At 72.8% G+C, this 115,343-nt stretch carries 92 protein-coding genes and 2 pseudogenes (2 of these 94 cut by a window edge); 57 read left to right on the forward strand and 37 right to left on the reverse strand.

Annotation, left to right across the window (positions count from 1 at the left end):
- Nucleotides 1-164, forward strand: partial view of a hypothetical protein gene (locus ACXNSR_RS01685; RefSeq protein WP_458640335.1) — the 3' portion only. 163 nt of this gene lie to the left of the window's left edge; the window shows 164 of its 327 coding nt (coding positions 164-327); the start codon falls outside the window, past its left edge; the stop codon is at nt 162-164.
- A gap of 24 nt (nt 165-188) precedes the next feature.
- Here ACXNSR_RS01685 and ACXNSR_RS01690 read toward each other — a convergent pair.
- The 4 genes and pseudogenes from ACXNSR_RS01690 to ACXNSR_RS01705 form a co-directional block, all read right to left on the reverse strand.
- Nucleotides 189-362 (reverse strand): annotated as a pseudogene (locus tag ACXNSR_RS01690) (IS5/IS1182 family transposase); the annotation flags it as partial.
- A 52-nt stretch (nt 363-414) separates the two neighbouring features.
- Nucleotides 415-978: a dihydrofolate reductase family protein gene (locus tag ACXNSR_RS01695; protein ID WP_458640336.1), complete on the reverse strand. Its 564-nt coding sequence runs from the start codon at nt 976-978 to the stop codon at nt 415-417.
- A 316-nt stretch (nt 979-1,294) separates the two neighbouring features.
- The gene (locus ACXNSR_RS01700) at nt 1,295-2,344 is read right to left on the reverse strand and encodes an MBL fold metallo-hydrolase (protein ID WP_458640337.1); all 1,050 of its coding nucleotides are present in this window, start codon (nt 2,342-2,344) and stop codon (nt 1,295-1,297) included.
- Nucleotides 2,345-2,609: 265 nt separating this feature from the next.
- Nucleotides 2,610-2,849 (reverse strand): GNAT family N-acetyltransferase, encoded by a 240-nt coding sequence (locus ACXNSR_RS01705; protein WP_458640338.1) that lies wholly within the window; start codon nt 2,847-2,849, stop codon nt 2,610-2,612.
- 157 nt (nt 2,850-3,006) lie between these two features.
- Here ACXNSR_RS01705 and ACXNSR_RS01710 point away from each other — a divergent pair, with 157 nt between their 5' ends.
- From ACXNSR_RS01710 to ACXNSR_RS01720, 3 genes are all read left to right on the forward strand, one after another.
- Complete coding sequence (locus tag ACXNSR_RS01710; protein ID WP_458640339.1) at nt 3,007-3,213, forward strand: hypothetical protein; 207 nt, start codon at nt 3,007-3,009, stop codon at nt 3,211-3,213.
- Nucleotides 3,214-3,447: 234 nt separating this feature from the next.
- The gene (locus ACXNSR_RS01715) at nt 3,448-3,840 is read left to right on the forward strand and encodes a hypothetical protein (RefSeq protein ID WP_458640340.1); all 393 of its coding nucleotides are present in this window, start codon (nt 3,448-3,450) and stop codon (nt 3,838-3,840) included.
- A 48-nt stretch (nt 3,841-3,888) separates the two neighbouring features.
- Nucleotides 3,889-4,727, forward strand: a protein-coding gene (locus tag ACXNSR_RS01720) for an IS5 family transposase (RefSeq protein ID WP_458640341.1) whose coding sequence is annotated in 2 segments (ribosomal slippage) — nt 3,889-4,233 and nt 4,236-4,727 — 837 coding nt in all. Because the reading frame shifts where the segments join, the coding sequence is not laid out codon by codon here.
- Here ACXNSR_RS01720 and ACXNSR_RS01725 read toward each other — a convergent pair.
- The 6 genes from ACXNSR_RS01725 to ACXNSR_RS01750 all read right to left on the reverse strand — a co-directional run bounded on the left by ACXNSR_RS01725 (nt 4,724) and on the right by ACXNSR_RS01750 (nt 9,122).
- On the reverse strand, nt 4,724-5,059 hold the full coding sequence (locus ACXNSR_RS01725; protein WP_362832581.1) for a hypothetical protein: 336 nt from the start codon (nt 5,057-5,059) through the stop codon (nt 4,724-4,726). The genes ACXNSR_RS01720 and ACXNSR_RS01725 overlap by 4 nt on opposite strands.
- Nucleotides 5,060-5,243: 184 nt before the next feature.
- The gene (locus ACXNSR_RS01730; protein ID WP_458640342.1) at nt 5,244-5,498 is read right to left on the reverse strand and encodes a hypothetical protein; all 255 of its coding nucleotides are present in this window, start codon (nt 5,496-5,498) and stop codon (nt 5,244-5,246) included.
- Nucleotides 5,499-6,225: 727 nt separating this feature from the next.
- Nucleotides 6,226-7,374: a DUF475 domain-containing protein gene (locus ACXNSR_RS01735; RefSeq protein WP_458640343.1), complete on the reverse strand. Its 1,149-nt coding sequence runs from the start codon at nt 7,372-7,374 to the stop codon at nt 6,226-6,228.
- 205 nt (nt 7,375-7,579) lie between these two features.
- Complete coding sequence (locus ACXNSR_RS01740; RefSeq protein ID WP_458640344.1) at nt 7,580-7,882, reverse strand: winged helix-turn-helix domain-containing protein; 303 nt, start codon at nt 7,880-7,882, stop codon at nt 7,580-7,582.
- Entirely contained in the window at nt 7,882-8,334 is a 453-nt protein-coding gene (locus tag ACXNSR_RS01745; RefSeq protein WP_458640345.1) for a hypothetical protein, read from the reverse strand. Before ACXNSR_RS01745 ends, ACXNSR_RS01740 begins: the two co-directional genes overlap by 1 nt.
- Nucleotides 8,335-8,477: 143 nt before the next feature.
- A complete protein-coding gene (locus ACXNSR_RS01750; protein ID WP_458640346.1) occupies nt 8,478-9,122 on the reverse strand; it encodes a TetR/AcrR family transcriptional regulator in 645 nt (214 codons plus the stop codon).
- Between the two features lie 118 nt (nt 9,123-9,240).
- Between ACXNSR_RS01750 and ACXNSR_RS01755 the strand changes: the two genes are divergently transcribed.
- Together ACXNSR_RS01755 and ACXNSR_RS01760 are read left to right on the forward strand one after the other, a co-directional pair.
- Nucleotides 9,241-10,920 carry an ABC-F family ATP-binding cassette domain-containing protein gene (locus ACXNSR_RS01755; protein ID WP_458640347.1) on the forward strand — a complete coding sequence of 560 codons (1,680 nt, stop codon included), beginning with the start codon at nt 9,241-9,243 and terminating at the stop codon, nt 10,918-10,920.
- Nucleotides 10,921-11,000: 80 nt separating this feature from the next.
- Entirely contained in the window at nt 11,001-11,921 is a 921-nt protein-coding gene (locus ACXNSR_RS01760; protein ID WP_458640348.1) for a Vgb family protein, read from the forward strand.
- A 40-nt stretch (nt 11,922-11,961) separates the two neighbouring features.
- Here the strand turns inward: ACXNSR_RS01760 and ACXNSR_RS01765 are convergent, their stop codons facing one another.
- From ACXNSR_RS01765 to ACXNSR_RS01785, 5 genes are all read right to left on the reverse strand, one after another.
- Nucleotides 11,962-13,221, reverse strand: a complete 1,260-nt coding sequence (locus ACXNSR_RS01765) for an MFS transporter (RefSeq protein ID WP_458640349.1) — start codon at nt 13,219-13,221, stop codon at nt 11,962-11,964.
- A 251-nt stretch (nt 13,222-13,472) separates the two neighbouring features.
- A complete protein-coding gene (locus ACXNSR_RS01770; protein WP_458640350.1) occupies nt 13,473-14,231 on the reverse strand; it encodes a GntR family transcriptional regulator in 759 nt (252 codons plus the stop codon).
- A gap of 302 nt (nt 14,232-14,533) precedes the next feature.
- Nucleotides 14,534-15,433, reverse strand: coding sequence for a hypothetical protein (locus tag ACXNSR_RS01775; protein ID WP_458640351.1), 900 nt, complete (start codon nt 15,431-15,433; stop codon nt 14,534-14,536).
- Nucleotides 15,430-16,443, reverse strand: coding sequence for an SPFH domain-containing protein (locus tag ACXNSR_RS01780; protein ID WP_458640352.1), 1,014 nt, complete (start codon nt 16,441-16,443; stop codon nt 15,430-15,432). The genes ACXNSR_RS01775 and ACXNSR_RS01780 overlap by 4 nt, the downstream gene beginning before the upstream one ends.
- Nucleotides 16,444-16,676: 233 nt before the next feature.
- Nucleotides 16,677-17,258: a hypothetical protein gene (locus ACXNSR_RS01785; protein ID WP_458640353.1), complete on the reverse strand. Its 582-nt coding sequence runs from the start codon at nt 17,256-17,258 to the stop codon at nt 16,677-16,679.
- Between the two features lie 59 nt (nt 17,259-17,317).
- Here ACXNSR_RS01785 and ACXNSR_RS01790 point away from each other — a divergent pair, with 59 nt between their 5' ends.
- The 10 genes from ACXNSR_RS01790 (at nt 17,318) to ACXNSR_RS01835 (ending at nt 28,161) form a co-directional block, all read left to right on the forward strand.
- Entirely contained in the window at nt 17,318-17,566 is a 249-nt protein-coding gene (locus ACXNSR_RS01790) for a hypothetical protein (RefSeq protein ID WP_458640354.1), read from the forward strand.
- Nucleotides 17,567-17,746: 180 nt separating this feature from the next.
- The gene (locus ACXNSR_RS01795; protein WP_458640355.1) at nt 17,747-18,430 is read left to right on the forward strand and encodes a helix-turn-helix transcriptional regulator; all 684 of its coding nucleotides are present in this window, start codon (nt 17,747-17,749) and stop codon (nt 18,428-18,430) included.
- Between the two features lie 97 nt (nt 18,431-18,527).
- On the forward strand, nt 18,528-19,121 hold the full coding sequence (locus tag ACXNSR_RS01800; protein WP_458640356.1) for a toxin-antitoxin system, toxin component: 594 nt from the start codon (nt 18,528-18,530) through the stop codon (nt 19,119-19,121).
- A 2-nt stretch (nt 19,122-19,123) separates the two neighbouring features.
- The gene (locus tag ACXNSR_RS01805; protein WP_458643532.1) at nt 19,124-20,293 is read left to right on the forward strand and encodes an MAB_1171c family putative transporter; all 1,170 of its coding nucleotides are present in this window, start codon (nt 19,124-19,126) and stop codon (nt 20,291-20,293) included.
- 135 nt (nt 20,294-20,428) lie between these two features.
- Nucleotides 20,429-21,469, forward strand: a complete 1,041-nt coding sequence (locus tag ACXNSR_RS01810; protein ID WP_458640357.1) for a DUF6545 domain-containing protein — start codon at nt 20,429-20,431, stop codon at nt 21,467-21,469.
- Between the two features lie 120 nt (nt 21,470-21,589).
- Complete coding sequence (locus ACXNSR_RS01815) at nt 21,590-23,026, forward strand: FAD-dependent oxidoreductase (RefSeq protein WP_458640358.1); 1,437 nt, start codon at nt 21,590-21,592, stop codon at nt 23,024-23,026.
- 157 nt (nt 23,027-23,183) lie between these two features.
- Nucleotides 23,184-25,748 (forward strand): valine--tRNA ligase, encoded by a 2,565-nt coding sequence (gene valS / locus ACXNSR_RS01820; protein WP_458640359.1) that lies wholly within the window; start codon nt 23,184-23,186, stop codon nt 25,746-25,748.
- A gap of 170 nt (nt 25,749-25,918) precedes the next feature.
- Complete coding sequence (locus ACXNSR_RS01825; RefSeq protein ID WP_458640360.1) at nt 25,919-26,287, forward strand: hypothetical protein; 369 nt, start codon at nt 25,919-25,921, stop codon at nt 26,285-26,287.
- A gap of 101 nt (nt 26,288-26,388) precedes the next feature.
- The gene (locus ACXNSR_RS01830) at nt 26,389-27,162 is read left to right on the forward strand and encodes a nucleotidyltransferase domain-containing protein (protein WP_458640361.1); all 774 of its coding nucleotides are present in this window, start codon (nt 26,389-26,391) and stop codon (nt 27,160-27,162) included.
- 99 nt (nt 27,163-27,261) lie between these two features.
- The gene (locus ACXNSR_RS01835) at nt 27,262-28,161 is read left to right on the forward strand and encodes an NAD-dependent protein deacetylase (RefSeq protein WP_458640362.1); all 900 of its coding nucleotides are present in this window, start codon (nt 27,262-27,264) and stop codon (nt 28,159-28,161) included.
- Nucleotides 28,162-28,227: 66 nt separating this feature from the next.
- Here the strand turns inward: ACXNSR_RS01835 and ACXNSR_RS01840 are convergent, their stop codons facing one another.
- On the reverse strand, nt 28,228-28,596 hold the full coding sequence (locus tag ACXNSR_RS01840; protein WP_458640363.1) for a PRC-barrel domain containing protein: 369 nt from the start codon (nt 28,594-28,596) through the stop codon (nt 28,228-28,230).
- 162 nt (nt 28,597-28,758) lie between these two features.
- Between ACXNSR_RS01840 and ACXNSR_RS01845 the strand changes: the two genes are divergently transcribed.
- From ACXNSR_RS01845 to ACXNSR_RS01855, 3 genes are all read left to right on the forward strand, one after another.
- A complete protein-coding gene (locus ACXNSR_RS01845; protein ID WP_458643533.1) occupies nt 28,759-28,959 on the forward strand; it encodes a hypothetical protein in 201 nt (66 codons plus the stop codon).
- A gap of 4 nt (nt 28,960-28,963) precedes the next feature.
- A complete protein-coding gene (locus tag ACXNSR_RS01850; protein ID WP_458640364.1) occupies nt 28,964-29,719 on the forward strand; it encodes a restriction endonuclease in 756 nt (251 codons plus the stop codon).
- Nucleotides 29,720-29,831: 112 nt separating this feature from the next.
- Nucleotides 29,832-30,512, forward strand: coding sequence for a 2-phosphosulfolactate phosphatase (locus tag ACXNSR_RS01855; RefSeq protein ID WP_458640365.1), 681 nt, complete (start codon nt 29,832-29,834; stop codon nt 30,510-30,512).
- 37 nt (nt 30,513-30,549) lie between these two features.
- On the opposite strand, the gene ACXNSR_RS01860 is transcribed toward ACXNSR_RS01855, so the two are convergent.
- A complete protein-coding gene (locus ACXNSR_RS01860) occupies nt 30,550-31,293 on the reverse strand; it encodes a TetR/AcrR family transcriptional regulator (protein ID WP_458640366.1) in 744 nt (247 codons plus the stop codon).
- Nucleotides 31,294-31,391: 98 nt separating this feature from the next.
- Here ACXNSR_RS01860 and ACXNSR_RS01865 point away from each other — a divergent pair, with 98 nt between their 5' ends.
- The 3 genes from ACXNSR_RS01865 (at nt 31,392) to ACXNSR_RS01875 (ending at nt 33,636) form a co-directional block, all read left to right on the forward strand.
- Complete coding sequence (locus tag ACXNSR_RS01865; RefSeq protein ID WP_458640367.1) at nt 31,392-32,444, forward strand: FAD-dependent monooxygenase; 1,053 nt, start codon at nt 31,392-31,394, stop codon at nt 32,442-32,444.
- Between the two features lie 92 nt (nt 32,445-32,536).
- The gene (locus tag ACXNSR_RS01870; RefSeq protein ID WP_458640368.1) at nt 32,537-32,812 is read left to right on the forward strand and encodes a hypothetical protein; all 276 of its coding nucleotides are present in this window, start codon (nt 32,537-32,539) and stop codon (nt 32,810-32,812) included.
- A 179-nt stretch (nt 32,813-32,991) separates the two neighbouring features.
- Nucleotides 32,992-33,636, forward strand: coding sequence for a ScbR family autoregulator-binding transcription factor (locus ACXNSR_RS01875; protein WP_458640369.1), 645 nt, complete (start codon nt 32,992-32,994; stop codon nt 33,634-33,636).
- 97 nt (nt 33,637-33,733) lie between these two features.
- On the opposite strand, the gene ACXNSR_RS01880 is transcribed toward ACXNSR_RS01875, so the two are convergent.
- Both ACXNSR_RS01880 and ACXNSR_RS01885 read right to left on the reverse strand, forming a co-directional pair.
- Nucleotides 33,734-34,870, reverse strand: a complete 1,137-nt coding sequence (locus tag ACXNSR_RS01880; RefSeq protein ID WP_458640370.1) for a hypothetical protein — start codon at nt 34,868-34,870, stop codon at nt 33,734-33,736.
- Nucleotides 34,871-35,082: 212 nt separating this feature from the next.
- Complete coding sequence (locus ACXNSR_RS01885) at nt 35,083-36,021, reverse strand: alpha/beta fold hydrolase (RefSeq protein ID WP_458640371.1); 939 nt, start codon at nt 36,019-36,021, stop codon at nt 35,083-35,085.
- Between the two features lie 138 nt (nt 36,022-36,159).
- Here ACXNSR_RS01885 and ACXNSR_RS01890 point away from each other — a divergent pair, with 138 nt between their 5' ends.
- From ACXNSR_RS01890 to ACXNSR_RS01900, 3 genes are all read left to right on the forward strand, one after another.
- Complete coding sequence (locus tag ACXNSR_RS01890) at nt 36,160-36,765, forward strand: TetR/AcrR family transcriptional regulator (protein ID WP_458640372.1); 606 nt, start codon at nt 36,160-36,162, stop codon at nt 36,763-36,765.
- A 239-nt stretch (nt 36,766-37,004) separates the two neighbouring features.
- Nucleotides 37,005-38,687, forward strand: a complete 1,683-nt coding sequence (locus tag ACXNSR_RS01895) for a glycosyltransferase family 2 protein (protein WP_458640373.1) — start codon at nt 37,005-37,007, stop codon at nt 38,685-38,687.
- A 14-nt stretch (nt 38,688-38,701) separates the two neighbouring features.
- The gene (locus ACXNSR_RS01900; protein ID WP_458643534.1) at nt 38,702-41,593 is read left to right on the forward strand and encodes an acyltransferase family protein; all 2,892 of its coding nucleotides are present in this window, start codon (nt 38,702-38,704) and stop codon (nt 41,591-41,593) included.
- A 98-nt stretch (nt 41,594-41,691) separates the two neighbouring features.
- Here ACXNSR_RS01900 and ACXNSR_RS01905 read toward each other — a convergent pair whose 3' ends face one another.
- A complete protein-coding gene (locus tag ACXNSR_RS01905) occupies nt 41,692-42,054 on the reverse strand; it encodes a subtilase-type protease inhibitor (protein WP_458643535.1) in 363 nt (120 codons plus the stop codon).
- A gap of 461 nt (nt 42,055-42,515) precedes the next feature.
- On the opposite strand from ACXNSR_RS01905, the gene ACXNSR_RS01910 reads away from it, so the two are divergent.
- Nucleotides 42,516-43,691, forward strand: a complete 1,176-nt coding sequence (locus tag ACXNSR_RS01910) for an alpha/beta hydrolase family protein (RefSeq protein ID WP_458640374.1) — start codon at nt 42,516-42,518, stop codon at nt 43,689-43,691.
- A gap of 113 nt (nt 43,692-43,804) precedes the next feature.
- Nucleotides 43,805-44,644, forward strand: coding sequence for a class I SAM-dependent methyltransferase (locus tag ACXNSR_RS01915; RefSeq protein ID WP_458640375.1), 840 nt, complete (start codon nt 43,805-43,807; stop codon nt 44,642-44,644).
- 242 nt (nt 44,645-44,886) lie between these two features.
- Here the strand turns inward: ACXNSR_RS01915 and ACXNSR_RS01920 are convergent, their stop codons facing one another.
- The gene (locus ACXNSR_RS01920) at nt 44,887-45,657 is read right to left on the reverse strand and encodes a hypothetical protein (protein WP_458640376.1); all 771 of its coding nucleotides are present in this window, start codon (nt 45,655-45,657) and stop codon (nt 44,887-44,889) included.
- A gap of 48 nt (nt 45,658-45,705) precedes the next feature.
- Nucleotides 45,706-46,245 carry a GNAT family N-acetyltransferase gene (locus ACXNSR_RS01925; RefSeq protein ID WP_458640377.1) on the reverse strand — a complete coding sequence of 180 codons (540 nt, stop codon included), beginning with the start codon at nt 46,243-46,245 and terminating at the stop codon, nt 45,706-45,708.
- Between the two features lie 190 nt (nt 46,246-46,435).
- Between ACXNSR_RS01925 and ACXNSR_RS01930 the strand changes: the two genes are divergently transcribed.
- The 6 genes from ACXNSR_RS01930 (at nt 46,436) to ACXNSR_RS01955 (ending at nt 52,067) form a co-directional block, all read left to right on the forward strand.
- A complete protein-coding gene (locus ACXNSR_RS01930; protein WP_458640378.1) occupies nt 46,436-47,083 on the forward strand; it encodes a serine/threonine-protein kinase in 648 nt (215 codons plus the stop codon).
- Nucleotides 47,084-47,262: 179 nt separating this feature from the next.
- Entirely contained in the window at nt 47,263-47,898 is a 636-nt protein-coding gene (locus tag ACXNSR_RS01935; protein ID WP_458640379.1) for an isochorismatase family protein, read from the forward strand.
- Between the two features lie 23 nt (nt 47,899-47,921).
- Nucleotides 47,922-48,839, forward strand: a complete 918-nt coding sequence (argB, locus tag ACXNSR_RS01940; protein ID WP_458640380.1) for an acetylglutamate kinase — start codon at nt 47,922-47,924, stop codon at nt 48,837-48,839.
- 214 nt (nt 48,840-49,053) lie between these two features.
- A complete protein-coding gene (locus ACXNSR_RS01945; RefSeq protein WP_458640381.1) occupies nt 49,054-50,451 on the forward strand; it encodes a lysine N(6)-hydroxylase/L-ornithine N(5)-oxygenase family protein in 1,398 nt (465 codons plus the stop codon).
- A 6-nt stretch (nt 50,452-50,457) separates the two neighbouring features.
- Nucleotides 50,458-51,780, forward strand: coding sequence for a condensation domain-containing protein (locus ACXNSR_RS01950; RefSeq protein ID WP_458640382.1), 1,323 nt, complete (start codon nt 50,458-50,460; stop codon nt 51,778-51,780).
- Nucleotides 51,781-51,860: 80 nt separating this feature from the next.
- Nucleotides 51,861-52,067, forward strand: coding sequence for an MbtH family protein (locus ACXNSR_RS01955; protein WP_030386649.1), 207 nt, complete (start codon nt 51,861-51,863; stop codon nt 52,065-52,067).
- Nucleotides 52,068-52,165: 98 nt separating this feature from the next.
- Here the strand turns inward: ACXNSR_RS01955 and ACXNSR_RS01960 are convergent, their stop codons facing one another.
- Nucleotides 52,166-52,666 (reverse strand): GNAT family N-acetyltransferase, encoded by a 501-nt coding sequence (locus tag ACXNSR_RS01960; protein ID WP_458640383.1) that lies wholly within the window; start codon nt 52,664-52,666, stop codon nt 52,166-52,168.
- A 233-nt stretch (nt 52,667-52,899) separates the two neighbouring features.
- Between ACXNSR_RS01960 and ACXNSR_RS01965 the strand changes: the two genes are divergently transcribed.
- The 9 genes from ACXNSR_RS01965 (at nt 52,900) to ACXNSR_RS02005 (ending at nt 81,580) form a co-directional block, all read left to right on the forward strand.
- Nucleotides 52,900-53,139 carry a phosphopantetheine-binding protein gene (locus ACXNSR_RS01965; RefSeq protein ID WP_458640384.1) on the forward strand — a complete coding sequence of 80 codons (240 nt, stop codon included), beginning with the start codon at nt 52,900-52,902 and terminating at the stop codon, nt 53,137-53,139.
- Between the two features lie 40 nt (nt 53,140-53,179).
- Nucleotides 53,180-54,526: an enterobactin transporter EntS gene (entS, locus tag ACXNSR_RS01970; protein ID WP_458640385.1), complete on the forward strand. Its 1,347-nt coding sequence runs from the start codon at nt 53,180-53,182 to the stop codon at nt 54,524-54,526.
- 127 nt (nt 54,527-54,653) lie between these two features.
- Nucleotides 54,654-68,939, forward strand: coding sequence for an amino acid adenylation domain-containing protein (locus ACXNSR_RS01975; RefSeq protein ID WP_458640386.1), 14,286 nt, complete (start codon nt 54,654-54,656; stop codon nt 68,937-68,939).
- A 20-nt stretch (nt 68,940-68,959) separates the two neighbouring features.
- Nucleotides 68,960-76,114, forward strand: coding sequence for an amino acid adenylation domain-containing protein (locus tag ACXNSR_RS01980; protein WP_458643536.1), 7,155 nt, complete (start codon nt 68,960-68,962; stop codon nt 76,112-76,114).
- A 207-nt stretch (nt 76,115-76,321) separates the two neighbouring features.
- Entirely contained in the window at nt 76,322-77,161 is an 840-nt protein-coding gene (locus ACXNSR_RS01985) for a 2,3-dihydro-2,3-dihydroxybenzoate dehydrogenase (protein WP_458640387.1), read from the forward strand.
- A gap of 168 nt (nt 77,162-77,329) precedes the next feature.
- Nucleotides 77,330-78,535, forward strand: a complete 1,206-nt coding sequence (gene dhbC, locus ACXNSR_RS01990) for an isochorismate synthase DhbC (protein ID WP_458640388.1) — start codon at nt 77,330-77,332, stop codon at nt 78,533-78,535.
- On the forward strand, nt 78,532-80,247 hold the full coding sequence (locus tag ACXNSR_RS01995) for a (2,3-dihydroxybenzoyl)adenylate synthase (RefSeq protein ID WP_458640389.1): 1,716 nt from the start codon (nt 78,532-78,534) through the stop codon (nt 80,245-80,247). The genes dhbC and ACXNSR_RS01995 overlap by 4 nt, the downstream gene beginning before the upstream one ends.
- Before the next feature lie 12 nt (nt 80,248-80,259).
- Nucleotides 80,260-80,892 (forward strand): isochorismatase family protein, encoded by a 633-nt coding sequence (locus tag ACXNSR_RS02000; RefSeq protein ID WP_458640390.1) that lies wholly within the window; start codon nt 80,260-80,262, stop codon nt 80,890-80,892.
- A 238-nt stretch (nt 80,893-81,130) separates the two neighbouring features.
- Nucleotides 81,131-81,580 (forward strand): DoxX family protein, encoded by a 450-nt coding sequence (locus ACXNSR_RS02005; RefSeq protein ID WP_458640391.1) that lies wholly within the window; start codon nt 81,131-81,133, stop codon nt 81,578-81,580.
- Nucleotides 81,581-81,632: 52 nt separating this feature from the next.
- On the opposite strand, the gene ACXNSR_RS02010 is transcribed toward ACXNSR_RS02005, so the two are convergent.
- Nucleotides 81,633-81,977, reverse strand: coding sequence for a MerR family transcriptional regulator (locus ACXNSR_RS02010; RefSeq protein WP_458640392.1), 345 nt, complete (start codon nt 81,975-81,977; stop codon nt 81,633-81,635).
- A 110-nt stretch (nt 81,978-82,087) separates the two neighbouring features.
- Here ACXNSR_RS02010 and ACXNSR_RS02015 point away from each other — a divergent pair, with 110 nt between their 5' ends.
- Nucleotides 82,088-82,675, forward strand: a complete 588-nt coding sequence (locus tag ACXNSR_RS02015) for a flavodoxin family protein (protein ID WP_458640393.1) — start codon at nt 82,088-82,090, stop codon at nt 82,673-82,675.
- An 8-nt stretch (nt 82,676-82,683) separates the two neighbouring features.
- Here ACXNSR_RS02015 and ACXNSR_RS02020 read toward each other — a convergent pair whose 3' ends face one another.
- Together ACXNSR_RS02020 and ACXNSR_RS02025 are read right to left on the reverse strand one after the other, a co-directional pair.
- Entirely contained in the window at nt 82,684-84,249 is a 1,566-nt protein-coding gene (locus ACXNSR_RS02020; protein WP_458640394.1) for a protein kinase domain-containing protein, read from the reverse strand.
- Between the two features lie 255 nt (nt 84,250-84,504).
- Complete coding sequence (locus ACXNSR_RS02025; protein WP_458640395.1) at nt 84,505-85,278, reverse strand: helix-turn-helix transcriptional regulator; 774 nt, start codon at nt 85,276-85,278, stop codon at nt 84,505-84,507.
- 137 nt (nt 85,279-85,415) lie between these two features.
- Between ACXNSR_RS02025 and ACXNSR_RS02030 the strand changes: the two genes are divergently transcribed.
- The 4 genes from ACXNSR_RS02030 to ACXNSR_RS02045 are packed head-to-tail and all read left to right on the forward strand — an operon-like array spanning nt 85,416 to nt 89,474.
- Nucleotides 85,416-86,465 carry a FecCD family ABC transporter permease gene (locus ACXNSR_RS02030; RefSeq protein ID WP_458640396.1) on the forward strand — a complete coding sequence of 350 codons (1,050 nt, stop codon included), beginning with the start codon at nt 85,416-85,418 and terminating at the stop codon, nt 86,463-86,465.
- 5 nt (nt 86,466-86,470) lie between these two features.
- Nucleotides 86,471-87,583 carry a FecCD family ABC transporter permease gene (locus ACXNSR_RS02035; protein WP_458640397.1) on the forward strand — a complete coding sequence of 371 codons (1,113 nt, stop codon included), beginning with the start codon at nt 86,471-86,473 and terminating at the stop codon, nt 87,581-87,583.
- Nucleotides 87,580-88,407, forward strand: a complete 828-nt coding sequence (locus ACXNSR_RS02040) for an ABC transporter ATP-binding protein (protein ID WP_458640398.1) — start codon at nt 87,580-87,582, stop codon at nt 88,405-88,407. The genes ACXNSR_RS02035 and ACXNSR_RS02040 overlap by 4 nt, the downstream gene beginning before the upstream one ends.
- A 14-nt stretch (nt 88,408-88,421) precedes the next feature.
- Nucleotides 88,422-89,474, forward strand: coding sequence for an ABC transporter substrate-binding protein (locus tag ACXNSR_RS02045; protein ID WP_458640399.1), 1,053 nt, complete (start codon nt 88,422-88,424; stop codon nt 89,472-89,474).
- Between the two features lie 36 nt (nt 89,475-89,510).
- Here the strand turns inward: ACXNSR_RS02045 and ACXNSR_RS02050 are convergent, their stop codons facing one another.
- Nucleotides 89,511-89,969, reverse strand: coding sequence for a MarR family transcriptional regulator (locus tag ACXNSR_RS02050; protein WP_458640400.1), 459 nt, complete (start codon nt 89,967-89,969; stop codon nt 89,511-89,513).
- A gap of 210 nt (nt 89,970-90,179) precedes the next feature.
- Here ACXNSR_RS02050 and ACXNSR_RS02055 point away from each other — a divergent pair, with 210 nt between their 5' ends.
- Complete coding sequence (locus ACXNSR_RS02055) at nt 90,180-92,024, forward strand: siderophore-interacting protein (RefSeq protein WP_458640401.1); 1,845 nt, start codon at nt 90,180-90,182, stop codon at nt 92,022-92,024.
- A 68-nt stretch (nt 92,025-92,092) separates the two neighbouring features.
- The gene (locus ACXNSR_RS02060; protein WP_458640402.1) at nt 92,093-92,977 is read left to right on the forward strand and encodes a hypothetical protein; all 885 of its coding nucleotides are present in this window, start codon (nt 92,093-92,095) and stop codon (nt 92,975-92,977) included.
- A 19-nt stretch (nt 92,978-92,996) separates the two neighbouring features.
- Here ACXNSR_RS02060 and ACXNSR_RS02065 read toward each other — a convergent pair whose 3' ends face one another.
- The 3 genes from ACXNSR_RS02065 to ACXNSR_RS02075 form a co-directional block, all read right to left on the reverse strand.
- Nucleotides 92,997-94,763, reverse strand: a complete 1,767-nt coding sequence (locus tag ACXNSR_RS02065; protein ID WP_458640403.1) for a methyltransferase — start codon at nt 94,761-94,763, stop codon at nt 92,997-92,999.
- 88 nt (nt 94,764-94,851) lie between these two features.
- Entirely contained in the window at nt 94,852-96,024 is a 1,173-nt protein-coding gene (locus tag ACXNSR_RS02070; RefSeq protein ID WP_458640404.1) for a 4-hydroxybenzoate 3-monooxygenase, read from the reverse strand.
- A gap of 287 nt (nt 96,025-96,311) precedes the next feature.
- Nucleotides 96,312-99,113, reverse strand: a complete 2,802-nt coding sequence (locus tag ACXNSR_RS02075) for an AfsR/SARP family transcriptional regulator (protein WP_458640405.1) — start codon at nt 99,111-99,113, stop codon at nt 96,312-96,314.
- Nucleotides 99,114-99,328: 215 nt separating this feature from the next.
- Here ACXNSR_RS02075 and ACXNSR_RS02080 point away from each other — a divergent pair, with 215 nt between their 5' ends.
- Nucleotides 99,329-99,754 carry a hypothetical protein gene (locus tag ACXNSR_RS02080; protein ID WP_458640406.1) on the forward strand — a complete coding sequence of 142 codons (426 nt, stop codon included), beginning with the start codon at nt 99,329-99,331 and terminating at the stop codon, nt 99,752-99,754.
- Between the two features lie 83 nt (nt 99,755-99,837).
- On the opposite strand, the gene ACXNSR_RS02085 is transcribed toward ACXNSR_RS02080, so the two are convergent.
- Nucleotides 99,838-100,263, reverse strand: a complete 426-nt coding sequence (locus ACXNSR_RS02085) for an SSI family serine proteinase inhibitor (protein WP_458640407.1) — start codon at nt 100,261-100,263, stop codon at nt 99,838-99,840.
- A gap of 303 nt (nt 100,264-100,566) precedes the next feature.
- Nucleotides 100,567-102,096, reverse strand: a complete 1,530-nt coding sequence (locus ACXNSR_RS02090; protein WP_458640408.1) for a hypothetical protein — start codon at nt 102,094-102,096, stop codon at nt 100,567-100,569.
- Nucleotides 102,097-102,264: 168 nt separating this feature from the next.
- Between ACXNSR_RS02090 and ACXNSR_RS02095 the strand changes: the two genes are divergently transcribed.
- Nucleotides 102,265-102,801, forward strand: a complete 537-nt coding sequence (locus ACXNSR_RS02095) for a hypothetical protein (RefSeq protein ID WP_458640409.1) — start codon at nt 102,265-102,267, stop codon at nt 102,799-102,801.
- 72 nt (nt 102,802-102,873) lie between these two features.
- Here the strand turns inward: ACXNSR_RS02095 and ACXNSR_RS02100 are convergent, their stop codons facing one another.
- Complete coding sequence (locus ACXNSR_RS02100) at nt 102,874-104,799, reverse strand: FHA domain-containing protein (RefSeq protein WP_458640410.1); 1,926 nt, start codon at nt 104,797-104,799, stop codon at nt 102,874-102,876.
- A gap of 166 nt (nt 104,800-104,965) precedes the next feature.
- Between ACXNSR_RS02100 and ACXNSR_RS02105 the strand changes: the two genes are divergently transcribed.
- Nucleotides 104,966-106,450: a serine/threonine-protein kinase gene (locus ACXNSR_RS02105; protein ID WP_458640411.1), complete on the forward strand. Its 1,485-nt coding sequence runs from the start codon at nt 104,966-104,968 to the stop codon at nt 106,448-106,450.
- Here ACXNSR_RS02105 and ACXNSR_RS02110 read toward each other — a convergent pair.
- Nucleotides 106,434-106,730 (reverse strand): annotated as a pseudogene (locus ACXNSR_RS02110) (MarR family transcriptional regulator); the annotation flags it as partial. The gene ACXNSR_RS02105 and the pseudogene ACXNSR_RS02110 overlap by 17 nt on opposite strands.
- A 13-nt stretch (nt 106,731-106,743) precedes the next feature.
- On the opposite strand from ACXNSR_RS02110, the gene ACXNSR_RS02115 reads away from it, so the two are divergent.
- Both ACXNSR_RS02115 and ACXNSR_RS02120 read left to right on the forward strand, forming a co-directional pair.
- Complete coding sequence (locus ACXNSR_RS02115) at nt 106,744-107,532, forward strand: hypothetical protein (protein WP_458640412.1); 789 nt, start codon at nt 106,744-106,746, stop codon at nt 107,530-107,532.
- A 165-nt stretch (nt 107,533-107,697) separates the two neighbouring features.
- Nucleotides 107,698-108,966 carry a YhgE/Pip domain-containing protein gene (locus tag ACXNSR_RS02120; RefSeq protein WP_458640413.1) on the forward strand — a complete coding sequence of 423 codons (1,269 nt, stop codon included), beginning with the start codon at nt 107,698-107,700 and terminating at the stop codon, nt 108,964-108,966.
- Here the strand turns inward: ACXNSR_RS02120 and ACXNSR_RS02125 are convergent.
- Both ACXNSR_RS02125 and ACXNSR_RS02130 read right to left on the reverse strand, forming a co-directional pair.
- Entirely contained in the window at nt 108,947-110,530 is a 1,584-nt protein-coding gene (locus ACXNSR_RS02125) for an amidohydrolase (protein WP_458640414.1), read from the reverse strand. The two genes, ACXNSR_RS02120 and ACXNSR_RS02125, sit on opposite strands and share 20 nt — an antisense overlap.
- Before the next feature lie 12 nt (nt 110,531-110,542).
- On the reverse strand, nt 110,543-111,889 hold the full coding sequence (locus tag ACXNSR_RS02130; RefSeq protein WP_458640415.1) for a lysine N(6)-hydroxylase/L-ornithine N(5)-oxygenase family protein: 1,347 nt from the start codon (nt 111,887-111,889) through the stop codon (nt 110,543-110,545).
- Nucleotides 111,890-112,145: 256 nt separating this feature from the next.
- Here ACXNSR_RS02130 and ACXNSR_RS02135 point away from each other — a divergent pair, with 256 nt between their 5' ends.
- Nucleotides 112,146-113,090, forward strand: coding sequence for a methionyl-tRNA formyltransferase (locus ACXNSR_RS02135; RefSeq protein ID WP_458640416.1), 945 nt, complete (start codon nt 112,146-112,148; stop codon nt 113,088-113,090).
- Between the two features lie 166 nt (nt 113,091-113,256).
- Nucleotides 113,257-113,769: a hypothetical protein gene (locus tag ACXNSR_RS02140; protein WP_458640417.1), complete on the forward strand. Its 513-nt coding sequence runs from the start codon at nt 113,257-113,259 to the stop codon at nt 113,767-113,769.
- Nucleotides 113,770-113,792: 23 nt separating this feature from the next.
- Here the strand turns inward: ACXNSR_RS02140 and ACXNSR_RS02145 are convergent, their stop codons facing one another.
- A complete protein-coding gene (locus ACXNSR_RS02145; RefSeq protein WP_458640418.1) occupies nt 113,793-114,728 on the reverse strand; it encodes a LysR family transcriptional regulator in 936 nt (311 codons plus the stop codon).
- Between the two features lie 130 nt (nt 114,729-114,858).
- Between ACXNSR_RS02145 and ACXNSR_RS02150 the strand changes: the two genes are divergently transcribed.
- Nucleotides 114,859-115,343: the 5' end (the start) of an MFS transporter gene (locus tag ACXNSR_RS02150; protein ID WP_458640419.1), read on the forward strand. It continues 742 nt past the right edge of the window; the window shows 485 of its 1,227 coding nt (coding positions 1-485); its start codon is at nt 114,859-114,861; the stop codon falls past the right edge of the window.

Here is a 115,343-nt window from a genome sequence, read left to right on the forward strand (position 1 = left end):
GGGATTTCCTCATGGAGATGGATCCCCACTTCTCCCTTGCGTTTCCCGGTGAGGACCGCGGCGGGATCACGGTGCGAGTCATCGAGGCCGAGGATGGAACCCTCACGCTTGTGGAGGCACCGGACTGGGACGGCTCGGTGAGCGTCACCTTCGACCTCACCTGAGTTCAGCCCGGAAGGGCAGGAACCCGACTTCGCCACCGGGCGCACCCTGCCCGGTCCGGAGCCGTGCCCGACGCCGCGGCGGGCGATCATCGGCTTGATGCTGCGCTCCCACAGCTGACGGAGGTACTTGTCGAAGTCGTGGCCCCGCTCGGTGCACAGGCGTCGGGGCTTGTGGCGAGGGCGTCCTCGTAGGCCCCGAATCGCTGGGACTGGCTCCAATAGCGGCATGCGCGTACGGCGGACCGGTCGGCTAACGTGCCACGCGGTAGCGGAGGTGGACGACCTTTGAGCTGAAGGTGCGGGTCTCGACCAGTTCGAGATCCACCCGGCGCTCGTGCTGCGGGAAGAACGGAACGCCGCCGCCGACGAGCACCGGGTAGACCCTGGCCCGGTACTCGTCGATCAGCCCCGATGCGGCCGCCTCGGCTGCGAGAGTCGCACCGCCGATCGCGATGTTGCCGTCCCCCGGCTCGGCTCGCAATCGCTCGATCTCCTCCGCCAGGCCGCCGGAGGCCAAACGGGCATTTCCCTGCACCGCAGACAGCGTGGTGGAGAACACCACCTTGGGGAGCGCCCTCCAGACCGCGGCGAACTCGAGCGTCGAGAAGTCGAGCGATGGAACCTGGTCGACGGTCTCCCAGTACAGCATCGTCTCGTACAGCCGTCGGCCCAACAGGTGGACGCCGGCCTCTCGCACCTCGTCGGTGGCGAAGCGAAAGACCTCCTCGTCGGGCGGCGTCCAGTCGAAGGCGCCGTCCGGCCCGACGATGTAGCCGTCCAGTGAGACGCCCATCGAATACGTCACGCTGTGCATCAGAAGTCCTCCTCGGTAATGGTTCGACAGTACGACCGTCGGACGTCGCAGGGCTCAACACGACGCGAGATCCACCGGGTCGAGTCACACCACGAGATGCTTTCGCGGAGAGGACCCCCGACGGCGTGCGGAGCGGGCGGCGGGCAGGCGTGCGGTCCGGTGAGGTCGGTCGCATGCCCCGCCGAGGGGCCCCTCGATGGGGCCCGGCGCCGCACGTGCCCGGGTCCAGGCAGTACTGCGGCGGGCCGTGTCAGGCGTCGGGAGCGGCTTTCGCTTGCGCCCCGTGGTGGGCCCGTAGCCCGGTGCGCTGCTGCCGTTACCGTGGCGGCGCGGGGTTGCGGAGTGCGGGCCGGGACCAGGGTGCGTCGGCGTCGCCGCCCGGCTCCGGGCGGAAGCCGAGCTCGCGGAGCTGGTTGAGGGCCATCATGGCGGTGAACATCTCGTTCGGGTTGGCCCCGCCCGCCCCGAGCCCGGCGATGGCCCGTGCGTAGCTGCTGGTGAACGCGCTCGGCCGGATCCGCCCGCTCCCTCCGGTCAGGCCGAGTGCCGCCTCCTGCAGGGCGGCGGCCTGTGCCAGCAGGCCGTCCAGATGGGACGCCGCCTCGGCGCCGCGGCGTACGGCGAAGGTGTGCCCGTCGGTGAGGACAGCGGCCTCTTCCTGCTCGAAGAGGCCGGCGACGGCGCCGATCACGGTCTGGATCTTGAGCTGGTCGGCGTCCACCATCGCGCCGCAGGGGCCGTTGCCCTCGTCGGAGAGGTGGAGGACGCCGCAGTCCCCCAGGTGCACGATCACGTGCCCCGCGCAGTGGCCCTGGCTGCGCAGCACCCGGACCGCGCCGTCGGCGAAGGTCCAGCCGGTGAACCGCAGCGAGCCGATCCTGATCCGCTCCGGCGGGCGCTCCTCGTAGGTACGGGTGGTCACGGCGAAGGGCCGCATCGGCGTGAAGAGCGACACCACCTTTTCCGCCAGTGCGGGGGCCGGCAGCGGGGCCGCCCAGGCGATGCGTTCGAAGGACCGCACCCAGTAGGACTCCGGGTCGCGCATCTGGTCGAGGTCGGGGGCGGGGACACAGTGCTCGCCGGGCACGCCCAGCTCGTCGGCCAGGTCGTTGTTGGCGACGTGGTCGGGGTGACCGTGCGTGGTCAGCAGCAGCGCCCGGGACCAGGGCCCGACGCGGTCGGCCGCCGCCCGCAGCGCCGCGCGGAAGGCCGGGGTGACACCGGTGTCGACGAGTACCAGGGTGTCGCCTGCCCGGTGCACCAGGGCGTTGGCGACGTCCGGCTGATCGTGTGCGAGATCCAGCTCTTGGCCGAGGACCAGCACGGTCCTGTCGTCGATCTCGACCAGGTCGCCTAGCGCGCTCATGGATCCTCCCGCCATCCGGTCGGGGCCGACCGGCCGGAGCCGCTGCTCCAAAGCTGCCGACAGCACCAGTCTCCCGCCGCCGGGCGCACGCCGCGACGGGAATGCAGGCGGCCGCTCGCCGGACCGCGCCGGGGAGACGACGTACGCCGACGAGCACCAGGAGTGAACGGCAGCTGCGCGATCCGGCTTCGTCGTCCGGACACGCGCGACTGTCAGTCGGCCGATGAGTGCCGTTGGGTGAACTCGTCGGCGAGCATGCCCATCATCACGACATCGTGGTGCCGACGAAGCCGAGCTGACGGTGGAGAGCCAGTGACGCTTCGTTGTGCGCGAAGATCCGCACTTGGCCCTTGTGGTACCGGTTCTCCTCGAACATGAACCGCAGCGGCATGACCGCGGCTTCTGCCGCGTAGCCCTTACGACGGTGCTCAGCACCGATCGTGATGCCGCACTCGAACCAGCCCGCGGCGGACGGGCGCGGTGCGCCGTGCCATGGTGCGGCCACCCCTGCTGGGCAGCCTCCGCCCGTCGGCGGGCCCGCGGCGCCGAGCTGCGGGCCCCGTGTGGAACGCCCATGCTGAGTAGTGGGGCGCCCCCGGTCCCGTCCTGAGACTTGTCCCTCCCTAAGGCTGATCGGAGGCGTCCGAGAGGAGGAGGAAGTCATGCGAATGCGAAGAATCCTGGGCCTCGCCCTCGCCGGGGCGACCCTTGCCGGATTGAGCGCCGTCGGCGCTGTCAGCGCTGAAGCTGCCTCGTCTCCCAACATCACCAGAGACGAGTGCACGGCTGCGGGCGGACAGGTCACATCACAGCCCTACGCGGGCTACACCTGCACGCTGCCCGACGGGACCAAGCAGCCGATCACGTGATCGGTCTCCCCCCGCCACCACCAGCGACGACACGCCCCGGCTGGGACTCGGCGGACTACACGGTGGACGCCCACCGGCGTAGCCTGGTGCGGTATGAGCGAGGTTGTGGAAGCCAAGGGTCCGAAGGTTCCGCCGAGTTACCCACCGAAGTCGCCGCCGCCTCAGAAGAAGCCCGTGGAGCCGCCGCGGCCGCAGCCCGCGACGACGTCGAAACCGCTCGGAATGCCGGCGCGGATGGTCGTTACGAGTCGGCGGGCGAGGGTGCTGGCCTTCCGCGCGGACCAGTGGGCGGCGAAGAAGGCCGCCGGACAAGCCGCGCTCGCCGTCGCCGAGTGGGACTACCCGCTGCTGGACGAGCACGACTTCCTCAAGACCGTCCACGGCCTGGTTGGCGCTGCCGTGGCGGGCGGCGGAAAACGTGTGAGTGTGCACCTCGCCGACCAGGACGACAAGATCCTGGTCATGGTCCTCAACCACCGGATCGACGAGGACGATGCGGTGCAAGTGCCGACGGAGGTGGCGGTACTACGCACCGTCGACGCCTGCGGCGTCCACACCGACCAGGACGGCCACGCATGGTGGGCGCTCCTCGACGCCCGCCCCCGACCGAAGAAGCACCTGGCTTAGAACTCCTAACGAAATGATCTTCAAGGTGGTTGGATCACTCCGCAACTGATGATCCGGGGGTGCGGGGTGGTACGGCCGAAGCCGTGGGAAGTCGACGACGAACTGTGGGCGGTGGTCGAGCCGCTGTTGCCGAAGGTCGAGCGTCGGGCCCGGCATCCTGGACGCAAGCGTCACCCTGACCGGCTGGTGTTCCAGGGGATCCTGTTCGTTCTGCACACCGGGATCGCCTGGGAACACCTGCCGCAGGAACTCGGCTTCGGTTCGGGCATGACCTGCTGGCGCCGCCTGGCCGAGTGGACCGAAGCCGGTGTGTGGCCCCGGCTGCACAAGGTGCTCCTTGCCAAGTTGCGCGGTGTGAACGCTCTGGACTTCTCTCTGGCGGCGGTCGACGGCTCTCACATACGGGCGTTAAAGGGGGCTCCAAGACAGGACGAAGCCCTGTTGACCGGGGCAGGACGGGCAGCAAACATCACCTGATCACCGACGCCACCGGCATTCCGCTCGCCGCCACTTTGACCGGCGGTAACCGCAACGACGTCACCCAGCTGATTCCGCTCCTTGAGGCCGTGCCGCCGGTGCGGGGCAAGCGCGGCCGGCCCCGGCGCCGCCCGGACGTGGTGCTGGCCGACCGTGGCTACGATCACGACAAGTACCGCCGCCTGGTCTGGGACCTTGGAGTGAAACCGCTGATTGCCCGCCGCGGTACCCAGCACGGCTCCGGCCTCGGCACCCAGCGGTGGGTCGTGGAACGCGCGTTCGCCCACCTGCACTGGTTCCGCCGGCTGCGGATCCGCTGGGAGATCCGCGACGACATCCATGAAGCCTTCCTCAGCCTCGCCTGCAGTCTCATCTGCTGGCGACGATTGAGGAGGCTGCCGACGTCCTAGCTCTCGCTGCCTGAGGAACCCCGAAAGCCACGATCTTCAACAACCGGGAAGGCCCGCTCGGCGCCCGCAGCCCAGGCATCGATCTGCGCATGGGACGACCTGATGGCGTTGATCAGTTCCTCCACCACGTCAAGCTTCGGCGGGTGGACGTTCAGCCTCAGATCCTCCATCGACACCTCTTGGTACGGCATGCTCAGCTGCCACCAGAACCGCATGAGGTAGCGACACTCCTGCGGGTCACGGTCGTCTGCCAGGCGATCATGAACGACCGCCCGGACACGCCGTCTCTGTTCGTCGTCACGGAAACCGTTGCTGAGGTCAGTCAGGGTCACGCTCGGACAGTAGCAACCACATGCATCACCCATCAGTGGGCCCGTGAAGACGCCAAGCGGGTCATTCCGTTAGGAGTTCTTAGGGCGTTCCCTCGTACCGCAGAGAGGTCTTCACCGCCTTTCTGGCCCAGGCCGACGCCGAGGGCGACCTCGTCCGGTCAGCGGGGTGGTCCGAAAGAGGGGCCTAGATGATGTTGTGCGAGAAGAAGTCGTGGGGGCAGTTGGCGCACTTGCCGTCATCGCCGGTCTTCCACCCCTCGCATGCCACGCAGACCAGGCAGTTGATGGTGTCCAGGCCGGTCACCAGCCCCGCGCTCTCCAGGCGGGACCGGGCCCTGCTGTGCACCTCACCCAGTTGATGCTGAAACTGCTCCAGGTCGTCCGCGTTCTCCTTGAGCGCCTGCTTCTGGCCCTCGGTCAGGTCGGTGTTGAGACCCACTGTCCTGCCTCCCTTCGCAAGACGACTTCTCTGTCCAATTCCATTGTCGTCCGGGCGGGGTGGGCGGGCATCCGGGACGATATTCGATCGCGGTCAACCATTTCCCCGATAAACGAAGAAGAATCAACGACGTCCGTACAGCGGTTCGCGACGGTCGGCTGCCGACGGGCCTACTGCCCGCCGCACAGACCCCCGTACGGCGCGGGGCTGTCACAGCCGACGGGGTCTCCCCAGTCTCCGCAGCAGGGAGCGCTACCGGCGTCTTCGCCACGGGCGGCCTCCGGGAGCCGGCGTTCGCGCCGTATATCCGTCCGCCGGTGCGGCTCCTCCACCGCAAGGGGTTCGAGGTCGAGGGCATCTTCACCTGCCGCGCATTCGACACGTGGGCGCCGTTCGGGCTGATCGGCGGCATCAACGAGCAGCGCCCGTACGAAGGACGGCTTGACCGCCGCCCGCCAGTTCGCGGAACGACTTGTGACCGGCTCCGCACGCACGGCCTGACCGCCGGGGCCGGCGCCCGCCCGGGCCGTCTCCGGAGACCGGGGTGTGGCCGCCTCCCGCCGAGCGGGCGGGCGGCTGGGCCTCCTGTCGGCCATCGGCCACGATCCGGCGCACGGCGGACAAGGCGCGGATGGGCCGGTGTCGTCGAGCCGGTGAAGGTGGTGCCCATGGACCGTGGCGATGAGCGCATGCACGTCGGCGGCGGTGAGGTGACCGGGCGCCAGGCTCAGACGCCGGATGTGACCTCGGCCTTGTCGTCGGACCCGGTGCCCTTGCTCTCGGCCGCCGCAAGCCTGCGGTTGCGGCGGACCGACGAGACGAAGGACCAGGCGATCAGGACGACGCCGACGAGGCCCGTGATGACCTCGTGGATCTCGTACTGGATGGTCACGAGCAGGATCGCCGCGAGGGCGCCGATGGCGTAGTGCGCGCCGTGCTCCAGGTAGACGTAGTCGTCGAGGGTGCCCTGGCGGACCAGGTAGACCGTGAGCGAGCGGACGTACATCGCGCCGATGCCGAGGCCGAGCGACATCAGGACGATGTCGTTGGTGATCGCGAAGGCGGCGATGACGCCGTCGAAGGAGAAGGAGGCGTCGAGGACTTCGAGGTAGAGGAACAGGAAGAACGCAGCCTTGCCGGCCATCACGACCGCCGGCACCTTCGTGCCGCTCTTCCTGGCCGCTTCCTCGGCCTCGTGCTCGCGCTCCTCCTCTTCCTCCAGCTTGTTCTCGAAGTAACCGGAGAGACCGCCGACGACCAGGTAGGTGATCAGGCCGGCGATACCGGCGATCAGGACGGTCTCCGTCTTGTCCGCGTGAATGCCGCCGTACTGGTGGGCGTTGGTGGCGAAGGTCGTCGCGGCGACGAGCAGCACGATGAGCGCGATACAGGCGGAGAGCATGTCGATCTTGCCGAGCTTGGCGAGCGGGCGCTCGAGCCACGCGAGCCACTTGATGTCACGGTCCTCGAAGATGAAGTCGAGGAAGATCATCAGCAGGAACATGCCACCGAAGGCAGCGATCGACGGGTGAGCGTCCGTCACCAGCTGCTGGTACCTGCCCTTGTCGTCCAGCGCGAGCTGGACCGCTTCGACCGGACCGATCCTGGCGCTGACTGCGACGATGACGACGGGGAAGACCAGGCGCATGCCGAAGACCGCGACGAGGACACCGATGGTGAGGAAGATCCTCTGCCAGAAGGCGTTCATCTTCTTCAGGATCCCGGCGTTGACCACCGCGTTGTCGAAGGACACCGAGATTTCGAGGACGGACAGGATCGCCACGACTCCGAATCCCGCCCACCCCCCGTATAACACCGCAGCGATCAGGCCGATCACGGTGACCGCGAACGACCAGCCGAACGTCTTCAGAAGCACTGGCTGCCCAATCGTCGTGTACGGGGCGCCCCCGCGCCGTGCCGTACGTGGCTTTGCGAAACGTTGACCCTGAAGTCTAGAACGATGCCGCGCAGCCCTGGCCCACTTCCCCCGGGCCGACGGTTCACAACTCCCTTTCGGGGCCCTGCCGGTGGACCTTGCCGAAGGGCCCCGCCGACCACCCTCCGGCCGGGCCGGTCTTCGACTACTCCGGAGGTTTGCGTGCTGCCGCCACGATCCGTTCCAGTGCCGAGGCGTGCCGCTGGAATGCCTCGCGCCCGTACGGGGTGAGGCGGAGGTGGGTATGCCGTCCCGTGCGGATGCGTGTCTTGCGGACCTCGACGTACCCGGCGTCCGCCAACGCGGCGACCTGCTTGGACAGGGCCGAGTCGCTCGTGCCCACCGCATCCCGGACGAATCCGAACTCCACCCAGTCGGCCGGGGCCAGGAGCGCGACCACCGAGAGTCGCGCCGGAACGTGCAGGAACTCGTCGAAGTCGGGGTCCATCAGACGTGACCGTTCCTGCGGACGACGGACTCGACGAACGGGCGCAGCGCGTACGAAGCGCCCACCGCCGCCAGGGCGGTGACGGCCGCGGCGAGCGTGTGCCGTGCCGGCAGGCCGAGGAAGTAGGCGGCGACGGCCGCCGTCCAGAAGACCACGAGAAGGAGGATGCTTATGGCCGCATAGAACAGCAGCTCCGAGCCGACGGTCTTCCGGCGGACGGGGGCCCTGCGCTCGTACACGAAGAATCCGCCCAGGACGAGGCCGTTCCCTGCCAGGACCGCGACGGTGTTCCAGGGGCTCGGCAGGTCGAAGGACGAGCACACGGCGAACAGGCCCAGCACCGAAATGATGAGGTTGGGGCGGGAGTTGGCGTGGCGCACGTACTCGTCGAGCGTCTGCTCCTGGCGGTGGTGTATGGCATCGAGGGCGGTCTGGGCGTCAAAGGCGGTCATGGCTGGCAGTCCCCGGTCATCGGTCTTGCGAGTGCTTTCCTGTAAAGAAAGTACCACCTTCTTTCCGAACAGGAAAGAAGGTGGCGGGAGCGGGCCGCCGCCACCGATCCCGGACCCAGCCCGCCCCCCTTCCACCTCCGGGGTCACGACAGGGCGCCGAAGGCGCCGGCCCGGGCCGCCGCGGCGGCGGCCCGGGCGGCGCGGAGCGGGAGCGCCGGGTCGGGGGCGGCCCGGATCAGCAGCAGTTCGTGGTAGACCGGGGCGGTCGCCGCGACGAGCAGCGCTCGGCTGTCGGCGGGGCCGGGCAGTTCGCCCCGGCCGGCCGCACGGGTGACGACCACGGCGCACCGCGCGTAACGGTCCTCCCAGAAGCGCGACAGCGCCGCCGCCGCCTCCGGTGAGCGGAATCCGGCGGCGATCAGAGCCGTGGTCAGGTTCGGCCCGCCGCCCGCCAGCGCCTCGTACACCTCCTGGTTGAGAGCGGCCAGGTCGTCCTGCAACGAGCCGGTGTCCGGTGGGCTCCACGTGTCGTCGGACGCGGTGTCGAGCACGTCGGCCAGCAGGCGCCCGACGTCCTGCCAGCGCCGGTAGACGGTCGTGCGGTGGACGCCGGCGCGTTCGGCGACCGCGTCGACCGTCAGCCCGTCGTAACCGCTCTCCAGGAGCAGCGCACCCACCGCCTCCAGCACCTGCGCGCGGACGCGGGCGCTGCGGCCGCCCGTCCGGCGCCGCCTCGTGGCCGGTTTCTGTCGGCCGGAATCATCACTTGCCTGCACTGGGGAGTCCATGTCAGCATTTTAACGCAACATCCGTCGCCTTAAAGGAGAAGTCCCGTGGTCATCAACCGCGTTGCCGCCCACCGCACCACCACCGCGCCCCCCGCCCCCGAACCCCTGGAGCCGCCCTGTGACCGCACAGCTCACCGCCTCTGACCTCACCAAGTCCTACGAAGGCCGCCCGGTCCTCGATTCCGTCGACTGCTCCGTCCCCGCCGGGGAACGTCTCGGCATCGTCGGCGAGAACGGTTCGGGCAAGTCCACCCTGCTCCGGCTGCTGGCCGGGGCCGAGCGTCCCGACCGCGGCGAGGTCGTCCTGCACGCCGACGGCGGCGTCGGCCACCTCGCGCAAGAGGAGAACCTCCCCCCGCACCTGACCGTCCAGCAAGTGATCGACCGCGCCCTCGCCGGGCTGCGTGCCCTGGAGCGGGACCTGCGCCGGCTCGAGGCCCGCATGGCCGGCGGCGACACCGCCGACGAGACCCTGACCGCGTACGCCGACGCCCTCACCGCCTTCGAACTGCGCGGCGGATACGACGCGGACGCCCGCGTGGAGCGTGCCCTGCACGGCCTCGGCCTGCCGGTCCTGCCGCGTGAGCGCGCCGTCGGTAGCCTGTCCGGCGGCGAGGCCGTACGCCTGCGCCTGGCCGCGCTGCTCGCCTCCGCCCCGGAGGTGCTGCTCCTCGACGAGCCCACCAACCACCTCGACGGCGCCGCCCTGACCTGGCTGGAGGACCACCTGCGGGGCCGACGCGGCATCACGGTCGCCGTCTCCCACGACCGGGCCTTCCTGGAACGCGTCGCCACCTCCCTCCTGGAGGTCGACGGTGACCTGCACCGGACCGTGCGGTACGGCAACGGCTACGCCGGCTACCTGGCGGAGCGCGCCGCCGAGCGGCGGCGGCGCACCGAGGCCCACGCCGCCTGGCGGGCCGAGGCGGCCCGGCTGCGCGAGGCCGCCGCCGTCACCGCACGCCGGGTGGCGCCCGGCCGGGCCATGAAGGACGGCAACAAGATGGCGTACGACCGCGCTGCCGGCCGGGTCCAGCAGTCCCTCGCGAGCCGGGTCCGCAACTCCGAGGAACGGCTCGCCCGGCTGCTGGCCCGGCCGGTGCCCGCGCCCGCGGACCCGCTGCGGTTCACCGCCGTACCGCGCACAGCCGCCATCGGCACCGCGGCCGGGCCCGGGGTGCCCGCCGGGTCGGCCGGTTCCGGCGGCGCGCCGGGGGCGCTGCTGGCCGCGACGGGCGTCGCGGTCGAGGGGCGGCTCGCGCCGGTGGACGTGACCGTGCCGGTCGGCGGCCGACTGCTGGTCACGGGCCCGAACGGGGCGGGCAAGAGCACGCTGCTGCACGTTCTGGCCGGCTCCCTGGACCCCGACCGCGGGCAGGTCGTCCGGCACGGCCGGACCGGGCTGCTGGCCCAGCACGCCGGCACAGGCCGGGGGACACTGCTCGCGGCCTTCGCCGAGGGCCGCCCCGGGACCCCCGAGGAGCACGCCGAACAGCTCCTGTCACTGGGTCTGTTCGCCCGCGACCGGCTCTCCACCCCGGTCGGCACCCTGTCCGCCGGGCAGCGGCAGCGGCTGGCCCTGGCCCGCCTGGTCACCGAACCGGCCGACGTCCTGCTGCTGGACGAGCCCACGAACCACCTCTCCCCCGCGCTGGCGGAGGAACTGGAGGAGGCGCTGGCCCGGTTCGCCGGAGCGGTGGTCGTCGTCAGCCACGACCGGCGGCTGTGCGCCCGCTGGCCGGGCGACCGGCTCACCCTGCGCGCGCCGGCGCCCGCCGCGGCCACCGCCTGCCCGTGACCACCAAACCACCGGACCTGCGAACCGTTCGCGCCCCCTCCCTCCCGCCTCCCCGCCTCCCCGTTGTAAGGACGCCCCTCTTGAGCACCTCCGCAAGCCCGCTCGGCACCCTCACCCTGCCCACCGCCGGCTCCGGCCCGTACGCGCTCGCCGTCGGCCCCGACGGCCACCTGTGGTGCACGCTCGTCCATGCCGGGCGCATCGCCCGCATCACCCCGTCGACCGGCCGCGTCGTGGAGTTCGCACTGGACTCCCCCGACTGCGGACCCACCCTGATCACCGCCGGGCCGGACGGCGCGCTGTGGTTCACCCGGTACCGCGACCACCGGATCGGCCGGATCACCGTGGACGGCGAGATCCGCTCGTACGCGCTTCCCGGCGGCGCGGGCGGGCCCTACGGGATCGCGGCCGGGCCCGACGGCGCCGTCTGGTTCACCCTGACGAACTCCGACCGCATCGGCCGGATCGGCGCGGACGGCGAGGTCCGCGAGTTCCCTCTGCCCCGCGAGGGAGGATTCCCCTCCTTCCTCACTGCGGGGCCCGACGGAGCCCTGTGGTTCACCCTCAACCAGGCGAACGCGATCGGCCGGATCACCGTCTCCGGCGAGGTCCGGCTCCACTCCCTGCCGACACCCGGCGCCGCCCCGGTCGGGATCGCGGCCGGCCCGGACGGGAGCCTGTGGTTCGCCGAGATCGGTGCCGGGCGTATCGGACGGCTCACGACCAGCGGCGCGGCAGGAGTGGAGATCACCGGGTTCGCGCTGCCCGAAGCCGACTGCCGCCCCCACGCCGTCACCGTGGCCCCGGACGGGACCTGCTGGTTCACCGAGTGGGCCGGCGGCCGGATCGGCTCCGTCACTCCGGACGGGACGATCACCGAGCACCTGCTCGCACAGCCGGACCGCGAACCCCACGGACTCGCCTTCGGCCCGGACGGCACGCTGTACGTCGCCGAGGAGCGCGGCGGCATCTCCGCGTGGGAGGTGCGCCACGCCGTCTGAGATCCGTCCGGCCGTCGGCGGGCCGGTGGGGTCCTGTGCCTCAGCGCACGAACTCGGGGGACTCCTCCGTGGGCAACGTCCGCAGTGTCCGTAGCGGTGACAGGACGTTCGGAAGGACGCTCAGCGTCATACCGGCAGCGCCGATCCACAACGTACCCGCCGCTCCGAGCACGGAACCCGAGGCTCCGCCCAGGAGCCCACCGAGAGGAATGCCACCGCAGGAGACGAACCGAGCCGTCGCGCTCGTCCGGCCCAGTAGCCGATCCGGAGTCAGGGCCTGCTGGAGGCTTGCTTGAGCCACCACGCGGACGACTCCGCCCAGGGACAGGGCCGCGAGTCCGATCGCGGCCACGTACACGCTCCAACCCGTACGCGCCAGCGGCGTCAGGACGGTCAAAGGGCAGGTGACGAGCGGCGCGAGCCAGATGACCGGCCCCGGCCCGACCCACTTCGAGACCCTGGTCGCCGACAGTGCGCCCAGCAAGGCCCCGCAGCCCATTCCCGACAGGATGAGGCCGATGCCGAAGGAGTGGAGACCTGTCTCCCGCTCCAGGAAGACCAGCAGCATGGTTTGGTACATGACCAGGAAGAGGTTGAACATCGCATCCCCCAACACGATGGCGCGCAAGGCGGGGTGCTCGAGGAGGAACCTCAGTCCCTCCCTGATCTCCCGGCCCATTCGAGGGTGGTCACTCGGCTCCGGCTTCTGTTCCCGTTTCCGGATGGTGATCGCGAGCAGTCCCGACATGGCCATCCCGGCCGCACTCACCAACAGCGTCGCAGGGGATCCGACCAGACCGACCAGCGGACCCGCCAGCGCCGGCCCGCCGATACTGGCCGCGGAGCGTATCGCCGACAGTTTGGAGTTCCCTTCCACGAGATTGCGGCGCCCCACCAGGTACGGGAGGCAGCTGGCGTACGCGACGTCGAAGAAGACGGTCAGCGCTCCATGGACCAGGGCGACTGCGTAGAGCCACCAGATGGTGAGCAGGCCTGCCCACCAGGCCACCGGGATCGTCAGGAGAACCAGCGCGCGGGCGAGATCAGCCCCGACCATCACCGATCGCTTCCGCATGCGGTCCACCCACGCGCCCGCCGGCAGCCCGACCAGGAGCGATCCTGCGGTGGTCACCGCGGTCAGCAAGCCGATCCGGAACTCGTCCGCCTGCAGTGCCGCGATGGCCGCCAGGGGCAGGGCCAGAAAGATGATGCGGTCGCCCAGCTGACCGAGCGCGGTGGCGGCACACAAGCGTCTGAAGTCCCGATCGCCCAAGAGGCCGAGGCGGGAGGATTTCGGCATTCCGGCACCCTGCTCTCGAATTGCGCGAGGCCTCGCTGATGACGTCGATGGCTGGGCCGTCTCTTTCGGATCTTGTCGGCCGAGCCCGCGGCCGTCCGGTGCCATGGGGTCTCCCCAGGCCCGCCAGGGCCGAGGGGAAGGCCGGCAAGGCGGAGGTGCGCACCGTGTACTGGACGTACCCGGGCGCCCCGACAACGCGGCCGGGTGCGGTGCCGGGCGTCGCGGGCCCGGCAAGATCCGAATGAGCCGGCCTAGGGGCGGTCGACCCCGAATTCGTAGACCACTTCCCGGCACACGTCCGGAATGACCATGTCGGCCGTTTCCACCGGACGTCCGTCCGTGTCGAAGATGGTCCGCTCGATCTGCAGCACCAGGTCCCCCACACCGATCCCCAGGAGGTTCGCGTGCACCGGGGTGGCCCGGGCCGGGCGCGGCACCTCGACCACGGTCGAGACGACCACGCCGATGGAGCGCATGCGCTCCACCACCCCCTTCCCCGCCAGGGGACCCATCTCGGGCAGCACGATCGGTGTTCCGTCCGTGATGGCCATCGGTTCCCAGGATTCGGATAGCTGGACGGGCCGGCCGTCGGCGAGGAACTCGTAGTGCGTCGTGACGCAGAGGCTCCCGGGGCTGATGGCGAGCCGTTCGGCGATGGCCTCGGGGGCGGGGACGCGCGCCTGACTGTGCGAGTCCCAGGCGTCGGCCCGGCCCCGCTCCGGCGTGTCCGGCCGGGGGCGAGAGCCCTCGCGGCGTTCGCGGTGTCGCGAGCGGACCAGCCGCAGGCGCTCGCGCGGCATGCGGACGTAGGTCCCCGAGCCGGCACGTCCTTCGAGGAGACCGTCGATGATCAAGCGGTCCATGGCCCGCTGCATGACGTTGCGCCCGACGCCGTACTCCACGGCCAGCCGTGCCCGGGAGGGGAGGCGCTCGCCGATCTCCCACTCTCCCGCGAGAATCCGTGCGCGCAGCACGTCGGCCACTGCGAGGTACGGGGCCTCTCGGCGCATGGGCGACCCTCCGGTTGTCCTGCACTGCGGCAGCTGGTCGTTGCCACGGGAATTGGCAAGCTACTGCACCGGCCGAAAGCTGCTGGAGTAGAAATACGCTCGGCGCCCGCACGCCTACGGGGTCCGGCATCGTGGCGGTGGCGGCCCGTTGGTCGGCCGTCCCGGCCGGGGGTGCGGACGACGGTGGTCGCCGGTCGTGCCCTCACCCGTGCCCCGAAGGCGCCTTCGAGGACGGCGGCACCGCCGTGTCCTGGCCGTGCCCGACCTCGACCTCGACCTGCCTGAACCGGACCGGTCGGGGCTCACGTCACCAGGTGCAGAGAGGTTCCCGCGATGCCCAGCCGTACGCTCTGGCCCCAGGTCAGCTCCAGGGCGTCGCTCTCCATTCCGTCGCCGAAGACCACCATCCGGTCCGACTCCACGGTCAGTTGGAGACCCTGCCCCCGCCCCAGCTCACCGGCGACCCTCGTCGTTCCGGTCGAGGGGGAGGGCCAGGCCTCGCGCACGAACCACAGCAGCCGCCGGTCGCAGGGTGCGGGCAGCCCGGTGGGGCTGCCCCGCTCCAGCCACAGGGAACGCAGCCAGCCGGTCGCGCCCGTGCCGGTGCCCACCAGCACCCCGGAGGATGCCTGGGCCTCGCCTGACTCCTTGTCGCCGTCGGCGCCCAGGCGGTAGCGGGCCGTCTGGTGGCCGGGCGACCCCACGTAGATCTCGTTCAGCGCGAGCAGGCGCTGGGTGTCGTCGGCGACGGCCTCGACCATGGTCAGCTCCTCCGCCCGGCCTCCGGCGGCGGTCGCCGCCCGCAGCAGGGCGGCTGTGTCGGCGCAGCGGTGACGGACCAGGACCCCCGGATTGCGTCCCGGGTCGGTGTCGATGCCCACCACCGGCTGCCCGCGCAGGTACTTCGCGGTGTTGGCGACCAGGCCGTCCTGGCCCACCACGACCACCACGTCCTCCGGGGCGAACAGGAAGCGGTCCAGGTCGGCCCGCTCCACCCGGGAGCTGCGCCAGGTGAGCGGCACTGCCGCCGCCACCTCCCGCAGTGCCTGCTGGGTGCGCTCGTGGCGGCGGACGACCTCGTCGATCGACCGGCCCCGGCTGGAAAGGAAGAACGCGGCCTGCCCGTGCGTACCGTGCCGGGCGAGCAGTTCCTCGTACTCGGTCCTGCGGTGCACGATCACCGCCCGGGGGGCGAGGCTCACGCGCCCGATCCGCCTTCCGGGCGTCCGAGCCTGCCGAGGAGCCCGGTGAGGACGTCGGGAGAGAGTGTGATGCTCTCGATCCGCGGCAGGTTCTCCGCCAGCCGGGTCGCCGCCAGAGCGTGCAACGTGCCGGGGTCGACCTCGCCGTGCACCCGCAGCCAGGCAGCCTGGGCCTCGGCGCGGGCGGCGCCCGTCTCGCGCTCCGCCTCGGCGTCCGCGCGGGCCAGGCGGACCTTGCGGGCCGCCTCGGTCTCGGTACGGATGCCGTCGGCAGTCGCCTTCTCCTCGGCCTCGCGGCGGGCGTTGGTGCCGCGCTGGTCGATCAGCTGCTCCTCGCGCCTGGCCAGTTCGATCTGGCTGGCCAGCTCGTTCTCGGCGATGGCGCGTTCACGCTCGACGGCGACGGCCCTGCGTTCATAGGTGGCCCGGTCCGCCTCCTGCTGGATCTGCTCGCGGGCCGGGGTGCGCAGGGCGCGCTCCACCTCGGCCTCGGGACGGATCGCCACGACCCGCACGGCCACCACGTCGATGCCGGTGGCCGGGAGCCTGGGCTCGGCGGCGAGGCCGGCTGCGACGCTCCCCCGTACGGAGGCGACGCCGTCCACCAGGGCGACGGCCAGCGTAGTCCGGGCCAGTACGTCCAGCGTGTGCTGCTGCGCGGTCTCGGTGAGGAGGGTGGCGATCTGTTCCAGGGGAGCGCCCCGCCAGACTCCGGTGTCCGGGTCGACGGAGAAGTCGAGCCGGTCCGCGGCTTCGGCCGGGTCGCTGATCCGGTAGGTGACGGTGGCCTGCACGGCGACGTCCTGGAAGTCGGACGTACGGGCGTGGAACGCCATGGCCAGCTCCCGGTCGTCGACCGGCACTTCGGAAAGCGCCGCCGACAGCGACCGGTACCAGAAACTGAGTCCCCGCCCGTCGTGGACGAGACGGCCGCGCTTGTGGTGGCGGATGTGGGTGGTGGGCGCGGAGCGCAGATGACGCCAGCCGAAGCGCCGGGTGATGTCGGCCATGACGGACCCCCTTCATTTCGTCAGTACGACGATAACGAGACCCCTTCATATCGTCAAGTGGACGAAAAGCGGGTCCCCTCGGGTCCTGGACAGCGCGTACGCGACGGTGCGCTCGGCTGCGGTGGCCATGTCCGCGGTGCTGCGGCCCTCCGGGAGCGCCCCTGTTGGCCGCTCTCCGGCATCCGGCGCGTCGGCCGGCCCCGGAGTCTCGCCGACGCCCTGAGCGCGTGCCGTTATCCTCCTGCGCGGTCAGGAGCAGGACCAGGGCCTGGGAGCGGGTGGTGCCGAGCGCGGTGGCCACCGCTTCGACGGACATGCCGTCGTCGCACAGCGTGCCTGCGGCCGTCCGGCCCGCCCGGGCGGGCGATCGGCTCCAGCATGCCGGCGGCGCGCAGCGCGGCCAACGGCGCGTCCGCGGCCGCAGCGGTCAGGTGCTCGGCCATCGCGGCGAGGAGCGCGGCCAGGGGCTCGGGCAGCGGGACGGCCGCCTCGCGGACGACGGACAGGTACACGGTCCAGTCCGCGAGCGGTCCCGCCAGGTCGGCGTCCGCCTCGGGGAGGGGCCGGTCGCCGATCGTCTCCCAGTCCAGGGGGTACTCGGCGGCGCCGCGCCATCCGCACGCGCGGATGGCCCGCAGGGCTTCGGCGCGCGGGCGGTGGGCCCGGCCGTCGTAGGCCGACCAGTGCGTGGTCGACGGCACGTCCGGACCGCTCCCGACGTCGAAGTACACCGGACCCGGCTCGCCGCCGCCGAGCACACCCGCCACGCCCGCGTGCGCGTCCCCGAACTCCACCGTCCACCCGTCCCACTCCACCGGCGCAGTTGGGTCACCACCCGCGCCGACGGCCCCGGCGGCCGATGTAGCGTCGGGCCATGACCTGGGACAAGGACGCCCGCGCCGCCGACCCCGCTTCTTCCGAGGACGGGGTGCTCGCGGCACCGGAGATCACCGACACCGAGTGCCGTCAGTGCGGAACCCTCATCGCGGGGCTGAACGGGCGCTACGCCTGCCCGCTGTGCGGCTGGGTCAATCACCACTCCGAGGGGCATGCCGACCTGCCCACGGCACAGGACGACCTGGACCACCCCGCCCGCAAGAAGTCCAGGCGCCCGCGCCCCTAGGCCGCTCGGTGCGCAGCAGGAAACGCACACCTGTCAACGATCGTGTCTCCTTCGGCCCCCAACTCTCCATTTCCTGCCACAACTGTGGCAGGCTAGGGCCACAGGACAGGCCCAGCGTTTAGCCTCCGGGTGACCCGACCACTTGCGGAGCGATCCCCGCGCCATCTAGGAGACCGATCGGTGACTGGAACCTCCTCGGCCTCGGGGCCCGAGGCCGCCGTGCGTGAACTGACAGCCACGGCCGAGAGGGTCATCGATCTGGCGGCCGAACTCGGGCGGTCACGGGAAGAGGTCCTGGACGCCGCCGAGCTGCACCTCGCCACGGGGGTGCCCACCGCGGTCGTCGAGTCACTGCTCAGGGGAGAGTCCGCCGGTGAGCCGAACCGTCAGGAACGGTTCAGGCAGCGGCTGAAGGTGGTCCAGGCCCTGGACGTGCAGGGGAACAAGCGCAAGCACTCACAGGCGGCCATCGCGAGGCAGACCGGCATCTCACGCCAGCAGATCAACGCCCTGGCCAATGGTGAGCGCAAACCGACCATGGACCACTGCGCGCTCATCGAGGCCTTCTTCGGCCGGCCCGCCGGGTTCCTCATGTCCGAGGACGCGGCCGCCGTCAACGGTGCGCTCCTCCGCGTGGAGATGAGTCTGCTGAAGGAGGTGGCCAAGCAGGACAAGCCCGCGCCGACCCTCGTCGACCTGCTCGCCGTGCACGGTGTGGAGGGGATCGCCGCCCGGGCAGCGCTCCTTCCCACCGACGACCACCGCGACAGGGTCCTCAGGATGATCGAGAGGCTCTTGACCGAGTCCGAACCCGAGACGGGCGACGCCCGGAACGCGGACTCCGGTGGGACGCCCGTTCGCTAGCGCTCGGCGGCTGTATGACAACGGGGGAGACGTTGTCGGCGGACACGGCAAGCGGGTCTTCCGCGCCGCCGGAAGAGGGTCCTATCGGGGAGAAGCGATGTTCAGGCAGCAGGGCATGCGTAAGTCGGTCAATGGTCTGGCGGCCGGGGTCCGCCATCTGAAGGCTCCGGTGACCTCCGAACTCCTCTGCCTCGCACTGTGCGAGGTCATGAGCAAACGCCGGAAGCGGCCGATCGAGTTCCGGACCACGCCCTTCCCGCCGGGCACGGCCAGCGGTCTCGCCCTGAACCTCGGGAACAGGGACTTGATCGTGGTCGAACGGATGACCGCACCGGAGCACCAGGTCATCATCACGGGCCATGAGCTCCGGCACCTCGAGTTGGGTCACTGCCACAGCGCCGTCGCCGAGGGTACGGCTGCGGCACGCCTGCTGCGGCACGACGCCGACCTCGATGGTGTCGTCTCCTCCGTGCTGGCCGTGGCGGGGCGTCAGGTCCCTTCCCCCGCCGGCCAGGACGGCGCCTCGGTCCACAACGCCCAGGAGCAGGAGGACAGTGCCGAGCTGTTCGGGCTGGAGCTCGCGCACCGGGTGCGTCACCTGCTCGACACCAAGGGGGTCGATGCCCCTGACCGCGCCACGACCAAGGGCAGGATCGCGGCCGCCCTCAGCTACCACAGCATAGGCAGTTGAGCGTGTCCGACCTCAGCTTCTTCGGCCCCGCCCTCCTCGGCGCCCTGGCCTTCCTCATCAGACTGCCCGCCCTGCTCAGGAACCCTCGGGACCCGCTGCTCCGTGCCGTGGCGATGCTGCTCCTCACGGCCGCAGGGGTCTTCCTCTTCGGCTCCATCCCGATGATCGCCAAGGTCAACGAGATAACGGGTGTGCCGAACATCTCCGCCCCGCTCGTCTACAGCATTCTGACGGCTTTCAGCGGCTCCTGCATCGTCCTGATCATCAACTGGCGCGGAGGATCACCGGCTCGTATCCGCCAGGCGACCCGCTGGTGCATCGGCACGTACGGTCTGGTGATCGTCGCCCTGTTCGCACTCTTCGCCCTGGGCAGCGCTCCCGTGGAGCGGCTGCGCGATCTGGACACCTACTACGCCAACACCCCGTACATCCGGGAGATGATCGTCCTCTATCTGGTGGCTCACACCGCGTCGTCACTGGTCATGACATCCCTGTGCCGGCGCTGGTCCCAGGAGGTGGACGGTGAGCTTCGTGCCGGCCTGTACCTCATGGTCTTCGGCTACCTGGTCACGGTCGCCTACGACGTGTGCAAGTTCTCGGCCGTCGGGGCGCGCTGGGCGGGACACGACTGGGACTTCCTCAGTACCGACATCGCGCGCCCGCTGGCCTCCATCGCTTCCCCCTTCGTCGCGATCGGGTTCGGTCTGCCCCTCGTCGTACAGCGGCTGAAGGGGCCGTGGTGGGACTGGAAGAGGCACCGGGAGCTCGGACCGCTCTGGCGGCTCGTGCAGAACCTCGCACCGGACCACAAGAGCCCGCGCATCTCCTGGTTCGCGCCGCCCGGCGTCCGGGTACTGCAGCGGGAGTCGGACATCCACGACGGATTCCTCACGCTCAATCCCTATTTCGACCGTGTACTGCGGGACGCTGCTCTGGCTGACGCGCTGGCGGGCGGCGCCGCACCGGAGGATGCGGAGGCCTACGCCGACGCGGTCATGCTCACGGCTGCCAAGGAGGCCCTGCACGCCGACCCCGGGCATCAGGTGATCGCGTCGTCCGAGACCCTTCAAGAGGGCCCCGGAGGCAGCTCGCTCGACCTCGCCCGGATCTCGAAGGCACTCTGCCGCCACTCCCCCGTCGGTGCGGTCGTCCGCCCGACCGTGCCGGGATAGGGGCGGGCATGCGCGTCCCGTCCGGACCGTGCACGTCCGGCAGGTGTCTGCCGGACACGCGAACCGGCCCTCGCCCGCCCGTCTTTCGAGCCCCGTACCGCTGTGGGTGTTCCGAGCCGCAGGGGGTGGTTCCGCATGCCGGCTGAGTTCTATTTCGTACCCGTCGGCCTCGTGGTCCTCGTGTCCGTACTAAGACTCCCCGCACTCATCAGGGACTGGCGGGATCTGCTCCTGCGGTCTGTCACTCGCTGGTGCCTGGGCGGCTACGGGCTGGTCGTGATCGCGCTGTTCACCTTGTTCGCACTCGGTGACGCCTCTGTCGAACGGCTGCGCGACTTCGACACGTACTACGCGACGGCTCCGTTCCTGCGCGAGATGATCGTCCTGTACCTGCTGGCGCATGCCTTCGCCACGGTCGTACTCGCTTCCCTGTGCCGGCGCTGGTCCCACGACGTCACAGGCGTCCTGCGCGCGGGCCTGCTCCTGATCGTGACCGGCTCGCTGCTGAACCTCGGCTACGACGCGTGCAAGGCGATCGCCGTGGGCGCCCGGTGGGCGGGCCACGACCTGGACGGCCTCAGCACTGCGGTCGCACCGCCGCTCGCGGCCGTGTCCACGTTCTGTCAGGGCGTCGGCTTCGCCCTGCCGGCCGTCAGCCAGTCCGTGACACGTCAATGGCGGAGCTGGAGCGAGTACAAGAGGCTCTCACCGCTGTGGGCGTCGCTCCGCGGGGTGGCACCCCATCGGAGCGTGCGCATCCCCTGGTGGTCCTCACCCGGGAAGAGGCGCCTGCAGCGGACTTCCGACATCCTGGACGGCCTGGCCATGCTGCCCCTGGACTCGGAGATCGGCACCGAAGCGCGCGCCGGGGCCGTTGCCGCCGGGGCCACTGAACGCGGCGCCGCGGCGGCAGCCGCAGCGGCCATGGTCGTCTCAGCCCTCGAAGCTCGCCGCGCACCCGGTCACGGCGAAGATCCGGCGACCCGTCCGAGGACCGGTCTGACGGCCGATGCGGCGGCCGGTGCGGCAGCCGGTCCGGGCGCGGCAGGAGCGGTCGCCCATGATGGCCAGGGCCTCCTTCTCCTCTCCGATGCCCTGCGCGCTCGGATCCCGGAGACCGTTCCGGGACCACGCGCGGAGCGGTGTCTCTCCTCCTCCGCAACCGGCCAGGAGTGAGCTTCGAAGCCACGTTCCGTTCACCGGCGGAAGGGTGGATCCCCCGCCGGCCTCCGCAGCAGTCCTTGCTACCTCTTGACGACTAATTCCGCCCACAGCGGCCTGGTAGAGAGCAGTCACATGATCGACCGCAAGAGTGTTCCCCCGAGTGCGACCGCACGCCGGGCCATCGTGATGGGAGGAGGCCTCTCGGGGATGTTCGCCGCGGCAGCTCTGCGCGGCGCGGTGGACCAGGTCCTGGTCATCGAGAACGATGAGCTGCCCGACGGTCCCCTTCCACGGAAGGGGCTCCCGCAGGCAGGACACGTGCACCTGCTGTGGAGCGGTGGTGTCCACGCGGCTGAAGCGTTGATGCCCGGGATAACCGACTGCTGGCTGGCCGCCGGCGCACGGCGCATCCCGATCCCCACCGGCATGGTCGGACTCAGTGCGCAGGGTTGGTTCCGGCGCTGGCGCAAGGAGACCCACTTCCTGATCGCGTGCAGCCGCGATCTGCTCGACTCCGTGGTCCGCACCCGAGTGCTGGCCGATCACGGGGTGAAGGTCCTGCCGCGCACCCGTGCGGTGGGCCTGGTCGGCGACGCAGCACGCGTACGCGGCGTGCGCGTGCACGACACCGACGGCCGTGAGCAGGTCCTGGAGGCCGACTTCGTCGTCGATGCCTCGGGCAGGGGCTCCCGGGCCCCCCAGTTCCTCGGGGAACTCGGTGTGGCTGGCCCGGAGGAGCGCGCCCTCGACCTCGGCCTGGTGTACGCCAGCCGCCTCTTCCGTGCCCCGGAAGGGGCCGAGACGTTTCCCGTCGTCAATGTGCAGGCAGACCCCCGTGCATCACGGCCGGGACAGAGCGCCGCCATCCTGCCGATCGAAGGAAACCGGTGGCTGGTGACGGCGGCAGGGACGCGGGGCGGTGAACCCACGGACCGGTCCGAGGATTTCGTCGAGTTCACCCGCGGTCTGCGACACCCCATCGTCGGCGAGCTCATCTCGCACCTCGAGCCCCTCAGCGACGTGAAGATCAGCCGGAGTACCCGGAACCGACGGCGGTACTTCGAGAACGTCCGGCAGTGGCCCGAGGGGTTCGTCGTGCTCGGCGACGCCGTCGCGGGCTTCAACCCCATCTACGGCCATGGCATGTCGGTGGCGGCGCAAGGGGCCGTCGCGCTTCGGTCGATGGCCGCGGACCACGGCATCACGAGCAGCGGCCTGGCTCGCCGCGTCCAGCGAGCCATCGCCCGACCGGTGTCCGGGGCCTGGAATCTGGCCCTCGGACAGGACGTCTTCTACCCGGGTGTCGAGGGCGCGGCCCCGAACGCGGCCGACCGGCTGGTCGCCCGCTACGTGGATCATCTGCTGAGGACGTCCTGCGGATCCTTCACGATGACGAAGGAGTTCACCGACGTTTCCTCGCTGGAGAGGCCGGCCACTCATCTCCTCAGGCCCCGGGCCCTGCTGGCCGCCGCCCTGGGACCTCAGCATCCCCCGCTGGCCGGTCCCCCGCTGACGCAGCAGGAGCGCGACATCATCTCGGCCGGCAGCGCGAGGCACACCGCGAAGTGAGTCCGTTCCGGCGGCAGCCCCGCCGCCGGAACAGCAGGCCGATCAAGGCGCCGGGCCGCGTTCGCGGCGGAAGCCGGAAGCCGGAAGCCGGAAGCCGGCCGTCACCCGCCGTAATAAACCGGAGGAACTCAACCGACGGGGACGAATACCATCCAGCATGGATGCCATTGAGCCGCCCCCGTCGCCCGGGGCCCAGGAAAAACCTGCCCTCGAAGGTCTCGAAGCGAAGTGGTCCGACCACTGGGAGACCGCCAGAACCTACCGGTTCGACCGGACGAAGACCCGGGACCAGGTCTACTCGATCGACACCCCGCCACCGACCGTCAGCGGCTCCCTCCACGTCGGTCACGTCTTCTCGTACACCCACACCGACGTCATCGCCCGCTACCAGCGGATGCGCGGCCGGGAAGTCTTCTATCCCATGGGCTGGGACGACAACGGCCTCCCCACCGAACGCCGCGTCCAGAACCACTACGGCGTCCGCTGCGATCCGTCCCTGCCCTACGAACCGGCATTCACCCCGCCGGCCACCCCCGGCAAGCACCAGATCCCCGTCTCGCGCCGCAACTTCATCGAGCTGTGCGAGCAGCTCACCGTCGAAGACGAGAAGGTCTTCGAGGACCTTTGGCGGACGCTCGGCCTGTCCGTCGACTGGGGGATGACCTACCAGACGATCGGCGCCCGCTCCCGCGCCGCGTCCCAGCGCGCGTTCCTGCGCGACCTCGCCCGCGGCCGTGCGTACTCCGCGGAAGCGCCGACCCTGTGGGACACCACCTTCCGCACCGCCGTCGCGCAGGCCGAGCTCGAAGACCGTGAACGCCCCGCCGCATTCCACGACCTCGCGTTCACCCGTCCCGACGGCACGACCGTCACGATCTCCACGACCCGCCCGGAACTCCTGCCCGCGTGCGTCGCGCTGGTCGCCCACCCCGAGGACAGCCGGTACGAGGACCTGTTCGGCTCGACGGTCCGCACCCCCGTCTTCGGCGTCGAAGTCCCCGTCCGGCCGCACCACCTGGCCGACCCCGACAAGGGCACCGGCCTGGTCATGGTCTGCACGTTCGGCGACACCACCGACGTCACATGGTGGCGTGAGCTGCAGCTGGACACCCGGCCCGTCATGGGCTGGGACGGCCGCTTCCTCACCGACACCCCCGCCTGGCTCGACACCGACACCGCCCGTCAGGCGTACGCGCCGATCGCCGGCGCCACCACGCACGCCGCGCGCCGGCACGTCATCTCCCTGCTCCGCGAGGCCGGCGCGCTCCTCGGCGAGCCACGCCCCGTCACCCACAACGTCAAGTTCTACGAGAAGGGTGACCGGCCCCTCGAAATCATCACCACCCGCCAGTGGTACATCCGCAACGGCGGCCGCGACGAGGACCTCCGCGCCCGGCTCCTGGAGCGCGGCCGTGAACTCGCCTGGCATCCGGCCCGCATGGGCCGCCGCTACGAGGACTGGGTCGGCAACCTCAACGGGGACTGGCTCATCAGCCGGCAGCGGTTCTTCGGCGTCCCCCTGCCCCTGTGGTACAGGCTCGACGACGCCGGGAACCCCGACTACGACAAGCCGCTCACCCCCGACGAGGCGGCCCTGCCCGTCGACCCGAGCACCGACGTCCCTGCCGGCTACACCCCTGACCAGCGCGACTGGCCCGGAGGGTTCACCGCCGAGAGCGACATCATGGACACCTGGGCGACTTCCTCCCTCACCCCGCAGATCGCCGCCCGCTGGGAGGACGACCCGGACCTGTTCGCCCGTGTCTTCCCCATGGACCTGCGCCCCCAGGCCCACGAGATCATCCGCACCTGGCTGTTCTCCACCGTCACCCGCTCCCACGCCGAGCACGACAGCCTGCCCTGGTCGAACGCGCTGATCTCCGGATGGATCCTCGACCCGGACCGCAAGAAGATGTCCAAGTCGAAGGGGAACGTCGTCACCCCGGCCGGCCTCCTGCACGAACACGGAGCCGACGCCGTCCGCTACTGGGCGGCCCGCGGCCGCCCCGGCACCGACACCGCGTTCGACCCCAAGCAGATGAAGATCGGCCGCCGCCTGGCGATGAAGCTGCTCAACGCCAGCCGCTTCACCACCGGCTTCGGCCGACCCGCCACCGAGACGATCACCGAACCCGTCGACCGGGCCCTGATCCGCGAGCTCGCCCGCACCACCCGCGAGGCCACCCGGGCCCTGGACGCCTACGAGTACACCCAGGCCCTCGACGTCACCGAGAAGTTCTTCTGGGACTTCTGCGACAACTACCTCGAACTCGTCAAGGCCCGCGCCTACGGCAAGGACGGACTCGACCAGCAGGGCACCGACTCCGCCCGCACCGCTCTCGGCCTCACCCTCGCCACCCTGCTGCGCCTGTTCGCTCCGTACCTGCCGTTCGTCACCGAAGAGATCCACTCCTGGCAGCACACCGGGTCCCTGCACACCCAGCCCTGGCCGGACGCCGATGTCCTCGACCGGACGGCGGGCGAGGACGTCGCCGGCCTCCTCGCGGCCGCGGGCACGCTGCTCGCCGCGGTCCGCAAGGCAAAGACCGACCGTCAGGTCTCCATGCGCACCGACGTCCAGGCGGTCACTATCAGCGGGCCGGCGGCCACCACCGCGCTGATCCCGCACCTCGAGAACGACATGAGGGCCGCCGGCCGGATCCACGACCTCATCCACACCACCCACGCCGGCGAGGGCCTCACCATCACCGTCACCATCTGACCGCTGCACCTGCGACCGCCGTATCCGATGCCGTCGCCCCTCCCCGGGCGGGCAGGCCCGGAGGCTCGCCCGGGGAGGGGGCGGCCGCGTCGTGGCTACGTGGCTACTCAGACCGTCTTGAGTACGCCTGCTCATGATCAGAGCATCGGCCGATCCCTACCGTGGGCTTCATGCACGCGGACCCCGACCCCCACCGACACCCCCGCTGCGGAAAGCCCGTGACCTACGAGAACGACACCGGTGAAGGGCTCCGCCCAGGCGGGGAGTCGTTCGACGCCGGTGTGTCGGAATACGGCTCCGCACCACTGGTCGTCCGTGCGGGCCGGTCCCTCGACGACCACGCCTCCGGGTACAGCCTGACCTGGCTGAACCAGCAGGAGTCCGCCACCGCGCTCATGCCGGCGCTGGGATCGGGGAGGAAGCGCACCGTGCCGGTCCGCCTCAAGCCGAGCGGGGCGGGGATCCCCGTCACCGTTGAAGTCGACCCGCCGACCTCCGGCTTCCGGGAAACCGCGTACTTCCAGCTCACTCTGGGCTGACTGCCCGGCCGAAGGTACGGACCCGGCGAGGCCGACAGGTCTCGCACCGGCAGGCGAAAACCCTTCGCGCCCTCCCTGACACGGATGCCAGCCTGGCGGGCATGAGCAGCGACCCCGATGATCCGGACCTTCCGGTCGACCAGGCGCGGCGCTTCGCCGCCCGCTGCTTCCCCGACGCGCTGAGCGCAGTCCTCGCGGGCTCGGGCGCCGCGGGCCGTGCCACCGCCACCAGCGACCTGGACATTGCGGTCCTGATCGAGGACGGCGGTGAGACCCGCCGGGAGACCCTCCGCTTCGAGGGGCGACTGGTCGAGCTGTTCGTCCATACCCGGGCCGGCCTCGACGAGCTCTTCGCCGCCGATACGGCCTCCCGCCGCGGGGTCATGCAGCGCATGTACGCCGAGGGCCTGGTCCTGTTCGAACGGAACGGAGCGGCCGCCGCCCTCAAGCGTCGGGCCGAGGACGCGCTCCGCAAGGGCCCGGGTGCCCAGGATCCCGCCACTGTCGAAAGCAGACGTTATGCGCTCACCGACGCGCTGGACGACCTGGCCGACACCTCGGACGCCGTCGAGCGCCTCGCCGTGGCCGGCGTGGTCCTCGGCACTGCCGCCGACCTTCTCTTCGACCACCACCGGGCATGGGCGGGCGGCGGCAAGTGGCTTCCCCGCCGCCTCCTGCAGGCCGACCCGGAGCACGGCGGAGCGCTCCTCGACGGCTATCGCCGCCTGTGCGAGAGCGGCGAGCCGGAGGACCTGGCCGACGCCGCCGCGCAGATCCTCGTCCTCGTGGGCGGTCCCCTTCGCGAGGGCTACGCCCGCACCTGGCACAGTGCTGCCGAGCGGCAGCCCTCGGGGCGGCCCGGGCAGGCCGGCTAGGGCGTCGGGGCCGTCTCCTCCGGATCTTGTCGGCCGGGCGCGGCGTCCGGTGCCGCACGGCCACGTGCCGCTGTCGGGCCCGTTCCGTACGCTGGCTGCATGCGTACGCGCCCCACTCTGAGCTGGACCCCCACCGAGGACCTGCGGCCGGGCACCACCGATCCGGAGCCGGTCGCCGACGCGCTGAGGGCCGGCGGCGTGCTGGTGCTCAGCGGCGCGGGCCTTTCCACGGAGTCGGGCATCCCCGACTACCGCGGCGAGGGGGGAAGCCTGCGCCGGCACACCCCGATGACCTACCAGGAATTCACCACGAGCGTCCACGCCCGGCGCCGCTACTGGGCACGCAGCCACCTGGGCTGGCGCACCTTCGGCCGCGCCCGGCCGAACACCGGGCACCGGGCCGTGGCCGCCTTCGGCCGGCACGGCCTGCTCTCCGCGGTGATCACCCAGAACGTCGACGGCCTGCACCAGGCCGCCGGCAGCGAGGACGTGGTGGAACTCCATGGCAGCCTGAACCGGGTCGTCTGCCTCTCCTGCGGCGCCTTCAGCACGCGCCGGGAGCTCGCCCGGCGGCTGGAGGAGGCCAACGCGGGCTTCGAGCCCGTGGCTGCCCGGCTGAATCCGGACGGTGACGCCGACCTCACCGACGAACAGGCCGCGGGCTTCACCGTCATGCCCTGCTCGAAGTGCGGTGGCATCCTCAAACCGGACGTGGTGTTCTTCGGCGAGAACGTTCCCCCGCACCGGGTCGAGCGCTGCCGCGAGCTGGTCGATGCGGCGGCCTCACTCCTGGTCCTCGGTTCCTCGCTCACGGTGATGTCCGGTCTCAGGTTCGTCCGCCAGGCAGCCCAGGCGGGGAAACCCGTACTGATCGTCAACAGGGATCCGACCCGGGGCGACCGGCACGCCGCCACTCGCGTCGCGCTCCCCCTGGGGGCGACCCTTGCCGCCCTCGCCGACGGCCTGGACATCCCGTTCGACGGACGGACGGCGGACTGAACCACCGTCGAGCGCAACGAGGAGGGGCCCGGACTCGTCGAGTCCGGGCCCCTTCCCCATCGCGGGTCAGACGAACGGGCCGCCGAACGGGCCTGCGGGGCCGTAGTAGAAGGCCAGCTGCTCGCGGTAGCCCGCGTCGCCGAGGTGCTCGTCCCGGTGGAACTCCGGGGAACCCTTGATCTGTTCCCGGGTGCGCTCCACGTGGATCGTCCGCTGCTCCGGGTCGATCGAGATCACGGTGGCGGCCGGCAGGAGCACCTCCCTGCCGAAGATCCACACCCCTGTGTCGACGACCAGGTAGGCGTCACCGACCTCGTCGGAGTGCTTGTCGACCTTGCCGATGCTGCCGTCGACCGCCTCGACCTTGTAGCCGGTGAGGTCGGTACCGGCCAGGTGGCCCGACGTCGACTTGTAACTCCACGCATGTTCGGTCACGTGAGAACAACTCCTCCGGTTCGGGTGAAGGGATCGGCCAATCCCTTGAACGGCGTCTGCCCCGGCCCTCCCGTTGTGAACGTACGCCTTTCGCCGAACCCTCCGCTCATGATCCGGCCCCCGCGGGGAACACGGCCGTCACCGAAAGAAAGGGGCATGGACATGCTCGGCATCACCGCCGCAGTGCTGTTCTTCGTCGCGTTCCTGATCAACGCCGCCACCATCAGCACCAACGAAGTGTTCAGCTCCACCAACTTCATGCTGCTCGGCCTGGCCGCGCTGGCGCTCCACATCGCCGGCATCGGCCACGGATGGGCAGCCCGCGGACGGGGCCGGGGCCGGGGCCGGGGCCGTAGGAGCTGACCCCATGACACGGAGGGAGAACAGGAGCGGGGTCCCACGGAGCGGCGCGACGCTCGGGCGCGATCTGGTGCTCGCCGTGGGACTGGCAGGTACGGCCGTGGGCGGGCTGGCCGTCTTCGTGAAGGCCATCTCGGCGGCCGGGACACGGCTGCCGGTCCTGCCGGCGGCCGCGGGGGTGGTGCTGTTGATCGGCGTGGCGTTCGCCGGATGGAGCGCGTCACCTGTTCGGCGCCGCTCCACGGCTCCGCCGCCCGACCCCGGCGCGTGCTCCGCGACGGGCGTGCGCCCCGCGACGGATCTGCCGGATGTCGGAGCCGACGCGCTGGACCATGCCGCGGTCGATGCCGACGGCTTCGAGCACACCATCGCCGCTCTCTGCGTACGCGACGGCTGCACTCCGGTGGAAGTGGTGGGCGGCGCGGGTGATCTGGGCGCCGACGTGATCGCCACGACCCCGGACGGGCTGCGCGTCGTCGTGCAGTGCAAGCACTATGCCGAGGACAACCGGGTCGGCTCGCAGGACCTGCAGCGTTTCGGCGGGACCTGCTTCGCCGTCCACGAAGCCGATGTCGCGGTCATCGTCACCACCGGTCGGTTCACGGCGCCCGCCCTTGAGTACGCCGCCACGTGCGGGATCGTCTGTGTCGACGGCGAGGCCCTGGCGGCGTGGACCGAGCCGGGCGTACGGCCGCCGCCGTGGGCCTCGGACGCGGTCCGCTCGGACCTCACCGCGGCGCCGGGCGGTCGGGCGCCGCAATGAGGTCCGAGCGGGGCGCCGCATCGGCACGGACCGCGGAGGCTCGCGGCCACGGGTCGGCCCTTCGTCTCCGACTCCGGGTGTCCCGGGGCGGACATGGGCGATCATGAACAGCATGGAGACGCGATTCCTTGGCATCAGCGAGCTGTCCGCAGTCCCGTCCGTGGCGGTCGTGGTCGACGTCATGCGCGCTTTCACCGTGGCCGCCTGGGCCTTTGCCCAAGGGGCGGAGAAGATAGTTCTCGCCGAGTCGCTGGACGAGGCCCTGGCACTGAAAGCCCGCCACCCGGACTGGGTGGCGCTCAAGGACGGCCCGCCCGCTCCCGGGTTCGACCTGGTCAACTCGCCGGGCCGGCTGCGGTCGGTCGACCTCGGCGGACGGACCGTCGTGCAGAAGACCACGGCAGGAACGGTCGGCGCCCTTGCGGTCAAGGAGGCATCGCTGGTGCTGTGCGCCGGCTTCGTGGTGGCGGAGGCGACGGCCCGGATCCTGCGGGCGCGCAACAGTGACGCGGTCACCTTCGTCGTAACCGGCGAGGACGGGCGGGCCGATGAAGATCTGGCGTGCGCCCAGTACATCGCCCGCAGGGCCACCGAGGCGGAGACGGACGCTGCGGAGTTCCTCGGCCGCGCCGCACGGTCGCGCGCCGCAGTCGAGCTGACGGAGCGTGTGCGTCGAGGAGTCCATCCCGACGACGTCGCGCTCTGCCTCGAGATCGACCGTTTCCCCTTCGCCATGGTGGCGACCTCGGAGGGCCCGCTCATGGTCCTCCGTCCGTGGGGCGAATCGGACTGAGCGGCAGCACCGGGTCGGCGTCGGCCCGTGGGTGACGTCAGTTCCCGTCCGCGCGGCGGGCCATCAGCAGTTCGAGCCCGTCCAGGATGCGGCCCAGCCCGAACTCCAGGGCCTGGTCCCGCCCGCCGTGTGCCGCCGCCGAGGCCAGCGCGGCTCCGAGTGCGGGGAACCGTTCCCCGTGCTCACGCATCACCTCGCCCAGCATCGCCGCGAGCCGGGCATCCGGTCCCTCCCCCGCGGCCCCGGACCCGGGTCCCGCTCCGGCTGCTCGCTCCTGCTCCGCGATACCGCGTACGTGCCCGGCGAGCAGCACCACCGCGTCCATCGCCTCGGCCCCGGTCAGCCCGCACCCGTCGAGCGCGGCGAGCGCCCGCTCCATCCATTCGAGCTCCCGGGGGCCCATGACCCGTACGCCGACGGTCGCTTCCAGCAACCACGGATGGAGCCGAAGGCCCTCCAGCAGCCCCCGCGCCCACTCCTCGAGCCGCTCCCGCCACGGGCCGGCCGTCGACTGCGCCGCCACGGGCATGGCGCCCTCCACCATCAGCGCGACGAGTTCGGCCTTGCCCGGCACGTACCGGTACAGGGCCATCTTCGTGACGGCCAGCTCCGCGGCCACCCGTTGCATCGACGCGGCGCCGAGGCCCTCCGCGTCTGCGATCCCGATACCGGCCCGGGCGATCCCCTCCAGCGTGAGCCCGCGCTTCGGTCCGCGCGCGGGTCCGGTCGGCGGCGGCCCCCACAGCAGGCGTACGGCCGGGCCCCACTCTTCGCTCGTCATCGCATTCACCTTGCGCTCGCACCAAAACTGCGTCTACCGTACACGGATTGAATTAGCGTCCACCGGACGCAGTTAATTTCCCGGGCCAGGAGTCCTCCATGACCGCACAGTTCGCACCGACCGGTGCTCCGCACCCCGCGGCCCGCACCGTCCTGATCTCGGGCGCCGGTGTCGCGGGCCCCGCCCTCGCCCACCGGCTCGCCCGCCACGGCCTGCGCCCCACCGTCGTCGAGCTCGCCACCGCCCTGCGCCCGGGCGGCCAGGCCGTCGACTTCCGCGGCGGGGCACAGTTCCACGTCCTGCGGAGGATGGGAGTCCTGGGCGCGCTCCACCGTGTCCGGACCGGCGGCAGCCCGATGACCTTCGTCGACGCCCACGGCCGCCGACTCCTGCACCTGCCGGCCGAGTTCGCCGGCGGCGACCTCGAAGTCCTGCGCGGCGACCTCTCCCGGATCCTCTACGAGGCCTCGCTCGCCGCGGGCGCCGAGTACGTCTTCGGGGACTCCCTCACCTCCCTCACCGAGACGGCCACCGGCGTCGACGTCAGCTTCCGCCACGCCCGGCCCCGCACCTTCGATCTCGTCATCGGCGCCGACGGACTCCACTCGAACGTCCGGCGCCTCGCCTTCGGCCCGGACACCGACCACGTCACCCACCTCGGCCACTACGCCGCCACCTGGAGCCTGCCCGACCACTTGGGCCTGGATCTGCGTCCCGGCACCGGCTCCATCGGCCACAACGCCCCCGGGCGCCTCGCCAGCCTCGCCGCGGACCGCTCCGAGCCCGCCCGGGCCCGCGCCTTCCTGGTCTTCGCCTCCCCCGAGCTCGCGTACGACCGCCAGGACCCCGAGGCCCACAAACAGCTCCTGCGCCGGGTGTTCGCGGGTCTGCCCTGGAAGGTGGACCGGCTCCTCGCGTCCCTCGACACCGCCGACGACCTCTACTTCGACTCGATCAGCCGCGCCGACGTCCCCGCCTGGTCGGCCGGCCGGATCGCCCTCCTCGGTGACGCCGCCTGCGGTGCGACCATCGGCGGGATGGGTACCGGCACCGCGATCCTGGGCGCGTACGTCCTGGCCGGCGAGCTCTCCCGCTCGCCCGGGGACCACCGGGCCGCCTTCGCCCGTTACGAATCCATGCTGCGCGGCTAGGTCGTCTCTTTCGGATCTTGTCGGCCGAGCCCGCGGCGTCCGGTGCCGTGCACGGCAAGGCGGAGGGGCGCCCGTGTACTGGACGTACTCGGGTGTCCCGACAACGCGGCCGGGTGCGGTGCCGGGCGTCGCGGGCCCGGCAAGATCCGAAAGAGACGGCCTACGCCCGGGACCGCCAGAAGGGCGGGGCCCGCACCGGCCGCTTCCTCGCCCCCTCGTCGAGGCTGGGCCTGCGTCTGCGCAACACCGCGCTCAGCAGGCCCCGCATCCTCGCCAGGATGCTCGAGGCGGCGAAGGACGCCACCGCACTCGCACTCCCGGACTACCCGGACCACCCGGTCAACTCGCCCTCACCGCAAGCCTCTTGACGTTCGAGCGCGCTCGTCGCCCGAAAAGAATCACGCAAAGGACCACACAACTCCCCGAACCGCGCGGCGCCTTCGCAGAAAAGTACCTGCCAACTGGTTTCCTTTCGCATCGCCCGACTAGATTGACGGGACACCGCGGCGAACACCGCTCGGGCAGTGACCAAGGGGACGAGCAGAACGTGGCGAGGGCCAGACAGGGGCGGGCCGAGATCACCCGCCAAGCCATACTCGACGGCGCGGCGGCCGCCTTCGATCTCGGCGGGTTCGAGGGCACCAGCCTGAGCGACGTCGTCAAGCACGCCGGAGTCACCAAGGGCGCCCTCTACTTCCACTTCCCGTCCAAGGAAGCCCTCGCCCGTACGCTGATGGACGAGCAGTTCCAGGTCGCGGAACACCTCCCCGCCGTCGAGGACCCGGGCCTGCAGACCGTCATCGACCTCACCCACCGGATGGCCCACGGCCTGCGCACCGACGTCCGCATCCGGGCCGGCATCCGCCTGGTCATCGAGTTCGGCTCCTTCACCCACCCCGACCCGACCCCCTACGACGCCTGGATCGACACCTGCCGCAGCTGCCTGACCCCCGCTCAGCAGCGCGGCGACATACACCCGTCGCTCGACGTCCGGGCCCTCTCGACCCTGCTCGTCGGAGCCTTCACCGGCATCCAGGTCACCTCGCACGTCCGCACCCGCCGCGAAGACCTCCACACGCGGGTCACCGACCTGTGGAACTTCCTCCTCCCCACGATCGTCCCCCCGCAGCGCATCACCCGCTTCCACCCCACGGGCACGCCCGAGACGGCCCCGCCCGCCCCCATCCGCTGACGCAGGACGGCCCCGCACACGCCGTGGCGAACCACGGGGGTGCTCGCCACGGCGTGCCCGAGACCGCCCTGCCCCGACCGTACGAACCGAACCGGCCCTACGGCCGCGGGCTCTCCAGGACGTACGCCTGCTTGGACGCACAGGTCCAGATCACCGGCACCACCCTGTTCTGCGCGTCCAGCGCGGCTCCGCCGACCCGGTCGTCGTCCGTGACGGCGAAGGCGGCGGTGAACAGGGACGGGCCCAGCCCGGGCAGGACGCGCATCGGCCCCTTGCCGGTCCAGTACTGCGCCCGGGCCGGCGGGCTGTCCTGCGGGCGCGGCGACCCGTACCTGAACTCGGCCAGGCCGACCGCGACGCCGGTGTTCGGGCTGATCGCGTCGAACGTTCCGCCGATCGCGCCGGGCGCCCAGGGTGCGTACACCGCGGGGCCGTCGGGTCGCTTCCACACCACGGCGAACTCTGCACTGTCGGGCCCCGTGCCCCGCCGCGCGTAGCCGACGATCCGGCCCGAGTCGTCGATCGCCCGGGTGACGTGGTGGTCCCCCGTGTCGTCGAAGGGCGCCATCACCAGGGGTGTCGAGTCCGGGTACGCGGGCCAGTAGAGCCCCGGGGAAGCGAGGAACTGGGCGCCGGGGCGCCGTTCCAGCTCCGTTCCGTTGCCCGACACCTGCCCGGCGTTGTTGAGGCCCGACGTCTCGTAGAGCTTGTATCCGGCGGGCGAGGGCAGTTCGCGGCGCACCCTGCCGTGCGACCATTCCACGCCGATGGTCCGGTTCTGGGCGGCGTCCCAGTGACTGCCGACGATGACGCCCCGGTCGTTGACCCCGCTCGCCCCGCCCCCGCCGGGCAGTACGGTGATGGCGGGATCGCCGTGCCGGTAGCTGAACGCCAGGCTGCCCTCCCCGGTGGTCACCTGCCCGACCATGAGGCCGGACCGGTTGACGTCCTCGAGCCGGCCCGTGCCGGAGCCGGCGGGGACCGGCACCGCGTACACCTGTTCCCCGATCCAGTACGCCGGTTTCATGCCGGACATACCGACCGCCAGACGCGAGTTACCCGGCGCGATGGCCGAGACCTGGGTGTGGCGCACCCAGGGGCTCGGATGCGGATCGTCGGTGGTGGGCAGTTTCTGAAGGACCTGGACGGACGGCTTGCAGGGTGCGGCGGTTCCCCCCGCGGCCGCTTGCGCGGGAGCCGTCAGGCCGAGGGCGGCGAGAACACCGCCCGCCACGGCGAAGCCCCTGCGCCCCGTACGCCCTGTCCCCCTCTTGTTCCTGGTGCGTCGCGTTCTCGTTGTCATGAATCCCCCCGGATCACGTCACGTGGAAGCCGACTCGCAGGGAGACATCCTTGCCCTGCCGGACCGGGAGGAAAAGCAACGATCCGGACAAGCGACGCGTCACTTCCGGACCTGCCCACACATCCGGAGGCACCGGGTCGGGCTCAGGCGTCGGCCGGGGCGAGGGAGTCGACGTCCTCCATGAAGCTCAGCATCCGCGCGTTGACCAGGTCGGGGTGGTCGATCTGCGGGCCGTGGCCGGTCGCGGCGACGATCTCCGCGCGGGCGCCGGGTATCAGGCGCGGCACGCGCTCCAGCTGCCGCTTCGGGTGCACGAGCAGGCTGCGCTTGCCGAGGACGAGGTAGAGCGGGGTGCGGATGGAGCGCAGCGCGTCCTCGGCCAGCGGCAGGGGTGCGGGGCGCCGGATCCGGAAGGCACGGGCGCCCACTTGGACCCACTTGCGCAGCTCGGGCACGACGATGACCGGCTGCTCCAGCCAGGCGGCGAGGCGCGGACGCAGCGCCTTGGGCGCGAAGCTGGCGAACAGGCTGACGAAGACCCAGGCGAAGAAGCGCAGGCCCACCTTCTCCAGGCCGCCCGGGTCGAGCAGCGTGACGGAGGCGAGCCTGCCGGGTCGGCGGTGCGCCTGGTTGAGCACGAGCCAGCCGCCGTAGGAGGAGCCGACGAGGTGCACCCGGTCGAGGCCCAGCCCCTCCAGCGCCTCGTCGAGCCACTGGGCCGCGCGCTCGGGCTGCCACATGGGTTCGCGGTGGACGCTGCGGCCGGCGTCGCCGGGGGTGTCGAGCGCGTAGACGGGGCGTTCGGCGCTGAGTGCGGGGGTGTTGGGGTACCACATGGCCGAGCAGTAGCCCGCGCCGTGGATCAGGACGACCGGAGTGCGGGACTCGGCGGCCGGGTCGTCGGGTCCGTAGCGGTAGACGTGCGTGGTGCCGAAGCCGGTCTCGACGTCCGTCTCGTGACGGGCGGGTGCGCCCATGGCGTAGAGCGCGTCGCTCGCGGCGAAGTACCGGTCGCGCAGCTCGTCGTTCACGTAGCGGCCGACGTCGCGGCGCGGACGGGTTCGGGTGGCGTTCTCGGGCACGGGGCACCTCCGGCTCTTCGAAGATCGATTCTTCGTAATACGAACGTACCATAAAGATGGTACAGCGGTACCATGAAGGAGTCCGGGCGGTCCGGACCGCGAAACCGGGCGCACCACCGACGGGCGGAGACACCACACATGCCGAAGCGCGTGGACCACGAGGAACGGCGGGCCCAGATCGCCGAGGCGCTCATCCAGGTGGCCGGGCGGCGCGGGCTGCACGCCGTGGGCATGCGCGACGTCGCGGCGGAGGCGGGGGTGTCGCTGCGACTCGTGCAGTACTACTTCGAGACCAAGGAGAAGCTGCTCTTCTACGGACTCCAGCACCTCACGGACCGCTTCACCGCACGCGTGGGCGAGCGCCTGCGCGCCGCCGGCCCGAACCCGGGCCCGCGCGCGACCGTCGAGGCCCTGCTCCTGGCCTCCCTCCCCACCGACGAGGAGGGTCGCACCTTCCACCTCCTCTACAGCTCGTACTCGATCCTGTCCGTGACGGACGAGGCCCTCGCCGCCCAGCCGTTCATCGACAACCCCGACGCCGCGGAGAACGCCGTCACCGGCCTGCTCCGGCAGGCACAGGAGAGCGGCCTGGCCGATCCGGGCGCCGACGCGCGCACGGAGGCGATCAGCCTGCTCGCCATGACGGCGACCATGGGCACGAGCATCCTGGTGGGCCAGCGGACGCCCGAATCGGCCGTCGCGGTACTCCACCACCACCTCGACCGGATCTTCACCACCGCCTGACCTCCACCCCGCCGCCGCCCCGGCGAGTTCCCGGACTGTTCACCCCCGCGTGACCCGCACCTTCCCGGACCTGCCGGGCACGGCCGGTCGAATGGTGACCAGAGAGGTCTGGACCATTGAAGTCACGCCAATCCGTGGCGCATTGACTCCGGTGCCACACGCTCGCAATAACTGGTCTATACCTTTGGCATTAGGATGGGCCACCTGAAACGGGTACATGCACAGCCGTGGGGGGCTTTATGACCTTTCATCATCTTCCGCAACCACCATCCGACGAAGAACTCTTCTGGTACTTCGGTCCGCAGCGCCGCTGGGTCCTCGTCAGCACCTCGCTCGCCTTCGTGTTCACGGCGGCGACCATGTTCACCTTCGCCCTGCGGACTCCGGCCCTGTGGGCGTTCCTCGCCGTCCTCGGGCTCAACCTCGTCGCCCTCGTCCTGTCCTCCGTGAACAGCCTGCGCCAGCGCCGGCTCACCCGGCAGTCGCACGAGGTGCTCGTCCACGCCTGGCGGCCCGCGACCCTTCCGGACGTCGACCTGTACCTGCCCACCTGCGGCGAACCGCTCGACGTCCTGGGCAACGCCTACCGCGCGGTCGCCGAAGTCGACTGGCCCGGCGCGCTGACCGTCTGGGTCCTGGACGACGCCGACCGGCCGGAGGTCGCCGCGCTGGCCGCCTCGTACGGCTACGAGTACGTCGTACGGCCCGACCGGGGGCACCTGAAGAAGGCCGGCAACCTCAACCACGCGCTCACCCTGAGCAGCGCCGGGTTCATCGCGATCCTGGACGCGGACTTCGCCCCGCGGCCCGACTTCCTGCGCCACCTCGTGCCCTACCTGGCCGACCCGGCCGTCGGCATCGTGCAGAGCCCGCAGTGCTTCGACACCGACGAGTCCATGGGGTGGATCCAGCGGGCCGCCGGCTCCGCGCAGGAATGGTTCTTCCGCTGGATCCAGCCGTCCCGGGACGCGAGCGACGCCGCCATCTGCTGCGGCAGCAACGCCGTGTACCGGCGCAGCGCGATCGACCTGGCCGGCGGCTTCGCCCGGCTCGACCACAGCGAGGACCTGTACACCGGACTCGCCCTGCATGAGCAGGGGTTCCGCACCCTGTACGTGCCGGTGCTGGTCGCCAAGGGCACCTCGCCCGACCGGGTCACCTCCTTCGTCAACCAGCAGTACCGGTGGGCGATGGGCAACCTCCACCTCCTCGGCACGCCCGTGCTGCGCCGGATGGGCGCGCCCTGGCGGATGCGGCTGTGCTTCTACGAGGGCATCGTCGGCTATCTGACCACCGCGGTGAACACCTTCGCGGCGCCGCTGCCGCCACTGGTGATGATGTTCTGGTTCCCGGACCACATCCGGCCCTGGCACGTCCTGCCCCTGCTCGCCCCGCTGTGGCTGTGGCACGTGCTCCTGCCGCGGATCAGCCGCACCCGCTGGCGGGTGGAGGTCATCCGGGCGAACGTCCTGACCAGCGTGGCCGCCGCGACCGCGTTCGTGCACACGCTGCGCGGGCGCAGCGCCGCCTGGGTGCCCACCGGTACGCGCAGTGCGGGCGCTCCGGGCGGGATGGCCCGCCGGGTGGTCGCCGTCTCGCTGGGCTGGCTCGTCCTCTCCAACGGGGCCGCCGCCACCGGTCTCGCTCTGGCCGTGGCCCGGAACGGCTGGGAGCCGAACTGGGGGCTGCTCCTCTACCTCCTGGTGCAGTGCCAGATCAACGTCCCGCTGATCCGGGACCTGGTGGCCGAGCTGTACCCGGCCGCGGGGCCGGTGCGCGCCCGGGTACGGGCCGCGCTGCGCTCGCGCGGCGGCGTGCTGCCGCGCCGCTGGCCCGAGACCGTAGCCGCCTCCGCGGTCCTCCTGCTGACCGGCCTGCTGGCATCGGGGTGGGTCGACCCGATGCTTCCCTGGCTGAGTTGAAAGGCACCATCCGCATGTCCTTCCTCGTCACACCCGGCCGGCGCCGGCCCCGCCGGAGCACCGCTCCCGAGGCCGGAAAGCCACCGTCCGGTACCCGCTCCGGCAACGAGTCCGGGCCGAGCCCGCACCGGTCCGCCTTCCGGCCCGACATCGAGGGCCTGCGCGCGGTAGCCGTCCTCGCCGTGCTCGCCTTCCACGCCGGTCTTCCCTGGGCGACCGGCGGTTTCGTCGGCGTGGACGTCTTCTTCGTCATCTCCGGCTACCTCATCACCGGCCTGCTGGTCCGCGAGGCGGTCACCACCGGCCGGATCCGGCTCGGCGACTTCTTCTCCCGGCGGGCCCGGCGGCTGCTGCCCTCCGCCGCCGTGGTGCTCGCCGCGGTGGCCATCGCCGGAGCCTGGCTGACCGTACCGCTGCGCCGCGCCGACATGGAGTACGACGTCGTCGCGGCCGCCCTGTCCTTCGCCAACTGGCGGTTCGTGTCGCAGCGGACCGACTACCTCGCCGCCGGGCACGACCAGAGCCCGCTGCTGCACTTCTGGTCCCTCGCGGTCGAGGAGCAGTTCTACCTGTTCTGGGCCCCGCTCCTGGCGGTACTGGTGCTGTGCGCGGCCCGGGCGGTACGCCGGGGCCGGGCCGTACGGCTCGTCGTGGTGCTGGCCGCCGCCCCGCTCAGCCTGGTCTCGTTCGCGCTGGCGGTGCACTGGACCGGGCACTCGGTCTCGCTCGCGTACCTCGGAACTCCTTCGCGGGTCTGGCAGTTCGGGGTCGGGGCGCTGCTCGCCCTGCTGCCCTGGCACCTGATGCGCGGTCCGCGCCCGCTGCGGCTGCTGTGCGGCTGGGCCGGGGCCGCGGCGATCGGCTGGTGCGTCGTGTCGTACGATGCCACGACCCCGTACCCCGGTCGTGCGGCGCTCGTGCCGACCCTGGCGACCGCCGCCGTGATCCTCGCCGCGATACCCGGCCGGGGCGAGCGGCACACGCCGGGCACGTGGGACGTGGGGCGGCTGCTGGCGGGGCGGGCGCCCCGGGCCGTCGGGCGGCTCTCCTACAACCTGTACCTGTGGCACTGGCCGGTGCTCGTCCTCGCCGAGGCCCGGCTCGGCACGCTCGGCTGGCCCGCGAAGACCGCGCTGACGCTGGCGGCCGTAGTGCCCGCCCTGGCCACGATGCGCTGGGTCGAGCAGCCGCTGCGCCGCAGCCGTACGGTCTCCGAACTCCCCCGCCGCGGGCTGTCGGTGGGCGTGTCGGCGATCGTGCTGCCGGTGGTCCTCGCGCTGGTGGTGGGTACGACGACGCTGCGCGTGCTGGGCCCGGCCGGCCCGGTCGACATCCAGGGGCTGCCCCCGGGCGCCGCCTCGGGCCCCACCCTGCTCGCCCGCACGGCCGGTACGCCGCTCGTCGACGGGCCGGTGATGCCGAGTCCCGCGCAGGCGCGCGGGGACTTCCCGCCGGACGGGGCCTGCGAGGTCGCCCCGGCCGAGACGCGCAGCCCGGACTGCCTGTTCGGCGCGGTGGACAGCCCGCAGCTCGGGCGGGCGTACCGGGAGTGCGACACCTGGCGCGCGGACTCCCTGGAGCGGCTGCGGCAGCAGCCGAAGCCGCGCCTCATCGTGATCGCCTCGCTCAACCGGTACACCGACGACGCGAAGCTGCTCGCCGAGGCCTGGGAGAGGACACTGACGCCGTTGCGCGCCCTGGGGGCGCCGATCGTCTACGTCGAGGACACACCGGTACCCGGCAGGGATATCCCGGCGTGCGTGTCCGGCAGTCCCGCATCCCCCGCCGACTGCGCGTTCAGCCGCGCGGACGCCCAGCTGCCCGACCCGCTGGCGCGGTGGATCGCCTCCGGTGCACTGCCCGGCGTACGGAGCGTCGGCGTGAACCAGGTCCTGTGCCCGGGCGACGGGCCGACCTGCCCGGCCGTGCTCGACCGGATCCTGCTCTACCGGGACGCCGCCCACCTGACCAACGTGGCGGCCGTGGTCCTGACCGACCGGCTGGAGCGGCTGCTGACGGAGGGAGGGCTGCTGCCCTCGGCGGGTGGAGCGGGACCGGCACCAGTGACACCCGCGCCGGGTACGGACGGGTGGACGCGGCTGCTGCGCGACGACTTCGACGGCCCGGCGGGCACCCCTCCGTCCGCCGCCGACTGGATCCATGACACCGGCACCTGCTACCCGGGCTGCCCCGCGCCGCAGTGGGGCACCGGCGAGATCGAGACGATGACCGACTCGACCGAGAACGTCCGGCTCGACGGGAAGGGCGCGCTGGAGATCGTGCCCACCCGCGAGGACGGGCGGTGGAGTTCGGGGCGGATCGAGACGCGGCGCTCCGACTTCGCGCCCCCGCCCGGCGGGGTCCTGCGGATCGAGGCGTCGATCGCCCTGCCGGACGTGACCGGGGAGAAGGCTGCCGGGTACTGGCCGGCCTTCTGGACCCTGGGGGCACCGCTGCGCGACGGGTACACGGGGTGGCCGGGTGTCGGGGAGCTCGACGTCATGGAGTCCGTGAACGGGCGGGACACCGTCTTCGGCACGATGCACTGCGGCGTCCTGGACGGCGGCCCGTGCCAGGAGCCCGCCGGCCTGACCTCCGGTCCGCAGCCGTGCGCCGGCTGCCGTACGGCGTTCCACTCGTACGCCGTCGAGGTGGATCTCGCGCCCGGCGCGCAGGAGGTGCGCTGGTATCTGGACGGGCGCGTGTACCACCGGGTGACCGCGGACCGGATGGATCCCGGAACGTGGCAATCGGCCGTGGACCACGGGCTGTTCCTGATCCTCAACGTGGCGGTCGGCGGCAGTCTGCCGCTCGCCGACGGCGCGAACGCGGGTCCGGCCACCGAGCCGGGCCATGCGATGCGGGTGGACCACGTCACCGTGTCGGTCCGGGACCGGAACCGGTAGCGGGGTAGAGGTACAGACCTGTGGCGGAAGCCAGCGCCCCGTCACCGGGCCGGAAACGGTCCGGTGACGGGGCGCGCCGTACGGGTCCCGACGCGGGATCAGAACGAGAAGACGGCGTTGCCGCCCAGGGTCGCGGACATCACGCAGCTGTTGGAGAAGGTGTGCTTCCACGCGACGCGGCTGCCCTTCCACACACCGTCGGCGGTGACGGTGACCGGGGCGTAGTGCATCGGGCAGGCGCGGTCCGGGTTCGGCGAGGCCAGCAGGCGGTCCAGCGCTCCGCCGGTCGCGTTGAGGGCGGCGCAGGCGGCCTTCGGGTCCGGGTGGGTACCCTGCGCGGTCGGTGCGCAGCTGAGGGTGGAGGCCCGGACGACGGTGGACGTGGCGGCGTCGTCGCCCTGCGCGACGGCGAACACCAGGGCGGACGGGGCGTACAGGCTGGAGGGTTGGGCGGCCGCCATTCCGGAGGTGCCGGCCAGACAGAGGAGCGTGGCGGCGGAGGCGGCTGCGATGCGGTGGCGCACGACAAAACTCTCTTTCGATTCAAAGGTTGAACGCGACATTTGGTTTCGATATCGCGCCGTTGCGGGATCAGACTGTCTGACGTGAAGCCAAGTCGCACATCGATCACCGATTTACGGACAGAGCATCCGCATACCGGCGAACGAATGGTCGTTCGGGCAGCTCACGGGGGACGCGCCCACCCGGTCGCCGCACCCCGTCACCGGTCGCGCCGTCCGTGACGTGCAGCCCCACCCCTCCCTGACCTGCTGCCGGCCGCGCACGGTTCACCCGACGGCCACTCAGCTTGACCGGATATGCACGCTCGAACCCCCGAGGGCACCACACGCCACCGACCCAACTCCGCGACGTCCCGATAAAATTAGGTAAGCCTTACCTAAAGATGCCCTACGATGCCAGCATGAAGAAGATCATCCGCATGCTGACGGCGGTGGCGACCGGTCTGGTCCTCGCCGCACCCGGCACGCTCACCACGCCCGCCGCGGCCGCGACCGCGGCCGCCCCGGCCGGCGTCTCCAGACTCGAACTCCCGCGACCCACCGGCGGCTTCGCCGTGGGCCGCGACACCCTCCACCTGGTGGACCGGGAGCGCAAGGACCCCTGGGTACCCACGGCCGACCGGGAATTACTCCTGTCGCTCTACTACCCGGCGCTCGCACGGACCGGAAATCCCGCTCCCTACATGAGCGCTCCCGAGGCCAAGGCCCTGCTCACCGACCGGGGGCAGCTCGGCGAGTACGTCACCCCGGAACGCGTCGCGGCCACCCGGACGAACGCCCGGACGGACGCACTCCCCCGGCCCGCCGCGAACCGCTACCCGCTGATCGTGCTCTCCCCCGGCTTCACCATGCCGCGCTCCTCGCTGACCACCCTGGCGGAGGACCTCGCCAGCCGCGGGTACGTCGTCGCGGCGGTGGACCACGCGTACGAGTCGGACGGCACCGAATTCCCCGGCGGCCGGATGCTCACCTGCAAGGCGTGCGAGCAGGTGTTCCCGGACGGGTCGCTGAACCGGGTCTCCGACGGCCGGGCCCGTGACATCCCGTTCCTCCTGGACCGGCTGACCGGCCCGCACCCGGCGTGGCGGTACTCCTGGCTGATCGATCCCCGGCACATCGGCATGGCCGGACACTCGATCGGCGGGGCCGCCGCATCGGCCACCATGGCCGTGGACCCGCGCGTGGACGCCGGGGTCAACATGGACGGCACCTTCTTCACGCCCGTGCCCGAGGCCGGTCTCGGCGGACGTCCCTTCCTGATGCTCGCGGGTGACCCCGCCCTGCTGCCGCCCGACTTCCCCGACACCTCCTGGGAGGACACCTGGCCCCGGCTGGACGGCTGGAAGCGCTGGCTGACCGTCACGGGGGCCGGACATCCCGGTTTCACCGACTGGCCCGTACTGGGCGACCAGGTCGGGTACCCGCACCCGGAGACACCGCTGTCGGGCACCCGCTCCGGGCAGATCACCCGGGCGTACGTCGGCGACTTCTTCGACCTGCACCTGCGCGGGAAGCCGGCGCCGCGCCTGGACGGTCCGACGGCGGCCGACCCGGAGGTCGTGTTCCACCGCAGCTGACGCCCTGCACGGGGGTGCCCGCCCGTCCCGGCGGGTGCCCCCGTTTCCGCGCCGCCCCAAGTCGAACGAAGTCGAAGCGAGCCGGACCGAGTCGAACCGAGGATTCCACGCGGATGCCGAACACCTCCGAGGGCGGCGCTCCCGCCCATGGCCTGAGCGGTGTGGCCATGACCCTGCTGACCCCCCTCTACGGTCGGGCCCGCGCGGCCGAGCTCCTCCCGGGCACCGCGTTCCGCGACCCGGCGGCCGCCTCCGTACTGGCCTCGACCGGATATCGCGCGCCCGAGGTGCTGACCGACCGGAGCAATGCGCTCGGCTCGGTCCACCGGGCCATCGTCTTCGACGAGTTGACCGCCGCCTTCTGCCGGGAACACCCCGACGCGGTGGTCGTCTCGGCGGGTATCGGCCTCGACACCCGCGCCGAGCGGCTCGCGGGTGCCCTGCCCGCCTCCGTCACCTGGCTCGGCGTCGACGTGCCCGAGGTCGTACGGCTGCGGGCGGAGCTGCTGCCGGGGGACCGCTCCCGCGTGTTCGCCGCTTCCCTCACCGAGCCCGGCTGGGCGGATCAGCTGCTCCCGTTCGCCGGGGAGCGGCGCAGCGTGCTGGTCCTGGCCGAGGGCGTCCTGATGTACCTGGACCCGGTCGGCCTGCGGTCCTTCCTGGCCTCCTGCCGGTCCGCGTTTCCCGCCGCCGAGCTGGTGGCGGACTTCTTCCACCCGAAGATCGCGCTCAGCGGGCGACACCCCATCGTCAAGGCCACGGGTGCGCAGTTCCGTTCCGGGGTCCGGGGCGGCCGCGGGCTCGCCGCAGTGGCGCCCGGCTGGGAGTGGATCGGCGACCGCCGGGTGATGGAGCGCATCAGCGTCGGCCACCGCGCGGCCGCGGGCCTGTTCCGCCTGCTGACGCTCGGCGCCCCGCCCTACGCGGCGGCCCGCCTGCGCGCCACGCCGTAGCGCACAGGCGGCGCGGTTGGGCGCCGCCGGGGTGTGGTGCCGGCCACCTGATGCTAGGGGTGACCCGCCTGGCGATCCCCGCCGGATCGTCAAGCTCGAGGGGACCGCCGTCGACTGATCGGAGCGGCGTGGTGCTCCTGGCGCACGGCTCATGCGGCCAGGGTCCTGGACCACCGACGACACCCGGTGGCCGCCACCGATGGTTACGCCTTCACACGGCGCGAACCGGCTCAGGTCGCCACTCACATGACGGGGCGGTTGGCGGACGCGTACTCGTCAGCAATGTTGAAGACGCTGGCACAGCCAGGGCATTCCGCCCGGCCGAAGAGGCAGACGATCCCTTCGGCGAGACGGTCTTGCCCATCGCGGACGGCAATCGCATGCATCCATCCGCCGATTCCGGAGAGGTCCTCGGGGGACGCCGGTCTCAGATCCCGTCGGTCCACATCACCCCGGTGCCAGTCCCTGATCGCCGAATAGCACCCGTAGCCGCCGATGGCGATCGTCACCTCCGCAGCACAGTGAGGGCAGGTGATCACGTAGAAGTCGTCCGAGAAATCCCCCATGACCGCGCTCCAGTGATACTGCTCCTCCACCGCGAGCAAGTCGAGGTACGTCGTGAGGTAGTCGGCAGGCCGCGACCGCAGGTGCCGGCCCAGCAGCTCACGGAGCTCCGCGATGGGAGCGGCACACTCGGCGAGCAGATCGTCGCAGCCGTGCCCTCCTGCCGCACACCGCATGATCGCCCCGGCCAGTCCACGCGCCCGGCCGTTCCGCGCCGCAAGACGCACCAGGCGCGGCAGCGCGGCGAAGCTGGCGGGGAACACCAACTCGCGCTCGAGGAGCAAGAGGTGGCCCAGCTCGTCCCACGCCTCCGCGTCGTTGTCGCGCTCGACCCGGTCCAGGAGTTCGGGGACGCGATGAACGCCCCCCCGGCAGTCGTACATTCGTTCCCAGTTCACCACGTGAGCATTCAACCGCCACGAGGCGAGCGGCCACGACTTGGTCGCCATCAAACACGACCGTCCGACGGGCCCGGGCAAGGCGTTCACTGATGGCGGTCAGCGTGCGGGGTGCCACACGCCGAACCACTGCTCGGCGCCGAATTCCTCGAACCTCTCCACCTCGGTGAAGCCCAGCTTCGCCGCGAGGCGCAGCGCGCGGTCGTTGGCGGTCTGGGTGCAGAGGACCACCGGCTCGCCCGGATGCGTGTCGGCGAACCGGTCGAGAGCCGCCGTGCACGCCTCGGCGGCGTAGCCGTGACCCCACGCCTCCGGGAGGAACATGTAGCCGAGTTCGGCCTCCCCGGCCTCCGGGCGGACATGCCCCGGGCGCTCCGCGGCGCGCCGATCGAGCGTGACCATGCCGATCATCGCTCCGTCGACGGCGACCACGAAGAGGCTGGGGCGCCGCCCGGGCACCTCGGGGGCGGCGCGCTCGAGCTCGGCACGCGGTCGGGCGCCGCCTGTGTAGGTGCCCACCTCCGGCGATGCGAACAGCTCGATGAACGCCGCACGGTCCCGGGCCTCGGACCCGCGCAGCACGAGCCGTTCGGTCCGGATCGGGGCGGGTGGCCGGGCGTCGGGCACGAGTTCGGTCATGGTGGGCAACCTATCGCAGGCCTGTGCGGATGATCCGGGGGGGCGAGGCCGATTCATCCTTCAACAGTCTTATGAACCGGCCTGGTTGGGGTGCACTGGCCACGCCCCGGGAATCCCACAACTATGGCCGCATATCTCCCCTCGCACCCTCGCTATTAGGTTAGGCTTACCTAAGAGTGGGGGTGCAGGGATGCAGGACAACGCGCAAGACCAAGCGCAGCAGGACGAATGGGCCGACGACGTACTGGCCTGGATGAGCTCCCAGGAGGAGATGGACCGGGCGCTGCGCGACGCACTGCGCCGCACGCCCAGTCAGCGGGAGGAGACGATCGCCCGGATGGCGGACGCCCTCCGCGGCGCGGCCCAGGGACTGACCATCCCCGGGTGCGCGGCGGCGGCCGGTGTTCCCGAGCGCATCCTGTGCGAGTGGCTGGAGATCGACGCCAGCTTCGCCACGGCGCTCCGCGCCGCGCACGCACTGGCCGAGGCGCACGGGCTGAGACCGGGGGCGGCGCCCACCCCGGCCGCGTTACAGCTGATGCTGAACGCGATCCGCAAAGGGGCCGCCTGGCCGGCCGCGGCAACGCTCGTGGGTATTTCCGTGCGCGGGTTCAACCGCCTGCGCGCCGAGGCGCCCCCCGTGGGCGCACTGATCGCGGCGGCCCAGCGGGCGCGCTCGATGCAGACCGGTGCGGGCCGGCGGCGCAGGCCCCCCAAGGCGGCGAGCCGCCGGGTCGGGTACCGGATCGTACAGCTCGACGACCCCCTCCTGTCCCCGGGCAGCCAACCGGACGACCCCTCGGGCGGGTTGGACGACCGCACCGCACGCCTGGACTGAGCGCCCGATCCCACGAGGAAGGAATTCCGGGGGGCTCCGCTCACCCCTCCCCCGTGACACTTAGGTTAGGCTAAGCTAACTACGAGATGAGGTCGGGGCGTCCCCCGTCCCTCGTCGAGCTCCGCGCGCCCGTTCACCACCGGCGCTCCGCGCAGCGCCGGTGACAAGGAGATCCAGCCGTGGGCCCTGTGACCATCGCCCCCTATCCCATGCCGACCCAGGACCTCGTGCCGCGTTCCGTGGCGCCTTGGTCCGTCGACCCCGACCGGGCCGCCCTGCTGATACACAACATGCAGAACCATCTGCTCCGGCCCTTCCCCCGCGATCACCCACCCCTGGTGGACCTGATCGGCAACATCACCGACCTGCGCAGGTCCGCACGGCGGCTCGGCCTCCCGGTCGTCTTCAGCGTCGTACCGGCGGGCGAGCGCCCCGAACAGCGGGGTCTCGCGGCCGAGATGGAGAGCGAACCGGTGGCGGCGGACCGCGACGTGTCGATCACCGAGGAACTGTCCCCGCGCCGGGGAGAGCACCTGATCACCAACGCGCGGCACAACGCCTTCCTGCGCAGCCACCTGGAGCGCATCCTGCGCACCACGGGCCGGGACCAGCTGATCCTGTGCGGCATCTTCGCCCACGCCGGGGTGCTGCTCACCGCGGCGGACGCGTTCATGAACGACATCCAGCCATTCGTCGTCGCCGACGCCGTGGCGGACACCTCCGCGGAGGAGCACGCGCTCGCCCTGCGCTGGACGGCCGCAGGGGGCGCCGTCGTACACACCACCTCGACCCTCATCGACGAACTGGAAGCCTGAATGACGACCGCACACCCCACCCCGTGAACGGACGGGCGGCGCCGCGGGCGCGCACACTCATCGAGGCCCTGCCATGGCTGGAGCGGTTCCAAGGACGCACGGTCGTGGTCAAGTTCGGCGGCAACGCCATGGTGAACGAGGAGCTCAAGGCGGCCTTCGCCCAGGACGTGGTCTCCCTGCGCTACGCGGGGCTCCGGCCGGTCGTCGTGCACGGCGGCGGCCCCCAGATCAGTGCGATGCTCGAGCAGCTCGCTCTGGAGGTCCGCTTCGCGGCGGGTCTGCGGGTGACGACCCCCGCCGTGATGGAGGTCGTCCGCATGGTGCTGGCCGGGCAGGTCCAACGGGACATCGTCGGACTGATCAACCGTCACGGAGCCTTCGCCGTGGGCATGACCGGAGAGGACGCCCGCACCCTGTCCGCCGTCCGGCGGCCGGCCGTGGTGGACGGCGCCGAGGTGGACATCGGCCTGGTGGGCGACATCGTGCACGTCGACCCCGACACCGTACGGGGGCTGCTGGAGCGCGGCCGCATCCCCGTGATCTCCCCCATCGCCCGGGGAGCCGACGACGACAACGTATACAACATCAACGCGGACCTGGCGGCCGCCGCCCTCGCCGAGGCGCTGGACGCCGAGAAGCTGGTGATGCTCACCGACGTCGCGGGCCTCTACGCGGACTGGCCGCACAGCACGGAGATCATCGACCGGCTCACCGCCGGTGAACTGGCGCGGCTGCTGCCCTCGATGGCAGGGGGCATGGTGCCCAAGATGGAGGGCTGCCTGCGTGCGGTGCGCTCCGGGGTACGGATGGCGCACGTACTGGACGGCAGGGTTCCGCACGCCCTGGTCCTGGAAGTCTTCGCCGACGAGCACACCGGCACCACGGTGGTGCCCGACGGTCCGCCGGACGGCCCGCCGGAGAGAGGGCAAGTGCCCCGCTGAACCGGGGGAGGGCCGACCTGCCCGGCCCTCCCCCACCCACTCCACCCCGGAGCCGATGCGGCTCCGGGGTCTTCGGCGTGCCCAACTCAGCTCACCACCAACCGGATTGGCGCGTATCGAGACGGCCGCGGTTCAACTTGACAGCTTCCGGCCCGTCAGAGATGTTAGGCCAGCCTTACCTAACCAAATAGGGTAGGACCGAGGAAGGATGGGCATGTCCGCACCGCACGCGAGCTCCACACCCGGGGACGCTCTCCCGGACATCAGGGACCTGGTGGGCATCGGCTTCGGGCCGGCCAACCTGGCCCTGGCGATAGCGATCCGGGAGCACAACGGCCGACGCGCCCCCGGCGAGGCGATCCGGGCCTCGTTCATCGAGCGCCAGGACGACTTCGGCTGGCACCAGGGCATGCTCCTCGAAGGAGCCACCATGCAGGTCTCCTTCCTGAAGGACCTGGTGACGATGCGCAATCCGGGAAGCTCCTTCAGCTTCCTGCACTACTTGCAGGACCGGGACCGGCTCGCCGACTTCATCAACCAGAAGTCCTTCTTCCCCACCCGCCTCGAATTCCACGACTACTTCCGCTGGTGCGCCGCCCCCTTCAGCGGGCTGGTCGACTACGCCACCGAGGCCGTCGAGGTCCGCCCGGCGGGTCCGCCCGGCGCCGCGGACCTGCTGGACGTCATCACCCGACCCACGTCCGGTACCGGGTCGCAGCGCGCCACCCGCACCCGCAACCTCGTACTGGGCACGGGGCTGCGCCCCCGCGTCCCCGACGGGATCAGCACCGGCCCGCACATCTGGCACAACCGCGACCTGCTGCACCGCGCCCCGGAACTGACGGCCCGTCCTCACCGCCGGTTCGTGGTCGTCGGCGCCGGACAGTCCGCCGCCGAGACCGCCGACCACCTGCACCGCACGTTCCCGGACGCCGAGGTCTGCGCCGTGTTCACCCGGTACGGGTACAGCCCGGCCGACGACAGCCCGTTCGCCAACCGGATCTTCGACCCGGCCGCCGTCGACGAGTTCTTCAGCGCCCCGGAGGAGGTCAAGCAGCAGCTCATCGGCTACCACGCCAACACCAACTACGCGGTGGTGGACGGCGAACTGATCGAGCAGCTGTACCGGACCGTCTACCAGGAGAAGGTCGCCGGCACCGAACGGCTGCGCATCCTGAACGCCACCGCCCTGGCCGCGGTGGAGGAACTGCCCGACGGGGCGCGGGCCGTGGTGCGTTCCCTCACCACGGGAGAGACCCTCGCCCTGGACTGCGACGCGGTGGTGCTGGCAACCGGATACCGGCCCACCGAGCCGGCCGAGCTGCTCGGCGACCTGGCCGGGGAGTGCCTCACGGACGGTCAGGGCAGGCTGCGGGTGGGCCGTGACCACCGGGTGGAGACCACCGACCGCGTCCGGGCCGGCATCTACGTCCAGGGCGCCGCCGCCGAGCACACCCACGGCATCACGGCCTCCCTGCTGTCCACGCTGGCCGTGCGTTCGGGCGAGATCTGCGACTCCCTGCTGCTGCGCGTCGCCGAGCGCGAGGTGCGGGCGGCACTGGCGACCAGGGCGGCGGCCGTCGCCGACGGCGTCCCCGCCCACCGGGGCTGAGCGGCAGTGCCGCGCACCGATACCCCGGCGGCGGCCGGGCCGGCCGGACTCACCGCGGCGCAGGCGCACGTCCTGGCGGCGCAGAGCGCGGACCCCGCGTACGCCGGCCACAACGTCGGCCAGTACATCGAGCTCGTGGGCCCGCTCGACACGGCGGCGCTCGACGAGGCCGTGCTGCGCACCCTCGACGAGGCTCCCTGGCTCCGCTCGCGGCTGATGACCCGGGGCGGCCTGCCGCGCCTGGACACCTCCGCGGCCGCCGACCCGGTGGGCGCCGCCGTCGGTCTGGTGCGCGGACAGCTCGCCTGCCCGCCCCGGTCCGAGCTGCTCACGTCCCCGGCCACCGGCCTCGCGCCCGGCCTCACCGGCGCGCTGCTCGTCACGGTCGGTCCCGAACACCACCTGCTGGTGCAGTACTTCCACCTGCTGGCGGTCGACGGGTACGGGGTGGCGCTGCTGAGCCGGCGGATCGCCGAGGTCTACACGGCCCTGGTGAACGGCAGACCGCCCGGCCCGACCCCCTTCGCGCCGGTCTCCGTACTGATCGACGCGGACCGCGCGTACACCGGCTCGGCGGCGCAGGCCGCGGACCGGCGGTACTGGACGGGGCGGTACGCCGACCGCCCCGCGCCCGCGTCACCCGCCGGGCGGGCGGCGCCGGCCCAGGACACCGCGCGGCGCCACACCGTGCACCTCGGCGCGTCGGACGGCGCGGCCGTCCGGGCCGCCGCCCGCTCCGCACGCGTCACCTGGGCCGAGGTCGTCCTCGCCGCGACCGCGGTGCGGGTGACCGCACAGGCGGGCGCTCGCGAGGCGGTCCTCGCCGTGTACGCGGCGGCCCGGACCGCCCCGGGGACGCTCCGGGTCCCGGCGACGGCGGTGAACGTCCTGCCGGTGCGGCTGCCGGTCCGGGGGGCGGACACCTTCCGGTCCCTGCTGCGCGGGGCGGCCGGCGAGCTGACGCTGCTCCGCCGCCACCAGCGGCTGCGCGGCGAGGAACTGGCACGCGAGGTGTGGCCGGAGTACGGGGGCGGCCGCGTCCCCGGGCCACTGGTCAACCTGCGGCCGTTCGAGACGGAGCTGGTCTTCGGCCCGATCCGCGGCCGGGTCGTCAGCCTCGCCTCGGGGCCGGTCGACGACCTGTCGGTGTCCGCAGCGGCCGACGCCGGAGGGCGGCTGCGCCTGGACTTCGACGCGAACCCGGCGCTCTACGAGGAGGCCGAACCGGCCCGGTTCGCCCGCCTGTTCACCGAGGACCTGGCGGCGCTCTGCCGCGCCCCCGACGTACCGGTCGCCTCCCTGGCGGCCTCCTCCCTCGTCCACCGCTGATCCCGTCCACCGCTGATCCCATCCACCACTGATCCCGTCCACCAATCGACCGTCCCGGTCACCACCCAAGGAGAGACACCATGGCCACCAACCCCTTCGAGGACGACGACGCCCGCTACTTCGTGCTGGTGAACGCCGAGAACCAGCACTCGCTCTGGCCCGCCTTCGCGGAGGTTCCCGCGGGCTGGACCGTCGTGCACGGCGAGGACAGCCGCGAGGGCTGCGCCGCGTACACGGAGACGCACTGGACCGACATGCGGCCCGCCAGCCTGGTGGCCAGGAGCTGACCCGGCCCCGTGGGGCCGCCCGGCCCCACGGTGTCACGCACGGGGCCGGACCGGAGCACGTCCTCCGGTCCGGCCCCGTGCGCGTGCCGCAGGGGGCGTCACAGCCTCCTGGAGAGCACTTCCGAGCCGCGTGCGGGGTCCAGCGCCGCCGCCCAGGCGGCGGGCGCCCGTCCCGGGCCGGCCGGCACGAAGCCGTGCCGGCGGAAGAAGGCGGCGCCGCTCGTGGTCGCGGTGAACACCTCCCGCACCAGGCGGTTCCCGGCTTCGGCGAGCGCGGCGCGCAGCAGCGCGGCGCCCAGCCCCTGGCCCTGGTTGCCCCGGGCGACGCAGAAGTTGTAGAGCACGGCGGCCCCGTCCCCCTGGTCGCTCAGCGCGAGACAGCCCAGGACCGGGGTGCGGCCGCGACCGGTCGCGAGGAGGAACTCCCCGGTGTGCGCCAGGTAGTGGTCGATGCTGCGGGGGCGCAGGGCACCGGAGCGGATGAAGGCCAGAGAGAGGGCGTGCAGGGCGGGGGCGTCGTGCAGACGTGCCCGCCGGACCAGCGGCGGGGGGCCGTCCGTGCCGTGCAGCGGGGGACGGGGCGTGGCGGCAGTAATCACGAATTTAGGTTAGCCTTCCCTAAATTGACCTGCAATTCCGCCTCGCGGCCCAACGCATCACACCCAGAGGTCAGTTCATCCAAGCGGCAGCCATGCGTTCACCACACCCGGCTTGACGTGCACCTTCGCATTTAGTTAGGTAAGCCTTACCTAATGGATCGCTGAAATGGTGCCTCCGTTCCGCAGATTCGCGATCCCCCGATCCCCCGATCCCCCGAGGAGAGAGCCCCTCCATGTCCGCTTCCCCGCCCTTCACGCTCGACCGGCTGGTCCGCGACGTCGCCGACGTGCTCTACACGGAGCCCGCCGACGTCTCCCTGGACGAGGACCTGCTGGACCAGGGCCTCGACTCGATCCGGCTGATGTCACTCGTCGAGAAATGGCGGGCCGAAGGGGCCCGCGTCAGCTTCGTGGACCTCGCGGAACGGCCGACCCTGCGCCAGTGGGCCGAGCTGCTCACCACCGCCCCCTGATCCCACCCTCCCCCCGCACCTGCCCGCCCCGGAGCCTTCCGTGCCTCTGCGTGACTTCGTCATAGACATCGAACCCCTGCGCACCAGCAAGGACTTCCGCGCCATCTTCATCGCCCGCGTGGTGTCCCTGTTCGGCCTCGGTATGGCGACGGTGGCCCTGTCCGCCCAGGTGTACGGACTGACGCGGTCCACCTTCGACGTCGCGGTCGCGAGCATGATCATGAGCGTCACCGTGCTGCTCGGCTCGCTCTGGGGCGGCGTCGCGGCCGACCGGACCGACCGCCGGCGGCTGATCGTGTGCGCCCGCGGCGCCGCGGCCCTCGCCTTCGCCGGCCTCGCCGTCAACGCGATGCTGCCGGACCCGACCCTGTGGGGCATCTACGTGTGCGTCGCCTGGGACGGCCTGGCGACCGGCGTCAGTGTGACGGCCCTCATGGCCGTCGCCCCGACGCTCGTGCGCCCCGACCAGCTCCCGGCCGCGGGCGCCCTGATCTCGCTGACCGGTGAGATCGGCTCCATCAGCGCGCCCTTCCTCGGCGGCGTGCTCCTCGCCCTGTGGGGGCCAGGCCCGGTCTTCGCCTTCACCGCCGTCACCACGGCCGTCACCACCCTCCTGATCTCCCGGATCCGGCCCCTGCCTCCCATCAAGGACGACGGGGACGGGGAGGAGGACGCGGAGTCCGGCGCCGACACCGGTTCGCTGCTGGTCGCGTTCAAGTACGCCGTGCGCAACCGTGTCGTCGGCGGCCTGCTCGCCCTCGGCGGCGTGATGGCCCTGTTCAACCTCCCGGTCGTCCTCTTCCCCGAGATGGTCGACCGTCAGTTCCACGGGGGCGAGGTCATGCTCGGCCTCCTCTACACCGCCCCCGCCGTCGGCGCGGTCGCCGTCTCCGCCACGAGCGGTTGGCTCACCCGGGCCGCCCGGCCCGGCCGGCTGCTGATCCTCGCGGCGTTCACGGGTGGTCTGTCCGCCGTGGGCTTCGGCCTCAGCGGAGACATCTGGGTCGCCTTCGCGCTGCTCGCCGTGGGCGGCGGCGCCGGAACGGTGTACGAGATCCTCGAGTACGCCCTCGTCCAGCACAGCACCCCGGACCGGATGCGCGGGCGCATCGTCAGCGTCATCACCACGCAGGGCACCACCGGAGGCGTCGTCGGCGACGTCGAGGTCGCCGCCCTCGCCCGCTGGTTCAGCCCCGGCGGGGCGGCCGTCGTCAACGGCGCGATCTGCGCCGTGGCCGCCGTCGCCGTGGCGATCGCCGTACCCGGCCTGCGCAGGGCCACCCTTCCCCGCGAGGAGCGGGACGGGCCGGGCGGGCCCGACGACACGCCCGTACCGGACCCCGGCCCCGGCACCGCCGGCCTGAAGCCCGCCGCCCCCTCCGCCTGACACGTCTGGCACGCCTGACGGGTCTCCCCCGCCCGCCCGCAGGCCCCGCATCCCGCATCCCGTCGACCCCACCCCGCCGGTCCCGCCACCGGACGGGGACCCGCAGCGAACCTGGAGCACGATGTCCATGACCGAGCGTCCCTCCCAGCGCCTCCCCCTCACCGGGGCCCAGACCGGTGTCTGGTACGGCCAGCGGCTCGACCCCGACTCCCCGGTCTACAACGTCGGCCAGTACGTCGAGATCGACGGCCCGCTGGACGCCGGTCTGTTCGTGGCGGCACTGCGGCGGACGGTCGCCGAGAGCGAGGCGCTCACCGCGCGCTTCGCGGAGGGCCCCGACGGCGAGCCGTACCAGGTCGCCTGGAGCGGGCCGGCCGCCGGGCCGCTGGTCGCCGTACTCGACCACACCGAGCAGGACGACCCGTACGGCACCGCGCTGTCCCTGATGCGTGCCGACATGGCGCGCCCGGTGGACCCCGTCCGGGACTCCCTCTACGTCTTCACGCTGCACAAGGTCGGCCCGGACCGCACTCTCTGGTACCAGCGGGCCCACCACATCGTGCTGGACGCCTTCGGGTTCTCCCTGCTCTCGCGCCGCACCGCCGAGGTCTACACGGCCCTCGTCGGGGGCGAGGAGCCGGCGCCCGATCCGTTCGGCGGCCTGGAGGTGGTCCTCGCCGAGGAGCAGGCCTACCGCGCCTCGCCGCGGTTCGCCGAGGACCGCGCCTACTGGCTGGAGCGGCTCGCGGACCACCCCGAGCCGGAGCCGCTCAGCGGCGCCCGCTTCCCTGCGGCGCACGCGTTCCTGCGCGACGGTGCCACCCTGACGCAGGCGCAGACGGCGGGCCTGCTCGCCATCGCCCGTGCCGCCAAGGCCAGTTGGGCCGACGTGCTGACCGCGGCGTTCGCCGCCTACCTGCACCGGTCCACCGGCAGCCGGGACGTGCTGCTGTCCGTGCCCGCCATGGCGCGGCTCGGCTCGGCGGCGCTCAAGGTGCCGTCCATGGTCGTCAACGTGCTGCCGCTGCGCGTCGCGGTCCGCCCGCAGACCCCCTTGGCGGAGCTGGTCGCCGCGGTCGCGGCCGACGTCCGCGACCTGCGCCGCCACCAGCGCTACCGCGCGGAGGACATCCGCCGCGACCTCGGACTGTCCGGCCGCGAACAGGGCCTGCTGGGACCCATGGTCAACATCAAGGCCTTCGACAACTCCCCCGACTTCGCCGGATCGCCCGGCTCCGTGCACAACGTCGCCGCCGGCCCGGTCGACGACCTCACCCTCGGCGTGTACCACGACGCCGCGGAGGGACGGATCCGCTTCGAGCTCGACGCCAACCCGCAGGCGTACGACGCCGAGACGCTGGCCGCGCGCCGCGCCGAGTTCGCGCACTTCCTCCGCGAGGCCGCCGCGGCCGGGCCCGAGGCGCCCGTCGGCCGCCCCGACCTGCTCGCGCCGGCGGCCCGTGACGCCCTGCTCCTCGACTGGAACGCCACCGACCACGCCGTCCCGGCCGGCACCGTCGTCGACGCCTTCGAGCAGGCAGCCCGGCTGCACCCCGGGGTGCCCGCCGTGATCGCGGGCGCGGACACCCTCGACTACGCCGCCCTGGAGGAGCGCGCCAACCGGCTCGCCCGGCTGCTCATCGGCCGCGGCGCCGGCCCGGAGAGCATCATCGGCCTCGCGCTTCCGCGTACCGCCGACCTCGTGGTGGCCCTGCTCGGCGTGCTGAAGGCGGGCGCCGCCTACCTGCCGCTCGACCTCGACTACCCCGCCGACCGGCTGGAGTTCATGGTCGAGGACGCCCGCCCGCTGTGCGTCCTGACCACCCTGGACTGCGCGGCCGCCGCTCCGGTCGTGGACGGGGTCGAAACCGTCGTCCTCGACGCCCCCGACGCCCTCACCGAGCTGGCCGACGCCGCCCCCGACGCCCCCGCGGACGCCGACCGCACCGCGCCGCTGACCGGCGACCACCCCGCGTACGTGATCTACACCTCCGGGTCCACGGGCCGGCCCAAGGGGGTCGTCGTCCCGCACGCGGCCCTGGCCAACTTCCTGTGCATGCAGGCCCACGAGCTCGAACTGGCCGCCGGAGCGCGGCTCGTCGCGGTCACCACCATCTCCTTCGACATCGCCGCCCTGGAGATCCACACCCCGCTGATCAGCGGGGCCACGGTGGTCCTGGCCGACCGCGACACCGTACGGGACCCGGCCGCGCTGGCCACGCTCGTCGACGCCCACCGCCCCGCCGTCATGCAGGCCACGCCGTCGCTGTGGCACGCCCTGCTGGAGGACGGCCGCCCGGCCTCGCTGGGCGGCACCCGGGTGCTCGTGGGCGGGGAGGCGCTGCCGGCCGCGCTCGCCGAACGGCTCGCGCGCACGGCCCGTACGGTCACCAACGTGTACGGGCCGACCGAGGTCACCGTCTGGGCGACCTCCCGTCGGCTCGACCCCGCGCACACCGGGGTCCCGGACATCGGCGTGCCGTTCTGGAACACCCGGGCGTACGTCCTGGACGGAGCCCTGCGCCCGGTGGGCGTCGGCCGCCCCGGGGAGCTGTACCTCGCCGGGGACCAGCTGGCCCGCGGCTACCTCGGTCGGCCCGCGCTCTCGGCGGAACGTTTCGTCGCGGATCCTTACGGTCCGGCCGGCAGCCGGATGTACCGCACCGGCGACCTGGTGCGCCGGAACGCGGACGGCCGTATCGCCTTCCTCGGCCGGGTCGACGACCAGGTCAAGCTGCGCGGCTTCCGCATCGAACTCGGCGAGATCGAGAGCGCGCTGACCGCCGGCGAGGGCGTCGACCGGGCCGTCGTCCTCGTCCGCGAGGACCTGCCGGGCTTCCCGCACCTCGTCGGCTACGTCACCCCCGCGGCGGCGGGCCCGGCCCCCGACCCGGCGGGCCTGCGCCGGGCGCTGGCCGAGCGGCTGCCCGAGTACATGGTCCCGTCCGCCGTGGTCGTCCTGGGCGCCTTCCCGCTGACCGCCAACGGGAAGATCGACCGCCGTTCCCTGCCCGCCCCCGATCTCGCGGCGCTGGCCGGCAGCGGGGCGCGGGCGCCGCGCGGCGCCCGCGAGGAGATCCTCTGCGGGGTCTTCGCCGACGTGCTCGGCCTGGAGACCGTGGGGCCCGACGACGACTTCTTCACCCTCGGCGGCCACTCGCTGCTCGCCGCCCGGGTGATCGCGCGGGTGCGGACCGCCCTGGGCACCGAGTGCGGGATCCGGGACGTCTTCGAGGCGCGTACGGTGGCCGCGCTCGCCGCCCTGCTGGCCGGGCGCACGGCCGCCGCCCGTCCGGCGCCCGTGGCGGGTCCGCGCCCCGACCCGCTGCCGCTCTCGTACGCTCAGCAGCGCCTGTGGTTCGTGCACCAGGTGGAAGGGGCGAGCGCCACCTACAACATCCCGTTCGTGGTGCGGTTCGACACGGCGCTCGACGCGGACGCCCTGGACGCGGCCCTGCGGGACGTGGCCGGCCGCCACGAGACCCTGCGCACCGTGTTCGGGGAGCGGGACGGGGAGCCGTACCAGCGGGTGCTGGACCTGGCGGAGGCCGGGGTGCGGCTGCACGTCCGCGACGTGGCCGCCGACGGGTTCGAGGGCGCGGTCCGGGATGCGCTGGGGCACCTCTTCGACCTGTCCGGGGAGGCCCCGCTGCGGGTGACGCTGGTCCGCGACGAGGCCCGTGGTGAGCACGCCCTGGTGGTCCTGCTGCACCACATCGCGAGCGACGAGTGGTCGATGGGACCGTTCCTGAGCGACCTGGAGCGGGCGTACGCGGCCCGGTGCGCGGGCGAGGACCCCCGGCTCAGGGTTCCGGCCGTGCAGTACGCCGACTTCGCGCTGTGGCAGCGCGAGCTGCTGGGCGGGACGCGGACCGGTGGTTCGCTCGCCGCCGCGCAGGCGGCGTACTGGCGCGGGGCCCTGGCGGAGCTGCCGCCGGAGGCGGGGCTGCCGGCCGACCGGCCGCGCCCGGCGGTCGCAGACCCGGCCGGTGCCATGGTCTTCAAGCCGGTGCCGCGCGAACTGGCGGCCGCGGTGCGCTCGCTGGCCCGTGAGACGGGCACCAGCGTGTTCATGGTGGTGCACGCGGCGGTGGCCGCGGTGCTGCACCGGCTCGGCGCGGGCGAGGACATCGTGCTCGGCAGCCCGGTCGCCGGGCGGAGCGACAGCGCGCTCGACGAGCTCGTCGGCTTCTTCGTCAACACGGTGGTGCTGCGCACCGATCTGTCCGGCGACCCGTCCTTCACGGAGCTGCTGGACCGGGTGCGCACGGCCGACCTGGCCGCCCTCGACCACGCCGACCTGCCCTTCGAGGCGGTCGTGGAGGAGGTCAACCCGCAGCGCTCGCTCTCCCGCCACCCGCTGTTCCAGACGATGGTCTCGCACAGCACGGTGACCCAGGACGTGGCGAACCTGTTCGGGTACCCGGCCCGGGTGGACCGGGTGGATCCGGGGGTCACCAAGTTCGACCTCGACATCACCTTCTCGGACGCGGCCCACGGCGAGGACCTCGAAGTGGAGGTGTTCTACGCGACCGCGCTGTTCGACCGCGCGACCGTGGACACCTTCGTCCGGCGCCTGCTGCGCGCGCTCGCCGCGGCGGTGGCGGCCCCGGCGGACCCGGTGTCCTGGTGGGAGCTGCGGGACGAGGCCGAGCGCGCCCGGCTGGCCCGCTGGAACGACACGGACCGGCCGGTGGAGCCGGGCTCGGTGACCGAGGTGTTCGCGGCCCGGGCGGCCGCGGCTCCGGACGCGGTGGCCGTGGTCGCCGGGCAGGAGCGGCTGACCTTCGCCGAACTGGAGGACCGCGCGGGCCGGCTGGCGGCCGTGCTGGCCGAGCACGGCGTCGGCCCGGACGCGGTGGTGGCCCTGGCCGTCCCGCGCTCCGCCGACACCGTGGTGGCCACGCTCGCCGTCCTGAAGGCGGGCGGCGCCTACCTGCCGCTGGACCTGGACCATCCCGCCGAGCGGATCGCATTCATGCTCGGCGACGCCGCGCCGGTGTGCGCGGTGACCACCCGGGCGGTCGCGGACCGGCTGCCCGGAACCGACCTGGTGGTACTGGACGACCCCGCGACCGTGGCCCGGCTGGCGGCGGCCGTGCCGGGGGCCGATGTGCCGGTGGACCCCGAGCACGCCGCGTACGTCATCCACACCTCCGGTTCCACCGGGCGCCCCAAGGGGGTCGTGCTCCGGCACGCCGGTCTGACCCGGCTCTTCCACGATCACGAGAGGGAGCTGTACCTGCCGGTCGCCGAGCGGCTGGGGCGCCGGGTGCGGGCGCTGCACACCGCCTCCTTCTCCTTCGACTCCTCGTGGGAGCAGCTGCTGTGGCTGGTGGCCGGGCACGAGCTGCACGTCCTGGACGAGTACGGGCGCCGGGACGCCGACGCGGTCGTGGCGTACGTGCGCGCCGAGCGGATCGACACGCTCGACGTCACCCCTTCGTACGGCCGGCAGCTGGTCGACGCCGGACTGCTGGCGGGCGAGTGGCGGCCGCCGCTGTTCCTGCTGGGCGGCGAGGCGGTGCCGCCCGCGCTGTGGGAGGAGCTGCGCGCCGTCCCCGGGGTGCAGGTCGTCAACTACTACGGGCCCACCGAGTTCACGGTGGACGCCCTGGTGGCGCGGGTGGACGACTGCGTCTCGCCGGTGGTGGGCCGGCCGCTGGACAACAGCCGGGCGCACGTGCTGGACGGGCGGCTGCGGTCGGTGCCCGTGGGCGTGCCGGGCGAGCTGTACCTCGCGGGCGAGCAGATCGCCCGCGGTTACCTGGGCCGTCACGCACTTACGGCGGAACGTTTCGTCGCAGATCCGTTCGGCTCTCCGGGTGCCCGGATGTACCGCACCGGCGACCTCGTGCGGTGGCGGGCCGACGGCCTGCTGGAATTCCTCGGCCGGGTCGACGACCAGGTCAAGATCCGCGGCTTCCGGGTGGAGCCGGCCGAGGTGGAGGCCGAACTCGCCGCCCTCGACGGGGTCACCTCGGCCGCCGTGGTGGTCCGCGAGGACACCCCGGGCCTGCCGCGCCTGGTCGGCTACGTCACGGGCCCGGCCGATCCGGCCCGGCTGCGGGCGGAGCTGACCGAGCGGCTGCCCGAACACCTGGTCCCGGCCGCCGTGATGGTGCTGCCGGTGCTGCCGACGAACGTGAACGGCAAGCTCGACAGGGCGGCGCTGCCGGTTCCGGTCATGGCGGCCGACACCTCCGGGCGGGCCCCGCGCGGGGCCGCCGAGGAGCGGATCGCCGAGGTCTTCGCCCAGGTGCTGGGCGTCCCCTCGGTCGGCGCCGACGAGGACTTCTTCCGGCTCGGCGGGCACTCCCTGCTGGCCACCCGCGTGGTGGCCCGGATCCGGACGGCGCTGGGCACCGAGTGCTCGGTGCGGGACGTGTTCGAGCTGCGCACGGTCGCGGCGCTCGCCGCACGGCTGGCCGGCCGCCGCGCGGCGGTCCGGCCGGCCCTGGTGGCGGGTCCGCGCCCGGAGCGGCTTCCGCTGTCGTACGCCCAGGCCCGGCTCTGGTTCCTGCACCGGATGGAGGGCCCGAACGCGACGTACAACATCCCGCTGGCCCTGCGGCTGCGCGGGGAGCTGGACCCGGCCGCGCTGGAAGCGGCCCTGCGGGAGGTGACGGCCCGGCACGAGGCGCTGCGTACGGTCTTCGCGGAGGACGCCGAGGGCCCGTACCAGCGGGTGCTGGAGCCTTCGGAGGCGGGCGTGCCCTTCGCGGTGGCCGACGTCGAGCCGGCCGGTCTGGGCCGGAGCCTCGACGCGGCGGCCGGTCACGCCTTCGACCTGGAGGCCGAGACGCCGCTGCGGGTGACCGTACTGCGCACCGCCGCCGACGAGCAGGTGCTGCTCCTGCTGCTGCACCACATCGCCGGCGACGAGTGGTCGGCCGGTCCGCTGCTGGCCGATCTGGGCGCCGCCTACGCGGCCCGGTGCGCGGGCGGGGTCCTGGAAACCGCGCCGCCCGCGGTCCAGTACGCGGACTACGCGCTGTGGCAGCGCGAGCTGCTGGGCGACGCCGCGGTCCCCGGTTCGGTCGCGCACGACCAGGCGACCTTCTGGCGCGAGGCCCTGGCGGGGCTGCCGCAGGAGCTGGAGCTGCCGGCCGACCGCCCGCGCCCGGCCCGCCCCACGCACGAGGGCCGGACCGTGACCACGACGCTGGCGCCCGGACTCGTGGCGGAGCTGGAGGCCCTGGCCGGGGAGCGGGGCACCACGATGTACACGGTGGTGACCGCCGCCGTCGCCGCACTGCTGCACCGGCTCGGCGCCGGAACGGACATCGCGCTGGGCAGTCCGGTGGCGGGGCGCGGCGAGGAGGCCCTGGACGCACTGGTCGGGTTCTTCGTGAACACCCTGGTCATCCGGGCCGATCTGGCGGGCGACCCGTCGTTCGCCGAACTGCTGCGCCGCACGGCCGCCTTCGGATCGGCCGCCCTCGCCCACGCCGACCTGCCCTTCGACGCGGTCGTCGAGGCGGTCGACCCGGAGCGTTCGCTGTCGCGCCACCCGCTGTTCCAGACGATGGTGGCCTACGAGGACGGCGGCGCCGAGCCGCTGCGCGCCCTCGGCTCGCTGACGGCCGAGGAGTTCCCGGTCGCGGCGGGGGACGCCAAGTTCGACCTGGAGATCCTCTTCCGCCGCACCCCGGGCTCCGCAGGCTCGCCCGCCTCGATGACCTGCGGGGTGCGGTACGCGACCGACCTGTTCGACGCGGAGACCGTACGGTCGCTGCAGGCCCGGCTGCTGCGCCTGCTCGGGGCGGCCGCGGCGGCCCCCGAGGCCCCGCTGGCCGAGCTGGAGCTGCTGGAGCCCGCCGAGCGGGCCCAGGTGCTGGACGGGTGGAACGACACCGTCCGCCCGGTGTCTCCGCAGACCCTGGACGCGCTGGCCGCTGCGGGCGCCCGGCGCGATCCGCTGGCGACGGCCCTCGTCCTCGAGGGGAACGAGCTCTCGCGCGCCGCGTTCGAGGAGCGGGTGAACCGGCTGGCGCGGCTGCTGATCGGTCGCGGGGTGGGTCCGGAGTCGGTGGTGGCCGTGGCCCTGCCGCGCTCCTTCGACCTGGTGGTCGCCCTGCACGCGGTGGTCCGGGCGGGCGGCGCGTACCTGCCGCTCGACCTCGGCCTGCCGACCGACCGCCTGGCGTACATGGCGGAAACGGCCGCGCCGGTCTGCCTGCTGACGGACCTGCCCTCGCTGGGGGCGCTGCCGGAGCTGCCCGACACCGAGATCCTCGTCCTGGACGCTCCCGAGCGGGCGGCCGAGCTGGCCGCGCTGCCGGGCGGTCCGGTCGCGGACGCGGAGCGGCGCACTCCCCTGCTGCCCCGCCACCCCGCCTACGTGATCTTCACCTCGGGCTCCACCGGCAAGCCCAAGGGCGTGATGGTCGAGCACGAGGCGATCGTCAACCGGCTGCGCTGGATGCAGGACGCGTACGGGCTGGACTCCACCGACCGGGTGCTGCAGAAGACCCCGGCGAGCTTCGACGTCTCCGTCTGGGAGTTCTTCTGGCCGCTCGCCGAGGGCGTACCGCTGGTCATCGCCCGCCCCGACGGGCACAAGGACCCGCACTACCTCGCCGAGCTGATCCGCGAACAGCGCGTGTCCGTCCTGCACTTCGTCCCGTCCATGCTCGCCGCCTTCCTCGGGGAGGCCGCCGTGACCGACTGCCCGTCCCTGCGCCTGGTCGTGTGCAGCGGCGAGGCCCTCCCGAGCGAGCTCGTCACGCGCTTCCACGCCTCCGCCCCCGGCGGCGCGATCCGGCTGGCGAACCTGTACGGCCCCACCGAGGCGGCCGTCGACGTCACCGCCGCCGACTGCCCGGCGGCCGGGGCGGGCTCCGCGGCCGTCTCCGCCTCCATCGGCAGCCCCGTGTGGAACACCCGCGTGTACGTGCTCGACGCCCGGCTGCGGCCGGTGCCCGTCGGGGTGCCCGGCGAGCTGTACCTGGCCGGCGTCCAGCTGGCCCGCGGCTACCTCGGCCGCCCCGCGCTGACCGGCGAACGCTTCACCGCCGACCCCTACGGCACCCCGGGCGCACGCATGTACCGCACCGGCGACGTGGTGCGCCGGCGCCGGGACGGGAGGCTCGACTACCTCGGCCGCACCGACGACCAGGTCAAGTTGCGCGGGTTCCGCATCGAACTCGGCGAGATCCAGGCCGTGCTCAGCGGCGCCCCGGGCATCGCCCAGGCCGCCGTCGTCGTCCGCGAGGACCAGCCCGGCGTGCAGCGCCTCGTGGCCTACGCGGTCCCCGCACCCGGCACCGCCGTCGACCCGGCGGCGCTGCGCGCCCTGGCCGCTGCCCGCCTGCCCGAGTACATGGTCCCGGCGGTGGTGGTGCCGCTCCCGGCGCTGCCGACGACGGCCAACGGCAAGCTGGACCGGCGGGCGCTGCCGGCGCCCGCCGCGCCGGTCGCGGGTGCCTCCCGGGCACCGCGCGGCGCCCGCGAGGAGATCCTCGCCGGGATCCTGGCCGACGTACTGGGCCTGGACTCGGTCGGCGTGGAGGACGACTTCTTCGCCCTCGGCGGCCATTCGCTGCTCGCCGCCCGCGCCGTGAGCCGCTTCCGGGCGGCCCTGGACGTGGACTGCGCCATCCGCGACCTGTTCGAGGCGCGCACGGTCGCCGCGCTGTCCGCCCTCCTCGCGGAGCGCACCGGCGCCGGGCGTCCGCGCCTCGTGGCGGCCGCCCCGCGGCCCGAGCGGCTGCCGCTGTCCTTCGCACAGCGCAGGCTGTGGCTGCTGGACAGCGTGCGCGGTCCGGGTACCACCTACAACGTGCCGCTCGCGGTGCGGCTGAGCGGGCCGGTGGACACGGCGGCCCTGGAGGCGGCGGTGGGCGATCTGGTCGCCCGCCACGAGAGCCTGCGGACCGTGTTCCGTGAGCACGAGGGCGAGCCGTACCAGGTGGTCCTGACGGCCGGGCGGGCCGGTGTGGCGCTGACCGTGCGCGAGGTGGCGGCGGACCGGCTGGAGCAGGAGGCGGTCCGCGCGGGCGGGCACGTCTTCGACCTGGCCGCCGAGCCGCCGGTGCGGGTCACGCTGCTGCGGGCCGGGCCGGAGGACCATCTGCTGGTGGTGCTCGTGCACCACATCGTCACGGACGAGGGGTCGGCCGGCCCGCTGCTGGCGGACCTGGACCGGGCGTACGCCGCCCGGTCGGCGGGCGCGGCCCCCGACTTCGCCCCGCCGGCGGTGCAGTACGCCGACTTCGCGCTGTGGCAGCGGGAGTTGCTCGGCGACGCCGGCGACCCGGAGTCGGTGGCGGCCCGGCAGGCCGCGTACTGGCGGCAGGCGCTGGCCGGCGCCCCCGCGGAGCTCGCGCTGCCCGCCGACCGGCCGCGGCCGGCGGTCCCCTCGTACGAGGGCGACGTGGTGACCTTCGAGGTCCCGGCGCGGACCGGGGCGGGGCTGGCGCGGATCGCCCGGGAGGGCGGGGCGACGCTGTTCATGGTGGCGCACGCGGCCGTGGCCGCGCTGCTGCACCGGCTGGGCGCCGGGGAGGACATCCCGCTGGGCAGTCCGGTGTCGGCGCGGGAGGGCGAGGAACTCGACGGGCTCGTCGGATTCTTCCTCAACACGCTGGTGCTGCGCGCCGATCTGTCCGGGGACCCGAGCTTCGCCGAGCTGGTGGCGCGGGTGCGGGACACCGGGCTGGCGGCCTTGGCCCACGCCGACCTGCCGCTGGAGGCGGTGGTCGAGGCGGTGGATCCGGAGCGGTCCCGATCGCGCAATCCGCTGTTCCAGACGATGGTGACCTACCACTCCGCGGACAGCGCGGTGCCGGAGCTGTTCGGGCTGCCGACGGCGGAGTTCACTGTGGAGACCGGCGGCGCCAAGTTCGACCTGGAGTTCGCCTTCGGGGCCTCCCGGGAGCCCGGGGGGATCGCGGGCGGCATCCGCTTCGCGACCGACCTCTTCGACCGCGGGACCGTCGAACTACTGGCCCGGCGGCTGCTGTTGCTGCTGGACGCGGTCGTTGCGGCGCCGGACCGGCCGGTCTCGGCGGTCGAGGTGCTGGACCCGGCGGAGCGGGAGCTCGCGCTGCACGGCTGGAACGACACCGACCGCACGCTCGGCGGGCCCCGGACACTGGCCGCCCTGGTGGCGGCGGGCGCGAAGGAGGAGACCGGCCCCGCGCTGGTCTTCGAGGGGCGCGAGCTGTCGCGGGCCGAGTTCGAGGAGCGGGTGAACCGGCTGGCGCGGCTGCTGATCGGTCGCGGGGTGGGTCCGGAGTCGGTGGTGGCCGTGGCCCTGCCGCGCTCCTTCGACCTGGTGGTCGCCCTGCACGCGGTGGTCCGGGCGGGCGGCGCCTACCTGCCGCTCGACCTCGGCCTGCCGACCGACCGCCTGGCGTACATGACCCGTACCGCCGAGCCAGCCCTGATACTTACCGACACTTTGTCGGGAACCTTGCTCTCCCCCGAAGTGGGCAGGGAGCGGGTCCTGCTGGACTCCCCCACCGTCCGCTCCCGGCTGGCCGAGCTGGACGGCTCGGACCTGGCCGAGGCGGAGCGGCACACGCCCCTGCTGCCCCGCCACCCCGCCTACGTGATCTTCACCTCGGGCTCCACCGGCAAGCCCAAGGGCGTGATGGTCGAGCACGAGGCGATCGTCAACCGGCTGCAGTGGATGCAGGGCGCCTACACCCTGCGCCCGGGAGACCGGGTGCTGCAGAAGACCCCGGCGAGCTTCGACGTGTCGGTGTGGGAGTTCTTCTGGCCGCTCGTCGAGGGCGTACCGCTGGTCATCGCCCGCCCCGACGGGCACAAGGAGCCGGACTACCTCGCCGAGCTGATCCGCGAACAGCGCGTGTCCGTCGTGCACTTCGTCCCGTCCATGCTCGCCGCCTTCGTCGGGGAGGCCGCCGTCGCCGACTGCCCGTCCCTGCGCCTGGTCGTGTGCAGCGGCGAGGCCCTCCCGAGCGAGCTGGTCGGCCGCTTCCACGCCTCGGCCGGCGGCGCGGCGGTGGCGCTGGAGAACCTCTACGGCCCCACCGAGGCGGCCGTCGACGTCACCTCCGGTGCCTGCACCGTGCTCACCGCTGCCGGGGGGCGGGCCTCGGCCTCGATCGGCCTGCCGATGTGGAACACCCGCGTCTACGTGCTCGACGAGCGGCTGCGGCCGGTGCCCGTCGGGGTGCCCGGCGAGCTGTACCTGGCCGGCGTCCAGCTGGCCCGCGGCTACCTCGGCCGCCCGGCCCTCACGGGCGAACGCTTCACCGCCGACCCGTACGGGGCGCCCGGCGCCCGCATGTACCGCACCGGCGACCTCGTCCGGCGCCTCACGGACGGCCGCCTCGACTACCTCGGCCGCACCGACGACCAGGTCAAGCTGCGCGGGTTCCGCATCGAACTCGGGGAGATCGAGGCGGTCCTGACGAGTGCGCCGGAGGTGGACCGGGCCGCGGTCGTCGTCCGCGAGGACCAGCCCGGGGTGCGCCGCCTGGTGGCGTACGCGGTCCCGGCGCCCGGCGCCGTCGTCGACCCGGCCGCCCTGCGCGCCCTGGCCGTGGCCCGGCTGCCCGAGTACATGGTCCCGGCCGTGTTCACGGAGCTGGAGCGGCTGCCGCTGTCCGCGAACGGCAAGCTGGACCGGCGGGCGCTGCCCGCGCCGGTGACCGCCGTACCGGCCGCGCCCGCCGCCCCGGCGGCCCGGGTGCCGGCCGGGACCCCCGAGCAGATCCTGTGCGCCCTGATGGGCGAGGTGCTGGGTCTGCCCGGGGTCGGCCCCGAGGCCAACTTCTTCGAGCTCGGCGGCGACAGCATCGTCTCCATCCGGCTGGTGGGGCTGGCCCGCAAGGCCGGGCTGACCGTCTCGGCCCGGCAGATCTTCACGCACCCGACCCCGGCGGCGCTGGCCTCGGTCGCGACCGTGCCCGAGGGCCCGGCCGCACCCGTCGCCCGTACGGCCGATACGGGCCCCGGCCCGCTGCCGCTGCCCCCGGTGGCGTCCTGGCTGGCCGAACGGGGCGGCCCGTTCGCCTCGTTCGCGCAGGCCCGGCTGGTCCGGCTGCCCGCCGGGGCCCGGCGTCCGCACCTGGCCGCCGCGCTGCAGGCCGTACTCGACCACCACGAGGCGCTGCGCCAGCTGCTGACCGTGCCCCGCCCCGGGGTGTGGAGCGCGGAGATCCGCCCGGCCGGTGCCGTGGACGCGTCCGCCGTCCTGGAGGGCGTGGACGCGGCGGGCCTGTCGCAGACCGCTCTGCGCGAGCTGGTCGCCGCCGAGTCCGAGCGGGTCTGGCGGCTGCTGGATCCCGAGTCGGGGGCCCTCGTACGCGCCGTGCACCTCGACCGGGGTCCGGCCGAGCCGGGCCGGCTGCTGCTCGTCGTCCACCACCTCGCGGTGGACGAGGTCTCCTGGCAGATCCTGCTGCCCGACCTGGAGGCGGCCCACGAGGCCGCCGCAGCGGGCCGGACACCGGACCTGGAGCCGGTCGGCACCCCGCTGCGGGCCTGGACCACTCACCTGCTGGCCGAGGCGCAGAGCCCCCGCCGCACCGCCGAGCTGGACCGCTGGCTGGCGGCCGCCCCCGGCGGCCCGCTGCTCGCCGGACGTCCGCTGGACCCGGGCACCGACACCGCGGCCACCGCGCGCCGGCTGTCCGTACGGATCTCGGCGGAACGCACGGCACCGCTGCTCCAGGCCGTTCCGGCCGCCTTCCACGGCACGGTCGGGGACACCCTGCTGAGCGCGCTGGTGCTGGCGGTCGGCGACTGGGCGGCCCGCTCGGGACGGGCCCGGCCGGACGGGTTCACGGTGGACCTGGAGGGTCACGGCCGGGAGCAGGAACTGCTGCCCGGCGCCGACCTCACCCGCACGGTGGGCTGGCTGACCAGCATCCACCCGCTGCGCCTGCCGGTGGGCAGCTACGACCCGGCGGCGGTCGCCGCCGGACGCACGGACGCCGGGGCGCTGCTCAAGGAGGTCAAGGAGCTGCTGCGGGCCGTGCCCGACGGCGGGCTCGGCGCCGGCCTGCTGCGCTACAACAACCCGGCCACGGCGCGGCTGTTCGACCCGGAGGCCCGCGCCGAGATCCTGTGGAACTACCTGGGACGGCAGACCGGCCGGGCCCGTTCCGCCTGGGGCCCGGCCCCGGAGGCCGATGCCCTGTCCGCCCGCCCCGACCCGGCAATGCCGCTCTCCCACGTACTGGAGATCACCGCGGAGATCACCGACGGGGACGGCGGGCCGGAGCTCACCGCCCACTTCATCTGGGCGGGCGAGGCGCTCTCCCAGGACACCGTGGGGCAGCTCGCGGACGGCTGGACGGCCGCCGTGGACACCCTCGCCGCCTGGGCCGACGGCGGCACGTCCGCGGGGCACACCCCCTCGGACCTCGACCTGGTCGATCTCGACCAGGACCAGATCACCATGCTCGAAGAAATGTGGAGGGCCCAGCAGTGACGCAGGCTCGAATCGAGGACATGCTTCCGCTGTCCCCCTTGCAGCAGGGCATGCTGTTCCATTCCGTCTACGACGCGAGCGCGCCGGACGTGTACACGGTGCAGGTCTCCGTGTCGCTGGCCGGCCCCGTCGACGCGGACCGGATGGAACGGGCGGGCGCGGCGCTGCTGCGCCGCCACCCCAACCTGCGGGCCGGTTTCTGGCACGAGGGGGTGCCGCAGCCGGTGCAGTTCGTCCCGGCCGAGGTGACCTTCGAACTGGGCCGGGCGGACCTGTCGGCCGATCCCTCGCAGGCCGCGGTGCGCCGGGTGGAACGGGCCGAGCTGGACCGCCGGTTCGAGTTGCACCGGCCGCCGCTGCTGCGGCTGCTGCTGGTACGCCGGGGCGAGGGCGACCACCTCCTGGTGGTCACCGTGCACCACATCCTGGTCGACGGCTGGTCGATGCCGCTGCTCGTCGGGGACCTCCTCGCGCTGTACGAGAGCGACGGCGACTCCTCGGCGCAGCGGCCGGTGCGCCCCTACCGCGACTACCTCAAGTGGCTGAAGGCGCAGGACGTCCCGGCCGCCGAGGGCGCCTGGCGCTCCGCGCTGGCCGGGCTGGACGAGGCCGTGCTGGTGGCCCCGGCCGACCCGTCCCGGACCGCGGTGCGGCCCGGTGTGCACCGCGTGGAGCTGTCGCACGCGGCCACCGCCCGGCTGACGGCGGCGGCGCGCTCGCTCGGCACCACGCCCAGTACGGTGCTCCAGGCGGTCTGGGGGCTGCTGCTCGGCAGTCTGACGGGCCGCCGGGACGTGGTCTTCGGTCTGACGGTCGCGGGGCGGCCCGAGGAGATCCCCGGTATCGAGTCGATGGTCGGACTGTTCATCACCACCGTCCCGGTGCGGCTCACCGCTCGGCCGTGGGAGAGCGTCGCGGACCTGCTGCGGCGGTTCCGGGACGAGCAGAACGCGCTGCTGGCCCACCACCACCTGGGCCTGCGCCTGATCCAGAAGCAGGCGGGCGGCGGGGAGCTGTTCGACACCCTCGTCGTCATCGAGAACTATCCGGTGGACCCGTCCGCCCGTGCGCCGCTGGCCGACGGGGTGCGGGTGACCGGTGTCGAGGCCCGGGACGGCACGCACTTCCCGCTCACCCTGGCCGTGTCCCTGGACGAGCGGGCCGAGCTGGCCCTGGAGTACCGGCCGGACCTGTTCGACGCCCGGACCGTCGCCCGCGTGGCCGAGCGGTTCACCGACCTGCTGGACCAGGTCGCGCGCGATCCGGGCCGGCCGGTGGGGTCGCTGGAGCCGCTGACCGCCGCCGACCGCGCGGAGCTGCGTACCGCGCAGGCGGGCACCTCGCGCGACGTGGCCGACGGTACGGTCGCCGACCGGTTCGCCGAGCGGGCCGCCGCGATACCGGACGCCGTCGCCGTGGTCGCGGGCACCGACCGGCTGGCCTTCGCCGAACTCGACGAGCGGGCGGACCGGCTGGCCGCGCTGCTGGCCGCGCGCGGCGCCGGACCCGAGTCGGTCGTGGCACTGGCCGTGCCGCGCTCGGCCGCGTCGGTGGTGGCGATCCTGGCCGTCCTGAAGACGGGGGCCGCGTACCTGCCGCTGGACCTGGACTACCCGGCCGACCGGATCGCCCTGATGCTGGACGACGCGGCTCCGGTGTGCGTGCTGACCACGGAGGCGGCGCTCGCGCTGCTGCCGGCCGGGGCGGCGGACGGACCGGAGCGGATCGCCCTGGACTCGGCGGAGACGACCGCCGGACTCGCCGCGCTCGAAGGCGGTTTCCGTCCGCCGCGCATCGAGTCCGGGAACCCGGCCTACGTGATCTACACCTCCGGTTCCACGGGTCGGCCCAAGGGCGTCGTCCTGACCCACGGCGGTCTGTCGAACCTGTACGCCAACCACATCGCGGACGTCTTCGCCCCGGCCGTGGCGGCGGCGGGCGGACGGCCGCTGCGGGCCCTGCACACCGCCTCCTTCAGCTTCGACACCTCGTGGGAGCAGCTGTTCTGGCTGGTCTCGGGGCACGAGCTGCACGTCCTGGACGAGATCGGCCGGCGCGACGCCGAGTTCACCGTGGGCTACGTCCGCGAGCACCGGATCGACGCCATGGACGTGACGCCCACCTACGCCGCCGCGCTGCTGGAGTGGGGGCTGCTGAGCCGCTCGCACCACCGGCCGGGGCTGCTGCTGCTCGGCGGCGAGGCCGTTCCCGAGGCGCTGTGGACCGAGGTCCGCGCGGCTCCCGGGGTCATGTCGGTGAACCTGTACGGGCCCACGGAGTACACGGTGGACGCCCTCGGCGCCGACCTGGCCGACTCGGCCACCCCGATCGTGGGCCGGCCCATCGGCAACACCTGCGCCCGCGTGCTGGACTCCGCGCTGCGGCCCGCGCCGGCCGGCACCCCCGGTGAGCTGTACCTGGCGGGCCGGGGCCTGGCCCGTGGCTACCTGGGACGGTTCGCGCTGACCGCGGAGCGGTTCGTGGCCGACCCGTACGGCCCGGCGGGCTCGCGGATGTACCGTACGGGCGACCTCGTACGGCTGCGCTCCGACGGGCAGCTGGAGTTCCTGGGGCGGGCCGACGACCAGGTGAAGATCCGCGGCTACCGCATCGAGCTCGGCGAGGTGGAGTCGGCGCTGTCCGCGCTGCCCGGCGTGGGGTCCGCCGCCGTGGTGGTCCGCGAGGACACCCCCGGGGTCAAGCGGCTCGTCGGCTACGCGACCGGCCCGGTCGAGGGGGCGGTGCTTCGCGGGGCGCTGGCCGCCGTCCTGCCGGACTACATGGTTCCGGCGGCCGTGGTGGCCTTGGAGTCCCTTCCGACGAACGTCAGCGGCAAGCTGGACCGGGGCGCGCTCCCCGCGCCCGAACCCGGGGCGGCGGAGCTGTCGCGGCCGCCGCGCGACGCCCGCGAGGAGGCGCTGTGCGCCGTCTTCGCCCAGGTGCTGGGGCTCGCCTCGGCCGGGATCGACGACGACTTCTTCGCGCTGGGCGGGGACAGCATCGTCTCCATCCAGCTGGTGACCCGGGCGCGCAAGGCGGGCCTGGTCCTCACCCCGCGCGACGTGTTCGAGCAGCGGACCGTGGAGCGGATGGCCGCCGCGGCCGGCGACGTCTCGGAGCAGGGCGGCGGCCGCCTGGCCCCGGCCGGCCCGCTCGTCACCCTCGACCCCGGGCAGGAGGCCGCGCTGGCCGCGGTGTTCCCGCAGGTGGTGGAGGTCCTGCCGCTCGCGCCGCTGCAGGAGGGCCTGTACTTCCACGCCGTCTACGACGACCGGGCGCTCGACGTCTACCTGATGCAGAACTTCGTCGAGCTGCTGCACGCCGTCGACGGGCCCGCCCTGCGCGCCGCGTTCGACACCCTGCTGCGCCGCCACCCCAACCTGCGGTCCGGCTTCTGGCACGAGGGCCTGGACGGCCCGGTGCAGGTGGTGCCGGGCGAGTGGGAGCTGCCCTGGCGGGAGATCGACCTCGGTCATCTCGACCGGGCGGCGCAGGACGAGGCACTGCGGGAGTTCTCGCTGGCCGACGCGGCGACGCGGTTCGACCTGGCGGCCCCGCCGCTGCTGCGCGTGGCCCTGATCCGCTTCTCGGCGGAGCGCTGGATGCTGTGCGTGACGCAGCACCACATCCTGACCGACGGCTGGTCGGAGTCGCTGTTCTTCGAGGAGCTGTTCGCCCTGTACGGGCACGGCGGCTCGGTGGACGTGCTGCCGCCCGTGACCCCCTACCGGGACTACCTGCGCCTGCTGTCGGCCGTGGACCGGCAGGCCGCCGAGCGGGCCTGGCGCACCCACCTGTCCGGGCTGGACCAGGCGACGCTCGTGGCCCGGGCGGATCCGAACCGGCAGCCGGTGACCGCCGAGGTGGTGGACCTGTCCCTGGACGAGGCCACGAGCGACCGGCTGCGGTCCTTCGCGCGGGGCTGCGGGGTCACCCTCAACACGGTGCTGAGCACGGCCTGGGCGATGGCGCTGGCCGGGATGACGGGCCGGGACGACGTGGTGTTCGGCGCCACCGTCTCGGGTCGCCCCGGGGACCTCGCCGGGGTCGACCGGATGATCGGCATGTTCATGAACACGCTGCCGTTCCGGGTCTCACTGCGCCCCGACGAGCCGCTGCGCGAGCTGATGGTGCGGGTGCAGGGCGAGCACGCGGCGCTGCTGCCCCACCACTACGTGGGCCTGGGCCCGATCCAGCAGCTGACCGGCCTCGGGCAGCTCTTCGACACCCTGTACGTGTTCCGCAACACGCCGCTGAACGACGCCGCCCGCGAGGAGGCGGTGGCGGCCCACGCGATCGGCTGGACGCACAGCGTCGACGGCACGCACTATCCGCTGACCCTCGCCGTCACCCCCGGTCCGGCACTGGAGCTGAGCCTCGGCTACCGGCCCGACCTGTACGACGAGGCCACCGCCCGGCACCTGGCGGGCCGGCTCGCGCTGCTGGTGGAACAGCTCGCCGACGGCGGGGCGGTACCGGTGGGCCGGCTGGTCACCCTGGACGCGGTGGAGCGGGCCGAACTGCTGGCGACCGGCGACGACACGGGCCACGCCGTCCCGGACACCACGGTGATCGACCTGTTCGCCGAGCAGGCCGCCCGGACCCCCGGGGAGACGGCCCTGGTCTTCGAGGACCAGCGGCTCAGCTACACGGAGCTCGACGCCCGGGCGAACCGGCTGGCCCGGGCCCTGGTGGCGCGCGGCGCGGGGCCGGAGGCCGTGGTGGCCCTCGGGCTGCCCCGGTCGGCGGACTTCGTGGTCGCGCTGTTCGCCGTACTGAAGACCGGGGCGGCCTATCTGCCGCTGGACCTGGACCACCCCGTGGACCGGCTCGGCGCGATGGTGGCGGACGCCGCCCCGCTGTGCCTGGTCACGACGGCCCCGGTGACGGACCGGGTGCCGGTGGTGGAGGGCGTACCGGCGCTGCCGCTGGACGACCCGACGGTGCTGGCCGAGCTGGCGGAACTGCCGGACGGGCCCCTGGCCGAGTCGGAGCTGACGGGCGTCCGGGACGGCCGGCACCCCGCGTACATCATCTACACCTCCGGCTCCACCGGGCGGCCCAAGGGGGTCGTGGTCCCCTACTCGGGCCTGACCAACATGCTCCTCAACCACCGCGAGCGGATCTTCGCTCCGGCGGTGGCGCTGGCGGGCGGGCGCCGGATGAAGGTGGCGCACACCGTGTCCTTCGCCTTCGACATGTCGTGGGAGGAGTTCTTCTGGCTGGTCGACGGGCACGAGGTGCACGTCATCGGCGAGGAGTTGCGGCTGGACCCGGCGGCCCTGACCGCGCACTACGACCGGGTGGGCATCGACGTGGTCAACGTGACGCCGTCCTACGGTCTGCAGCTGGTGGAGGCGGGTCTGCTGGACGCGGACCGGCACCGGCCCACGCTGTTCCTGCTGGGCGGCGAGGCGGTGCCGGACGGCCTCTGGGAGCTGCTGAAGCGCACCGAGGGCACCATGGGCTACAACCTGTACGGCCCGACCGAGTACACGATCAACGCCCTGGGCGCCGACGTGGACGACAGCATCAGCTCGTGCGTGGGCCGGCCGATCTTCAACACCCGGGCCTACGTGCTCGACAGCGCGCTGCGGCCGGTCCCGGCGGGCGTGGCCGGTGAGCTGTACCTCGCGGGGGCGGGCCTGGCCCGCGGCTACTTCGGCCGTCCCGCGCTGACGGCGGAGCGGTTCGTGGCCGACCCGTTCGGTGAGCCGGGGACGCTGATGTACCGGACGGGCGACCTGGTGCGCTGGCGCGGGGACGCGCAGATCGACTACCTCGGGCGCGCCGACGACCAGGTCAAGATCCGCGGGTTCCGCATCGAGCTCGGGGAGGTCGAATCGGCGGTCGCGGCCCAGCCGGGCGTCGCGGCGGCGGCGGTGGTCGTCCACACCGGGCCGACGGGAGTCAAGCGGCTGGTCGCCTACACGGTGGCGTCGGCCGCGGAGGCCCCCGAACCGGCCGCCCTGCGGGCCCGGCTGTCGGCCACGCTGCCGGAGTACATGGTTCCGTCGGCCTTCGTGGAGCTGTCGGCGCTGCCGCTGACGGTAAACGGCAAGGTGGACCGGGCGGCACTGCCCGCCCCCGACTTCGGGGACGCGGGCGGCGGCCGGGCGCCGAAGGACGCGCGCGAGGAGCTGCTGTGCGCGGTCTTCGCGGAGGTGCTGGGGCTGGAGCGGGTCGGGGCCGAGGACAACTTCTTCGAGCTCGGCGGCCATTCGCTGCTGGCGATGCGGCTGGTCGGCCGCATCCGCGCGGAACTGGGCACCCCGGTCCAGGTCGGGGCCGTGATGGCCGCGCCGACGGTGGCCGACCTGGCCGCCCGGATCGGATCGGACGCCCGCCGGGACGCGCTGCGGGTGCTGATGCCGCTGCGGGAACGGGGCACGGCCGCGCCGCTGTTCTGCTTCCACCCGGCGTCCGGTTTCGCCTGGCAGTACACGGGCCTGCTGCGCCACCTCGACGCGGACCGGCCGGTGTACGGGCTCCAGTCGCCTGGGCTCGCGGGCGCGCAGCCCGAAGTGGCCGACGTGGCGGCCCTGGCGGAGCTGTACCTGGCGGAGATCCGTACGGTCCAGCCCGAGGGCCCGTACCACTTCCTCGGCTACTCCTTCGGCGGGACGGTGGCCCAGACGCTGGCCGCGCTGCTCCAGGAGCGCGGGGAGGAAGTCGCCTTCCTGGGACTGCTGGACGCGTATCCGCCGGAGATCGAGGACTGGTCGTACATCGACGCCCCGGACTGGCGCGAGCGGCTGGAGCGCGAGGAGAGCGGCTTCCTGCTCTCGGTGGCCGGGCTCGACCGGCCGCAGGGGGATGCTCCGGTGGACCGGGCGGAGGCGGTCGGCGCGATCCGCGACAGCCAGGGCCTGCTGGCCGGGTTCGACGAGGCGCTGCTGGGGTCGATCGTCGACACGAACGTGCACTGCGTACGGCTGCTGTCGCGCAGTCGCACCCTCCGCTACCGCGGTGACGTGCTGTTCTTCACCGCGTCCCGGTCCACCCCGGCGGCGGAGGCGCCGGGGCTGGTCTGGCCCGCGTACCTGGACGGCCGGATCGAGGAGCACGTCCTGGACTGCTCGCACGACGACCTGATGTCGCCCGCGGTCCTGGCGCAGATCGGCCCGGTGCTGGCGCGTGCGCTGGCGCCGGGCGGGCCGGCCGCCCGGGACTGACCCGCCCGCCGGGGTGCGGGTGGGGCGCTGTGCGGCGCCCCGCCCGTCCCCTCCGCCCTTCTTCGAGGAAGGGAGAGCGTCGTCATGACCAACGGCCCCCGTCCCGGGCCCGGCCATCACGAGCGCCCCGGGACAACGTGGCCGCCGTGTAGCGCCGTTCAGTATGCAATTAGGTTAGGCTTACCTAAGAATTGAGGAGGGGGCGGCATGTCCGACCACCGTGAGCCCGGCATCCCCGGAACCAGCGGATTCACCGGCAAGGTCGCGCTCGTCACCGGCGCGGGCCAGGGCATCGGCGAGGCCGTCGTCCGTACGCTGTTCCGCCTCGGCGCCACCGTCGCGGCGACGGACGTCTCGGCGAAGGCCGTCACGGCGCTGGCGGCGGAACTGGACCCGGGCCCGGAGGCCGGGCGAACGCCGGTCGCCGGCGAAGGCGCCGTCCGCGCCTACGAACTCGACGTCACCGACCCGGCGGCCGTCGACCGGACCGTCGGGCGGATCGGGCGGGAACTCGGCCCGGTCGACGTCCTGGTGAACGTGGCCGGGATCCTGCGGGCCGCACCGGTCGCCGAACTGACCGACGAGGACTGGGCGGCCACCTTCGCGGTCAACGTCCAGGGGGTCTTCTTCGCCTCCCGCGCCGTCGTCCCCGGCATGGCGGCCCGCGGCTCCGGCAGCGTGATCACCGTCGCCTCGAACGCCGCCGGGATCCCGCGCACCGGCATGGCCGCGTACGCCGCCTCGAAGGCCGCGGCCGTCATGTTCACCAAGTGCCTGGGGCTGGAGTACGCCCGCAGCGGCGTGCGCTGCAACATCGTGGCTCCCGGCTCCACCGACACCCCCATGCAGTGGGGGCTCTGGACCGACCCGCAGGCACCCGCCCGGGTGCTGGACGGGGACCTCGCCAGCTACCGGACGGGGATCCCGCTGGGCCGGATCGCCGACCCGCAGGACATCGCGGACGCCGTCGTGTTCCTCGCCTCGGACCAGGCGCGCCACATCACCATGCAGGACCTCTACGTGGACGGCGGAGCCACGCTGCGCTGACCCCGCGGCCGCCCCCGTCCTGCCTCGCGCACCACACGCGATCCCCGTGCCACGCGCCACGCACCGCCCGCACCGCCCGCACCGCATCGCACCGCACCGCACCGCACCGCCCGCAGCCGGCGACCGCCCGGCCGCACCCACCTGCCCCCACCCTGAAGAGGAGTCACCGTGCCGACGGTCCACCAAGTCGCCACGCCCCCCGCACCGGCCGATCCGGTGCACCCCTCGGTCGGCGCCGCCACCACACTGCTCGACGCCTACCGCGCCGGAGCCCGGTTCCTCGCGACGCCCACCCGGACGCTGCTGGCCCAGGGCATCCGCCAGGAGGTCGCGCACTCCGCCGAACCCCTGCCGCACCGCGTCGCCCGGGCCCTGGCCGAGGCCCGGCGGGCCGGGCACCCCTACCCCGTGGTGATCGGCGCGATCCCCTTCGCCCCGGACGCCCGCGCCGCCCTCGTCGTCCCGGAGTCCCTGCGCAGCGGCCCGCCGCTCACCTCGGACCCGCTCATCGCCCTGCCCGCCGCCGGTCCGGCACCGGCCGACTGGGCCATCGCCTCCGTCCCCGAGCCGGAGGTCTACGCCAAGGGCGTGTCCTCGGCCGTGGACCGGATGTGGCAGGGCGAGTTCAGCAAGGTCGTGCTGGCCCGGACCCTGGAACTCGCCTCCGACAGACCGCTGGACATACCCGCCATGGTGCAGCGGCTCGCCCGCCGCGACCCCTCCGGCTACACCTTCGCCCTCCCCACCGGCCCCGGCCGCAGCCTGCTGGGCGCCAGCCCCGAACTGCTGCTGTCCCGCCGGGGCGACCGGCTCATCTCCAACCCGCTGGCCGGGTCGACCCCGCGCAGCGCGGACCTCGCCGAGGACGTCCGCCGGGCCGCCGCCCTGCTCCAGTCCGCCAAGGACCTGCACGAGCACGCCGTCGTCGTCGACGCGGTGCACCAGGCCATGGCCCCGTACTGCACTTCCCTCGACGTCCCGGAGCGCCCCACCCTGCTCCGTACGGCCACCATGTGGCACCTGTCCACCACCGTGACCGGAGTGCTCGCACAGCCCGACGTCTCCGCTCTGGAGATCGCCTCCAGCCTGCACCCGACCCCGGCCGTCTGCGGCAGTCCGACCGACGTGGCCCGCAAGGTGATCGAGGAGACCGAGCCCTTCGACCGCGGCTTCTTCACCGGCATGATCGGCTGGGAGGACGGCACCGGCGACGGCGAGTGGGTCGTCACGATCCGATGCGCCGAGGCCGAGGACAACCGGCTGCGGCTGTACGCCGGAGCGGGGATCGTCTCCGCGTCCGAACCCGAGGCCGAGACCGCGGAGACCGGTGCGAAGTTCCGCACCTTCCTGCAGGCCGTCGGAGCAGAGCTGTGAGCGACCCCTTCGCCGACGACAACCACGCCGCGGCCGCGTGGCGGCCCTGGCCCGCCGAGTTCGCCGAGCGTTACCGGGCGGCCGGCTGGTGGCGGGGCGAGACCTTCGGATCCGTACTGCGCGAGCGGGCCTCGGCGCACCCCGACCGGATCGCCCTCGTGGACCCGGCCGGCGGCCCGGACGGCGGCCGGCGCACCTGGAGCTACGGCGAACTCGACGCGCGGGCCGACCGGATGGCCGCGGGCCTCGCGGCGCGCGGCATCGTCCCCGGTGACAAGGTGGTCGTACAACTGCCGAACACGGCCGAGTTCTTCGAGGTGGTCTTCGCGCTCTTCCGGATCGGCGCCCTGCCCGTCTTCGCGCTCCCGGCCCACCGCCGCACCGAGATCTCCTACTTCTGCTCCTTCACCGGGGCCGCGGCGTACGTGATCCCCGCGGTGCACGGCGGCTACGACTACCGCGAGCTGGCCGCGGCCGTCCGCGCCGAAGTCCCGGGGCTGCGCGAGGTGTTCGTCGCGGACCCCGACCCGGGCGGGTTCACCGCGCTGGCCGAGGTCCCGCTGGACGTACCCGCCGGAGGGCTCGGCGACGGGCCCGCCCCGCACGACCTCGCCTTCCTCCAGCTCTCCGGCGGCAGTACGGGCGTGCCCAAGCTGATCCCGCGCACCCACGACGACTACATCTACTCGCTGTGGGCCTCGAACGAGATCTGCGCGGTGGACGCGGACTCGGTGTACCTGGTGGCCCTGCCCGCCGCCCACAACTTCCCGCTGTCCTCACCCGGTTCGCTGGGAACCCTCTACGCGGGGGGCCGGGTGGTGCTGTGCCTGCAGCCGGTGCCCGACGTCGCCTTCCCGCTGATCGAGTCCGAGGGCGTGACGATCACCGGCCTGGTACCCCCGCTGGCCCTGCTCTGGACGGAGGCCGCCGCGCACACCGACCGGGACCTCGCCAGCCTGGACGTCCTGCTCGTGGGCGGCGCCAAGTTCAGCGAGGAGGCCGCCCGCCGGGTCCGGCCGGGCCTGGGCTGCACGCTCCAGCAGGTGTTCGGGATGGCGGAGGGGCTGGTGAACTACACCCGCCTGGACGACCCCGAGGAGACGGTCGTCACGACCCAGGGCCGGCCGATCTCCCCCGGTGACGAGATCCGGATCGTCGACGACGAGGACCGCGAGGTGCTCCCCGGCGAGTCCGGTCACCTGCTGACGCGCGGCCCGTACACCATCCGGGGGTACTGGAACGCGCCCGAGCACGACGCCCGCTCGTTCACCGCCGACGGCTTCTACCGGACCGGGGACATCGTCCGGATGACGCCCACCGGGCACCTGGTCGTCGAGGGACGCGCCAAGGACCAGATCAACCGGGGCGGGGAGAAGATCGCGGCGGAGGAGGTGGAGAACCACATCCTGGCGCATCCGGCCGTCCACGACGCCAACGTGGTCGGCGAGCCCGACCCCTATCTCGGCGAACGCACCTGTGCCTACGTGATCCTGCGCGAGGGCGCCGGAGAACTGCGGCCCGCCGCGGTGAAGAAGTTCGTGCGGGAACGCGGCCTCGCGGCGTACAAGGTCCCGGACCGGGTGGAGTTCGTCGCCGCCTTCCCCAAGACCGGCGTGGGCAAGGTATCCAAACGCGACCTGCGCACCGCCGTGCCGGCCGCCCCGGCCGCACCCGCCGCCGTCCCCGCCCCCCGTACGCCCCATCAGCACTGAACGGATGAACCCATGGCCCTGCCCGCCATCGCCCCCTACCCGCTGCCGACCTCCGAGGAGCTGCCGGCCAACCGCGTCGACTGGACGGTGGACCCGGACCGCGCGGTCCTGCTCGTCCACGACCTGCAGAACTACTTCCTGTCGGCCTTCGACACCGGCGCGCAGCCCGTCACCGGCATGCTCCAGCAGGTCGCGCGGCTGAAGAAGGAGGCGGGCCGGGCCGGGGTTCCCGTGTTCTACACCGCACAGCCCGGCGGCCAGAGTCCGGCCGAGCGCGGACTCCAGCAGGACTTCTGGGGCCCCGGCCTGCCCGCCGACCCGACGGCCGAGGCGATCCCCGCCGCCGTGGCGCCGGGCCCGGACGACACGGTGCTCACGAAGTGGAAGTACAGCGCCTTCGTCCGGACCGACCTCCTGGAGCGGCTGCGTGCGATGGGCCGGGACCAGCTGGTGATCACCGGCGTGTACGCCCACATCGGCGTGCTGATGACGGCCTGCGACGCCTGGATGCAGGACGTCCGGGCCTTCGTGGTCGCGGACGCCGTCGCCGACTTCTCCGAGCGCGAGCACCGGATGGCCCTGGAATGGGCGGCGGGCCGCTGCGCCGTGGTCACCACGGCCGACCGGGTCTGCGCCCAACTGTGAGACCGGCCCCGCTCCGGGCCCGGCCGCGGCGAGCCCCCGCGCACGTACCGCCGGTGTATCGCGTGCCGCTGCCGGTGGCCCTGTCCTGATCGCGGTCGCTCCCGTACCGGTGGGCGTCGCACACCAGGTGTACGGCCTGCCGGTACCCGCCGGCGGGGTCGCCGCCCCGGCCCTCCGGACCGGCTGACGGTCCTCCCCTCCCCCACCACCTCGTTACCCGACGACGAAGGACCTCCCCATGACGGAACGTCTGAACGCCGCCCGGCCCCACGCCCTGGGCCTCTTCCGGATCGTCACCGGCCTCCTGTTCGCCTGTCACGGCGCCGCTTCCCTCTTCGGCGTCCTCGGCGGCGCGCACGGCGGCGGCACGGTCCCCCTCGGTTCCTGGCCGGGCTGGTACGCGGCGGTGATCCAGCTCGTCGCCGGCGCCCTGGTGCTGCTCGGTGCCGGGACCCGCAGCGCGGCCTTCGTCGCCTCCGGCTCGATGGCGTACGCCTACTTCACGGCCCACCAGCCGGACGCCCTCTTCCCGATCCAGAACAACGGCGAGTCCTCCGCGATGTACTGCTGGGCCTTCCTGCTGCTCGTCTTCACCGGCCCGGGCTCCTTCGCCCTGGACCGCCTCCTGCCCGCCCGCGGGAACCGGGCCGCGGAGGGCGAACAGCGGTCTCGGGCGGCCACCGCCTGAGTCACTGCCCCCGGTCTCCCTGAGCCCCGCCCCACTTCCCCGGGGGCGGGGCTCAGGGCTGTTCCAGGTAGCAGGCCAGGGTGGCGCGGCTGTGCCGCAGGCCCTCGATGCGCGCGTCCATCGCGGCCAGTTCGCCGTCCAGGACCGTCCGGATCTCCTCGCACCAGGCGAAGCGCACTCCCTCGCCGCGCACGCACGGCAGCACCGTGCGGATCACCTCGGTGGACAGGCCGGCCGCGAGCAGGGCGCGCACCTTGCGGACGGCGGCCACGGAGTCCGCCGTGTAGTCGCGGTATCCGTTCGGGCCGCGCTCCGCGTCGATCAGTCCCTGCGCCTCGTAGTAGCGCAGCAACCGGGAGCTGACGCCGGTGCGCCGGGACAGTTCGCCGATCAGCATGTGCCGTACCTCTGCATCCGGTTGACCTTCACATTGATGTCAACCTCTAACGTCGCCCCTACCGGCGGGCATTCCGCCGGTCCGACCGCGCATCCGGTGGAGTGATGTTCATGACCGACCGCTCGTTCCTCTTCGTCCTCGGCAGCTCCCGTTCCGACGGGAACACCGGGATACTCGCGAGGGCTGCAGCCGAACAGCTGCCCGCCGGTGTCCGGCAGCGGTGGGTCGACCTGGCCGGGACGGCGCTGCCCGACTTCCAGGACGGGCGGCACGAGGCCGAGGGCTGGACGCCCTCGGAGGGCGAGGAGGCCCTGCGGCTGGCCACGCTGGAGGCGACCGACGTCGTGATCGCCTCGCCCCTGTACTGGTACGCGCTCTCCGCGCACACCAAGCGCTATCTCGACTACTGGTCGGGCTGGCTCACGACTCCCGGCTCGGACTTCAAGCAGCGGATGGCGGGCCGGACGCTGTGGGGTGTGACGGCCATGGCGGACCACGACGAGTCCCGTGCCCAGGGGCTGGTGACCGGTCTCCACCACACCGCGGCGTACATGCGGATGCGGTTCGGCGGGGTGTTGCTCGGCAACGGCTCCCGCCCGGGCCAGGTGCGGGACGACGAGCGGGCGATGGTCCGCGCCAAGGGCTTCTTCGCGCAGGACACCCCTCTGGCCCGCTTCCCCCACGAGGAATCGGCCTGACGCGTGCCTCATGAATGCCGGCAGCGGCCCCCGGGCGAATCGGCGGGCGGGGTGCACTGGTACGTGTAGTCGCCCTGGTCGTCGCTGAGGTAGCGGCCCAGGCACTCGTTGGCGGTCGTCCGGCCCTTGCGCGCGCAGAAGGTGACGGCCGCCCGGCCGTCGGCGAACGGACCGGGGGCGTAGACCACCCAGTAACCGGGCCTGAGGGAGGCGTAGTCCCCGCTGCGCAGCACCCGGGCCTCCGGGACCGTGGCCCGGATCGCCGCCAGCCGCTGGTCGCGGACGGCGGTGCCGGTGCTCTCCGGCTCGGAGAAGAGCTGGGCGATCCAGCGGCCGGCACCCGGTGCCGGGTCGCCGCCGCCGGGCACGACGGCCGCCGGGGTGCCCGGCGGCGAATCGGCCGGGGTGACGGTCGTGCCCGGAACGCCGACGCTGCCCGCGGTCGTGCCGGGAGTTGGGACGGGACCCGGCGACGCCGTGCCGGCGGCACCCGGTGCGGGAGTCGCCGAGGGCGGGCCCGTAAGCGTGGCGACCACAGGGGCCGTCGGCGAGGCAGCGCCCCTGCCGTCGGCGCGTCCGTCCGCGCCCGGCTCGAACAGGGCGTACCTGCCGATGCCGAGCAGCGCCAGGGCCGCCACGGCGGACGCTGCGGCGAGCACGCCGGCCTTCCGCCGGCGGTCCGGCCCGTTCCCGTGCGGGACGCCGCCGCCCAGCGGGCCGATGGTGGGCAGCGCGTGCGGGGGCGTTGCCCCGTGCGGCTGGGCGGGCCCGGGAGTGGGCAGTGCTGTGGCCTGCGGCGCGGGCGACAGCGTGGGCGGCGGGCCGGCGTGTTCGGCGGACGGCGGTCGGTCGGACACGGGGGAACGGCCGGGAAGGGAGGCGGGCGCCCGGTCGAGGTGGGTGGGCTCCGGTGGTACGGCGCCGCCGGTGTCCCGGGCGACGACGGCCAGCAGCCGGTCCAGCCGCTCCGCGGAAGGCCGCGCGGCCGGGTCGCGGACCAGCAGCTCGGCCAGAACGTCGGCCAGCGGGCCGGCCCGGCGCGGTGCCGGCACCGGCTCGTCGAGGACCGCGGCCAGCGTGGCCAGGGTGGTGGAGCGGCGCATCGGGCTGACGCCCTCCACGCACACGTACAGCATCATGCCGAGCGACCACAGGTCGGAGGCGGGCAGATCGGCGCCGCGGATCCGCTCGGGCGCCAGGTATTCGGGGGTCCCGATGACCTCGCCCGTCATGGTGAGGGAGGCGGCGTCCTGGAGGGCGGCGATACCGAAGTCGGTGAGCACGGCCGAACCATCCGCCCGCATCAGCACGTTGGCGGGTTTCACGTCCCGATGGCGGATGCCGGCCGCGTGCGCGGCCCGTAGTCCGGCGAGCACCTCGCGGCCGGTCCGGGCCACCCCGGCGGGCGACAGCGGTCCCCGCTCCAGTCGCCGGGCGAGGGAGTCACCGGGCAGCAGCTCCATCACCAGCCAGGGGTGCTCGCCCTCGTCGACGATGTGGTGGATGGTGACCACGTTCGGATGACTGATCCGGGCCTGGGCGCGGGCCTCGCGCAGCACCCGCTCGCGCAACACCCGCCGGAATTCCGGGTCGTCCTGCCCGGCCCCGGATCGTACTTCTTGACGGCCACTTCACGGTGGAGGACACGGTCCAGCGCGCGCCAGACCGTGCCCATCCCCCCGCTGCCGAGCCGGTCGATCAGCTCGAACCGTCCGTCGATCACGTCGCCTGGCGCACTCATGGCGCAAGGCTAGGGCAGCCGTGGACGCGCCGCCCCGGGCTCCGCGGTATGCCCCCCGGGAGGCTGAGGGGCCGCCCAGGAACTGCCGTCAGGCGGACCGGTCCAGCGAGCTGCGTATGTACGCACCAGGGGTCTGCCCGAAGTGGCGGCGGAAGGCCAGGATGTAGCCGTTGGTGCTGACGAACCCCACCCGGGCGGCCACGGAGCTCACCAACTGGCCCTGCTCCAGAAGGCCCAGCGAGTGGTTGAGCCGGAGCCGGGTGCGCCATTCGGAGAAGGCCATCCCGGTCTCCGCGCGGAAGGCCCGGCGCAGGCTGGTCGAGCTCGTGTAGAGGTTCTCCGCCCACTCCGTCGCGGTGCGCGGGTCGCTCGGCGTACGGGCCAGCTCCCGCGCCACGGCACCGGCGGTGTGGCTGGTGGGCTGGGGCAGCGGCAGGCAGTTGCGGTGCCCGGCGGACAGCGCGGCGAAGACCTCCGGGTCCTCCTCCTGGGCGCGGGTGCTGCGCATCCGCCCGAGGACCAGTCTGCGCTGGGCGTCGGTGATGTTGATGGTGGTGACGTCCTGGTACGGCAGCTCGAACCGGTCCGCGCCGAAGGACTCGACCGCGATGACGGAGTCGGCTCCGAACCGCGCGCTGTGCGCGATGCCCGCCGGGATCCACAGGGCCACCGAGGCGGACAGCTCGTAGTCCCGGCCGAGGGCGGTGACCACGATCCGGCCGACCGGGACGTGCAGGAACTCGTGGAACTCGTGGACGTGCAGCGGGTGTCCGCCCTCGGCGATGAAATCGTCATCGGCCATGATCGCGTCTTCCGCACGGGTCTCCTCGGCCCGCACGCTGCGCAGTCCCGTCTCGGCCACAACATCCTCCCCTGCCGCAGGGGCCGTGTTCTTGACCCCTGATTGTGAGCGGTTCGCCTCCGGCATTGGACCGGACCCCGCTTTGGTAAGGCTAGCCTAACTTCGAGCTTGAGCAGGTGAGGAGTACCCGAAGACCCATGAAGCAATCGGCTTCGCCGGCCGCACCATCGACCCCGACGCCCGCGAGGCCCCGTGCCTCGCGCGCATCGGTGGTCGTGGTGCTCGCCGGCCTGATGCTGGCCACCGTGACCATCGCGAGCATCGGCCTCGGTGCGCGTGACATATCCCCGCTGGAAATCGTGCGGATCCTGCTGCACCCGGGCGCGGAGGGCTACAACGGCGACGTCCTGTGGACGGAGCGGATCCCCCGCACGCTGCTCGGCCTGACCGTGGGAGCCGCGCTCGGCGCCTCCGGGCTCATCATGCAGGCACTGACGATGAACCCACTGGCGGAGCCGGGCGTCCTCGGTGTGCAGCAGGGCGCGGCGGTGTTCGTCGTGCTCGGCATCCTCTTCCTCGACGCGTCCGGCGTGCAGGGCTACTTCTGGATGGCGCTGACCGGCTCGGCGGTGACCGCGGGCCTCGTCTTCCTGATCGGCACCCGCACCAACGCGGGCAGCAGTACGATCGGCCTGGTCCTCGCGGGCGTAGCCGTGGCGGCAGTGATGTCCTCGCTCATCACCCTGCTCGTGGTGCGCGACGAGGCCGTCTACGCCCACCTGCGTTTCTGGTCCGTCGGCCAGCTCACCGGCCGGGGCCAGTTCCTGGGCCAGGTCCTCCCGTTCGCGCTCACCGGCCTGCTGCTGGCGCTGCCCCTGGGACGCACCCTGAACCTGCTGAGCCTCGGTGACGAGACCGCCCGCGGGCTCGGTATCCGGGTGGAGCGGGACCGGCTGGCGAGTGCGGCCGTGGCGGTGCTGCTGTGCGCCGCCGCCACTGCTGCCGTGGGGCCGGTTGCCTTCGTCGGACTGGTCGCCGCGCACACCGCCCGGATGCTGGTGGGCGCGGACCACCGCTGGTCGCTGCCGCTGTCCATGGTCTGCGGAGCCGTCCTGCTCGTCGGCGCCGACACCGCGGGACGGCTGGTGATCGACCACGGCGAGGTCCAGGTGTCGGTGATGACCGCCTTCGTCGGCACCCCCTTCTTCGTGTGGCTCGCGCGCCGCCGCGACCTGGTCCGGATGTGAGTGACATGCCACAGACCCACGCGCCACGGGCGGACGGGGCGCGCCGCCTCGAAGAGTCCTCCCGGGACACGGCGGCCGAGCTCAGGGCCGCCACCGCGGCCCGGCTGCGCGGTGCCCACCGCGCGGGGATCCGCCGGGCCCGCCTCGTCGCCTGCCTCCTCGTCCTGATGCTGCTCGCGCTGCTCGCCGCCTCGCTGCTGCTCGGCGGGGTCAAGCGGATCCCGGCGGGGGACGTCCTGCCGGCCGCCTTCGGGCTGCGCACCGGACTCGCCGACTACGTGATCTTCCGCATCCGGATGCCGCGCGCCCTGGCGGCGCTGCTCGCCGGAGCCCTCTTCGGGCTCTCCGGGGCCCTCTACCAGCGGCTCATCCGCAACCCGCTGGCCACCCCGGACATGGTCGGCATCTCGGCGGGCGCCGGAGCCGGCGCCACCACGGTGCTGCTGTTCGCCCCGGCGGTTCCCTTCGGGGCTTCCCTGGCCGGCCTCGGCGGGGCGTTCGCCCTCGTGGCGACGGTGCTCGCGCTGAGCAGGCGAGGCGGGAGCGTGGACACGTACCGCCTGGTCCTCGTGGGCATCGGTCTGACCGCCGTGTGCACGTCGTACGTGAACTACCTGTTCACGGTGGCCGGTCAGCACGGGATCGCGCAGGTGATGCGCTGGCTGGTCGGCAGCGTCAACGACGCCACCTGGGAGGGGGTGTCCACGCTGGCGGGCGCGCTGGCCGTGTGCGGGCTCTGCGCCGCGCTGCTGGGCCGCTCCCTGGGCGGCATGGCCCTCGGCGACCAGCTCGCCCTCGGGCTCGGCACCCGGGTGGGCGCCGTCCGGATCGCGACCCTGCTGGTCGGGGCCGCGGCCGCCGCGCTCGCCACCAGTGTCACGGGCCCGATCGGGTTCGTCTCGCTGATCAGCGGTCCCATCGCGATCCGGCTGGTCGGCACCGACCGGTCCGTCGCCCTGGCCGTCCCGATCGGCGCCGTCATCGTCCTCGGTGCCGATGTCCTCGCCCAGCACGGCCCTGTGATCAGCCCGGTCCCGACGGGCGTCCTGACGGCACTGCTCGGCGCCCCCTACTTCGTCTGGCTGATCCTCCGGCGCAGGCAAGGAGCCACCGCATGAGCGCACGACCCGTACCCGCCCTCCCCGACGCCGGCTTCCGGCTCGAAGCACGCGGCATCAGCGCCGGGTACGAGCGCAAGCCGATCATCGAGGAACTGTCCCTCGGGGTCGAGCCCGGCAGGATCACCGCGCTGGTCGGCCCGAACGCCTGCGGCAAGTCGACCCTGCTCAAGTCCATCGCCCGGCTGCTGCCCGTCGCGGCCGGCTCGGTCCTCCTGGAGGGCCAGGACATCCACGCCCTGTCCACCCGCGAGGTGGCCCGGCGCCTGGGCATCCTGCCGCAGTCGCCGATCGCCCCGGAGTCCATCACCGTCGGCGACCTGGTCTGGCGCGGCCGCCATCCGCACCGACGGTTCGGACAGCGGCGCACCGCCGCCGACGACGAGGTCATCGCGGACGCCCTGCTGGCGACCGGTACCGCCGAGCTGATCGACCGCCCGGTCGACCAGCTCTCCGGCGGCCAGCGCCAGCGCGTGTGGATCGCCCTCGCGCTCGCCCAGGACACGCCGACGCTGCTCCTGGACGAGCCCACCACCTACTTGGACATCGCCCACCAGATCGAGGTCATGGACCTCCTCGCCGACCTCAACGAGCAGGCCGGCAAGACGATCGTGCTGGTGTCCCACGACCTCAACCAGGCGGCCCTGTACGCCTCGACGATCGTCGCCATGCGCGACGGCCGGATCGTGCGCCGGGGCACTCCCCACGAGGTGCTCACCGAGGAGACCGTGGCCGAGGTGTTCGGCCTGGACTGTCTCGTCGTCCCCCATCCCCGCTCAGAGCGGCCCCAGATCTTCCCCCTGGGCCGTCGTATCCCCGCATAGGAGACACCACCACCATGCCCGTTCAGCACAGAACGCGCCGCCGCCCGGCCCGCACCCTCGCCGCCCTCACCGCGGCCGCCGCCTGCCTCGGCCTGCTCACCGCGTGCGGCGGCGAGGACACCGGCGCCGCCAAGGGCGAGCCGGCCGCGGCCGGAGCCGACGCGTCCGCCGCCTTCCCCGTCTCCCTCACCAACGCGTGGGGCAAGACCGAGGTCAAGAAGAAGCCGGTGAAGGTCGCGACGGTCTCCGACGGCGACACCGCGATCGCGCTGGCCCTCGGCATGGTCCCGGTGATCACCCCTGACGTCGAGGACGGCGCCAAGGTCCCCGAGTACAAGCAGCGCGCCATCGACAAGCTCGGCGCCGGCAAGCTCAAGACCTACGACGACAGCGACGGCACCGCCTACGAGGCCATCGCGGCCGAGGCCCCCGACATCATCCTCGGCATGAACACCTGGGAGATGGACGCGGACTACGCCAAGCTGCAGCCGATCGCCCCGGTGGTCACCTTCACCGACAAGGCGCAGGCCGACACCCTGACCTGGCAGGACCGGCTGAAGACGGCCGCGAAGGCCCTCGGCCTGAGCGCCAAGGCGGACGAGGTCATCGCGGCGAACGAGAAGGCGACGACGGAAGCCGCCGCCGCACACCCCGAGTTCAAGGGGAAGACGTACACCTACACGGTGGTCCACCCCGAGCAGGTCAGCTTCATGTCCTACGCCGCCCAGGACCCGGGCGTCTTCGAGAAGCTCGGCTTCACCAAGACGGACAAGGCGAAGAACTACGCGCCGGACAAGAACGCCGTGAGCCTGGAGAACCTCGACCAGCTCGACGCCGACGTCCTCCTCGTCACCTACCCCTTCGGTGACCGCGGTGTGATCAGCGCGACCGAGCTGGAGTCCAACAAGCTCTTCCAGTCGCTGAACGCGGTGAAGACCAAGCACTTCACGGTCATCCCGTCGGACAACTCGCTGTCCTCGGCCATCGCCTACCCGGACGCGCTGAGCGCCCCGTGGGTGGTGGAGCAGCTCACCCCGCTCCTCGCGAAGGCCGTCGCCGGTCAGTAGGGGCCGCCGCCACCCCGCGGTACGCGTCGGGCCCGGTCAGTGGTGCCAGGCCCGGCCTCCGGTGTTGTGGATGAACCGCTGGAGGACCTTCAGCGTGAGCACGTACTCCTCGTCCGGGATGTCCCGGTGCCGCTCCTGCCACAGCTCGGCCTGCGTCGCGGCCACCCGGGCATGGAACTGCCTCCCCTCGGCGGTGAGTTCGAGGTGCCCGTGCTGGTCCTGCGTGACCCAGCCGCGGCCTATGGTGGCGTCGATCTCCTCGGCGAGGTCGTCGATGCCCGCGGCCGCGTAGCCGCTGAGCACGCCGATCACCCGGTCGCGGGTCGGCGGTACCGCGGCCTGCGCGATCCGGTCGAGGATCCATGCCTGCGGCTGGGTGGTGCCGATTCCCGCGAGGACGGCCCTGATACGGGTGACCACCGCGTCGGAGGCGGCCCGGCTCCAGTAGCCGATGGGCTGCCGGACCAGTTCGGCGTCGTCGTGCGAGTACTCCATGGCGGATCCGCTCCGTTCTCTCTCTTCGAGATCGCCTGCACACAACACCGTAGGAGCTCAAGCGCACTTGAGGTCCAGACCTCCCGAACGGGCCGCGGATTGCGCGCGGGGTGGCAGTGCCGTGGTCCGCGGGTTGGATACGGGGTGCGCGCCGCGCCGTAGCGTGGCCGCATGCCGGATCTGCCGGACGGATGTGAAGGAGCAAGTCGGATGTCCACCCGTAGTCCCCGCTCGGTCGTCACCTTCCCCATCGTGCTCAGGGAGCTGACGGTGCTGCGCGTCCGGGACGTCACGCCCGGGATGCGGCGGGTGACGCTGGGCGGGCCCCAGCTGCACGCCTTCGAACACGCGGGGCTGTCCCTCCCGGCGTTGCGCACCGAGGGCTTCGACGACCACGTGAAGTTCTTCTTCGCGGAGGAGGGCCGGGAGCCGGTGCTCCCCCGGCAGAACGTGAGCAGCCTGGACTGGCCCTCGGACGGACGGCCGATCTCCAAGGACTACACGCCGGTGCGGTTCGACCCGGTGGCCGGCGAGATCGACTTCGACTTCGTACGGCACGACGGCGGGATCGCCTCGTCGTGGGCGCAGCAGGCCGCTCCCGGCCAGGTGACCTGGATCGCCGGACCGAAGATGTCGCACGGTCACCCCGAGGGCGCGGACTGGCTGCTGGTGATCGGCGACGAGACGGCGCTGCCCGCGATCGGACGCTGGCTGGACGAGATGCCCGAGGGGACCCGGGCCCGGGTGTTCATCGAGGTCGGCGAGGAGAGCCACCGCCAGGAACTGCCGACGCGCGCCGACGCCGAGGTCACCTGGCTGGTGCGCGCGGGCACCCCGGCCGGGCGCAGCGATCTGCTGGAGCGCGCGGTGCGCGACATGGAGTGGCTGCCGGGCACGGTGTTCGTCTGGGCGGCCGGGGAAGCCGTGACCCTCAAGGGCATCCGGCGGCACCTGTCGGTGGAGCGGGGCGTTCCGCGCGAGCGGACGCACATCACCGGCTACTGGCGGCGGGCCGAGGTCGCGCCCGGCCTCGCCGAGCCCGCCGACCCCGATGTCCTGGAGGGCGAGGACGCGCACGGCCGGCTCCACGAACTGACCGACCTGGCGCCGGGGCTGGCGATCCGCGTGGCCGTCACCCTGGGCCTGGTCGACCTGGTCTACCAGGGTGTGCGGGAGCCCGCGGAGCTGGCACGGCACAGCGGGACCGAGCCGCGCTCGCTGGGCGCGCTGCTGAAGTACCTCGTGGAGATCGAGGTGTTCGCGGTGGCGGAGGACGGCTACCGTCTGACGCAGGTGGGCGAGGAACTGGTCGAGGACGACCACTCGTTGGAGGAGTACGACCTGCGCGGCGCCCAGGCCGCCTTCGACCTGTCGCTGGCGGGGCTCGCCGAACGGCTGCGCTCGGGTGCGGACGGGTGCCGGACGGCGTCCGGTGAGACCCTGGCGCAGGCACTGCGCACCGATGCGCGCCTCGGCGGTTCGGCCCGTACCGCGATCGAGGACGAGGCCCGCTGGGTCTCGACCGGGGTGGCGGGCGCCTATGACTGGTCGGCGGTGGACGTCCTCGGTGCGTCGGGCAACGGCGCCGGCACCGTGGTGGGCGCGCTGGTCAAGGAGTTCCCCGGCCTGCGGGTGCGGCTCGCCGCCCTGCCGTCGGTGCTGGGCGTCCTGGGCGGGCAGATCCTCGATCCGGAGGTGCTGCCCCGGGTGGAACTCGTGCCGCAGACCCACCCGGTGCCGTCGGGTGCGGGGACGCTGCTGCTGTGCCGGCTGCTGGAGTGGCTGCCGGACGAGGACGCGGTGCTGACGCTGGCCGAGGCCGCGGCCGCACTGCCGGCCGATGGCGTTCTGGTGCTGGTCGAGCAGGTCGAGGCGGCCGACCCGGACGACATCGACGCGGCCCTGCACCACCTGCGGCTCATGGCGGCGTTCGGCTCCGGGCTGCGCTCGGAGAAGGACGTGACCGCGCTGGCGGAGCGGGCCGGGCTCGCGGTGCGCGCCTGCCGCGACGTCGGCTGGGACCACCGCCTGTGGGTGCTCGCACCGACCGCCTGACGCCGGCGGCGGCGTGCCGCCGGGCCGGGCACGAGGGCGATCCGCCCGGATTGTGCCACTCTGGCGTCATGATGTCCGAGATCACGGCCTCGGCCTGGGCCGGGCAGCAGGTCGCCGCTGTCCGCGACGACCCCACCGGGCGGATGGCCCTGATGGAGCGTTGCTACTCCGGCCCGTTCGGCAAGGCGCCACGGCACCTGCCGTTCCGCCGGGCGGCGATGTCGTTCATGCGCTGGCAGGTGCGGCGGGGCGTGCTGCGGCCGGGGTTCGCCGACCGGCCCGGCAGTCCGTGGTGGCGGGCGGTGAACGAGCGGATCCTGCGTGACGGCTGCGAGGCGGTGGGCCTGAGCGGCGGGCTGGCCGGGCCCGCCTCCTCGCGCACGGTCGACCACTGGTTGTCCTTCGCCGACCACCCCACGGCCCGGGCCTGGTACCGGGCGCACAACGGGAGCGTGGTCGCCGCCTACCTGGAGCACCGCGACCTCGCGGAGGCGGAGAACGAGACCGAGCGGTTCTTCATGAACGTGGTCCTGTGCCGCGTGCTCTACGCCCACGCCCTCGTCGCGGCGCCTCGTATCGCCCTGGGACGGCTGCGTCCGCTCGCCCCGTTCCTGGGTGATCCCAGGGTGGAGATGACCGGGATCTTCCTGCAGCTGTCGCGTGTGCTCCCCGACGAGTACCCGCTCCACGACACGGTGCGCTCCCACCTCGACCGGGAGATCGGATTCGGCCGCCTCCTCGATTTCGGTGTGATCGCACCGCGACTGCAGCAGCTCTACGAGTGGTCGGCGCACGAACTCGCGGCGCCCGGCCTGCTCGACTGCGTCCGTGACGGGTCCCCGGTCTACGCCTGGCCGTTCGCCGACCGGCACGTCTGGCAGCCCCCGGACTCCTGGGCCCTGCGCGTGATCCACCGGGCGCTGCCGCCTCCCCCGCGTACCCCGTACCGCTGACGGACGCCCTGGCTCCGGTTCAGCTCCGTCCGGCGCCGGGGTCCGGTGCGTCCGCCCTGCGGGCGTGCAGCACATGCGCGTCCAGGGGCAGGGGCCTGTCGCCGACGAGCCGCAGGCCCGCGTCGGCGAACAGGCGCGCGTAGTGGTCGGCGCGGCGTTCGCGGCCTCCAACGTTGCACAGCATGTGCAGGTCCCAGGCGGTGGCCAGCGAGGGGGACCCGTCGGCGGGCAGCAGACGTTCCACGACGAGCAGGTCCGCGTGGGCGGGCATCGCACGGACGCAGTGGCGCAGGATCTCGAGGCAGCGGTCGTCGTCCCAGTCGTGCAGGACGCGGGAGAGGACATAGACGTCGCCGCCGGGCGGCACGTCGGCGAAGTCCCCGGTGCGGTAGTCGCAGCGCGCGCCGCAGCCCGCGGCGTCGAGCAGCCCGCGGGCGGCCTCGACGGCGTGCGGGCGTTCGAGGAGGACACCGCGCAGGCGCGGGTGTGCGGTGAGGATGCGGCCGAGGAGTTCCCCGTTGCCCCCGGCGACGTCCACGACGGTCGCGGCCGCACAGGCCTGGGCCGCGGCGGTGATGACCGGGTGGGCGGGGAGCGGCTCGAACATCCGCGAGCTCGCGGCCATCGACAGGTCGAAGAGCGCGGCGAGTTCGGGGTCGCGGGCGAAGTGGTCGAAGTGGTTCTCGCCGAAGAGGTGGTCGAAGGCCGGCCGGCCGGTCCGCACGGCGTGGTCGAGGGCGCCGAAGGAGCGGTAGAACGGGCCTCCGTACATCAGGGCCAGCGGTCGCATCGACCCGGGCGCGTCCGCGCGGAGCAGGGCGCCGAGTTCGGTGAGGCGGAATCCTTCCTCCTCCTGGTCGGGGTACCGGGTGACGGCACCCAGCATGGCGAGGTGGCGCAGGAGCACGCCGAGACCCCGGGGGTCGCTGCCGGTCAGCCGGGCGAGTTCCCCGGTGCGGTGGGCGGTACGGGTGTCCATGGCGTCGGGCAGGCCCAGCCGGGAGAACGCGGCGAGCGCCTGTGTCGTCCAGGCGCCGGTGAGGAGGTGGAGGAGCGTTTCGGCGGGCTCTCGCGCGTCGTGGCCGGGCCGGTCCAGGTGGGCGGCGAGGGTGTCCCGGTGGTCGCCCCGTGCGTAGAGTTCCAGGCGCCGGTAGTCGCAGGCCGCGGCAGCGGGGAGGGTGAAGTAGAGGACCGTGCCGTCCTCGTGCGGGTTGTAGCCGCCGCCGTCGGGCCGCGCGCCGTGGCGGGCGAGGATCGCGCACAGTCCGCGCAGTGCCAGCGGCTCGGGGTGGTCGATCTCGAAGGCGAGGTGCGCCTCGTGCCGATGAGTGCGTTCGTGGGCGGCGATCGGTTCCAGGTCGGAGCGCGGGGGCACGGTCAGGGCGAACACCTCCACCGCGCGGCGTTCACCGGCGCAGGTGTGCACCTGCGGGCGCAGGATCCGCACGTCGAGGTCGGCCGGGTCGCGCCGGTGGCGCCGGGCGAGACGGTCCCGGACCACCACGCTGGGGTGGGAGGGGGTGTCCACGGCCAGCCCGCAGGCGGCGAGCCGGGCCCGCAGGCCGTCCGCGTCCGGCGGGAAGAGCAGCAGCCCCGCGTGGGCGAACCGGCAGTGCCCGGCCAGCGCCCGCAGGTCCGGGCCGTCGAGACCGGGCAGGAGGAGCGGGAGCAGGGCGGCGCTGTCGTGCTCGCGGACGAACCGCACCGCCGCGCGCAGGCAGGCGTCGTCGTCGGCATCGTCGATGCCGTCCAGGAGCAACGTTTCGTCGGGGAGGGTCGTCGTCATCGTGGGGGTGTCCTCGGGCCGGTACGGGGCTGGGCAGGGCAGGGCGAAGCGGTGGGACGGGACGAGCGGTACGGGGCTGCCGCGGCGGTCACACGCCGACGTAGTTCTCGGCGAACCAGTCCTGGTGGGTGCGCGAGGTCCGCAGCGAGGTGAGCCGGGAACGCCGCAGGGCGGCGTGGAAGAACGATCCGGCATCCTGGTCGCGGTCGGGGGTCGCGTGCAGGAGCCGGGTCATCCACCCGGTGAACTCCTGCGCCCGCCAGATGTGCGCCAGGCAGCGGTCCGAGTACCCGTCGAGACCTGCGGTGTCACCCCTGGTGAGTGCGTCGGTCAGGGCTTCGGCCAGCATCTCGGCCGCCAGGACCGCGAGGTTGGCGCCCTTCGCGGCGGCCGGTGCGAGCAGGCTCGCCGCATCGCCCGCCAGGAGGAGCGAGCCGTGGCGGAGCGGTTCGACGACGTCGCAGGTGAGGTCGAAGACCCCGCGTTCGAGAAGCCTGCCCCGTCGTAGCGGGCCGTGCTCCGCGGCGCGCATCCGGACGTCGAGCTCGTCCCAGATCCGCTGCTCGGGCCAGGCGTCGGCGGGCGTGCCGCGCTCCCACTGGAGGTAGTAGCGGGTGACTTCGGACGTGCGGGCCATGTGTCCGGCGAAACCGCGGTCGTGGAGGGCGTAGCCGACGGCGTCGAGACTCGCGGGGGCCTCGGCGAGCAGGCCGAGCCAGGTCACCCCGTGGTCGTGCGCGTGGTGACGCACGGATCCCGGCGGCAGCGAGCGGCGTGCCGCTCCGTACCGGCCGTCGCAGCCGGCGACGTACCGGGCGGACCACCGGGTTGAGCGGCCGTCGGACTCGCGCGTGGTGACGGACGGCCGGGTGCCGTCGCTGTCGTGCACGGCGAGCGCCTCGGTGCGGAAGCGGATGTGTCCGCCGAGGTCGAGGTAGTGGTTCAGGAGGTCCGTGACCAGGTGTTGCTGCGGGTAGACGTGATGCTGCCCGCCCCGGCCGAGGGCTCCGTAGTCGAGGCGGAACCGGCCGTCCTCCGCACGGAATTCGCACGTGCCGTGGCGTCGGCCGTGCCGGTGCAGGCCGTCGGCGAGGCCGTGGCGGTCCAGGATCCGCACGGTGTTGGGGGCGAGGAACCCGGCGCGGGCCCGGGTCTGGACATGGGCGCGGGAGGCCCGCTCCAGGACGACGCAGTCGATCCCGGCGGTGTGCAGCAGGATTCCGAGGACCAGCCCTGCGGGGCCGGCACCGAGCACGACCACGTCGGCAGATTCACGTAACGTGTGTGAGGCATTACATTCCGTCATAGCGGGTGAAGCATAAGCACGTGAAGATCCACAGACCTACATGAGCCATCCCTAGGCGGGAATAGAGTGACAATCACCATGAATGTGCCTGCCCGGCGGTGACGGGACCCGTACGGGTCTTCGCCGCCGACCGGTGGTGCGCCCCGGGCGCACGCACGCGGACGCGCCCTCCCGCACTCTCCTGCCACGCGCCGACGCGCACGGGGCCGCCGGGGTGCGGGCCGCGGGATCCGGGACGCCGGTCAGCGGGCCACCGGCAGCCCGTCCAGGGCCACCCGCGCGGCGGCCTCGCCTTCCTCGTAGTCGCTGGCCCGGGCCTCCCGGATGGCTTCGTGGAGCTGCCGTACGGCCTCACCGGTCCGTCCGACGGCGGCCAGCGCCTCGCCGTGCAGCGTGCGCAGGACCACCCGGCGCGGGGCCGCCAGCAAGGGCGCGGCGAGAGCCAGCCCGCGGGCGGCGTGTTCGGCTGCCTCGGCCGCGGCGCCGACCGACAGCAGGTGCTGGGCGAGGTGCTGGTGCGCCAGCGTGACGGTCTCGGTGAGGCCCTCCCGCTCGGCCAGGGCGAGGGCGTCGGCCAGCAGGCCGCCGGACCGCTCGCGGTCCCCGTACCGCATGAGCGCGACGGCCAGGTTGATCCGGGCGACCGCCTCCCCGGCGAAGTCCCCCGCCCGGACGGCAAGATCAGGGGCCCGCTCCAGCCGCGCCAGGGCCTCCTCGGCCCTGCCCTCCTCCGACAGCACCCAGCCGAGCAGCGCGGACGCCCGGGACTGTGCCGCCGGATCACCGTCGAGTTCCGCGGACGCAAGACCCTGTTCGAGCAGCGGCACCCAGCCCTCGCGTACCTGCCACACGATGAGCGGCCACTGGAGCAGGACGAGCCGCCAGGCCCGGTCGTGCAGGCCGGCGGCGACGGCGGCCTCGACCGCCCCCCGCAGGGTGCCGCGTTCGGCGGAGTACCAGGCGAGGGCGGCCGTTCGGTCGGCGAACCGGCGGATCCCGGCCGAGCGCCGGGCGCCGGGCGGGAGTGCGCAGCACGGCTCTCCGCCGGGCTCCGCGGCCGCGCACGCCCCGAGCAGGGTCTGCACCCAGTGGTCGAGCAGCCGGAGCAGACCGGCGGGTTCGCGATCGGATGCCAGGCTGCGGGCGAAGAGGCGCACCAGATCGTGCAGCACGTAGGACTGCGGCCCCGTCTCGACGACCAGCTGCGCCGCGGCCAACTGCTCCAGTGCCAGGGCGGCCCGGGGTGGCGGGCAGTCGGCGAGCGCGGCCGCGGTGCCGGTGTCGAGCGTGGCACCGGTGTGCGGGCCGAGGTGGTGGAACAGCCCTCGCGCCGGTTCGGGCAGCTGCCGCAGACTGAGGCCGAGCGCCGCGGCGACCCCGGTGTCCTCCGCCTCGAGCAGGTCCAGCCGGTGCTGCTCGTCGGCCAGTTCACCGGCGAAGGAGGCCAGGCCCCGGTGCGGACGGGTGGCGAGCCGGGCGGCGGCGACGCGCAGCGCGAGCGGCAGTCCGTCGCACAGGCCGGCCAGTCGCGCGGCGGCTTCCGGTTCGGCCGCCACCCGGTCCGGGCCCAGTACCGCGGCCAGCAGTGCCGTGGAGTCCGCGGCGGGCAGCGCGGCGACCGTCAGCGGGCGGGCGGCGTCGGTGGCCACCAGGCCGTCGAGGCGGTCCCGGCTGGTGACGAGGGTGACGCACTCGTCACCGCCGGGCAGCAGCGGACGGATCCGCTCCGAGTCGGCGGCATTGTCCAGTACGACCAGCAGTCGGCGTCCGGTGGTCAGTTCGCGGTAGCGGGCGCCGAGGGCGTCGGGCGAACCGGGCATCCGCTCGACCGGGACGCCGAGCGCGAGCAGGAACTCGCGGAGCACGGCGCCGGTGTCGCGGGCCGGGGTGGGGCTGAAGCCGCACAGGTCGGCGAAGAGCGTGCCGTCGGGGAAGGCGGCGCGGCGCCGGTGCGCCCAGTGCACGGCGAGCGCGGTCTTGCCGACGCCGGCACTGCCCGTGAGGGTGACGATGGGGCCCGGGGTGGCGGCCGTGACGCGGTCGAGGGTGGCGAGTTCGTCCTGCCGTGCGATGAAACCCCGTGGCCGGCGCGGCAGCAGCCGCGGTGTGACGGCGGGCTCCGCGGCGGCCCCGTGCGACCTGGCGGCGGTCGGCCGGGGCGTCCCGCGGCCGGCATCCGCGTCGGCCTCCGCCCGGGCGGGCGTATGGGCGTGCGTGTGGGCGCCGGGGTGGACCTCGGGGTGGGTCCGGGCGTGGGCGTCCGTGCGCAGGAGGGTGTTGTAGGCGTCGGTGAGCACCGGGGCGGGGTCGACGCCGATCTCGTCGGCGAGGAGCCTGCGCGTGCGGTGGAACCAGTCCAGCGCGTCCGCCTGCCGGCCCGCCCGGGCCAGGGCCAGCATCAGCTGCGCCACGAGCGGCTCGTGCAGCGGATGCGCTGCGGCCTCGGCGCGCAGCGCGGACGCGGCGGCCGCATGATCGCCCAACTGCCCGTACGCGCGTGCCAGCGCCTCCACCGCCGTCAGACGCAGCTCCTCCAACGCGTGCGCCGGGGCTTCCAGCGGTGCGCTGCGCACGGTCCCGGCGAACGCCGGCCCCTGCCACAGCCCCAGCGCCTCACGGAGGACCGCCACGGCCTCGCCCGGGTCCGCGATCCGCGGGACGAGCCGGAGCGACTCCTCGAAACGGTGGGCGTCCACGAGCGACTCGGGCAGACACAACCGGTACCCCGCCCCCTGGGTGAGGAGTTCCACGCCGTGTGCGGCCGCGTCGTGCTGCGCCAGGACCGCGCGCAGCCGGGAAACGTGTCCCTGCAGCACGGTGCGCGCGTGCCGCGGCGGCTCCTCGTCCCACAGCGCCTCGGTGAGCCGCTCGACCCCGACGGGCGTGTTCGGATGGGCCAGCAGCATGGCCAGCAGGCTCCGGCGTTTGGCAGGGCCGAGCGGGAGCGGAACTCCGTTCGCCGTCGTTGCGGAGACCGGCCCCAACACGCGGAACTGCACAGACCCCACCCTCGTCGATCCGCACCGCTTCGTACCGTTCTGCACAGGTAGTGACGGCCCTTGCTCGAGGATAAGGCGGATTGTTCGGGCGGCATGAGTACGGCCTCGGCCAAAGATGGAAAGCGTGTTCCATGTCCGAACGCACGGGCATCGAATGCGGCACCGGCGCAGCATTAGCCGGGCGTTAGGGCATCGTTTGCGGCCGGTGGAAGTGTTCGGAGCGTCACGTCGTTCCGTCATCCCGATCGGGGAGTACCCACATGACCTTGGCCATCCTCCGCCGCTCCGCCCTCGCGGTCACCACCCTCGCGCTCTCCGGAGCCGCCCTCGCCGGTGTCGCCGCCGCCCCGGCGCAGGCGGCGACGCCCGCCGCCGCGGCCGGCTTCTGTCACGTGTCCGGGCTCGGCGGTGACTACATCTGCGAGTACGGCGAGGCCTGGATGACGTACCCGGCCGGAAACCGTCAGGTCTTCATCGTCGGCACCGACTTCGCGGTGTGGACCCGCTGGCAGTACGCAGGGGGCTCGTGGAGCGACTGGACCTCGATGGGCGGCACCGTGCGCAGTGGGGTCCGGATCGAAGGCAACAACACCTGGAACCCGACCATCTCCATCATCGGCATGGACGGTGAGCGCTGGTCCCGGCACCGCCTGAACAGCGGCAGCTGGACCCCCTGGCAGAACTGACCCCCCACCCCCGTGCCCGGTCCCCGGCCCGCGGGGGCCGCCGGTCCGGGTCCGGGCGCGGAGGGAGGAAGCAGGAGGGTGCGTCAGAACGCGTAGAGGGCATTGCCGTTCAGGGTCGCGGACATCACGCACGCGTTGCGGAAGGTGTGCTTCCATGCGACGCGGCCGTCACCCCAGACGCCGTCCGCGGTGATGGTGACGGGATCCTGGCGCCTCGGGCACGCCCGGCTCCGGTCCGGGGCGGCCAGCAAGCGGTCCAACTCGCCCTCGGTGGCGTTGAGGGCGTCGCACGCGGCCCGGGGATCGGGGTGCGTACCCTCGGCGGCGTAGCCACAGCTGAGGACGACCGCCCGCAGGACCGTACCCGTGGCGGCGTCGCCTCCCTGGGTGACGCCGAGGACCATCGCGGAGGGTGCGTGCAGGCTCGCGGGGCTCGCCTCCGCCAGGCCCGCAGTGCCGGCGAGGCAGAGGAGAGTGGCGGCGGAGACGGCGGCTAAGCGGTGACGCATGACAGGCCCACTTTCGATTCGAAGGCTGTTTGGCGCGCTAAAACTCTCATGTAGCGCTCAAGCGGGGCTGAGCCTGCCAGGCCTGAAGGCCCGTCGCACACGGGCGATCGATTTACGGACAGCTCGTTCGCATGCCGGTGATCCGAGGGGTGTTCGAGCGGTTGCCGGCGGATGCCCGCAGGCCCGCACCGCGCGGGAGCCCGGCGCGTCGACCGGCGTGACGCGGCCCCCCGCACCTGCCGCCCAGGTGGCGGCCGCGCCCGGTTCGGCGAACGGGCCGCCAGGGTGACCGGATCGATGCGGTCACCCGGTCTTCAGACGGCGGCCGATCTCCTCGGTCATGCGGCGCTGGAGGTCGGCGAGCTGATCGTTCGTGTACCCCGAAAGGTCGCCCGGGTCCCCCGGATTCTTCGCGCCCTCCTGCTGCTGTTTCTGCTGCTCCCGGCGTTTGAGCTCCTGCTCCTCGGGCGATCCCGGCACCGCGTACGCGCACCGGATGAGCCCGCCGTCGGCGGCCTTCAGGCAGGTTGCCTCACGGCCTCCCACCTGGCCCTTCCCCTCCACCCGGTAGCGGACGTTCTGCTCGCTGCCGACGGTGGCCGTCCATGTCCCGCCCCCCGTCGGTACGACCTCGAACACCTGGTCGTCGTTGTAGCAGCAGACGTCCCGGTACTCCGCCTTGATCAGGGCGACGAGCGCCTTCGGGGACGACCACGCCGGATCCAGGCGGTGGACGGTCATCGGCGCGAGCCCGCCGCCCTGGTGGCGGGTGGGCACCGTCGACACCGCCACGACCGAACTGGCCTCCCCCTGCGGGGTGAGCGGGGTGACGTACGCGCTGCGCCCGGCCTCCGTGGCGTAGCGCATGGTGAACTCGGACTCGTTGCCCTCGTTGGCGCCGTCCTCGGAGGCGTCCCAGCCGCTGCGCTCGAACCACCAGTCGCCGAAGCCGCCCACCGCGGCCGTCGCTTCGCGCTGGCGGGCCGCCAGGCTGATCGGATAGGACGGGCCCGGAACGGCCGAGGTGTCGCCGGTGACGGTGAGCTTTCCGGTCCGGCCGTTGTAGAGCGCGACACCGGCGGGGCGCTCGGTGACCACGAGGATCCCGGTCTGCCGCTTGAGCGGGACGACCACCACCGGCGTGCCGTCCGAGCAGGTCACGTAGGCGTCGTCGGCGTCGAACCGCACCCAGCGCTTCTCGGCCGAGATCTTCCTGCCGAGGTTGTGGCCGAACCAGCCGCTGATCCGCGCGTCCGCCTCGGACACGTCGAAGGGGCAGCGCTCCTGGCTGCGGCTCTCGCCGCCGAGGGGAACGTCCTGCACGAGGCCGACCTCGTACCCGGCCAGCCAGCCGCGCCGCTCGACCAGGGTGGCGAACCGGTCCGAGTCGGGCAGGTAGGTGATGTCGGAGATCTCGCCGGTGACATCGCCCAGGTGCGGGGCGGCCTGCGCCTTGCCGGCCACGTACGGCACTCGGGCCGCCAGGGCGGGCACGGGCTCGGTCACGACCCGCGCGGTGGTCATATAGGCACGGTCCTGCAGGTACGAGCCGTACACCAGCCAGCCGACGGTCAGGCCCAGCCCGACGACGGCACCCAGGCACCCGAACACGACGGCCGCGTTCTCGGCGCCCGCCGTGTGCCCCGCACGCCGGCGCAGCCAACGCACCACGAGCACACCCACCACGGCGGCCGCCACGGCCATCAGGGGCAGGGCGAACCAGGCGAAGAGCTTGCGCAACTCCCAGACCGCGATGGTGGTGTAGTAGGAGGCGTACCAGAGCACGAACCCCACCGGCAGAACCACGATCCCCACACGCAGTGCCCGACCCATCAGCGTCCCCCGCCACTCGGCCCCACCCCAGTGCGTCCGATTCTCCACCCCGGGCCGGGCCGTGTCACCGGCTGGTGGGGACGCACGGGATTCCGCTGACCGCCCCCGCCCCGGGGGGCTACTGTACGAGTACACCGAGTTGCACACGGTCACCCGAGGAGGAATCCTGTGCCATCGCCCTGTGACTCCAAGCACGCTGCCGTCGGCGATGTGGGTGCGGCACTCATGATGATCGACTCACGGCTCAAGGCCATCTACTCCGGCAAGTCCGGGACCGACCCCGAACAGCAGCAGCTGATCGACCAGTTCACCGCCTCGCTGGGCCCCGAGGAGGCCGAGGACCTGGTGGACGGCGCGTGCACGCTCATCTACATGTTCGTGCAGTGGCTGCGCATGGCCCACGAGGACCAGGACAGCGACGTCATCGAGTACGTGGTGCCCAGCTTCGTGGCTTCGCTGCGCATGATGCCCAAGAGCGTCCGTCCCGAGGTCATCCCGACCATGGTCGGCCTGGTCGTCGCGGCCGCCACCGGCCTGAGCCCCAACCTGTGGCGCAAGCAGTACGGGGACTGGACCGGGGACGAGATGAACTCCCTGGAGGCCACCGCCCTGCTGCTCGCGGAGCACATCAACCGGCTCACCGGGGACCACGACTTCGCCACGCGCATGGTCACCGATGCCCTGTCGCGCTCGCACCAGGACTGACCCCCGGTACCTTCGGCCGTCCCCGGCCGGTACGGGACCGGCGAACGGGGACGGCCGTCGTGGCCTCCCGGGCTATGCCCCGGCTTCTACGGGGGCCTTCGTCAGCGGAAGGCTCCGGGGGTCGGCCGGGCGGGGTACGAAGACCGGGGCGTCCGACTGGTAGAAGAGGTCGATGTCGGCCTCCTCGCCGCCGACGATCAGGGTGTCCCATGCGCCGCTCTCCCGCAGGGTGCGCAGGGTCGCGGGGGCGATCGGGGCGAGGTGGGCCCGGAGTTCCCCGTCCGAGGGCAGGCCCGGCAGCCGGGACGCCAGGCGGTCGCGGATGCCGGCCATCCGGTCCAGCAGCGCGTCCAGGTCACTTCCGTCCGCGTCGGCGGCGCCCGTGCCCGCTTCCGCGCTGCGCGCGATGATGTCCCTGATGGCGCGGGTGACGCCCTGGTCGTCGGTGGTCACCATGGCGTTCCAGGCCCGGCTCTTGTGCCGGTACTGGAGCATGGACATGGCCGCCTCGTGCCGGATGAAGTCGGCGTCCCGCAGCGGCCTGCCCTGCCAGGCGCGGCTGAGCGAACGGGCCAGCGAAGTGGCCGAGGCCAGGCCGCTGTTGAGGCCGCGGCCCGGCCAGAAGTGGATGGCGTTGGCCGCGTCGCCCAGCAGGAAGCCGAAGGTGCCGGGGCTGGTCGCGGTCGGCCGGTGCAGCTGCGCCGTGAACCGCGGGCGCTGCACCATGTCCAGCCGGAAGGAGGTGATCGCCGACAGGTCCTCCTCGGCCACGCCGAAGAGGCCGAGCCCCTGCCGGATCTCCTTCCACAGCGGGGAACTGCGCAGCAGGGCGGGCAGGAAGAGGGTGCCGTGGGTGGGGCAGCGGAACTCGTTGTCCTCCTCCTGCCGGCTCATCAGGCAGGGGCGGGTGGCGATGCACTCCTCGAAGACGTGGCGGACCGGGTCGATGCCGATGACGTTCTTGGCCTCCTCCCGGGTGAGCCGCATGTTCAGGAAGCCCTCGCCGCGCAGCGAGTTGAGCAGGAAGCGGTTCTGCGACACGGTGAGCAGCACGCTCATCGGGTCCGGCAGCCTCGACTTGACCCGCAGCCCCAGCACGACGTCCTGGAGGTGTTCGCCGTCGAGGGAGTAGATCGAGGCGTCGGCCGCGCCGAAGCGGTCGGCGTAGTGCTCGCGGGTGCGCGAGCGGCCGCCCTCGCAGATCACGAGGACGTGTTCCTGGGTGAGCCGGTTGTGCTGTTCCGTCACGTCGAAGCGTCTGGGGACGAGGCGGATCGCCGGCCGCCGGTTCGCCAGGTCCAGCAGCCGGTCCTCGATGTGGGCGATCCGGATGTTGCGGGGCGGGCGGCCGTCGACCGAGTCGGGGCCGACGGGCCACATCTCGGAATAGGCGCGGCCGTCGTCGAACAGGGCGCCGAGGACCTCCTCGGACAGGGCGAGGTACTGCCGGCTCTGGACGGTCACCACCTGCTGGCGGCGGAAGTTGCCCTGGGTCTCGTCCTTCCAGACGACCGCCGGGCCCTTCCTGGTCCAGCGCCCGTCGTAGAGGGTGATGGCGGTCCGGCCGGGCAGCATCTCGTCGAGCGCCAGGGCGAAGGCGAGGCCCACCGGGCCGCCGCCGGTGATGGTGACCCGTAGCGTGCCGGGGTCCGCGGCACTGACCCGGGGGACGTCCAGGAGGGAGAGGTCCATGACCGTCTCCATGGAGTCCTGCGCCTCGTAGAGGAAGGTTTCGTCACCGATCCGGATGCAGTCGTTCGGGCGCAGCACGTGCCGCGTGACGCGCTGGTCGTTGACGAACGTGCCGTTGCGGCTGTCCCTGTCGTAGAGGACGGCCCCGGCGTCCTCCGTGAGGATCTCGGCGTGCAGCCGGGAGGCGCTGGGACTCACGATCACGACGCCGTTGTCGCTCTTGCGCCCGAAGCTGAGGGGCTCGCCGCCCAGAACCACGCTCTGCCCGGTGAACGGACCCGTGCGCCCGACGATGACCGATGGCACTGCACACTCCTCGAAAACGACGCTGCCGATGACTCGTACGGCAGTAACACGTCATCGAGAACGTGTTCGGTTCAACCATTTCTTGGAATCTTTTGAGTCGTTCTGAACCGGGGCCCCGGTCCGTACGTGATGTTCGCGTCGTCGGCGATCAGAGGAGAACCACCCCATGTACAACGACGAATCCGAGACAGTGACGGAGACCGCGCTCGCTGGACCCCCCGCACCGGGTCCGGCGGGCGGGGAGCGGCTGATCGCCGGCCGCTACCGGCTGTTGTCCAGGCTGGGCGAAGGCGGTATGGGCACCGTGTGGCGGGCTCATGACGAGACCCTGTACCGGGAGGTCGCCGTCAAGGAGGTACGGCCCCCGGCCGGCGTGGGGGGCGACGACATCGCCCGCATGTACGGCCGGCTGGAGCGGGAGGCGTGGGCGGCGGCCCGGATACCCGACCGCAATGTGGTCACCGTCCACGACGTGGTCATGGAGGACGGCCGGCCCTGGATCGTCATGGAGCTGATCCGCGGGCAGTCGCTGGCCGATCTGCTGCGGACCGAGGGGCCGATCGCCCCCCGGCGCGCCGCGCACATCGGCGCGGAGGTGCTGGGCGCGCTGCGTGCCGCCCATGCCGCCGGGGTGGAGCACCGCGACGTGAAGCCGGCGAACGTGCTGCTCGCCGACGACGGGCGGGTGGTGCTCGGCGACTTCGGTATCGCGATGGTCGAGGGCAGCACCGCCCTCACCATGACCGGCGAGGTGGTCGGCTCCCCCGAGTACCTGCCGCCGGAGCGCGCACTGGGCCGCCCGTCGGGCCCCGAGTCGGACCTGTGGTCCCTCGGCGTGACGCTGTACGCGTGCGTGGAGGGGATCTCCCCGTTCCGGCAGGACAGCGCGCTGAGCACCCTGCGGTCGGTCGTGGAGGAGGAACCGCCGGTACCGACGCGGGCCGGCCCGCTCGCCCCGGTGATCGCCGGGCTGCTCCGCAAGGAGCCCGCGCAGCGCATCCCCGCGGCCGAAGCCGCCGAAGCCCTGCGGGAGATCGCGTACGAACCGGACGCCACCACGGCCGCGGCCCGCGTCCTGTCGACCCCCGCGGAAGCCGCGACGCGGACGACCGGATCGACCGGGTCGACCGGGTCGACCGGGTCGACCGGGTCGACCGGGTCGACCGGGTCGACCGACGAGGTCGCCGCGGTCGCCGCCCCGCCCCGCAAGCGCCGCACGGCGGCCTTCGTCGCGGCCGGTACGGCCGCCTGCGTACTGATCGGCGGCGGGATCGCCTACGCGCTCAGCGGCAACGGCGAGGCGACCACACCCGGTTCGGGGGTACGGGTGTCGGTGACGGGCGCGAACACGACCTATACCGGCGCCTGCCCGGTTCCCGCGGGCCGGGCCCCGTCGTTCACCGCGACCTTCACCGCGTCCGAGCCGACGCTGATCTCCTACCGCTGGGTGTCCGGCGACGGCTCCGTGGTGGATCCGCACTGGCGGACCCTGTCGATCGGGGACAAGACCGCCCCGACGGGACGCGACACCGTGAGCCTGACGACCTACACGAAGACCGGCACCCTGACGACCGGTATGGCCGTGGAACTCCAGAGCCCCGCCGCCTTCACCTCCAACCCGGTCCCCTTCTCCATCACCTGCACCCGCTGAGCCCCGCACGGGCCCGGCCGAGGCGGCGGTCGGGGCCGTCAGGGAGCCTGGCAGCCTGGCCCTCGTCCCCGATGCCCTGGTGGACCACGGCGCGCTGCTCGGTGACCAGCTGCCGCAGTCGCGCCCGGGCGGTCTCCCCGGCCTCGGTGAGGTGCAGGAGCTGTCTGTCGTCGGTCGTGAGCCAGCCGCGGTGGAGCAGTTGGTCCACGACCCGGGCGATCTCGTGCGGTCCTTCGGCGAGAGGGGTCAGCTGGGCGACCACTTCCGCGCGGCCGGGCGCGGGCAGTGCGCTGTTGCACCTGTGGGACAGCGGTGAACGCCTCGACACGGAGCAGGATCTGGCGCGGCGTCTGAAGGACCGGGTGCACCGCGCGCTGGCCGGGGAGTTCCTGAGCCGGGAGACGCTGGAGTGGTTCATCGCGGCGTTCGCGATGGACGGCGCCGACGCGATGGCGCTGCGCGCGCTGTGGTCGGGGACGGCGAGGCCGGTCCCGGCCGCGGACCCGGGTGGTCCGGTGACCCATACCCTGCGGCTGCCGCAGTACCTTCCGGTCCGGCAGCGCCACCGCACCGTCTCGGTGTTCGAGCGGCACGTCATCGGCCGTGACGGCGCTCCGGAACGCCACCGCACCACGCGCGCGGTGATGGCGTGCGAGGACGGCGTGCGCTCGTTCCCGTGCCGGCTGCCGCCGGGCGCGGTCGACGTCGTGGTGCTGCGCGGCGCCCGCGTCGGCGCCCGCCGGGAGTTCCCGGGCAGCACGCCGGTCGTCGAGCTCGTCTTCCCGGCCCCGCTGGAGGCGGGCCGGATCGTCTCGCTGGAGTACGAGGTCGTCTACGCCCCGCTCCGGGAGCGGGTGACCGAGTACCGCAGGGTCGCGCACGCCCGGGCCGACAACGTCGACCTGGTCGTCGAGTTCCCGCCGGCGCCGCGCCCGGCCCGCGTCTGGTGGGCGACCTGGGACCACCACCGCGACGGCACGCTCCTCGGCGAGACGCCGGTCGCCCTCGCCCCGGACGGCTCGGTGCACCGGTTCGTCCCGGCGCTGGAACACGCGGCCGCCGGCTTCCGCTGGACCTGGTGACCCGGTACCGGGGTGGGCCGTTCCGGTGGTCCCGTGGGCGGGTTCGCCGCCGGAGCGCGAGGGGTACGGCGGCCTTCCCGGGTACGGAGACAACCTGAGGGTGCCGTGCGGCCCCGCCGCTGCCACCGCCCCCGATCCCGGCCCGCCGGGAAGCTACGGAGACCGATGTCCCCGACCGACGCCCCCGAAGCCACTGCCGCGGCCCTGGTGCGCCGCCCCCAGCTGTGGCTGGTCCCCACCGTCCTGACGGGGCTGCTCGCCCTGCTGCTGTCGCTGCTCTACATGGGCGGCATCGTCAACCCCAACGCGGAACTGCGCGACCTGCCCATCGCCCTGGTCAACGAGGACCGGGGCGCGCCGCCGACGGGGCAGCGGCAGAACCTGGGTGCGCAGATCACCGCCGCCATCGCCTCGGACCCCGCGAGCGGCAAGGCGGACTGGCGCGAGCTGAGCCTCGCCCGGGCCCAGGACCAGCTCGACTCGGGCGAGGTCTACGGAGCTCTGGTGGTCCCGGCCGGCTTCACGGAGTCCGTCACGGCGCTCCCCACGTCCGGCGCCACGAAGCGGCCGACCATCACGGTGCTCACCAACCCCGGCAAGGGCAGCCTCGGGTCCTCGCTGGCGAGCCAGATCACGACGCGGGCCGCCCACGGCGCGTCCCGCTCCGTCGGCGAGCAGCTCACGGCCGCGGCCGGCGGCGGGGCGAGCGCCACCGCGAAGCTGCTGCTGGCCGACCCGGTCGAGGTCGTCACACAGGTCGGTCACCCGATCGGCGCGCACAGCGGCCTCGGTCTGACGGCCTTCTACTACACCCTGCTGCTGGTGCTGGCCGGGTTCATGGGCGGCAACGTCATCAGCAACGGTGTCGACACCGCCCTCGGTTACGCCGACAACGAGATCGGCCCCTGGCACACCCGCCGTCCGACGGTGCCGATCGACCGCACCCAGACGCTGCTCCTCAAGATGCTGATGACCGCGGGCATCACGCTGGTCAGCGTGTCCCTGGTGATGCTGGCCTGCATCGGCATCCTGGGGATGGACGCCTCCCACCTGCCCCTGCTGTGGATCTACTCCTACTGCGCGGCCCTCGCCGTCGGCCTGGGCGTACAGGCCATCAACGCCGCCTTCGGCGGGATCGGCCAGCTCGTGTCGATGTTCGTGTTCATCGTGCTGGGTCTGCCGTCGTCGGGTGCGACCGTCCCGCTGCAGGCGGTCCCCGGCTTCTACCGTTTCCTCTCCCACTTCGAACCGATGCGTCAGCTCAGCGACGGCGTGCGCGCGATCCTCTACTTCGATGCCCGCGGCGACGCGGGACTCACCCGCTCCTGGATCATGATCGCGGTCGGTACGGTGCTGGCCCTGCTGTTCGGATTCGCCATGACCGCCTACTACGACCGCAAGGGGCTCAAGCGGCTCACGCCCCAGCCCGCCTGACGGGTCGGGCGGGCCTGCCGTCGACGTACGTGGCGACGACCTCGATGGCTCCGATCCGCGAGGGGTCGACCCGCCTCGGGTCGTCGCCCAGTACGGCCAGGTCGGCGCGCCGGCCCGGGGCGAGGGTGCCCGCGCTGTCGTCCCAGTGGGAGGCGTGGGCGCCCGCGACGGTGTAGGCGTGCAGGGCCTCGTCCACGGTGATGCCCTCGTCGGGGCCGATGAGGGCGCCGGAGGCGGAGGCCCGTTCCACCATGAACTGGACGGCCCGCAGCGGTGATCCGTCGGTGACGGGGCGGTCGGAGCTGCCGACCAGGGTGACCCCGTGGTCCAGGAAGCCCCGGCCCCGGTACATCCAGGGGGCCCGGTCCGGGCCCAGCACGGCCGCGTAGTCGTCGCCGAAGGAGCGCAGGAAGTGCGGCTGGACCACCGCGCTCACGCCGAGGCGGGCGAAGCGCGGCAGCTGGTCGGGGCGGACCAGCCCGGCGTGTTCGATGCGGTGCCGGGCGGTGGGCCGGGGCCGCAGCCGCTGGGCCCGTTCGATGGCGTCCAGGGCCAGGTCGGCGGCGCGGTCCCCGATGGCGTGCACGGCGAGCTGCCAGCCGGCCAGGTGGCCGTCGACGATGGTGTCGGCGATCCGCTCGGGGCTGTCCTGGAACTCCCCCGTGTGGTCGGTCCCTTCGTAGGGGCGGGTGAGTGCGGCGGTACGGGCCATCATGCCGCCGTCGGTGTAGACCTTGAGCGCGCCGAGGGAGAGCCAGTCGTCGCCGAAGCCGGTGCGCAGGCCGAGGCCGAGGGCGCGGGGGATCCCGTCCGAGGGGTGCGCGGACACCGGTCGCAGGGTGTCGGCGGCCGCCATGAGCTGGACCCGCAGCGGCAGCCGCCCCTGATCGCGCAGGAGTTGGTAGGCGCCGAGCTCGACGGGGCTGTGGCCGAGGAGGCCGCCGCCGATGCCCGCCTCGGCGCAGGCGGTGACTCCTTCGGCGAGGCAGGTGCGGCCGGCGTGCTCGATGGCGTCGGCGATCTCCTCCTGCGAGTAGGGCAGGCGCAGCCGGCGGGCGGTGGTCATGGCGCTCTCGGCGAGGAAGCCCTCGCCGTGGGCGAGTTCGCCGGGGAGCAGGTCGAGGACGGTGGTGTTGACGACGCAGCCGTGTCCCGAGTCGTGCAGCATGAACACCTTGCGGCCGTCGCTGACCTTGTCCAGTTCGGCGGCGGTGAGGTGCCGGCCGAGGGCCCGCTGGTCGTAGCCCCCGATGTCCACCCACGCGCCGCGCGGTTTCCGGGCGACGGCTTCCGCGACGACGGCGAGCACGTCCTCGACGCGTTCGCAGGGCGCCACGCTGGGGGTGGTCGCCTTGAGTCCGGTCCAGGCCAGGTGCACGTGGGAGTCGATGAATCCGGGCAGCACGGTGGCGCCCTGGAGGTCGACGACCTCGCGGGCGGGAAGTGCGGTGACGGCCTCGTCCAGGCCGACGATCCGGCCGTGCCAGATGCCCAGGTCGTGGGCGACGGGGTGGGCGGGGTCCATGGTCAGGAAGGTGGCGTTCGTCAGCCTGGTGCAGAGCATGGGTGCTGGTCCTCAGGGGGTGGGCGCCGTACGGGTGGCCGGTAGCGGTACGCGGCCGTGGGCGTGGGCGTGGGCGACGATGGACCGGAGGATCTCGCCGACCCTGACGGCTGTGTTCGACAGCAGGGAGGACGTGATGCCGTGCGTGTGCTCCGTCCCTCCCTGGAGGTAGATGCCGCAGCGCAGTTCGGGCTCGCTCTCGACACGGTAGTCGCGTGCCACGCGGACGCGGCCGAGGCCGTCGCGCCGGCAGTACTTCTCGACGTCCCCGAGCAGTCCGAGGCCGTCCGCCGAGCGGTATCCGGTCGCGTAGACCAGCGCGTCGGCCGCCAGGGCCTCCTTCTCCCCGGTGACCAGCGACTCGACGGTGACGCGCACGTGGTCGGGGGTCTCGGTGACGTCCGCGAGGCGTGACACCTTCAGGAAGCGCAGCCGCTCGGTGCCGAGGACCTTCTCCTGGTACTCCTGCCGGTAGAGGTCGTCGATGAGGTCGATGTCCACCACGGAGTAGTTGGTGTTGGCGTGGTATTCGATCAGCTTGCGCTTGATCTCCTCGGGGGCGGTGAAGTACTCGTCGACCGCCGAGGGGTCGAAGATCCGGTTGGCGAAGCCGCTGTCGTCGGCGGGGCTGTAGCCGTAGCGGGAGAAGACGGCGCACACCTCGGCCCGGGGGAAGGTGCGGTGCAGGAAGGCCACGTTCTCGGCGGCGCTCTGGCCGGCGCCGACGACGACGAACCGGGTGGGGTCCGCGCCTCCCAGCGCGGCCACCCGCGTGAGGAGTTCCGAGGTGTGCCAGATCCGTTCGGTGCGGTCCACGCCTTCGGGCATCTGCGGCCGCAGGCCGGTGCCGATCACCACGTTGCGCGCCCGGTGGACCACGAACTCGGAGCCGGAGCGGGCGGTCACGTCCACGTACTCGATCGCCCCGTCGCGCAGGACGGGGCGTACGGCGACGACCTCCGACCCGTAGGAGACCATGTCGTCGACCTTGGCCGCGGCCCACTCGAAGTAGTCGTGGAACTCGACGCGCAGCGGGAACAGGCTCTTGTGGTTGACGAAGTCGATCAGGCGGCCCCGGCTCTGGAGGTAGCAGAGGAAGCTGTACTCGCTCGCCGGATTGCGCAGTGTCACCAGGTCCTTGAGGAAGGACACCTGCATCGTGGCGTCGTCGATGAGCATGCCGCGGTGCCAGCCGAAGCGGGGCTGCTGCTCGAAGAAGTGGGCGGTGACGGCCTCCTGCGGTCCGACGCCGGCGTTGTGCTCGCTGAGCGCGATCGCCATGGCCACGTTCGAGGGGCCGAAGCCGATGCCGATGAGGTCGTGGATCAGTGGCGCATCATCGGACAGATCCTGTGACATGTCACTCCCAAATCGTGCGGGGGGGGCAGCCGATCACCATGGGTGGGGGAACCGGGGGCTGGGCACGCCGAAGGGGCCTAGCCCGAGGCGAACTTAGGGAAGGCTAACCTGACACCATGGTGCTGTCGATGGGCAAATCAGATCGAGCCTTCATCGACTTGAGGCCGAACTCTCTTCAAATGAGGGGATGTTGCACAGTTAGGTAAGGCTTGCTTTACTCGTTTTGAAATCTGTCGCCGCTCCAAGGAGGAACCCCATGCGGGTCGTCATGTTCGGCTATCAGACGTGGGGGCACCGCACCCTGCAGGCTCTGCTGGAGTCCGAACACGATGTCGTTCTGGTCGTGACGCACCCGAAGAGCGAGCACGCGTACGAGAAGATCTGGAGCGACTCGGTCGCCGACCTCGCCGACGACCACGGCGTCCCGGTGCTCATCCGCAACCGCCCCGACGACGAGGAGCTGTTCACCCGGCTGAAGGAGGCGGAACCGGACATCATCGTCGCGAACAACTGGCGCACCTGGATCCCGCCGCGCATCTTCAACCTGCCCCGCCACGGCACCCTCAACGTGCACGACTCCCTCCTGCCGAAGTACGCCGGCTTCTCACCGCTGATCTGGGCGCTGATCAACAACGAGCCCGAAGTGGGCGTCACCGCCCACCTGATGAACGACGAGCTCGACGCGGGCGACATCGTGGTCCAGCGCGCCGTACCGGTCGGCCCGACGGACACCGCCACCGACCTGTTCCACAAGACGGTCGACCTGATCGCGCCCGTCACCGTGGGCGCCCTGGGCCGGATCGCCGCCGGCGAGACCGACTTCACCCGCCAGGACCGGTCGCAGGCCAGCTTCTTCCACAAGCGGTCGGCCGAGGACATCCGCATCGACTGGAACTGGCCGGCCGAGGACCTCCAGCGACTGGTCCGCGCCCAGTCGGCCCCCTATCCGGCCGCCTTCACCTTCCACCGCGGCAAGCGTCTGGAAGTGCTGGCCGCCGTCGTCTCCGAGGGGCGCTACGGGGGCACGCCCGGCCGTGTGTTCTACCGCGAGGGCGAAGGCGTGGTGATCGTGGCCGGGGCCGACGCCCGCACCGGCCGCAACCACGGCCTCGCCATCACCCGGGTACGGACCGAGGAGGGCGAAGAGATGCCCGCCACCGACTACTTCACCTCCATGGGCGGGTACCTGACCAGCCGCTGAGCCACGGCGCCGCCCGGGTGCCGGGGCAGCCCCGGCACCCGGGCGGCGACCTGGCCGGCGTCCGCGCACCATGATCAATACCGGTAAGGTGATGCGTGAAGCGTGAAGTCCCTTATGCCTTCCACCGGTTCACGCCACACCTCACACACCGAAGCGACGCACACCTGTGAACGAGACAGACCGAGCACCCATCGAGGACACCCGCTTCGGCGCGATCACCGTCCGCCAGGACGGCCAGGACCTGATCGAGGTCCAGGGCGAGGCGATCCCCCGCGTGATCCTGGAGCGCGACCCGGCGACCGAGGCGGACCCGCAGATCGCCATCGGCACCCGCGACCCGGCGCACCTCACCCTGCGGATCAACGGCGCGACGATCGGACTGCTGCCGGGGAAGGGCCGCCTGAGCAGGAACTCGTACCGGGTGGACGTCACGTACGAGGGGGCGGACTACTGCCTGGTCCCGGACTCCGTGCCCAGCAGCCGACTGACCCGCGACGGCGTGCACCTGGGCGACTTCTCCTCGGACGGCGACGAGACGGTCATCGCCGAATGGCGCGAGGACCTCGAGATCCGGCCGGCGGACGCGGCGATCGGGTACACCCTGGCCTCGGCGTTCGGCACGGGCGCCCAGCCCATGTGGATGATGGTCGTCGACGGAGTGACCAGCGCGCTCCCCTGAGGATCGCGCGCGGGCAGGGTCGTTCAGCGCGGCACCACCCAGCCCGGCACCCAGGTCCCGGCGGCGGCGTGGCCGGCCGCAGCGGCGGCCAGGTGGGCGCGGAGGGTCACCAGGGCCGGGTGGGGGTTGTCCCGGTGCCACAGGAGCGAGTGCGGGTAGACGGGCGTCGGGTCGGTCACCGGGATGCGGCGCAGGCCGTGGCCGGCGGGCCAGATGAGGCGCGTGTGCTCGCCCATGAACGTGGCCAGGGCCGGGGTGTCGGCAATGGTGTCCAGGAGCGCGTCGGAGCCGAAGTTGGGTCCGGTGGCCTCGATGGTGAGGCCGAACTCGGCGACGAGGTCGTCGTAGTAGGCGCCCCACTCGGTACCGGGGACGATGCCGGGCATCCAGATCCGGTGCCCGGCGAGCTGGGCGACGGTCACCGACCGGGCGCCCGCCAGCGCGTGGGCGGGGCCGGTCAGGAGCTGGAGCGGCTCGTCGAGCACCCGGACGGACTCGATGTCCTCGGGCAGGGGCCGGCCGGGCGCGGCGACGGCCCGCAGCGACGCGTCGATCGCACCGGACCGGATCGCGGCGAGGGCCGTCTCGATCTCGAGCAGCATCACCACGTCGAGGTCGATCTCCGGGTGGGCGCGGTGGAAGCCCCGCATCAGACCCGCCTGGGCGCCGCGCGAAGCGATCACGTCGACGCGCAGCGGACGGCGGCCGGGCCGCACGGACGTGACCGCGCGCTCGGCGGCGCGCAGCAGCTCCCGCGCGTGGGGCAGGAACGCCTGCCCGTCGATCGTGGGCTCGGCGCCCCGGGGCGCGCGGGTGAACAGCCGCACACCCAGGCTGCGCTCCAGTGCGGCGATGCGTTTGGAGACGGCCTGCTGGGTGATCGACAGGTCGTCGGCGGCCTTCTGGAACTGGCCCGCTTCCGTGACGGCGACGAAGGTGCGTACTGCTTCGAGATCCACGTCGATCCACCTTAGTGAACAACGGGTGGTTGTGGGCAGCCGGTCATGTGGTTGTTTGACCTGCTGCTGCGCTGCCCGGTTGGCTCTCCCGGGTCAACGTCGGTTTGTACGGGTGGGAGCGCTGAGCAGGGTGGGCAGGAGACCGCTGGGCCGACGGTTCGGCCGGCTGTGGACGGCGTACGCGGTGAGCGCCTACGGGTCCGGGCTGGGGTTCGGCGCGTTGCCGCTGATCGCCGTGCTGGCGTTGCACGCCGGTCCCGCCGAGGTGGCCGCACTGTCCGCGGTGGGGCCCGCGGTCGGCGCGCTGATCGCGGTGCCGCTCGCGCCGTGGGTGGAGTTCCGGCGCAAGCGCCCGGTCATGATCGCAATGGACCTGACGCGGTTCGCGGCCATGGCGACCATCCCGGTCGCCCACTTCCTCGGGTGGCTGGGTCTCGTCCAGCTGCTCGTGGTCTCGGCCGTGGTCGCGGCGGCCAGGATCGCCTCCGGCGCGGCCGGCGGCGCCTACCTCAAGGCCCTCGTCCGGCCGGACGACCTGCTCGTGGCCAACGCGCGGTTCGAGTCCACGAACTGGAGCTCCATCGCGGTCGGGCCGCCGCTGGGCGGGGCGGCGAT

It is taken from the genome of Streptomyces sp. NC-S4 (assembly GCF_054353315.1).

Coding starts and splice junctions, on each gene's coding strand:
- ACXNSR_RS01830 (WP_458640361.1), top strand. CDS start 26,389: ATGAGCAGCGACCCCGATGATCCGGACCTTCCGGTCGACCAGGCGCGG.
- ACXNSR_RS01945 (WP_458640381.1), top strand. CDS start 49,054: ATGTCCGCACCGCACGCGAGCTCCACACCCGGGGACGCTCTCCCGGAC.
- ACXNSR_RS01985 (WP_458640387.1), top strand. CDS start 76,322: ATGTCCGACCACCGTGAGCCCGGCATCCCCGGAACCAGCGGATTCACC.
- ACXNSR_RS01930 (WP_458640378.1), top strand. CDS start 46,436: ATGCAGGACAACGCGCAAGACCAAGCGCAGCAGGACGAATGGGCCGAC.
- ACXNSR_RS01905 (WP_458643535.1), bottom strand. CDS start 42,054: ATGGCGGCCGCCCAACCCTCCAGCCTGTACGCCCCGTCCGCCCTGGTG.
- ACXNSR_RS01815 (WP_458640358.1), top strand. CDS start 21,590: ATGATCGACCGCAAGAGTGTTCCCCCGAGTGCGACCGCACGCCGGGCC.
- ACXNSR_RS01890 (WP_458640372.1), top strand. CDS start 36,160: ATGCCGAAGCGCGTGGACCACGAGGAACGGCGGGCCCAGATCGCCGAG.
- ACXNSR_RS01835 (WP_458640362.1), top strand. CDS start 27,262: ATGCGTACGCGCCCCACTCTGAGCTGGACCCCCACCGAGGACCTGCGG.
- ACXNSR_RS02060 (WP_458640402.1), top strand. CDS start 92,093: ATGATGTCCGAGATCACGGCCTCGGCCTGGGCCGGGCAGCAGGTCGCC.
- ACXNSR_RS02135 (WP_458640416.1), top strand. CDS start 112,146: ATGCGGGTCGTCATGTTCGGCTATCAGACGTGGGGGCACCGCACCCTG.
- ACXNSR_RS01975 (WP_458640386.1), top strand. CDS start 54,654: ATGACCGAGCGTCCCTCCCAGCGCCTCCCCCTCACCGGGGCCCAGACC.
- ACXNSR_RS01920 (WP_458640376.1), bottom strand. CDS start 45,657: ATGGCGACCAAGTCGTGGCCGCTCGCCTCGTGGCGGTTGAATGCTCAC.
- ACXNSR_RS02000 (WP_458640390.1), top strand. CDS start 80,260: ATGGCCCTGCCCGCCATCGCCCCCTACCCGCTGCCGACCTCCGAGGAG.
- ACXNSR_RS01780 (WP_458640352.1), bottom strand. CDS start 16,443: ATGGCCGACATCACCCGGCGCTTCGGCTGGCGTCATCTGCGCTCCGCG.
- ACXNSR_RS01900 (WP_458643534.1), top strand. CDS start 38,702: ATGTCCTTCCTCGTCACACCCGGCCGGCGCCGGCCCCGCCGGAGCACC.
- ACXNSR_RS02105 (WP_458640411.1), top strand. CDS start 104,966: ATGTACAACGACGAATCCGAGACAGTGACGGAGACCGCGCTCGCTGGA.
- ACXNSR_RS01925 (WP_458640377.1), bottom strand. CDS start 46,245: ATGACCGAACTCGTGCCCGACGCCCGGCCACCCGCCCCGATCCGGACC.
- ACXNSR_RS02080 (WP_458640406.1), top strand. CDS start 99,329: ATGACCTTGGCCATCCTCCGCCGCTCCGCCCTCGCGGTCACCACCCTC.
- ACXNSR_RS02005 (WP_458640391.1), top strand. CDS start 81,131: ATGACGGAACGTCTGAACGCCGCCCGGCCCCACGCCCTGGGCCTCTTC.
- ACXNSR_RS02085 (WP_458640407.1), bottom strand. CDS start 100,263: ATGCGTCACCGCTTAGCCGCCGTCTCCGCCGCCACTCTCCTCTGCCTC.
- ACXNSR_RS02040 (WP_458640398.1), top strand. CDS start 87,580: ATGAGCGCACGACCCGTACCCGCCCTCCCCGACGCCGGCTTCCGGCTC.
- ACXNSR_RS01895 (WP_458640373.1), top strand. CDS start 37,005: ATGACCTTTCATCATCTTCCGCAACCACCATCCGACGAAGAACTCTTC.
- ACXNSR_RS01955 (WP_030386649.1), top strand. CDS start 51,861: ATGGCCACCAACCCCTTCGAGGACGACGACGCCCGCTACTTCGTGCTG.
- ACXNSR_RS01800 (WP_458640356.1), top strand. CDS start 18,528: ATGTTCAGGCAGCAGGGCATGCGTAAGTCGGTCAATGGTCTGGCGGCC.
- ACXNSR_RS01700 (WP_458640337.1), bottom strand. CDS start 2,344: ATGAGCGCGCTAGGCGACCTGGTCGAGATCGACGACAGGACCGTGCTG.
- ACXNSR_RS01790 (WP_458640354.1), top strand. CDS start 17,318: ATGACCTGGGACAAGGACGCCCGCGCCGCCGACCCCGCTTCTTCCGAG.
- ACXNSR_RS01855 (WP_458640365.1), top strand. CDS start 29,832: ATGGAGACGCGATTCCTTGGCATCAGCGAGCTGTCCGCAGTCCCGTCC.
- ACXNSR_RS01845 (WP_458643533.1), top strand. CDS start 28,759: ATGCTCGGCATCACCGCCGCAGTGCTGTTCTTCGTCGCGTTCCTGATC.
- ACXNSR_RS02130 (WP_458640415.1), bottom strand. CDS start 111,889: ATGTCACAGGATCTGTCCGATGATGCGCCACTGATCCACGACCTCATC.
- ACXNSR_RS01750 (WP_458640346.1), bottom strand. CDS start 9,122: ATGGACTCCCCAGTGCAGGCAAGTGATGATTCCGGCCGACAGAAACCG.
- ACXNSR_RS01965 (WP_458640384.1), top strand. CDS start 52,900: ATGTCCGCTTCCCCGCCCTTCACGCTCGACCGGCTGGTCCGCGACGTC.
- ACXNSR_RS02120 (WP_458640413.1), top strand. CDS start 107,698: ATGTCCCCGACCGACGCCCCCGAAGCCACTGCCGCGGCCCTGGTGCGC.
- valS (WP_458640359.1), top strand. CDS start 23,184: ATGGATGCCATTGAGCCGCCCCCGTCGCCCGGGGCCCAGGAAAAACCT.
- ACXNSR_RS01765 (WP_458640349.1), bottom strand. CDS start 13,221: ATGCCGAAATCCTCCCGCCTCGGCCTCTTGGGCGATCGGGACTTCAGA.
- ACXNSR_RS01745 (WP_458640345.1), bottom strand. CDS start 8,334: ATGACCGCCTTTGACGCCCAGACCGCCCTCGATGCCATACACCACCGC.
- ACXNSR_RS02065 (WP_458640403.1), bottom strand. CDS start 94,763: ATGACGACGACCCTCCCCGACGAAACGTTGCTCCTGGACGGCATCGAC.
- ACXNSR_RS01860 (WP_458640366.1), bottom strand. CDS start 31,293: ATGACGAGCGAAGAGTGGGGCCCGGCCGTACGCCTGCTGTGGGGGCCG.
- ACXNSR_RS01865 (WP_458640367.1), top strand. CDS start 31,392: ATGACCGCACAGTTCGCACCGACCGGTGCTCCGCACCCCGCGGCCCGC.
- ACXNSR_RS01810 (WP_458640357.1), top strand. CDS start 20,429: ATGCCGGCTGAGTTCTATTTCGTACCCGTCGGCCTCGTGGTCCTCGTG.
- ACXNSR_RS02015 (WP_458640393.1), top strand. CDS start 82,088: ATGACCGACCGCTCGTTCCTCTTCGTCCTCGGCAGCTCCCGTTCCGAC.
- ACXNSR_RS02125 (WP_458640414.1), bottom strand. CDS start 110,530: ATGCTCTGCACCAGGCTGACGAACGCCACCTTCCTGACCATGGACCCC.
- ACXNSR_RS01710 (WP_458640339.1), top strand. CDS start 3,007: ATGCGAATGCGAAGAATCCTGGGCCTCGCCCTCGCCGGGGCGACCCTT.
- ACXNSR_RS01910 (WP_458640374.1), top strand. CDS start 42,516: ATGAAGAAGATCATCCGCATGCTGACGGCGGTGGCGACCGGTCTGGTC.
- ACXNSR_RS01850 (WP_458640364.1), top strand. CDS start 28,964: ATGACACGGAGGGAGAACAGGAGCGGGGTCCCACGGAGCGGCGCGACG.
- ACXNSR_RS01980 (WP_458643536.1), top strand. CDS start 68,960: ATGCTTCCGCTGTCCCCCTTGCAGCAGGGCATGCTGTTCCATTCCGTC.
- ACXNSR_RS01770 (WP_458640350.1), bottom strand. CDS start 14,231: ATGCGCCGAGAGGCCCCGTACCTCGCAGTGGCCGACGTGCTGCGCGCA.
- ACXNSR_RS01915 (WP_458640375.1), top strand. CDS start 43,805: ATGCCGAACACCTCCGAGGGCGGCGCTCCCGCCCATGGCCTGAGCGGT.
- ACXNSR_RS01695 (WP_458640336.1), bottom strand. CDS start 978: ATGCACAGCGTGACGTATTCGATGGGCGTCTCACTGGACGGCTACATC.
- ACXNSR_RS02010 (WP_458640392.1), bottom strand. CDS start 81,977: ATGCTGATCGGCGAACTGTCCCGGCGCACCGGCGTCAGCTCCCGGTTG.
- ACXNSR_RS02030 (WP_458640396.1), top strand. CDS start 85,416: ATGAAGCAATCGGCTTCGCCGGCCGCACCATCGACCCCGACGCCCGCG.
- ACXNSR_RS02050 (WP_458640400.1), bottom strand. CDS start 89,969: ATGGAGTACTCGCACGACGACGCCGAACTGGTCCGGCAGCCCATCGGC.
- ACXNSR_RS02055 (WP_458640401.1), top strand. CDS start 90,180: ATGTCCACCCGTAGTCCCCGCTCGGTCGTCACCTTCCCCATCGTGCTC.
- ACXNSR_RS01740 (WP_458640344.1), bottom strand. CDS start 7,882: ATGGACCCCGACTTCGACGAGTTCCTGCACGTTCCGGCGCGACTCTCG.
- ACXNSR_RS02035 (WP_458640397.1), top strand. CDS start 86,471: ATGCCACAGACCCACGCGCCACGGGCGGACGGGGCGCGCCGCCTCGAA.
- ACXNSR_RS01715 (WP_458640340.1), top strand. CDS start 3,448: ATGGTCGTTACGAGTCGGCGGGCGAGGGTGCTGGCCTTCCGCGCGGAC.
- ACXNSR_RS02090 (WP_458640408.1), bottom strand. CDS start 102,096: ATGGGTCGGGCACTGCGTGTGGGGATCGTGGTTCTGCCGGTGGGGTTC.
- ACXNSR_RS01825 (WP_458640360.1), top strand. CDS start 25,919: ATGCACGCGGACCCCGACCCCCACCGACACCCCCGCTGCGGAAAGCCC.
- ACXNSR_RS02045 (WP_458640399.1), top strand. CDS start 88,422: ATGCCCGTTCAGCACAGAACGCGCCGCCGCCCGGCCCGCACCCTCGCC.